A 113321-nucleotide genomic window follows, 5' to 3' on the forward strand; every position below is an offset into this window, starting at 1 on the left:
TTGTGCGCCTCCAGGTATTCGTGGCTGTAGCGCGGCTCCTCGACGATGACCATCTTCTGGCGCAGCTCATCAATGATCGGATGGGCCGCGTGGAACTCATCCTCGTATTGCTCGGCCACCAGGTTGCCAAATGCCAGCGGCACGGCGGTCATGTACTGCAGGCAGTGGTCCCGATCGGCCGCGTTGGCCAACGGCCCGACCTTGGAAATAATGCGAATCGCCGACTCGTGGGTGGTGATCACAATCCGCTCGATCTCATGCAGGCGCTGCTTCACCTGCGGGTGCAGGGTAACCGCCGCCTCACAGGCCGTTTGTGCGTGGAACTCGGCGGGGAAGCTGATCTTGAACAGTACGTTCTCCATCACATAAGTCCCGTAGGGCTGCGACAGGCTGAAGGCCCGCTGGTCTTCGGGCTTGAGCGCCAGGTCCTTGTTGGTGTGACTGAACAGCACGTCATAAAAGCCCCACTGCGGCGCGCTCAATACACCGGGAATCCCCATCTCGCCACGCATTGCGATGTCGGCCAGACGCACCCCGCGGCTCGACGCATCCCCGGCCGCCCACGACTTGCGCGAACCGGCATTCGGCGCATGCCGATAAGTGCGCAGTGCCTGGCCGTCGACAAACGCCTGGGACAGGGCCGACAGCAGTTGCTCACGGTTGGCGCCCATCAGTTTGGCGGTGACGGCGGTGGAGGCGACTTTCACCAGCAGCACATGGTCGAGGCCGACGCGGTTGAAGGAGTTTTCGAGGGCAATCACGCCCTGGATTTCGTGGGCCATGATCATCGCGTCCAGCACCGCCCGCACGGTCAGCGGCGCCTCGCCGTTGGCCACACGCTTTTGCGAGAGGTGGTCGGCGACCGCGAGGATGCCGCCAAGGTTGTCCGAGGGATGGCCCCACTCTGCGGCGAGCCAGGTGTCGTTGTAGTCGAGCCAGCGCACGATGCAGCCGATGTCCCACGCGGCCTTGACCGGGTCCAGGCGGAACGAGGTGCCCGGCACTCGCGCACCGAATGGCACCACCGTGCCTTCGACAATCGGGCCCAGGTGCTTGGTGCACTCCGGGAAACGCAGGGCCAGCAGGCCGCAACCGAGGGTGTCCATCAGGCAGTTGCGGGCGGTGTCCAAGGCATCGCGGGATTCAATCCTGAAGTCCAGGACGTAGTCGGCGATGTCCTGCAGGACCTGGTCATAGTCGGGGCGGTTGTTCTGGTCGACGTTGGCGCTCATGGCAGTACTCCAAAGTGGGTTAGGTGTGGTCCATCCTCAGGGTCAGGGTTGATGTTTTATAAAAGGCAGGTCTTGGTGCCTGCCTGTTGATTGTTAGAACGAATCGCCGGGCACGCGCACAAACCCTTCCATCAGCACTCGCGCACTGCGGCTCATGATGGCTTTTTTCACCACCCATTCACCGTTGGCCTGGCTGGCCTCGGCGCCTACGCGTAACGTGCCGGACGGGTGCCCGAACCGCACCGCATTGCGCTCCACACCGCCTGCCGCCAAATTCACCAGCGTGCCGGAAATCGCCGCCGCCGTGCCAATCGCCACCGCCGCCGTGCCCATCATCGCGTGGTGCAGCTTGCCCATGGACAGCGCCCGCACCAGCAGGTCGACATCGCCCGCCTTGATCGCCTTGCCGCTGGACGCCACGTAATCCGCAGGCGGTGCCACAAATGCAACCTTCGGCGTGTGCTGGCGCTGGGCCGCTTCGTCCAGGTGTTTGATCAAGCCCATGCGCAACGCACCGTGGGCGCGGATGGTTTCAAACATCGCCAGGGCTTTGGGGTCGCTGTTGATCGCCCCCTGCAGCTCGGTACCGGTGTAGCCCAGGTCCTGGGCATTGATGAAGATGGTGGGTATCCCGGCATTGATCAGCGTCGCTTTGAACGTGCCGACACCCGGCACCTCCAGGTCATCCACCAGGTTGCCGGTAGGGAACATCGAGCCCCCGCCGCCCTCTTCTTCCGCCGCCGGGTCGATGAATTCCAGCTGCACTTCGGCGGCCGGGAAGGTCACACCGTCCAGTTCAAAGTCACCGGTTTCCTGCACCGCGCCGTCCGTGATCGGCACGTGGGCGATGATGGTCTTGCCGATATTGGCCTGCCAGACACGCACCACGGCCACGCCATTTTGCGGAACGCGCGCGGCGTCCACCAAACCGGCGCTGATGGCAAACGAACCCACCGCCGCCGACAGGTTGCCGCAGTTGCCGCTCCAGTCCACGAACGGCTTGTCGATGGACACTTGGCCAAACAGGTAGTCCACGTCGTGATTCGCGCGGGTGCTTTTGGCGAGGATCACGGTTTTGCTGGTGCTGGAAGTCGCGCCGCCCATGCCGTCGATTTGCTTGTCATACGGGTCGGGGCTGCCGATCACCCGCAACAGCAACGCATCCCGAGCAGCGCCCGGCACCTGGGCCGATTCGGGCAAATCCTTGAGGCTGAAAAACACACCCTTGCTGGTGCCGCCACGCATGTAGGTGGCGGGAATCTTGATCTGCGGTACGTGAGACATGATGATCCTCATGGGCCGGGGCGCGAACCCCGGCCACGGTTGTCAGGCGGTAACGGCCGATTCCAGGAAGTCCTGGGCAAAACGTTGCAACACGCCGCCCGCCTCGTAGATCGACACTTCTTCAGCGGTATCCAGGCGGCAGGTCACCGGCACCTCGACACGCTCGCCATTCTTGCGGTTGATCACCAACGTCAGTTGCGTACGCGGGGTGCGTTCGCCGATCACGTCGTAGGTTTCGGTGCCGTCGATCTGCAGGGTCTTGCGGTCGGTGCCCGGCAGGAACTCCAGCGGCAACACGCCCATGCCCACCAGGTTGGTGCGGTGGATGCGCTCGAAACCTTCGGCGGCAATCGCTTCCACACCGGCCAGGCGTACGCCCTTGGCCGCCCAGTCCCGGGACGAGCCCTGGCCATAGTCGGCGCCTGCAATGATGATCAGCGGCTGCTTGCGTTCCATGTAGGTTTCGATCGCTTCCCACATACGCGTGACCTTGCCTTCGGGCTCCAGGCGTGCCAGCGAACCCTGCTTGACCTTGCCGTCCTCGATGACCATTTCATTGAACAGTTTCGGGTTGGCAAAGGTGGCGCGCTGGGCGGTCAAATGGTCGCCCCTGTGCGTCGCGTAGGAGTTGAAGTCGACTTCCGGCAGGCCCATTTTCGCCAGGTATTCGCCGGCGGCGCTATCGAGCATGATCGCGTTGGACGGCGACAGGTGATCGGTGGTGATGTTGTCCGGCAGCACCGCCAGCGGGCGCATGCCCTTGAGCGGACGCGCGCCGGCCAAGGCGCCTTCCCAATAAGGAGGGCGGCGGATGTAGGTGCTTTGCGGGCGCCAGTCGTACAGCGGCGTGACCTTGGGGCCGGTGTCTTCATGGATCGCGAACATTGGGATGTAGACCTGGCGGAACTGTTCCGGCTTGACCGACGCCTTGACCACCGCGTCGATTTCTTCGTCGCTCGGCCAGATGTCCTTCAGGCGGATTTCCTTGCCGTTTACGTCCAGGCCCAGCACGTCCTTTTCGATGTCGAAACGAATGGTGCCGGCGATCGCGTAAGCCACCACCAACGGCGGCGAAGCGAGGAACGCTTGCTTGGCGTACGGGTGGATACGGCCGTCGAAGTTGCGGTTACCCGAAAGCACGGCGGTGGCGTACAGGTCGCGGTCGATGATCTCTTTCTGGATCACCGGGTCGAGAGCGCCGGACATGCCGTTGCAGGTGGTGCAGGCAAACGCCACCACGCCGAAACCCAACTGCTCCAGCTCGGTGGTCAGGCCCGCTTCGTCGAGGTACATGGCCACGGTTTTCGAACCCGGTGCCAGGGACGACTTGACCCACGGTTTGCGGGCCAGCCCGAGCTGGTTGGCGTTGCGCGCCAGCAACCCGGCGGCAATCACGTTGCGCGGGTTGCTGGTGTTGGTGCAACTGGTGATGGCCGCGATGATCACCGCGCCGTCGGGCATTTGCCCCGGCACGTCATCCCACTGGCCAGAGATGCCCTTGGCGGCCAGGTCGCTGGTGGCGACGCGGGCGTGGGGGTTGCTCGGGCCGGCCATGTTGCGCACTACGCTGGACAAATCGAAGCTCAGGCCACGCTCGTATTGCGCGCCCTTGAGGTCATCCGCCCACAGGCCAGTGTGGCGAGCGTATTGCTCCACCAGCGTGACTTGCTCGTCTTCACGGCCGGTGAGTTTCAGGTAGGCGATGGTCTGCTGGTCGATGTAGAACATCGCCGCCGTGGCGCCGTATTCCGGGGCCATGTTGGAGATGGTGGCGCGGTCGCCCAGGGTCAGGGCGCTGGCGCCTTCACCGAAGAACTCCAGCCATGCACCGACAACCTTTTGCTTGCGCAGGAACTCAGTCAGCGCCAGCACCATGTCGGTGGCGGTAATGCCCGGTTGCAGCTTGCCCGTCAGCTCCACGCCGACGCTTTCCGGCAGGCGCATCCACGAGGCGCGGCCGAGCATCACGCTCTCGGCTTCCAGGCCGCCAACGCCGATGGCGATCACGCCCAGCGCGTCCACGTGAGGCGTGTGGCTGTCGGTGCCGACGCAGGTGTCCGGGAAGGCCACGCCGTCACGTACCTGGATCACCGGAGACATTTTCTCCAGGTTGATCTGGTGCATGATGCCGTTGCCCGGCGGGATCACGTCGACGTTCTTGAAGGCCTTTTTGGTCCACTCGATAAAGTGGAAACGGTCTTCGTTGCGGCGGTCTTCGATGGCGCGGTTTTTTTCAAACGCGTCGGGATCAAAGCCACCGGCCTCGACAGCCAGGGAATGGTCGACAATCAGTTGGGTCGGCACCACGGGGTTGACCTGGGCCGGGTCACCGCCTTGCAGGGCAATGGCATCACGCAGGCCGGCGAGGTCCACCAGCGCGGTCTGGCCGAGGATGTCGTGGCAGACAACACGGGCCGGGAACCACGGGAAGTCGAGGTCACGCTTGCGTTCGATCAGTTGGCTCAGGGACGCGTTGAGGGTCGCCGGGTCGCAGCGGCGCACCAGGTTTTCCGCGAGTACGCGGGAGGTGTACGGCAGTGTGGCGTAGGCGCCGGGGGTGATTGCATCGACTGCCGCGCGGGCGTCGTAGAAATCGAGGCGGCTGCCGGGCAGCGGTTTGCGGTGTTCAGTGTTCATAGGCTCGGACTCGGTCACGGTAAGGTGTACAGCAAAAACCTGTGGCATTGGCCTGGATGAACACGGTCCCTGTGGGAGCCGGGCTTGCCCGCGATGCAGGCACCTCGGTGTGTCAGTTACACCAAGGTGGTGCTATCGCAGGCAAGCCAGCTCCCACATTGAACCGGTTCCAATCCTGAAAACCGGCACCTCAGATTCCCACCACTCAGCGACGTTCGATTGGCACGAACTTGCGCTGCTCAACGCCGATGTACTCGGCGCTCGGACGGATGATGCGGTTGTTGGCTCGCTGTTCAAATACATGCGCGGCCCATCCTGTAAGCCGCGAGCAGACGAAAATCGGGGTGAACAGCTTGGTCGGGATGCCCATGAAGTGGTACGCCGAGGCATGGTAGAAGTCGGCGTTGGGGAACAGTTTCTTCTGCTCCCACATGGTCTTGTCGATGGCTTCGGAAACGTTGAACAGTACGGTGTCGCCCACTTCGTCTGCGAGTTTTTTCGACCAGCCCTTGATCACCTCATTACGCGGGTCGCTGTCTTTATAGATCGCGTGGCCAAAGCCCATGATCTTGTCCTTGCGCGCCAGCATGCCGAGGGTGCCTTCCACCGCTTCCTGGGCAGAAGAGAAACGCTCGATCATCTCCATCGCCGCTTCATTGGCGCCGCCGTGCAGCGGGCCACGCAGGGAACCGATGGCTGCGGTGACGCAGGAATACAGGTCGGACAGGGTCGACGCGCAGACACGCGCGGTGAAGGTCGAGGCGTTGAACTCGTGCTCGGCGTAGAGGATCAGCGACACGTTCATCACCTTGACGTGCAAGTCGCTCGGCTTCTTGTCGTGCAGCAGGTGCAGGAAGTGGCCGCCGATGGACGGCTCGTCGGTCACGCAATTGATGCGCTGGCCGTCGTGGCTGAAGCGATACCAGTAGCACATGATCGCCGGGAACGCGGCCAGCAGGCGGTCGGTCACATCGCGCTGCACAGAGAAGTCTTTCTCCGGCTCGATGTTGCCCAGGAACGAGCAGCCGGTGCGCATCACGTCCATCGGGTGGGCGTCGGCGGGGATGCGTTCCAGCACTTCTTTAAGCGCTTGCGGCAGGTCACGCAGTTTGCCGAGCTTGGCGGTGTAGGCCGCCAGTTCAGCTTGGGTCGGCAGTTCGCCGTAGAGCAGCAGGTAGGCGACTTCTTCAAACTGCGCGTCGGCGGCGAGTTCACGTACGTCGTAGCCGCGGTAGGTCAGGCCGGCACCTTCCTGGCCCACGGTGGACAGCGCGGTTTGCCCGGCAACCTGGCCACGAAGGCCAGCGCCACTCAGTACTTTTGCTTCAGCCATGGTTATCTCCAATCTTGTAGTTATTCAGGGAGGCGTGTTCACAACACACCCTCTACTGTAGGAGCCGGCTTGCCGGCGATGAGTCCCCCGATATCGGCGCAATCCTTGAAGGCGCCATCGCCGGCAAGCCGGCTCCTACAGTGAGCGAACAGCCTTTATTTTTTGGCGGCGAACAGCGCGTCGAGCTTCTGCTCGAAGGTGTGATAGTCGATGCGATCGTAAAGCTCCATGCGGGTTTGCATGGTGTCGATCACGTTCTGCTGGGTGCCGTCGCGACGGATCGCGGTGTAGACGTTTTCGGCGGCCTTGTTCATGGCGCGGAACGCCGAGAGCGGGTACAGCACGATGGAAACATCCGCAGATTTCAACTGATCGACTGTATAGAGCGGCGTGGCGCCAAATTCGGTGATGTTGGCCAAAATCGGCGCTTTCACCCGGGAGGCGAACAGCTTGTACATCTCAAGTTCAGTGATGGCTTCCGGGAACACCATATCGGCACCGGCTTCGATGCAGGCGGCGGCACGTTCCAGGGCCGACTCCAGGCCTTCCACGGCCAACGCATCGGTGCGGGCCATGATCACAAAGCTGTCATCGGTGCGCGCATCCACGGCGGCCTTGATGCGGTCGACCATTTCCTGCTGGGACACGATCTCTTTGTTCGGGCGATGGCCGCAACGCTTGGCGCCTACCTGGTCTTCGATATGGATCGCCGCCGCGCCGAACTTGATCATCGACTTGACGGTGCGCGCCACGTTGAATGCCGAGGAGCCGAAGCCGGTGTCCACGTCCACCAGCAGCGGCAGGTCGCACACGTCGGTGATGCGGCGCACGTCGGTCAGTACGTCATCCAGGCCGGTGATGCCAAGGTCCGGCACGCCGAGGGAGCCGGCAGCCACCCCGCCACCCGACAGGTAGATCGCCTTGAAACCGGCGCGCTTGGCCAGCAGCGCGTGGTTGGCGTTGATCGCGCCAACGACTTGCAAAGGCTGCTCGCTGGCAACGGCGTCACGGAAACGCTGGCCTGGAGTGATGTTGTTATTGGAACTCATGACTCACCTCGTGATTGGGGAGCGCCGTCCGGGAAGTGACGGGCAATGTTGCGTTTGGAAGCGCCGATATGACGGCGCATCAACAACTCGGCCAGTTCACCGTCGCGATCGGCAATCGCGTCAAGAATGCGGTGATGCTCGGCAAAGGCCTGGCGTGGACGATTGGGGGTGGCGGAGAACTGGATGCGGTACATGCGCACCAACTGATACAGCTCGCCGCACAGCATTTGGGTGAGGGTGCGGTTGCCGGCGCCTTGAATTATCCGGTAATGAAAATCGAAGTCGCCTTCCTGCTGGTAATAGCCCACACCGGCCTGGAACGCCGCATCGCGCTCGTGGGTGTGCAACACCTGGCGCAACTCTTCGATCTCGGCGTCGGTCATGCGCTCGGCCGCCAGGCGGCAGGCCATGCCTTCCAGGGATTCGCGGATTTCGTAGAGTTCGATAAGTTCTTCATGGCTCAAGGAGACCACTCGCGCGCCCACATGGGGGATGCGCACCAGCAGGCGCTGGCCTTCCAGGCGGTGGATCGCCTCGCGCAGCGGGCCACGGCTGATGCCATAGGTGCGCGCCAGTTCCGGCTCGGAGATCTTGCTGCCGGGGGCAATCTCGCCCTTGACGATGGCGGCCTGGATACGCCGGAAGACGTTCTCGGACATGGTCTGGGAATCGTCTGGGGCTACGACTGGGGTTTCCAGTTGATCCAGCATATTGTCGACACCTTTAAAAGCAATGCCGCAAAAACTAGCCAATCAGGCCCAAATAGTCAAAGAATAAATACACATTGTCGACAATCGTCTAATAGCCAGCCTTGCACTCTATCGGGGCATGGCCGGCTGCCAGCGCTGGCGCAAGAAAACCTTCATGTTAGAATGCCGGCCACTTTTGCCTGACATCCATGGATGAAAAGGCGCACCAGAGATTGCGCAGCAATGCCAGTCGCCTTGAATTGAACATCGCACGGCATCGCGTCAGGATTTATGAGACTCAAGCCCTTCCCCCTTTTGCTGCTACTGCTTGTGCCGGGCCTTGGCGTTGCTGCCGAGAAAACCGTGTATGGCCTCAATGAATACGCCAAGCTGGCCGGCATCGACCTGGAAGTGGCTGCCAAACTCGACACCGGCGCCAAGACCGCCTCCTTGAGCGCCCGCGACATCAAGCGTTTCAAGCGCAACGGCGAATCCTGGGTGCGCTTCTACCTGGCTATCGACACCGCACACTCCCACCCCATCGAGCGTCCCCTGGCCCGCGTCAGCAAGATCAAGCGCCGCGCCGGTGACTACGACCCCGATGAAGACAAAAACTACACCGCCCGCCCAGTCATCGCCCTGGACATCTGCATGGGCACCGCTTTACGCAGTATCGAAGTGAACTTGACTGACCGCAGCGCCTTCCAATACCCGCTGCTGATCGGCTCCGAAGCGCTGAAACGCTTTGATGCGCTGGTCGACCCCAGTCTTAAATACGCGGCGGGCAAACCTGCCTGCGCCACCGACGCTCATACCGCCGAGTAATTTGAATGCGCTCTCTTAATCTGCACCTGAAAATCCTGATCGCCGTGTTGGTGGTGCTGGGTATTTCGGTCACCGCCTATCAGATTTTCGTGCTGGGGATCCCCGTCACCGAGGACGCCACTGACGACCTGTGGAACATCGACGCCAAGGTCGAGTTCGTCGCCAGCGCCAAGGACCCGGTGAAAATCCAGATGTTCGTGCCGCCCCTGAGCCGCGACTTCGTGAGCCTGAATGAAAGCTTTATTTCCAATAACTACGGCGTGAGCGTCAACCGCCTCGATGGCAACCGCAAGGTCACCTGGTCGGCACGCCGGGCCAAGGGCAACCAGACCCTCTACTACCGCCTGGTGCTGACCAAGCGTTACAGCGGTGAAAAGGTCAAGGTCAAGGGCCCGACCTTCCGCGACAGCATCGCCGTCGACGGCCCGGAAAAAATCGCCGCCGAAGCCCTGCTGGCACCGATCCGCCAGCACTCAGCCGACGTCGAGACGTTTATCAGCGAAGCCATCAAGCGCACCAACAACCTCAATGACGATAACGTGAAGCTGCTGCTGGCGGGCGACCCGTCCACGCCGCACAAGGCCAAGATCGTCGAGTTGCTGCTGTCCATCGCCCACGTGCCGGTGGAAAAGGTCCATACCATCCGCCTGGTGGCCGACCAGCCGCAAACCCCGGAACTCTGGCTGCGCAGCTTCAACGGCAATGACTGGCTGTACTTCAACCCGGACACCGGCGAACAAGGCCTGCCGAGTGACCGCCTGCTGTGGTGGACCGGCGATGAAAACCTGATCACCGTCGAGGGTGGCAAAAAGGCCATGGTGACCTTCAGCCTCAACAACAGCGAAATGAACGCGATTCGCCTGGCCAAGCTGACCGACGAAAACACTGACGCCAACTTCCTCGAATACTCGCTGTATGGCCTGCCGCTGCAAACCCAGCAGACCTTCATGATCATGGTGATGATCCCGATTGGCGTGCTGGTGATCCTGATCCTGCGCAACCTGATCGGCCTGCAAACCCTCGGCACTTTTACGCCGGTGCTGATTGCCCTGGCGTTCCGGGAAACGCAACTGGGCTTCGGGATTGTGCTGTTCACCATTATTACCGCGCTGGGGTTATCGCTGCGGTCCTACCTGGAACACTTGAAGCTGCAGATGCTGCCGAGGCTGTCGGTGGTGCTGACCTTCGTGGTGGTGCTGATCGCGGCCATCAGCCTGTTCAGCCACAAGCTGGGCCTGGAACGCGGGTTGTCGGTGGCGCTGTTCCCGATGGTGATTCTGACCATGACCATCGAACGCCTGTCGATCACCTGGGAAGAACGCGGTGGCGGCCATGCGATGAAAGTCGCGATCGGCACGCTGTTCGCCGCCTCCCTGGCCCACATCATCATGAGCGTGCCGGAGCTGATCTACTTCGTGTTCACCTTCCCGGCGATCCTGTTGATCCTGGTGGGCTTCATGCTGGCCATGGGTCGCTATCGCGGCTACCGCCTCACCGAACTGGTACGTTTCAAGGCCTTCCTCAAGGCTGACTCGTAATGTTCGGCTTCTGGAAGACCTGGAAGGCCCTCGAAGCGCGGGGGATCATGGGCATCAACCGGCGTAACGCCGACTACGTGCTCAAGTACAACAAGCGCAGCCTGTACCCGATCGTGGATGACAAGATCATCACCAAGGAACGGGCGATGGCGGCCGGCATCCATGTGCCGCAAATGTACGGGGTTATTTCCACCGAGAAAGAAATCGACAAGCTCGACGACATCATCGGTGGGCGCAGCGACTTTGTGATCAAGCCGGCCCAGGGCGCCGGCGGTGACGGGATCCTGGTGATCGCCGACCGTTTCGAAGGCCGCTATCGCACCGTCTCCGGCAAGATCATCAGCCATGAAGAGATCGAGCATCAGATTTCCAGCATCCTCACCGGCCTGTATTCCCTGGGCGGCCACCGTGACCGGGCGCTGATCGAATACCGCGTGGTGCCCGACCAGATCTTCAAGAGCATCAGCTACGAAGGCGTGCCGGACATCCGCATCATTGTGCTGATGGGCTACCCGGTAATGGCCATGCTGCGCCTGCCCACCCGGCAGTCCGGCGGCAAGGCCAACCTGCACCAGGGCGCGATTGGCGTGGGTGTCGACCTGGCTACCGGGCTGACCTTGCGCGGCACCTGGCTGAACAACATCATCACCAAGCACCCCGACACCACCAACGCGGTAGACGGCGTGCAACTGCCCAACTGGGACGGCTTCATGAAGCTCGCCGCCGGTTGCTATGAACTGTGCGGCCTGGGTTATATCGGCGTGGACATGGTGCTGGACCAGGAAAAGGGTCCATTGATCCTGGAGCTTAACGCTCGCCCGGGGCTGAATATCCAGATCGCCAACGACTGCGGCCTGACCTTGCGCACCCATGCGGTGGAGGCGCGGCTCGAAGAGCTGAAGGCGGCCGGCGTAACGGAAACTCCCGAGGAGCGCGTGAAGTTTGTGCAGGAAATGTTTGGGCATATTCCTGCGGTCGAGGGCTGAATCCTGTGAGCTGCTCCGTACATCCGCTGCCCTACCGGGCCAACCCTGCCAAGTATTTCGCGGCGATTCGCCATGCACCCGGCGCCGTGCTGCTGGACAGTGGCCGGCCAACGGCCGAACGCGGCCGTTATGACCTGTTGAGCGCCTGGCCCGAGGCGACCCTGGCGGTATGGCCTGACGAAAGCGGCAGCGATTTCCTGCAACGCTTGCGGGAAAACCTGAGGTTGTTGGGTGAGGCCACGATTCCCGCGCCCTACGAACTGCCATTTGCCGGCGGCCTGATCGGCTACCTGAGCTACGATTTCGGTCGCCATCTTGAGCACCTGCCGCACGTGGCCGTGGACGACCTGCACCTGCCGGACGCGCGCTTTGGCCTGTACGCCTGGGCCTTGATCAGCGATCACCAGGCGCAGACCAGCCAATTGGTGTTCCACCCCAAGCTGGTGGAAAGCGAACGGCAACGTCTGATCACTTTGTTCAGCCAGCCGGCCATCAGCCCGCTGGCAACCTTCAAGCTGCACGGCGCGATGGCCCCGGACATTACAGCGCAAACCTACGAACACGCCCTCGCCCGCATCCAGGCCTACATCCAGGCTGGCGACTGCTACCAGGTCAACTTTGCCCAACGCTTTCGCGCCCAGTGCGGTGGCGATCCGTGGGTGGCGTACTGCGCCCTGCGCGAAGCCTGCCCGACGCCATTTTCCGGGTTCCAGAGCCTGCCGGATAATGGTGCGGTGTTGAGTTTGTCGCCGGAGCGCTTCGTCAAAATCAGCCAGGGCCAGGTGGAAACCCGCCCGATCAAGGGCACTCGGCCACGCGGTGCAACGCCTGCGGAAGATGCGGCCAACGCCGCCGAACTGCTGGCCAGCCCGAAGGATCGTGCCGAGAACCTGATGATCGTCGACCTGCTGCGCAACGACCTGGGCCGCACCTGCCGCACCGGCTCGGTGAAAGTGCCGGAGTTGTTCAGCCTGGAAAGCTATCCGAATGTGCATCACCTGGTGAGCAGCGTCACCGGCGAATTAGCCGACGATAAAGACGCCCTCGACCTGATCGCCGGCAGTTTCCCCGGCGGCTCGATCACCGGCGCGCCGAAGATTCGCGCGATGCAGATCATCGATGAGCTGGAGCCGACCCGGCGCGGGTTGTATTGCGGTTCGCTGCTGTACCTGGACGTGCGCGGCGAGATGGACAGCTCCATCGCGATCCGCAGCCTGCTGGTCAAGGATGGTCAGGTGTGCTGCTGGGGCGGCGGCGGGATCGTCGCGGACTCGCAATGGCAGGCGGAGTATCAGGAGTCGATGACCAAGGTGCGGGTGTTGTTACAAACTTTGGAAAACCTGTAGCACGCAGCCCCTCCCTGGCTCTGCGACGTGGAGCCAAGCAGCAGAAAAGACCTGAATCAGTGCCGAAGTAGACGGGGTTGAAGCCGGAGGATAGCGTCCGGTTTCAACCGTCCACCAGCCGTCTGTGAAGGATCACATGAAACGCCTGCCTACTTGTCAGGAAAGATTTCCGAGATTGCATCCGCCCTCAACCGCACCTATCATCTCCCAAATTGGGAGGTGGCAGCGATGCGGATAATCGCTCTGTCTACCCTACGAATATTCTGGGAAAACCACCCTGGTTGCATGGATGCCAAATCGCCGCTGGTCGAGCTGTATCGCCATATGGAAAAAGCTGTCTACCCGACACCACAAGCCCTCCAAGCAGAGCTAAGGACAGCGAGCATTCTCAAAAGGGGGCAGGGTTGTGTTCAACATAGGCGGCAACAAGTATCGAGTGATCATGGCGATCAATTATCAGCGACAGCTTGCGTTCATACGCTTCGTGGGGACCCACGCGCAATACGATCAGATCAACGCGGAGACCGTGTGATGAACATCAAACCCATTCATTCCCAGGAAGACCTGACCGCTGCGCTCGCCCGTGTCGAGCAGCTGTGGGAAGCGCAAATCGGCTCGCCTGAGGGTGACGAGCTGGAAATTCTCGCAATACTGATCGAAAAGTACGAAGCGGCGCATTATCCAATGCCGCCTTCAGACCCGGTAGAAGCGATTAAATTTCGAATGGAGCAGTTAGGCCTGACCGCCCGCGACCTGGAGCCTTTCATAGGGCCGAGCGGGCGGGTTTCTGAAGTGCTGAACCATAAGCGCAAACTGAGCTTGTCGATGATCAAACGCCTGCATGAAGGATTGCGCATTCCGTATGAGAGTTTGCTCGCAGGGGTCTAGGCTGTGCAGTGGCCACACCGGCCCCCTCGCGGGCAAGCCCGGCTCCCACATGGGAGCGCGGTCAACCTGTGGGAGCTGGCTTGCCTGCGATGAGGCCATCAGCCACGCCAAGTAACTTACAGGCTCAACTGTCGATTCGACGCCTTGATGAACTCTTTCTTCAAATCCTCAAAGGTATGCACCGCCGGGAACTGCGGGAACTCGCGAATCACGTTCTCCGGCGCATGGAACAGGATCCCGCGGTCGGCCTCGCCCAGCATGGTGGTGTCGTTGTAGGAATCGCCCGCAGCAATCACCCGGTAGTACAACGTCTTGAAGGCCAACACCGACTGACGCTTCGGGTCTTTCTGACGCAGTTGATAGCTCACCACACGGTCGTTCTCGTCGGTGATCAACCGGTGGCACAGCAGCGTCGGGAAGCCCAGTTGACGCATCAGCGGCTGGGAGAACTCATAGAACGTGTCCGACAGGATCACCACCTGGAAGCGCTCGCGCAGCCAGTTGACGAACTCGATGGCACCGTCCAGGGGCTTGAGGGTGGCGATCACTTCCTGAATGTCCGAGAGCTTCAGCCCGTGCTCATCCAGAATGCGCAGGCGCTGTTTCATCAGCACGTCGTAGTCGGGAATGTCCCGGGTGGTGGCCCGCAAGGATTCAATACCGGTTTTTTCGGCGAAGGCGATCCAGATTTCCGGGACCAGCACCCCTTCCAGGTCGAGACAGGCAATTTCCACAAGACACTCCCATTTAACGTTATTGAGTTGAGCGAGCAAAAGGACTGCCGAACTCTAGCGATTCACGCTGGCCGCCGCAACGCAGGCGGGATTTTGTTACCATCGCCGCCTATAGAGCGCTCAGCGCCATTGACCTGTAGGAACCGTCCTGATGAACCAAGCCTTCGACGTCACCGAACTCGCCGCGACTTACGCCAACAAATCCGCGCAGGATATTCTCAAGCTCGCGTTCAGCCAGTTTGGTAACGACCTGTGGATCTCTTTCAGCGGTGCCGAGGACGTGGTGCTGGTAGACATGGCCTGGAAGCTGAACAAGAACGTCAAGGTGTTCAGCCTCGACACCGGCCGCCTGCATCCGCAGACCTACCGGTTTATCGAGCAGGTGCGTGAGTTCTACAAGATCGACATCGAGCTGATCTCGCCGGACCAGAGCAAGCTGGAACCCTTCGTCAAGGAAAAGGGTTTGTTCAGCTTCTATAAAGACGGCCATGGCGAATGCTGTGGCATACGTAAGATCGAGCCGCTGCGCCGCAAGCTTTCCGGCGTGAGCGCCTGGGCCACCGGCCAGCGTCGCGACCAGAGCCCTGGCACCCGCAGCCAGGTGGCCGCACTCGAAATCGACACTGCCTTCTCCACGCCGGAACGCACCCTGTACAAGTTCAACCCGCTGGCACAGATGACCAGCGAGGAAGTCTGGGGTTACATCCGCATGCTGGAGCTGCCGTACAACAGCCTGCACGAACGCGGTTTTATCAGCATCGGCTGTGAGCCATGCACCCGCCCGGTGCTGCCAAACCAGCACGAGCGCGAAGGCCGCTGGTGGTGGGAAGAAGCCACCCAAAAAGAATGTGGGCTGCACGCTGGCAACATCATCAGCAAGGCGTAAGGTCTGAGCCAAAATCCTGTACACAGAAATGTCACCATCGGTGCCATTTTTGTGTGCACTTAAAAGATCATGCACCGAAAAGTTACATCCTCCCTCGCAGCGCCGCTTCTCAAATCCTCTTCTGTTCCTGTCGAACAAAATAAATAGCTGTTCGAACGGTCAATTTATATCGCTTTAAATTCAGTCATTTATTTCAAATCACTCTAAAAACCAAATCACCAGCCACTATTCCTGGCGAAAATCTGGCACGCATGTGGCTTAAGGAAAAATACACTTTGTATACAATTAATAAAAAAGATACATACACTTTGACCTCAGCCGCTCTCTTGCTGATGTCCAGGAGCCTGCCGGAATGCGTACAAGTCTCTCCAATAACATCGCACTGGATCTGCCCTCCTCCACCCTGAACCCCGAGGCCACGAGCCCCGGCCCGCTGGTACTCAGCCCGCGCCTGCACAACAAGGATCTGGCGCCCACCAAGGCCGAAGGCCGGCGCTGGGGCCGCTATAGCATCTTTGCCTTGTGGACCAACGATGTGCACAACATCGCCAACTATTCTTTCGCCATCGGCTTGTATGCGCTGGGCCTTGGCGGCTGGCAGATTCTGCTGTCCCTGGGGATCGGCGCGGCATTGGTGTACTTCTTCATGAACCTGTCCGGCTATATGGGGCAGAAGACCGGCGTGCCGTTTCCGGTGATCAGCCGCATCAGTTTCGGCATCCATGGCGCGCAGATTCCGGCGCTGATTCGCGCGGTAATTGCGATCGCCTGGTTCGGGATTCAGACCTACCTCGCCTCGGTAGTTTTCCGAGTGCTATTGACCGCGGTTCATCCGGGTTTTGCCGACTACGACCACAACTCGATCCTCGGCTTGTCGACCCTCGGCTGGGCCTGCTTTGTGGCGATCTGGTTCGTGCAACTCGCGATCCTCGCTTATGGCATGGAGATGGTGCGCCGCTATGAAGCCTTCGCCGGGCCGGTGATTTTGCTGACCGTCGCGTCGCTGGCCGGATGGATGTATTTCCAGGCGGACGGCCACATTGCCTGGGCCATTCGCGAACCACTGAGCGGTGGCGAGATGTGGCGCAATATCTTCGCCGGCGGCGCGCTGTGGCTGGCTATATACGGCACGCTGATCCTGAATTTCTGCGACTTCGCCCGCTCCTCGCCCTGCCGCAAGACCATCAAGGTCGGCAACTTCTGGGGCCTGCCGGTGAATATCCTGGTATTTGCCAGCATCACCGTGCTGCTCTGCGGCGGGCAGTTCCACCTCAATGGCCGGGTGATCGAAAGCCCCACGGAAATCATCGCGGCAATTCCCAACACGTTCTTCCTGGTGCTGGGCTGCCTGGCGTTCCTGATTGTGACCGTGGCGGTGAACATCATGGCCAACTTCGTCGCGCCGGCCTTTGTGTTGAGCAACCTGGCGCCCAAGTACCTGAACTTTCGCCGCGCCGGGCTGATCAGCGCCACGGTAGCGGTGCTGATCCTGCCGTGGAACCTCTACAACAGCCCGCTGGTGATCGTGTATTTCCTCTCGGGGCTGGGGGCTCTGCTGGGGCCGTTGTACGGGGTGATCATGGTCGACTACTGGTTGATCCGCAAAAGCCAGGTGGACGTGCCGCAACTGTATAGCGAAGACCCGAATGGTGCTTATTACTACAGCCGCGGGGTCAATCTGCGCGCCGTGGCGGCCTTCATTCCTGCGGCGGTGATCGCCATTCTCCTGGCCCTGCTACCCGGTTTCGCACACGTATCACCTTTCTCCTGGCTGATTGGCGCCGGTATTGCAGGGCTGCTGTACCTGCTATTGGCCAAGCGCCAGCCGTATTACGCCGATGTGAGCGGCGAAAGCATTGCAGTCGATAACGTCAGTCATTAAGTAAGGACATTCCATGCGCATCCTTGTGGTCAACGTCAACACCACCGAGTCCATCACCGAGGCGATCGCCAAACAGGCACGGGCGGTGGCGTCCCCAGGCACCGAGATCGTCGGGCTGACTCCGTTTTTTGGTGCCGAATCGGTGGAAGGCAACTTTGAAAGCTACCTGGCAGCCATCGCGGTGATGGACCGGGTGATGGCCTACGACCAGCCGTTCGACGCGGTGATCCAGGCCGGTTACGGCGAGCATGGCCGCGAAGGTTTGCAGGAGTTGCTCAACGTGCCGGTGGTGGACATCACCGAAGCGGCCGCCAGCACCGCGATGTTCCTCGGGCACGCCTACTCCGTGGTGACGACCCTGGACCGCACCGTGCCGCTGATTGAAGACCGGCTGAAACTGGCCGGTTTGTATCAGCGTTGCGCGTCGGTGCGCGCCAGCGGCATGGCGGTGCTGGAACTGGAAGAAGACCCGCTGCGCGCCATGGAGGCCATCGTGCGCCAGGCCGAGTTGGCGATCAGCGAAGACAAGGCCGAAGTGATCTGCCTGGGCTGCGGCGGCATGGCCGGGCTGGACGAGCAAATTCGCTACCGCACGGGCGTGCCGGTGGTGGACGGGGTGACGGCGGCGGTGGCGATTGCCGAAGGGTTGGTGCGGTTGGGGCTGTCGACGTCGAAGATTCGCACCTATGCAACGCCGAGGCCGAAGAAAGTCATCGGTTGGCCGGGGCGCCGTTAAGACCGAGTCGTGGCCATCGCGGGCAAGCCCGGCTCCCACAGTGACTGAGTGTGCCGCGACTTTTGTGTCTGGCGCAGATCAAATGTGGGAGCCGGGCTTGCCCGCGATGGCCACGCCTCGGTGTAACGCCATCACTCAAATGGCACTGAACCGCTGGCCCAGTTCGCGCTCCACAAACTGCTCAAGGATGAAATCCACAAACGCCCGGGTCTTGCCGGGCAGCAGTTTGTGTTCGGCGTAGTACAGCGAGATGTTGCCGTCGTCGACGTACCAGTCGGGCAGCACCCGCACCAGTTGGCCGCTGTCCAGATACGGCACGGCCATCGGCATGCTGACCAGCGCAATCCCCAGGCCTTGGGCACTGGCGCAGCAGGCGGCGCCGGAGTCGCTCATGGTCATGCGCGGTTTGAGCACCAGCGGGCGCTGGTCGCGGCTACGGTGGGTGAGTTGCCAGGAACGCACCCGCCCGGTTTGCGGTGAGCGGATCAGGATGCCGTTGCACAGCGACAAGTCCTCAGGCGCGAACACCGGCTTACGTTTGGCGAGGTAGTCCGGTGAGGCCAACAGGATCCGGTGCGCCGGTGCCAGCTTGCGTGCGACCACGCCCTGAGGCAGCTCAAAACCACCGCCGATCGCGGCATCGAAGCCTTGGCCGATCAGGTCCACCTGGCGATTATCGAAATGCCAGTCGGGATTGATGTCGGGAAAACGCCTTAGAAACTCCCCAAGCAACGGCACCACATAACGGTTGCCGAACACGGTGCCCATGCTCACTTTCAGCGTGCCCACCGGCCGCCCTTCGGCACTGGCCAGGTTCGCCACGGCGTTTTGAATGGTGGTGAGGCTGGCGCTGACTTCTTCCAGGAATAGCTTGCCGGCTTCAGTCAGGGCCAGGCGTCGGGTGCTACGCTGGAACAGCCGCACCCCGAGGCGCGCTTCCAGCTTGGCCACGCTTTTACCCACGGCCGCCGGGGTCAGGCTCAGGTGCCGGGCCGCTTCGGCAAAGCTGCCGCCTTCGGCGCTGCGCACAAAGCATTCGATACTGCCAAAGCTTTCCATATCGCCCCATTCTAAACTTTTGGTTTACACAGACTATAGCAATCACGGTCTACCGGGGGCGCCGAGGGAGGTCGATACTCGATTCCAACCTCAACACACCTTTTGGAGAACGACATGACCACACAAAACCTCAGCGGCAAAGTCGCCTTGATCCAGGGCGGCTCCCGCGGTATCGGCGCCGCCATCGTCAAGCGCCTGGCCGCCCAAGGCGCAGCCGTCGCCTTTACCTACGTCAGCTCGACCGCCAAGGCCGAAGAATTGCAGAGCAGCGTGATCAGCGAAGGCGGCAAAGCCCTGGCGATTCTTGCCGACAGCGCCGATGCAGACGCCATCCGCAGCGCCGTCAACGCCACTGTCAAAGCGTTCGGACGCCTGGATATCCTGGTAAACAACGCAGGCGTACTTGCCGTTGGCCCGCTGGAAGATTTCAAGCTGGAAGATTTCGACCGCACCCTCTCGATCAACGTGCGCAGCGTGTTTGTCGCCACTCAGGAAGCCGCACGACACATGGGCGAAGGTGGCCGCATCATCAACATCGGCAGCACCAACGCCGAACGCATGCCATTTGCCGGTGGCGGCCCGTACGCCATGAGCAAATCGGCGCTGGTAGGCCTGACCAAAGGCCTGGCACGCGACCTGGGGCCACGGGGCATCACCATCAACAATGTGCAGCCAGGCCCGGTGGACACCGACATGAACCCGGCAAACGGTGATTTCGCCGAAAGCCTGATCGGCTTCATGGCCGTGGGCCGTTATGGCCATGTGGAAGAGATCGCCAGTTTCGTCGCCTACCTGGTGGGCCCGGAAGCCGGCTATATCACCGGTGCCAGCCTTACCATTGACGGTGGTTTCAGCGCGTAAGCGAACCCTGCGACATCACACCACGCTCCGACCTTGGTCGACACTGACTAACGCCAAGCATCATGCGAGACTGTTCGCCCGGGCCGGGAATGCCCGGGCGTTCTTATGTCTGGAGTTCTCATGACGCTGTCCAGCGGGCTGATCGCCGCCGTTGCCCTGGCCTATATGGCCATTATGTTTGCCATCGCCTTTTACGGTGACCGTCGCCATGCGCCGTTGCCACCGCGGATGCGTGCCTGGGTGTATAGCCTGTCGCTGGCGGTGTACTGCACCAGTTGGACATTCTTTGGCGCCGTAGGCCAGGCGGCCGAACAGTTGTGGGCGTTTTTACCGATCTACCTGGGCCCGGTACTGCTGTTGGTGCTGGCGCCGTGGGTGCTGCAAAAGATGGTGCTGATCAGCAAGCAGGAAAACATCACGTCCATTGCCGACTTTATTGCCGCCCGGTATGGCAAATCCCAATCCCTGGCGGTGGTAGTGGCGCTGATCTGCCTGGTGGGCGTGCTGCCTTATATAGCCTTGCAGCTAAAGGGCATCGTGCTGGGGGTGAACCTGCTGATCGGCGCCAGTGCCGATACCACCGGCACCCGCTCCCAGGACACAGCGCTGATCGTGTCGCTGGTACTGGCGTTGTTCACCATCGTGTTTGGTACGCGCAACCTGGACGCTACGGAACACCACCGGGGCATGGTGCTGGCGATCGCCTTTGAATCGCTGGTCAAGCTGTTCGCATTTCTCGCCGTCGGTGCGTTTGTGACCTACGGCCTGTACGACGGTTTCGACGATTTATTCAGCCAGGCAATGCTCGCACCACGGCTGGAGGAATACTGGAAAGAAACCGTCAACTGGCCTTCGATGGTGGTGCAGACCGGCGTCGCGATGATGGCGATCATCTGCCTGCCCCGCCAGTTTCACGTGACCGTAGTGGAGAACATCGACCCGCAGGACCTGCGCCTGGCCAAGTGGGTATTCCCGGCGTACCTGATCCTCGCGGCGCTGTTTGTGATCCCGATTGCCCTCGGCGGCAAGATGCTGCTGCCGGGCTCGGTGTTGCCCGACTCCTACGTGATCAGCCTGCCATTGGCCGAGGCACATCCGGCCCTCGCGGTGCTGGCGTTTATCGGCGGCGCCTCGGCGGCCACGGGCATGGTGATCGTCGCGAGCATCGCGCTGTCGACCATGGTTTCCAACGACATGCTGCTGCCCTGGCTGCTGCGCCGCTCCAGCGCCGAACGGCCATTCGAGGTGTTCCGTCACTGGATGTTGTCGGTGCGCCGGGTAAGCATTGTCATCATTTTGCTGCTGGCTTACGTCAGTTATCGGCTGCTGGGCTCCTCGGCAAGCCTGGCGACCATTGGCCAGATTGCCTTCGCCGCCGTGACTCAACTGGCACCGGCGATGCTCGGCGCGCTGTATTGGAAACAGGCCAACCGGCGCGGGGTATTTGCCGGGTTGGCGGCGGGCACGTTCTTGTGGTTCTACACCTTGGTCTTACCGGTCACGGCGAAAAGTCTCGGCTGGTCGTTCAGCCTTTTCCCAGGCATGACGTGGCTGCATTCGCACCCATTGGGCTTGTCCGTGACTTCGCTGACACTGGGCACGGTGTTTTCCCTGGCGGGTAACTTCACGTTGTTTGTCTGGGTCTCGATGCTCTCGCGCACGCGGGTGTCGGAGCATTGGCAGGCCGGGCGTTTTATCGGCCAGGAAACCAACCCGCGAGCCAGCGGCCGCTCGATGCTCTCGGTGCAGATCAATGATTTGCTCAGTCTGGCCGCACGGTTCGTCGGTGAAGAACGGGCCCACCAGAGTTTTGTGCGCTTCGCCTATCGCCAGGGCAAGGGCTTTAATCCCAACCAGAACGCCGACAACGATTGGATCGCCCACACCGAACGCCTGCTGGCGGGCGTGCTCGGTGCTTCTTCGACCCGGGCGGTGGTGAAAGCCGCCATTGAAGGCCGGGAAATGCAGTTGGAGGACGTAGTACGCATCGCCGACGAAGCGTCGGAAGTATTGCAGTTCAACCGGGCATTGCTGCAAGGCGCCATCGAAAACATCACCCAGGGCATCAGCGTGGTGGACCAGTCCTTGCGGCTGGTGGCGTGGAACCGGCGGTACCTGGAGCTGTTCAATTACCCCGAAGGCTTGATCAGCGTGGGCCGGCCGATTGCCGACATTATTCGCTACAACGCCGAGCGCGGGCTGTGCGGCCCCGGCGAGGCCGAGGTGCACGTGGCGCGTCGCCTGCACTGGATGCGCCAGGGCCGCGCGCATACGTCCGAGCGGCTGTTTCCCAATGGCCGGGTGATCGAGTTGATCGGCAACCCGATGCCGGGCGGCGGTTTTGTCATGAGTTTTACCGACATTACCGCGTTCCGCGAAGCCGAGCAGGCGCTGACCGAGGCTAACGAAGGCCTGGAGCAGCGGGTCACGGAGCGCACTCATGAACTGTCGCAACTCAACGTCGCGCTGACCGATGCCAAAGGCGTTGCCGAGACGGCCAGCCAGTCGAAAACCCGCTTCCTCGCGGCCGTCAGCCACGACTTGATGCAACCGCTGAATGCCGCGCGGCTGTTCTCCGCCGCCCTCTCCCACCAGAACGACGGCATGTCGCCAGATGCCCGGCAACTGGTGCAGCATCTGGACAGTTCGCTGCGTTCAGCCGAAGACCTGATCAGCGACCTGCTGGATATTTCGCGCCTGGAAAACGGCAAGATCAATCCGCAGCGCCAGCCCTTTGTGCTCAACGAGCTGTTTGATACGTTGGGCGCGGAGTTCAAGGCGCTGGCCCAGGAACAGGGCTTGCGCTTCCGGCTGCGGGGCAGCCGTTTGCGGGTCGACAGCGACATCAAGTTGCTGCGGCGGGTGTTGCAGAATTTCCTGACCAACGCGTTCCGGTACGCCGATGGGCCGGTGCTATTGGGTGTGCGGCGGCGTCGCGGCGAGTTGTGCCTGGAAGTGTGGGACCGTGGTCCCGGGATTCCGCTGGACAAGCAAAAAGTCATCTTCGAGGAATTCAAACGCCTGGACAGTCACCAGACACGTGCCGAGAAAGGCCTGGGCCTGGGCCTGGCGATTGCCGATGGCCTGTGCCGCGTGCTCGGGCACCGCTTGAGCGTGCGCTCATGGCCGGGCAAGGGCAGCGTATTCAGCGTACGCGTGCCGTTGGCGCGCAGCCAGGTCAACGCCCCCGCCAAGCCGCTACTGGAAAGCGGCCAGCCGTTGAGCGGCGCGCAGGTGCTGTGTGTGGATAACGAAGAAAGCATCCTGATCGGCATGCGCAGTTTGCTGACGCGCTGGGGCTGTGAAGTCTGGACCGCTCGCGACCAGGCGCAATGTGCCGCGCTGCTGGCAGACGGCGTGCGGCCGCAACTGGCCCTGGTGGATTACCACCTCGACCACGGCGAAACCGGCACCGAACTGATGGGCTGGCTGCGGGCGCAATTGGCAGAGCCGATTCCGGGCGTGGTGATCAGCGCCGACGGGCGGCCGGAGATGGTGGCCCAGGTGCATGCGGCGGGGCTGGATTACCTGGCCAAGCCGGTGAAGCCGGCGGCGTTGCGGGCGTTGTTGAGCCGACACCTGCCGCTTTAGCCCATGTGGGAGCTGGCTTGCCTGCGATGGCATCGCCTCGGTGTATCTGGAGGACCGAGGTGTGTGCATCGCAGGCAAGCCAGCTCCCACAGAGACCGGTGACTATTCTGGCAACTGCGCCACACCGTCTTCATCGGTCATCGCCCGCTCCAGCAAGTCGGGCGGCAGGCTTTTACTGGCACGAGCGCCGAGCAGCTTCAGTTGCTCGGTACGGCTGACCAGGTTGCCGCGTCCATCTGTCAGCTTGTTGCGCGCCGCGCTGTAGGCTTTGTCCAGTTGCTGCAAGCGGTTGCCTACTTCGTCCAGGTCCTGGATAAACAGCACGAACTTGTCGTACAGCCAACCGGCACGCTCGGCGATTTCCCGGGCGTTCTGGCTTTGCCGCTCCTGCTTCCACAGGCTGTCGATCACCCGCAAGGTGGCCAGCAGGGTGGTCGGGCTGACGATCACGATATTGCGGTCGAAGGCTTCCTGGAACAGGTTCGGCTCGGCTTGCAGCGCCGCCGAAAACGCAGCTTCGATGGGCACGAACAGCAATACAAAATCCAGGCTGTGCAGGCCTTCCAGACGTTTATAGTCCTTGCCGGCCAGGCCTTTGACGTGGTTACGCAAGGACAGCACGTGCGCCTTCAAGGCCGCCTGGCCGATCGCCTGGTCGTCTTCGGCGACGTACTGCTGATAGGCGGTCAGGCTGACCTTGGAGTCCACCACCACCTGCTTGTCACCCGGCAGCATGATCAACACGTCGGGCTGGAAGCGTTCACCGTCCGGGCCTTTGAGGTTGACCTGGGTCTGGTACTCGCGCCCCTTCTCCAGACCGGCGTGTTCGAGCACCCGCTCCAGAATCAATTCGCCCCAGTTGCCCTGGGTTTTCTGGCCCTTGAGTGCGCGGGTCAGGTTGGTTGCCTCATCGGACAGGCGCAGGTTCAGCTGTTGCAGGCGCTCCAGTTCCTTGGCCAGGGAAAACCGCTCGCGGGCTTCGCTCTGATAGCTTTCCTCGACGCGCTTTTCGAACGACTGAATGCGCTCCTTGAGCGGGTCGAGTAATTGGCCGAGCCGTTGCTGGCTGGTTTCGGCGAAGCGCTGTTCACGCTCGTCGAAGATTTTCCCGGCCAGTTCTGCAAACTGCGCTCGCAGCTCGTCGCGCGAACCTTGCAGGTCGCTGAGGCGTTGCTGGTGGCTTTCCTGTTGCTCACGCAGTTCGGCGCGCAGCGACGCAGACATGGCATCCAGGCGGCGCAGTTCGGTTTCCTTGGCGCTGCGGTCGAGGTTCCAGGCGTGGGCGGCGTCACGGGCGTTGTCGCGGTCGATCTGCAGCAGTTCGACTTCGCGGCGCACAGCCGCCAGGTCGGCCTGCTTGGCGGCGTTGGCCTGGCTGAGGTCGCTGATTTCGTCGCGGCTCGCGTCCAGTTGCGCCGCAAGCCCTTCCTGGGCCAGTTGCGCGGTCGCCAGGCGCTCTTCGAGCAATTCCCAACCGGTGGTTCGCGCGGTCAGTTTGCGCTGGATCTGCCAGCACAGGCCCAACAGCGGCAACCCAGCACCGGCGAGACCCAGCGCAACACTGGTCCAGTCAAAAGCCATAGCGATTCCTGCCGTCACCCGAAAAGAAGGAGGTTAACCAAGCCTGCGCATTGAGGACAGCTCAGTCTTCGATCTGGCCCAGTTCACGTTGGGCGACACGGTCGCCGGCGCGGGCAGCCTGGCGCAGCAGGTCGTGGCCGATGCGGCGGTCCCGGGCGTTACCGCACTCACGGCACATCAACTGGCCAAGGCGGCTTTGTGCCACTACCACGCCAGCGCGAGCCGGCTGCTTGAGCAAATGCCCGGCAAAATGCTTGACGTTGGGGCTGTGGCCCAGACGCGGGCTGTCGAGCAACCACAAGGCAACTTTCAGGGAAAAACGCTTGGGTGCGGTAACAACCTGAGGGCTGTCGGTAACAGAAGGTGATACTGAGCGAAACTTCATAAAGCACTGTGGGACAGAACGGAAGGCGCGCCACTCTACTCTTTTTTTCGTACAGGTAAAGCTGAAAAAACCCGGCACGCCCGTTCTAGAGCAAGCGCTTGGGACAATCCACAGAAGCTGTGGATAACTCAGTGGACAACCGTTCTGTAACTCGCGCAAAGGCCCATGGAACGGGGGCCGGAGTCAAACTGACGATTTTTTCACCAATAAAAAAAGCTCGATTTTTCATTGACTTAAATTTTAGTTACAGGCACCCGGGAGCGCTGTCGGGCTTATGTCAGGACGGTTACACAGGGCGCAACCAATGTGCACAACTGCCAGGCGCGCGGTTATATCGACAGCGCGTTTTGGCAGATCGGCGCCTCGGCAATGTTACCGCCGGGCCGTCGCTTTAAAAGTTTTTTGCCTAGCACACTTTCTTTCCACGTTTCAATCCGTTACTATCCGCGGCGTTAGTACCAAGCTGAAAGTCAATTCTGGTCGAACAACTCCCTCACGGCACTGCCGACAAAAAGGGATCGACCACCTCGATGGTTTCCAGGTATCACTTGCGACGACACTGCCTTTGAACAATGCAAAGGGTGTCGCGAAGTTTCCATACTCTGACCGAACCAACCTGCAAATTGATCAGGATCTTCACCCCGGGCCCAGAACCTTTGCCCCTGTTGTGTTGCCTGCCCTCCTAAGTACCTACCTGCCAGCCCAAGCGCGCCAACTTAATAGCGCTTCAAACTAGCTGCTTTGTTCCAGTCGGGTTCTTCGTTTGATCAATGGTGATCAACGTCACTGGAACGTTTTAACGTTGCACGGTTCTTAACCGTGTCATTTGTAGGAACACCAATAATATGTCCACTCAAATCCACACTCAGGATGCCATTCGCACCCTCACCAACGCTTTTGCACCAATGAACTGCCTGATCATGGCCGCTCGCAAAGGCTGCTTCAGCTTTACCCTGGTCAACGAACACGGCATCGCTCGTCACAGCGAACGCCTGTACCCCGATCAGTACTCCAGCGCAGAACCGCTGCAGGCCGTGATCGATCGTACTCGCCAGGCACTGGTTGCCTGATCGACCCGGATCGCTGAAACACAAAAACCTCGGTTAAAACCCGGGGTTTTTTATTGCCTGAAATTCGGGTGCGCTAAGTTTAATTTGATATAAACGATATAACTAAATGATAAAAATATTTTAAAAACAGTCCTTTACGTCGTAAATATGACACTACACTTCAACTCAAGCGGCATGATCCGCTTCCGGCGAGCCTGAGATCCGATTCATTGCTGCCAAGCTGCCCTCTCAGGTGTCGCCGACCCATTTCATGGACTGAGGCTTTTATGGGCATCGCTGCCAGCGAATTGTGTCGTTATGTGATCCGGCCCACGCTGCTATACCTGGGCCGCCATAACCCGACTGCCGAATCCTTGCTGCTGGGCATCGCCGCCAGCCAGTCGGCACTCGGCTCAGCCTTGCACGACCGCCGCGGCCATGGCCTGTACAGCATTACCGAACCGCGTCACCGCGCCTTGTGGGATGACTACCTGGCGCTCGACCCTGAGCGCGCCAGCCTGGTTCGCGGCCTCGCCAGCCAGCATGCCTTCCTCAGCGGGCCGCAGTTGGAGTTGACGGTCAACCTGCGTTACGCCACCGCCATCGCCTGGCTGCTGGTGGAACAACACCGCCCTGCCCTGCCACCCGCCGACGATGTGTTGGCAATGGCACGTATCTGGAAAGAAATATTTCACCCTCAGGGCCGCCTCCGGGATTTCACCCAGGCATGGCAAACCTGTGTTTCACCCATGAATCACGTCGCCTGTTGACCGGGCGATTTGCAAGATTCGGCTAAAAACGTTGATTTTGGTCGGATTGTCCTACAAAACCGCTCTATCTCCTATGTTTCAGCCTATAGCGCAAACATAAATTTATTGTTACTTTCCGCAGCGGTGATCACCACGGAGTTCTAATAATGAAAAAAGTAATGCTCAAGACGACACTTAGCCTCGCCGTTGCAATGGCCTCCACCCAACTGTTCGCGAGCGGCTTTGCCCTCAACGAACAGAGCATCAGTGGGATGGGTACCGGTTTTGCGGGGCGCTCTTCATCTGCCGATGATGCAAGTACTGTTGCTGGCAACCCTGCCGGCATGTCGCGCCTCAAGCGCGATCAAATCACGGGCGGCGTTGCCGCTATCGATGCCAAGACCGACATCAAAAATACCAGCGGTGGCCCACCCGGCAGCACCAATGACGGAGACATGGTTCCATTTACCAAAGTCCCGATGTTGTTTGCCGTGAAAAAAGCGACCGATGACCTGGCGTTCGGCCTGGGCGTGTATGCGCCGTTCGGCCTGATTACCAACTACGAAGACAGCTTCGGCGGCCGCTACTACGGCAAGAAGAGTGACGTAAAAGTCGTCACTATCCAGCCGACTGTCAGCTACGCGTTCAACGAATACGTGTCTGTAGGTATTGGCCCGACGTTCAACAAGATCAGCGGCAACCTCACCTCGTCCACCCCTTTGGCGGCCACCTTCGGGCGTAATGACGGCCTGGTGGACATCAAGGGTGATGACACCGCATGGGGCTACAAGATCGGCATCCTGGTGACGCCAACCGCAAGCACCAACATCGGCCTGACCTACACCTCCAAGGTGTCTTATAACCTCACGGGCCACACTGACATTTCCGGCCGTGGCTTCGGCCCGTTCAACGGCGCACGTTTTGATGCATCGCTGGATATCACCACGCCAGAATCCTACGACCTGTCGGTCACCCACAAGCTGGATGACCAGTGGACTCTGTACGCGGGGACTACCTGGACCCGTTGGAGCCGCCTGAAAGAAATCACCGTGAACAACCAGGGTGTTTCGCCTGCACTCGGTGGTGCAGCGGGCCCGATCGGTACCATCAACGAACCACAGGACTGGCACGACACTTGGGCTTCGGCCATTGGCGCTTCGTTCCAGGTCAACAAACAGTGGGTTCTGCGTACCGGCTTCTCGGTTGACCAGTCGCCAACCAACAACACTGACCGTTCGGTGCGTATCCCGACTGGCGACCGTAAGGCCGTCAGCTTTGGTGCCGGCTTCGCTGCCACCGACGACATCACCATCGACGCGGCTATTTCTTACCTCTGGGAAGAAGAAGTCAACGTCAACCGTACCGGCAAAGGCAACGCCTACAACGCCGAGTACAAAAACAGCGCTTGGGGTTATGGGCTCGGTGCAACCTACAAGTTCTGATTCACTGCGGGCCTGACCGGCTCGCCAGTTGAAACTAAAAAAGCCCCGCTCTCCTGCAAAGGAGGCGGGGCTTTTCAGTGGGCGGCGATCAGGATTTTGAAGCCAGCGCCTGCTCCACGGCCTTGATCAGATCCGGATTGTCCGGCTTGGTCAGGCTGGAGAAATTGGCGATCACCTTGCCCTGGCGGTCTACCACGTATTTGTAGAAGTTCCACTTCGGCGCACTGCTCTGCTGCGCCAGGACCTTGAACAGATGCACGGCGTCCGGGCCCTTGACCTTCTGTGGCTCGGTCATGGTGAAGGTCACGCCGTAATTGACGTAGCACACCTTGGCGGTTTCCTCGCCGGTCTTGGCTTCCTGCTTGAAGTCATCGGACGGCACGCCAATCACTTCCAGGCCCTGGCCCTTGTAGCGCTGGTACAGGGCTTCAAGCCCTTTGAACTGGGGCGCGAACCCGCAGAAGCTGGCGGTATTGACGATCAGCAGCGGCTTGCCGGCAAAGCGCTGGCACAGCTCGATGGACTCTTTGGCGCGCAGCTTGGGCAGTTGGCCCTCAAGCAACGGCGGGCAATCGGCAGCCATGGCGACACCGCCAAAAGCCAGCATCAGGGCGGGTACTGCAAGCCAGCGCATCTGCATGTCATGTGTCCTTGAGAAGTCTCAGACACAGAACTTAACAGATCGCCATGCCCAACTGCATCAATGCCAGGCCACCTTGTTGCCAGCCCCACCACGCCAGGAGCAGCAAGATTGCAGCCCCTGCGGCGCCGAGCCAATGCCAGGTCGAATTCATGCCACCCCCATTTGCGCCTGCAAACGTGCCACCGGGCGCTCGCGCACCGGCCAGTTCAAGGCCGCTGCCACCAGGCTCAGGACGATTGCCACCTGCCAGATCAAGTCATAGTTACCGGTTCGATCATAGACCACCCCGCCCAGCCAGCCGCCAAGGAACGAACCCAGTTGATGGAACAGGAACACAATCCCACCAAGCATGGAAAGGTTTCTGACACCAAACAAGGTGGCCACCGTGCCATTGGTCAATGGCACGGTCGACAGCCATAAAAAGCCCATCGCCATGCCGAACAGGTAGGCACTGGTTTGCGTCACCGGCGCCCACAGGAAAATCACGATCACCACTGCTCGCAACAGGTACAAACCGGTCAACAAGCGCGGCTTGGACATGCGCCCGCCGAGCCATCCGGCGGTATACGTGCCAAAGATATTGAACAGGCCGATCAATGCCAGCACCGTAGTGCCCACTGACGCTGGCAAGTGCTGGTCGACCAGGTACGACGGTAAGTGCACACCAATAAACACGACCTGGAAACCGCAGACAAAAAAGCCGAATGCCAGCAGCCAGAAGCCGGAGTGAGAACAGGCTTCCCTCAGCGCTTCACGCAAGGTCTGTTGGCCGACCATTGCCGGCAACGGCCGATCCTTGAGCATGGCGACCAGGGGCAAAATCAGCGCCACCATCAAGCCCAACGCCAACAGTGCAGCCGACCAGCCCAGCCAACTGATCAGGCCCAGGGTACCCGGAACCATGGCGAACTGGCCGAAAGAGCCGGCGGCGCTGGCGACACCCATGGCCATGCTGCGCTTTTCCGGCGGCACGGCGCGCCCAACCACCCCGAGAATCACCGAGAACGAGGTGCCGGACAAGCCAATCCCGATCAACAAGCCCGCACTCAGCGACAACGACCACGCGGAGTCGGACATGCCCATCAACACCAAGCCGGCGGCGTACAGCACCCCACCGACCAGTACCGCTTTAGTCGCACCGAAACGGTCTGCCAGAGCCCCGGTAAATGGCTGCGCCAGGCCCCAGATCAGGTTTTGCAGGGCAATGGCAAAGGCAAAGGTTTCACGGCCCCAGCCGAACTCGGCACTCATGGGCGCCAGGAACAGGCCAAAACCATGCCGCACGCCCAGGGACAACGCGAGGATCAGCGCACTCCCCACAAGGATCCAACCGCTGGTGCGCCACATCGAGGTCATTTCTTATTCTCCGGTCGCGGGTATATACCCGCTTGTCATCGAACAAACTCGCCTCAAGCGAGTTCATCCAGCAAGGCCAACAGGGTTTCGCGCTTTTCGGCGCCCAACTTATCAATCAATTTCTGCTGCGCCGCTTCCCAGGCCGGCAATGCCGCCACGAGCCGTTCGTTGCCCGCCTCGGTCAGCAACACCAGGCGGTTGCGCAAGTCATCACCCTCGACCAGTTGCACCAGGCCTTCGCCCTCCAGCACCCGCAGGTTGCGCCCCAGCGTGCTGCGGTCCAGGCCCATGGCGTCGGCCAGGCTGGAAATGCTCGGTTGATCGAGGCGCTGCAGATTACACAGCAAAGAATACTGGGCAACGTTGATCCCGAAGCCGTCGAGAGCGCCGTCGTAATGCCTGCTGACGCCACGAGCGGCGCGACGCAGGTTTGTGCATAAACATTGGGAATCGAGCATGGAGCGTGTATATACCCGGGATTAGTGAAATGCAAGAAACTGTTACAGCGCCAGGCCGATAAGCACCGCGACTTCCAAAAGCTCCAGCAGCGCGCCGGCGGTGTCGCCGGTGGTGCCACCGAGGCGATTGACCATCAATTGGCGCAACCCGATAAAGCAAAGTGCGGCCAGCAACACGGCGATGCCGCCGCTGAAACCACCAATCAAGATACACGCCAGACCACTGAGGATCAGCACCTGTTGGCCGACGATCCGTGGTAGATGATCCGCCAACGCCTGCCCCAACCCGCCGGCGCGTACATACCGCGTGGTGAGAAACAGCGCCAGCATCGAAGCGCGGCCAATCAACGGGGCCAGGATCAGCGCGGCGCCGTTGTGCTGCTCGATCAACGCCACCAGCGCAGTGAATTTGAGCAGCAACACCAGGCCGAGGGTGACCACCGCGATCGGCCCGCTGCGCGGGTCTTTCATGATGGTCAGGGTGCGCTCGCGGTCGCCGAAGCCACCCAGCCAAGCGTCGGCGCTGTCGGCCAGGCCGTCCAGGTGCAGGCCGCCACTGAGCAACACCCATGCAGTCAACAGCAACGCGGCATGCAGCAGCAACGGTGCGCCCATCAACACGGCGTTCAAAACCCACAGCAACAGCCCGAACAGCAGCCCCACCACGGGATAAAACAGCAACGACCGTCCCAGCTCCTGCGGCTGCGGCATGCCGGGCAAGCGAATCGGCAGGCTGCTGAGAAACTGCAAGGCGATCCAGAACGCCAGCATGCTCAGATTCCTTCCTTGAATACGCCATCAGCCTCGACCTGCAGGCTGAACAGGCCACCATGGCCGACTTCCACATTCAACAGTTGCTCACGAGGCAAACCGCGCGCCTGGGCGAGCAGCAGGCGCATGACGCCGCCGTGGCTGATCAACAGCACTCGCTGGCCGTCATAGGCTTGATGCAAACGGGTGACAGCGCCCAGTACGCGTGCGGCGAACTGCGAAACCGGCTCGCCCTGAGGTGGTGTGAAACTGTACGGGTCAGCCCAGAACAGCCCCAACGCGTCGGCATCGGTTTCCATCAAGGCTGCGGCGCTCTGCCCTTCCCATGCGCCGAAGTGCAGCTCCTGTAGATCTTTTTCCAGGGTGACCCGCAGGTTAAGGCGCGCACCCAACTCATCGGCAAACCGCGCGCAACGCTGCAGCGGCGAGCTGACCAGACGGTCCCACGGGCCCTGCCCTACCACCGCCGCGCGCATCTGCTCCCAGCCCCTGGCGGTGAGCGCATCGTCCAGGCTGCCGCGCAAGCCGCCGCCCAGTTCGGTCTCGCCGTGGCGCAACAGGTCCAGGTGCAAGGTCATGCCGGACGGTCCGCCACGGCTGCTTCGGCGAAGGTCGCCATTTGCCCGTGCAGTGCGCAGGCCAGCCGCAACAGAGGCACGGCCAGTGCTGCGCCGCTGCCTTCACCCAAGCGCAGGCCGAGCTCCAACAGTGGTTCGGCGTTGAGGCTTTGCAGCACATGACGATGGCCGGGCTCGGCACCGCGGTGGCCGAACAGCAGCCATTCGCGGCAAGCGGGATTAAGGCGAGTGGCGACCAGCGCCGCGACGGTGCAAATAAAGCCGTCGACCAGTACCACCACGCCCTCTTGGGCGCAGGCCAGGTAGGCGCCGACCAGCGCGGCAATTTCGAAGCCGCCGAGGTTGAACAGGGTTTTCAGTGCGTCGTTACGGTCGCCGGCGTGCAGTGCCAGGGCGCGTTCGATGACGGCGACTTTGTGGCTGACGCCCTGGGCGTCCAGGCCGGTGCCGGGGCCGGTCAAGTCGCTGACCTGGCAGTCCAGCAACCCGCAAGCCAGGGCGCTGGCGGCGGTGGTATTGCCGATGCCCATCTCGCCGCCGATAAACAGCTGCGCGCCGCTTGCGATGGCGCGATGCACGCTGTCGCGGCCGGCTTGCAAGGCCAGTTGGCCTTGGGCTTCGGTCATTGCCGGGCCTTTGACGAAGTTGGCGGTGCCGGGGCCGATGTTGAGGTGACGTACGCCGGGCAGGCTCAGTGTGGGAGTGATGGTGCCGAGGTCGACCACTTCCAGTTTCGCGTCGAGTTGGCGGGCGAGCACGCTGATGGCGGCGCCGCCGGTGACGAAGTTGTGGAGCATCTGGCCGGTGACTTCCTGGGGGAAGGCGGAGACCCCTTCGGCGACGACGCCGTGGTCGCCGGCGAAGATGGCGATCCACAGGTGGTCGACGCTGGGTTTGACCTGGCCCTGGAGGCCGGCCAATTGCACGGCCACAGCTTCCAATTGGCCGAGGGAGCCGGCGGGTTTGGTCAGTTGCTGTTGACGGGCCAGGGCGTGTTCGTGGGCCTGGGTGTCGATTGCTTTGCAGGGGTTGAGCCACCAGGTGTTGGTCATAACGCAGTACCTTTTAAAGTCAGGGGCAGGCCGGCGACGGTCAGGACGACGCGCTGACAACGTTCGGCCAAGGCTTGATGCAGCCAACCGGCTTCATCGACATAGCGGCGAGTCAATTCGCCCAGCGGGACGACACCCAGTCCGGTCTCGTTGCTGACAAAAATGATTTCTCCTGGCAGAGAGGCCAGGGTTTGTAGCAGGGCTTCGCGCTCTTCCTTTAGACGGTCGGGGGTTTCGAGCATGAGGAGGTTGGTGAGCCACAGCGTGAGGCAGTCGACCAGCAGGCAGCGGTCGGTGGCGGCGTTTTCGCGCAGGGTGCGGGCGAGTTCCAGGGGTTCTTCGATCAGGGCCCATTCGGCTGGGCGGCGTTGGCGGTGGATGGCCACGCGTTCGTTCATTTCGCCGTCCAGGGGTTGGCTGGTGGCTATGTAGGTGACGTTTAGGGCGCTGTCGGTGGCGAGTTTTTCAGCCAGGCGGCTTTTGCCGGAGCGGGCGCCGCCGAGGATCAACTGGAGCATGGGGTTTTTCTCTGCTTTTGACGGTGTGTATATCCGTTGTTTTCGTAACGGCTTCAATTGGTTCCGCTCTTACAGCGGGTCACTTTTGAAAAGCGCAAAAGTAACCAAAACGCTCTGCCCCGCCTGTCGGCACCTCGCCTAGGCTCGGCGTTCCCTCACTCCGGCATTGCTCCGCGGGCCGCCGCGACGGCCCGTCCCTGGCCCGTCGCGGCTAAACCGGCGTCCTGCCGGTTTACCCGCTCCTCAATCCCTGCGTTCGGCCTCGGGCTGAATGGGGCAGTCAGAGCAAGATCAACAACAGATCAAGAACACAGCGGCCTACAGGCCGGCTTGAGTGTTAAAAGCCAGATCAAAAGCTAAAGCAGGCACGGTTCCAATGTGGGAGCTGGCTTGCCTGCGATGGCATCACCTCGGCACATCTGAAAAACCGAGTTGCCTGCATCGCCGGCAAGCCAGCTTTTACAGCTTTTGATCTGGCTTTTAACACTCAGGTCGGCTTTCAGGCCGCCGTGCTCTTGCTGTTGACCTTGATCTGCAGGCCCCGTCAACCACGATGGCCCAAGCAGGCACGGTGGAGCGGGTAAATCGGCAAGGATGCCGATTTAGCCGCGCCGGGCCATGGATGGCCCGTCGCGGCGGCCCGCGGAGCCGTGCCGGAGTGCGGGCATGCCGAGCCTAAGCGAGGCACCGAGTGGTGGGGCAAAGACCTTTTGGTTACTTTTGGGGCGTTTGCCAAAAGTGACCCGCTGTAAGAGCGGAACCATAAGAAGCCGTTACCGCAGCAACGGATATACACACCATCCAACACCAACAACTCAAACCCCACACAATGAGCGCAACAACCCCGTATCCAAATGCCGCTCTACCAGATCCGCCAACCGCTCAATATCCCGCTCCCGCAACCCGTGATAATCCACCTCCTGCACATCCTCCAGCCCAGCCCACCGCAACAGCGCACTACACGCAGCCGCAGTCTCAAACACCCCATGCAGATAGGTGCCCAATACCTGCCCATCCTCACTCTGAGCCCCATCCATGCGCCCATCGTCCAACCGAACCGCAGCCCGTACCAAGCCAGCGCCACTGGTCACGCCCGCGTGGATCTCATACCCACTCACCTCGGCATCCTCCAGCAACAACCGCCCGCGCACATTGCGCAACTGCTTCTCCTCCTCCAACGTCGTACTAAACGCCAACAACCCCAACCCATCACTGGAACCGCAAGGCCCTTCCAACCCAAGCGGGTCATGCACCTGCTCCCCGAGCATCTGCAACCCACCACAAATCCCCAACACCTTCCCGCCATAACGCAAATGCCGCGCCAGCGCCGTGTCCCACCCATTGGCCCGCAAATACGCCAAATCACTGCGCACACTCTTCGAGCCCGGCAAAATAATCAGATCCGCCGCAGGAATCGCCTGCCCCGGCCCCACAAACTGCAAATCCACCTGCGGATGCAACCGCAGCGGATCAAAATCCGTGTGATTGCTGATCCGCGGCAACACCGGCACCACCACCTTGAGCACCTGCGCCGCCTTGTCGATCTGACGCCGGTCGATGCCGTCTTCAGCCTCCAGATGCAAATCCATCACATACGGCAACACCCCCACCACCGGCTTGCCCGTACGCGCTTCCAACCAATCCAGCCCCGGCTGCAACAGCGCAATGTCCCCGCGAAACCGATTGATGATGAACCCTTTGACCCGCGCCTGTTCGGTCGGCGACAACAACTCCAGCGTGCCCACAAGGTGCGCAAACACCCCGCCACGATTGATGTCGGCAATCAGCAGCACCGGGCAGTCCACCGCTTCGGCAAAGCCCATGTTGGCAATGTCATTCGCCCGCAGGTTGATCTCCGCAGGCGAGCCCGCGCCCTCGACCATCACCACCGGATACGCCGCACTCAACCGCGCATGAGAGGCGAGCACCGCCTGCATCGCGATGGCTTTGTAATCGTGATAAGCCACGGCATTCATGGTGGTCACGGCGCGCCCATGGATAATCACCTGGGAGCCCGTGTCGCTATTGGGCTTGAGCAGCACCGGGTTCATGTCGGTATGGGGCGCCAGGTTCGCAGCCTGGGCCTGCACCGCCTGGGCCCGGCCAATTTCGCCACCTTCGGCCGTCACGGCGCTGTTGAGCGCCATGTTCTGTGGTTTGAAGGGCGCCACCGGGATGCCCTGCCGCACCAGCCAGCGGCAGAGTGCAGTCACCAACGTACTTTTGCCGGCGTCGGAGGTGGTGCCCTGCACCATCAAGGTACTCATGAGGCTTCCTTGTAGGCGCACAGTGCCTGTTCCAGCCGCAGCCAGTCGGCCTCGGTGTCCGGCAGGCCGAAACGCAGGCTGCTGTTGTCGACAAACAGGCGCAACAGAATGCCACGCTGGGCCATGAATTCATGCAACTGCTCGGCCCGGTCCGTGATCATCCACTGGAACAACGCGCAGCCGCCCTGAGGCCGCAAGCCATGGCACTCAAGCAGGTCAAACAGGCGCTGGCTGGCCGCCTCGCAACGCAGCCGCTGTTGCGCATGGCCGGCGGTATCACCCAGGCATATTTGCCCAAGCACCCGCGTCGGCCCGCTGACGGCCCACGGCCCCACCTGTTCGGCGAGCAGCTTGAGCAGCTTGCGCTCGGCCAGCACGAACCCCAGCCGCACCCCGGCCAGGCCGAAGAATTTGCCGAATGAGCGCAGCACGATCAGCCCGACCTGATTGGCCTGGCTCGCAAGGCTTAATTGCGGGGTGATGTCCATGAAGGCTTCATCCACTACCAGCCAGCCGCCGCGCTGGGCCAGGCGGGCGTGCCAGTCCAGCAGGCGTTGCGGGCTCAGGCTCAGGCCGGTGGGGTTGTTGGGGTTGACCACCACCAACACGTCGAGGCTGTCGAGGAAGAAGTCGACCTCCTGCTCCTGCACTTCGCGCACGATATAGCCAGCGCGGCGCCAGGCTTCGGCGTGTTCGGCGTAACACGGTGACAGCACGCCAACCTTGCCCGCCCGGCGCAGGCGCGGCAGCAGCTGGATCGCCGCCTGGGAGCCGGCCACCGGCAGTACTTGGGTTGCGCCGTAATATTCGCAGGCCGCCTGCTCCAGGCCGTCATCGGTTTCCGGCAGGCGCGCCCAGGCCCGCTGCGGAATTTGCGGGATCGGGAACGGCCACGGCGCCAGGCCGCTGGACAGGTCCAGCCACTCGGCCTCGGGAATGCCGTACTGCATCGCCGCCTTGCGCAAGCGGCCACCGTGTTCAAGCATAAAACTCAGCCCCCACGCACAGGATCAGCAACCACAGCCACACGCCGCGTTGCACCAGTTGCCAGCCGCGCTCGATGGAATCGGCATCCGCCGGCGGGCCTTCGCCCAGTGGCGGGCGCTGGTGCAGTTCGCCGTGATAAATCGCCGCGCCGCCCAGTTCCACGCCAAGGGCGCCAGCCCCAGCCGCCATCACCGGGCCGGCGTTGGGGCTGTCCCATGTCGGGCCCTGGTTGCGCCAGCATGTGAGGGCCAGACGGGTTTTGCCCAGCAGCGCGTAGGTCAACGCCACCAGGCGTGCCGGAATGTAGTTGAGCACGTCGTCGATCTTTGCCGCGGCCCAGCCGAAGCGTTCAAAGCGTTCATTGCGATAGCCCCACATGGCGTCCAGGGTGTTGCTCAGACGATAGAGCACCACGCCCGGCACGCCAGCGACCACAAACCAGAACAGTGCGGCGAATACCGCGTCGCTGCCGTTTTCCAGCACCGATTCGGTGGCCGCACGGGCGACTTCGGTGCTGTCCAGTTCGCTGGTCTGACGGCTCACCAAGTAGCTGACGCGTTTGCGCGCTTCGTCCAGGTCATCGCTGCGCAGGGCTTGTGCTACCGGCAGTACATGTTCGCCGAGGCTGCGCATGCCGAGGGCGCAATACAGCGCGAGGATTTCCACTACCCAGCCGATGTAAGGCGCCCACGACAGGGCCGTGGCCAACAAGGTCAGCGGCACTACCGCAATCACCCACGCCGTCACGCCATGGCTGCGCCAGCCACGGCCGCCGGAGTTGAAACGCTGCTCGATGCGCCCGGCAAAATTGCCGAACGCCACCAGCGGATGCCAGCGCCTGGGCTCGCCCAGCAGCGCATCCAGCGCCACGGCAGCGACACTCAGCAAGGCCACACTCATTGACTCACTCCCCAAACATTCTCATACAGCATGTCACTCAGCGGCCGTGGTTCGGTCCAGCCTTCAAGCTGCAACATCGGTGCCGGATAGAACTCGCTCACCGGGCCCAGGCACAACACGGCCAACGGCTTGGCGCCGGGCGGCAGGCCCAGCAGGTCGGCCAGGGCCTGGGGTTCGAACAGCGAGACCCAGCCCATGCCCAAGCCTTCGACGCGAGCTGCCAGCCATAGATTCTGGATTGCACAGGACAACGACGCCATGTCCATTTCCGGCAAGGTGCGGCGCCCGAAGATATGCCGCTCGCGGTCGTCCATCAGCGCAGCCACCAGCACTTCGGCGCAGTCGTTGATGCCTTCGACCTTGAGCTTCATGAACTGGTCGGAGCGCTCGCCGAGGGCCTCGGCGGTGCGTACGCGCTCTTCTTCCACCAGTTGCTGGATCTGGCTGCGCAGGTTGCGGTCGCTGATGCGGATAAAACGCCACGGCTGCATCAGGCCGACGCTCGGTGCCTGGTGGGCCGCTTGCAGCAGGCGCTGGAGCAATTCGGGGGCAACGCTGCCGCCACTGAAGTGGCGCATGTCGCGGCGTTCGGCGATGGCGCGGTAGACGGCTTCGCGGTCGGCTTGCGCAAAGGCGTTGTCAGTCATGGCCTCATCGCGGGCAAGCCCGCTCCCACAGTAGATTGCGTTTCAACTCGGTCAACTGTGGGCGCTGGCTTGCCTGCGATGGCGGTCTCAAGGCTTGGCGCAAACAAGGCAGCCACCGCTGTCGGGTTGGACGGGAAGTAAAAGTGCACGTAGGAAGCCGTCATCCGGCCCTGACGATAAACCGCCTCGGCGCCGCGCCCGCCGTTGGGGCTCAGGCCACGGGCAATCGGCTGCCACTCGGTGCTGGTCAGCGAGTGATGGTAGGTGTGGCCGCGCAACAGGCCTTCGGGCAGTTCGACGTTTTGCAGGGCCAGTGCCGCAAGGCGCTTTTGCATCACGGCGTCGCCCTGGAGCAGGCCGACCAGTTCGGCACGGGTGCCATCGACATCGGTGAGCGAGTCCAGCAGATAAAGCATGCCGCCGCATTCAGCCAGCAGCGGTTTGCCGGCGGCGTGATGGGCGCGGATGGCGTCGAGCATCGCGGTGTTTTCCGACAGCGCCTGGTGATGCAGTTCCGGGTAACCGCCCGGCAAGTAGAGGCTGTCAGCTTCGGGCAACGCCCGGTCACGAATCGGCGAGAAGAAGCGCAACTCGGCGCCCATCGCTCGCAACAGGTCGAGGCTGGCGCCGTAGGTGAATGCGAAAGCCTCGTCACGGGCCACGGCAATGCGTACACCGGCCAGCAACGGTTGTGCCTCGATCACTTCAGGCGCGGCGAATTCCACCGGCGGCGGCAAGGCTACCTCGCAACTGCTGCCCAACGCCTGGGCGGCAGCGTCGAGGCGCAGGTCGAGGTCATTCAGTTCGCTGGCTTGCACCAGGCCAAGGTGGCGGCTGGGCAACTCGATGCCGGTTTCCCGGGACAGTGCGCCGTACCAGCGCAAGCCTTCAGTGAGGCTGCCTTCGAGCAATTGCGCATGGCGCAGCGTGCCAACTCGGTTGGCCAGTACACCGGCGAACGGCAGGTCTGGCTGGTAACGCGCCAGGCCCAACGCCAGGGCGCCGAAGGTCTGGGCCATGGCCGTACCGTCGATCACCGCCAGTACCGGCACGCCAAAGTGCCGCGCCAGGTCGGCGCTGGACGGTGTGCCGTCGAACAGGCCCATCACGCCTTCGATCAGGATCAGGTCGGCTTCCCCCGCCGCTTCCCACAGCAACCGGCGACTTTCCTGCTCGCCCACCATCCACATGTCTAATTGATAGACCGGCGCACCACTGGCGCGCTCGTGGATCATCGGGTCGAGAAAGTCCGGGCCGCATTTGAACACCCGCACCTTGCGCCCCAGGTTGCGGTGCAAACGGGCCAGCGCGGCGGTGACGGTGGTTTTGCCCTGGCCGGACGCCGGTGCGGCGATCAGGACAGCAGGGCAGTGACGGGGCTGATTCAAAGTTCGATGCCTTTCTGTGCCTTGATACCGGCCTGGAAGGCGTGCTTGAGCATGCCCATTTCAGTCACGGTGTCGGCCATTTCGATCAATTCGGGTTTCGCGCCACGGCCGGTCACCAGCACGTGTTGCATTGGCGGGCGGGCCTGCAGGTCGCCGAGCACCTGGTCCAGGTCGAGGTAGCCGTGCTTGAGGGCGATGTTCAGCTCATCCAGCACCACCAGGCCGATGGCCGGGTTTTGCAGCATTTCCCGGGAGACCGCCCAAGCTGCCTCGGCGGCGACGATGTCGCGCGCGCGGTCCTGGGTTTCCCAGGTAAAACCTTCGCCCATTACGTGAAAGCGCACCTGCTCAGGGAAGCGGCGGAAGAACAGTTCTTCGCCGGTGCTGTTGCGCCCCTTGATGAACTGCACCACGCCGCACTGCATGCCATGGCCCATGGCCCGGGCCAGCATGCCAAAGGCCGAACTGCTCTTGCCCTTGCCGTTGCCAGTGAGCACCAGCAGCAACCCGCACTCGTTGGGTGAATTGGCAATGCGCTCATCAATCACGGCTTTTTTGCGCAGCATGCGCGCCAGGTGGCGTTCGTCACGATCGGGGGATTCAGTCATGGCAGCTCTCCGTTGGGGCTGGACAAAAACGGCGGGCAGGAAAAGACACATACAGACAGCCAAGCATCGCCCACCGTGATGCTGTTGGATGGATCAGGCCGGTCTCCGGGCTCATGAGTGGCATGGGATGCCGAGGGTGCACCTTCCCATATCGCGGGCGATACAGTGGTTTGAGGCACCGTCTTGACTCATTTACCGTTGCGGGGGCAGCGCCGGGATCGTGGCTGCACTGTAAAAAAGTGCGCTCACTCACCGGCTTCCCTGTTTCACTCAGTCGGCGCGTACGCCACAGAGCACCTGAAACAAGCCGCGAAGGTTAGTGGGTTGGGGGTGGAGCGTCAATTAAAGCCGGACATGCGCGTGAACCATCGGGCCGCCACGCACCTCTATCCCTACAGGTATTAAGGAGAAAACCATGCACAAGACCCGACTTGCCCTACTGATCATGGTGGCCGGCACACTCGCCGCCTGTGGTGAAAGCTCTACCCTGCAAGTGTCCGACGGCACCGGCCCCTCGCCCAAGCTGCCCGAACCGAACAAAACCCTGATCCCCACGGTGAACATCGCGCCGGCGATCGGCTGGCCCGAAGGCAGCAAGCCGACCCCGGCGGCGGGCACTCAGGTGGCGGCGTTCGCCGAGGGCCTGGATCACCCACGCTGGCTGTATGTGCTGCCCAATGGTGACGTGCTGGTGGCCGAAACCAATGCACCGCCCAAGCCGGACGATTCCAAGGGCATTCGTGGCTGGGTGATGGAGAAAGTCATGGGCCGCGCCGGGGCCGGCGTGCCGAGCCCGAACCGCATCACTCTGCTGCGGGACGCCGACCACGATGGCGTCGCCGAAACCCGCACGGTGTTCCTGGAAAACCTGAACTCGCCGTTTGGCATGGCATTGGTGGGCAACGACCTGTATGTCGCCGATTCGGACAAGCTGCTGCGCTTCCCTTACCAGCCAGGTGAAACCTCGATCAAGGAAGCCGGCACCACCGTGACCGACTTGCCGGGCGGCAGCATCAACCATCACTGGACCAAGAACGTGGTGGCCAGCAAGGATGGCAGCAAGCTGTACGTCAGCGTAGGCTCCAACAGCAACGTTGGGGAAAACGGCCTGGACGCAGAACAAGGCCGCGCCGCGATCTGGGAAGTGGACCGCGCCACTGGCCAGCATCGCATCTTCGCCTCCGGCCTGCGCAACCCCAACGGTATGGCCTGGGAGCCGCAAAGCGGCAAGCTGTGGACAGCGGTTAACGAGCGCGATGAAATCGGCAGCGACCTGGTGCCGGACTACATCACCTCGGTCAAGGATGGGGCCTTCTACGGCTGGCCGTTCAGTTACTACGGGCAGCACGTGGATGTGCGGGTGAATCCGCAGAACCCGGACCTGGTGGCCAAGGCGATCACACCGGATTACGCGGTAGGCCCACACACGGCGTCCCTGGGGCTGACCTTTGCCGACGGCAGCACGTTACCGGCGCAGTTCAGCAACGGCGCGTTTATCGGCCAGCATGGCTCGTGGAACCGCAAGCCCCACAGCGGCTACAAGGTGATCTTCGTGCCGTTTGAGGCAGGCCAGCCCAAAGGCCGGCCGGTGGATGTGCTGACCGGGTTCCTCAACAGCGATGAGAAAGCCATGGGGCGCCCGGTAGGCGTGGTGATCGACAAGCAGGGGGATTTGTTGGTGGCAGATGATGTGGGAAACAAGGTGTGGCGGGTGTCGGCGGCGAAATAGCCCGCCCTGAAAAACACTGTGGGAGCCTAGGCTCCCACAGTTGTTTTTGCTTATGGATTACGCGCCAGATGCTCGGCGGGCAACACGCGCTTGGCGCTCAGGTAGGCGTTCTGCCAATAGGCCTTGGACAGTGTGTCCAGCTTCACCGTACCGCCGGTTTGCGGCGCATGCACAAAGCGCCCTTCACCCACGTAGATCCCGGCGTGGCTGACTTGCGAGCCGCCGCCCGTGGCGAAGAAAAGCAGGTCGCCGGTTTGCAGGTTGTTTTCGCTCACGTCCATGGCGCGCATCACGATCAGCTCGCGAGTGGTACGCGGCAAGGAGATGCCCGCCGCATCGCGGTACACAAACCCGATCAGGCCGCTGCAATCAAATCCCGAGTCCGGCGTATTGCCGCCCCAGCGATAAGGCGTGCCGACCAGGCCCAGCGCACGGAAGAGCACGTCTTCGGCAGCAGGCGAGAAACTTTGGGTGGCGTAGGTGTTGAACACCGGCTTGGGCTTGACGGCCACGGGAGCAGGCGGAGGACGACTTGCGCAGGCACTGAGCAGCGCGGCGCAAACAAGAAGAATTAGGCGGGCCGAGGTCGACATGGGCAGAACAATCCTGATCTGGATGCGGCTTTCGCTGCCGAACGCTGAAAACCAGAACGCGCAAGCAAAGCTCGCGCGATCGATTTACAACAATGTCCAGGGATTCTAGCGCTTACACGTCAAACTTCAAGTATCACTTTAACTTTACTTGCTGGCGGTAACGGTAGTCGGGGCCATCGCGAGGGCGCGCTTGGCTTCGATGAAGGTTTTGCTCCAGTAGCTGTCACCCAGGTTGTCGACCCGCACACCACCGCTGCGGCGGCTGCTGGAGTGGATAAACTGGTTGTCGCCCAGGTAGATACCGGCGTGACTGACACGACCACGGCCAGCAGTACTGAAGAAAAGCAGATCACCGGGCTTGAGGTTGTTCCGCGCGACCAACGGTGCATCCACGTTGATCATTTCGCGGGTGGAACGCGGCAGGTTCATGCCGGCTTCCTCGCGAAACAGGTAGCCGATGAAACCGCTGCAGTCGAAACCGGCCTCAGAGGTACCGCCGAAACGGTAACGGGTACCGATCAGGGACATGCCGCGTTCGAGAATGCTGTCGGCCAGAACGGGAAGCTGGTAAGGCTTGGCGCCGGCGAAGTCGGCGAGTTCTTTTTCGGTTGCGATCTCTTCCTGATAAACACTGGAAGACTGCGACGCAACGAATTTTGCCTGGGACTGTTGTGCTGGTTTTTGCTGCTCAACCACGTTTTGAGTGTGGGTGGCGCAACCAAACAACAGGGTAACGAGTGCGAGAGGCACGAGGGGTGCGAAGCGATTTAGCATGGGCACGACCGTGGCTGATGTGTAAAGAAGCCGAGACTATGCCCTCTATCACATCGATTTGCAAATTCAATCGTGATCTTTGTGACTTCTTGTTTGGACTATGACATCTAAGCCCTTAACACCCTATACAACCCATTTGCGTGGCAAAAACGGCCCAAACGCAGGTTTTCTGACGCCTGGAATTTGCCGAAAGCCCCGTTTTCAAAGGGCTGGCTACCAGCCGAGGGTTTCCTTGAGGAAGGGAATGGTCAGCTTGCGCTGGGCCTGCAAGGAGGCCTGGTCGAGCTGTTCGAGCAAGTCGAACAATGCGCTCATGCTGCGGGTGCCACGCGTAAGGATAAAATGCCCGACTTCGTCGGTCAGGTGCAACCCGCGACGGGAAGCCCGCAGTTGCAGGGCACGCAATTTGTCTTCATCGGATAACGGGCGCATCTGGAAGATCAGCGCCAGGGTCAGCCGCGACTTCAAGTCGGCCAGCTTCACCGGCAACTCACGTGGCGAGGTGGACGCGGCAATCAGCAAGCGCCGGCCGCTGTCGCGCAAGCGGTTAAACAGATGGAACAGCGCCTCCTCCCAATCCGCCCGCCCCGCCACCGCCTGCAAATCATCCAGGCAGACCAGTTCGTATTGTTCAAGGTTGTCGAGGATCTCGATACCGCGGTCCAGCAGCTCTGCCAGTGGCAGGTACACCGCCGGTTCACCCATCTGCTCGAAGCGCAGGCACGCGGCCTGTAACAAGTGGGTACGCCCCACGCCGTCCTTGCCCCAGAGGTAGATCAGGCTTTCGGTCCAGCCGGCGTCGGCTTCGCAGAGCCGCTCGACATAGCCGAGTGCAGCGGCATTGGCGCCTGGGTAGTAATTGATAAAGGTGGCGTCGTCACGCAGACGCACACCTAGGGGCAGCTGAATCGGTTTCATGCTGACTGAACGGCTACAATCGAACCGTTAGTGGCCTCTGTGTAAAGTTTGCAAAGTTTATACCCGTGACGCCGGGCGCACAATGCAGCAGACCACAAGCAAAATCAAAGGTTTGCGTTAACTTGTTGGATTTGTGAGGATTGTTTGACGCCCTGGTGTAACGCCAGGGCCGATAAACGACAAACCCGGCCTTGAGCCGGGTTTGTGATGCTGCGGTTACAACTCTGGTTCGTCGACCCCTGCGTACATGTCCGAGTCCTTGTACAAGTCGTGCACATGGCGCACCAGCACCATGATCACCGCCGCCACGGGCAGCGCCAGCAGGATGCCGGTAAAGCCGAACAGTTCGCCGCCCGCCAGGATCGCGAAGATCACCGCCACCGGGTGCAGGCCGATCCTGTCGCCCACCAGCAACGGCGTCAGCACCATGCCTTCCAGGGCCTGACCGACCATGAACACCGCGACAATCCCGAGCATCGGGTACAGGTCGCCGTGGAACTGGAACAGCCCGGCCACCAGCGCCGCACCAATCCCGATCACGAAGCCCATGTACGGCACGATGGCTGCCAGGCCGGCAATCAGGCCGATCAACAGCCCCAGTTCCAGGCCGATAGCCATCAACCCCGCCGCGTAAATAATCCCCAGGGCCAACATCACCAGCAACTGGCCGCGAACGAAGGCGCCCAGCACTTCATGGCACTCCCCGGCCAGGGCAACGATGCGCTCCTCGCGGTCGCGTGGCAGCAGGCTGCGGATCTTGACCATCATGATGTCCCAGTCCCGCAGCAGGTAGAACGCAACTACCGGGATCAGCACCAGGTTGGTCAGCCAGCCGATCAACGCGAGGCTCGACGCCGTCGCTTGGCTCAGTACCACGCCGACGATGTCGGTGGTCTGGCCCATGTGCTCGCTGATGGCCGCCTTGACCTTGTCGAACTTCCAGAAGCCGTCCGCCAACCCCAGCTTGGCCTGGGCCCACGGCATGGCCGTGTGTTGCAGCCAGTCGAGCATCTGCGGCGCCAGCTCATAGAGCTTGAACAATTGCTTGGCCAGCATCGGCACCAGCACCAGCACCAACGCCGTGATGATCAAGGTGAACAAGGCAAACACCGCCACCACGCCCCAGGTGCGTGACAGGCCGACCTTTTCCAGGCGGTCCACCACGGGATCGAACAGGTAGGCCAGCAGTAACGCAACCAGGAACGGCGTCAGGATCGAATGCAGCAGGAACACAAAAACGCACAGCAGGACAATCCCGCCAAGCCACACCCAACGACGCGTATCCGCCATAAACCACTCCATCTGTTATTTGCTTCCTGCTTCTATATAAGGAGGAAGAATGCTTACCAATGAAAACGTAGCTGCGGCGTCGGCTCGACCGGCGCCGGTTGGGCGCCCTCCGCTACCGGCTGCGGAGCCGGCGCTTCACCCGCAGGCACTTCCTGCAACTTGGCCAGGCTCAACTGGGTGCGCAATTGCTCCGCGCTGCCATTGACCCGATACACGATGCGAGTGCCGTCCACGCGCACCGGCTGGGCACCAAACGGCTCCAGCAGATGGCCGAGGGCGGCGTAATGTTCCAGGTTCATGCCCTGCACTTCCAGCAACTGATCACTGGTGGCAGCACCGGCCTTGACCGCAAAACGTGGCGCCAGGCGCTCGCTGACAGCCAGCAGTACGGCGTCGGCCAACGCAGCGGTGTCTGTGCCGGTGGCGGTGCCCTGCTCGCTTTTATCACCCAGCCACAGGCGCCATTTGGCCGACCATTGGCCGCCATCTTCACGGGCATGCACGGCCAGCAAGGCATCGGCGCCGTAACGTTCGGACGCAGCACGCAGCGGCGTGGCATCGGGGCTTTCAAGATTCGGGGCAGTGGCGACAATTTGCTCGTCCAGGTCACCCAACGGCAGGCGCAACGGCAAACCACGGTGCTGGGCCGCTCGGCGCAGCGGCTGGGCGACGGCTTGGCCATCACCGACCAGGCTGCTGCCTTCGACGGAATCGTTCAGCCACCAGCCGAGGATCGACGGCCGATTGCTGCCCCACAGTGCCAACCCTGCGCCACGCAAGGCGCGGTCGGTGCTGACCGGGTCGAAATCCACCTGCAGGCTTTCCGGCGGGCCGGCATCGTAGCCGTATTGGCTGATGATCTGTTGCGGGTCTTTGCGAATTGCCGCCAGGCCAGGACCGTCGGCGGCCTTGGCGTCGCCGGTCAGGCGGATCACCAGGGTTTGCAGGGCACGCTGGGTAGCCTGGTCACGCTCCTGGGGAGACTGACTGCTGACCGGTTCCAGCACTTGATAGAGACCATTGAGGGTTTCGGCATGACTCGCCAGGCTGACCAACGACAAACAGCCCACAAAAAAATATTTACTCAGACCCATGAAAAAAGATTCCCGAACGGCAAATAAGCGGTTGGAACAGACCGCGTGAACACTGTTGAGCAAGGCTGTGACCACAGCGACCGGCAAAACATTCACAGGGCCTCGGTAAGTTTTTGTACTGTCATAACGATAGCGAGTTAAAGGCTATACCTTAATACGCCCCGTGACCGACTCGATTAGCGATTTTTTTAACAGCTATTGCCCCTGCCCGTCGGCCCGAGGATGGCCGCTGCCCCTCAAGCCTGATAAAATCGCGCGCCTTCGCAGACCGTCAATGGCAGGCCATGCTGAAACTCAAGTTTCGGTACACCCGCCGCATTCGGTCGTTACCCAGAAATCCCCCCTAAAGGCCTGGATCATGAGCAAGCAACCCTCCCTGAGCTACAAGGACGCCGGTGTAGACATCGACGCCGGTGAAGCATTGGTCGAACGCATCAAGAGCGTCGCCAAGCGCACTGCGCGCCCCGAAGTCATGGGCGGCCTGGGCGGTTTTGGCGCCCTCTGCGAGATCCCGGCCGGCTACAAGCAGCCTGTTCTGGTCTCCGGCACCGACGGTGTGGGCACCAAGCTGCGCCTGGCACTGAACCTGAACAAGCACGACAGCATCGGCATCGACCTGGTTGCCATGTGCGTGAACGACCTGGTGGTGTGCGGCGCCGAGCCGCTGTTCTTCCTTGACTACTACGCCACCGGCAAGCTCAACGTCGAGACCGCAACCCAAGTAGTTACCGGCATCGGCGCCGGCTGCGAACTGTCCGGCTGCTCCCTGGTCGGTGGTGAAACCGCTGAAATGCCAGGCATGTACGAAGGCGAAGACTACGACCTGGCCGGTTTCTGCGTCGGCGTTGTAGAGAAATCCGAAATCATCGACGGCTCCAAAGTCGCTGCCGGTGACGCCCTGCTGGCCCTGCCATCGTCGGGCCCGCACTCCAACGGCTACTCGTTGATCCGCAAGATCATCGAAGTGTCCGGCGCCGACATCGAAACCATCCAGCTCGACGGCAAGCCTCTGACCGACCTGCTGATGGCCCCGACCCGCATCTACGTGAAGCCGTTGCTCAAGCTGATCAAGGACACCGGCGCGGTCAAGGCCATGGCTCACATCACTGGTGGCGGCCTGCTGGACAACATCCCGCGTGTACTGCCTAAAGGCGCGCAGGCGATTGTCGACGTGGCCAGCTGGCAGCGCCCGGCAGTCTTCGACTGGCTGCAAGAGCAAGGCAACGTCAACGAAACCGAGATGCACCGCGTGCTGAACTGCGGCGTGGGCATGGTCATCTGCGTGGCTCAAGAGCACGTTGAAACAGCGCTGAACGTCCTGCGTGAAGCCGGCGAGCAGCCATGGGTCATCGGCCAGATCGCCACCGCCCCTGAAGGCGCTGCCCAGGTTGAACTGAAGAACCTCAAGGCACACTGATGCAAGGGCAGATGTCCCAGACCTGTGATGTCGTGGTGCTGCTCTCCGGCACCGGCAGTAACTTGCAGGCCCTGATCGATAGCACGCTGACCTGCGACAGCCCGGCGCGCATCGCTGCGGTGGTCTCCAACCGCAGCGACGCCTACGGCCTGCAACGCGCCAGGGACGCGGGTATTGACACCCGCTCCCTCGATCACAAGGCTTTCGAAGGCCGCGAGGCCTTCGACAGCGCCTTGATCGAACTCATCGACGCCTTCAATCCAAAACTCGTGGTACTGGCCGGCTTCATGCGCATTCTCAGCGCCGATTTCGTACGCCACTACAACGGGCGCCTGCTCAATATCCACCCGTCCCTGCTGCCCAAATACAAAGGGTTACACACCCACCAGCGCGCCCTGGAGGCCGGCGACACCGAGCACGGTTGCAGCGTGCACTTTGTCACCGAGGAACTCGATGGCGGGCCTCTGGTCGTACAGGCAGTAGTTCCGGTAGAGTCTGCGGACTCGGCGCAGACGCTTGCGCAACGGGTTCACACCCAGGAACACAGGATTTACCCGCTGGCTGTTCGCTGGTTCGCTGAGGGGCGGTTGGTTCTTGGCGACCACGGTGCATTATTGGACGGTCAGTTACTGGCGGCCAGCGGCCACTTGATTCGAACCTAGGAGACTTTATGCGTCGCGCCCTGCTCTTCGCTTTTGCGCTGTTCGCCTTGCCTGCCGTGCAAGCGGCAGACCTTCACCCTTTCTCCGCCAGCTACACCGCCGACTGGAAACAGTTGCCCATGAGTGGCTCGGCAGAACGCAGCCTGACCAAGAATGACAACGGCACCTGGACCTTGAATTTCAAGGCTTCCATGATGATCGCCAGCCTGTCTGAAACCAGCGTGATCCGCTTTGACAAGGACGCCCTGCAGCCGCAGAGCTATACCTTCGAACGCGGCGGACTGGGCAAGGCGAAGAAGATCAACCTGGACTTCGACCGCACGGCCAACAAGGTCACCGGCTTCGAAAACAAGGACCCGGTCAATGTCGCCCTAGAAAGCGGCATGATGGACAAGTCGACCTACCAGCTTGCCCTGCAACGCGATGTGGCCGCCGGCAAAAAAAGCATGAGCTACCGCGTGGTCGAAGGTACTGATACCGACACCTACGACTTTCGCGTGATCGGCCCGGAAAAGGTCCAGACCAAAGCCGGCTCCATCGACGCGATCAAGGTCGAGCGCGTGCGTGACCCGACTCAAAGCAAGCGCATTACCCAAATGTGGTTTGCCAAGGATTGGGGTGGCCTGCTGGTTGCCCTGCGCCAGGTCGAGACCGACGGCAAGGAATACAACATCATGCTGCAAGACGGTACCGTTGACGGCAAGGCTGTCAAAGGCAACTGATCCCCTGTGCATTAAAAGAGCCTCGCATCTGCGGGGCTTTTTTTCGCCTGTCAGCTGACACCAACATGAAACTTTTGTCATAAAACTCAGCGCCCTGCGACGCAATGTCACGGTTTACGCGGGCCCGGAGATTGTTCCAGTTTCTGTAAAGGTGTGTTGCAAATGTTGCTTATTTACTTAGCAAGCTAACAAACCATATAACAAAGGCCTGCGACGCCTTGCCGCAGGTCAACCAGAGATTGGAGCAAGCAGATGACTGTAAAAGTAACTGAACGCGACGATGACCATATGTCCCATGAAGCGGTAGCCCACGGGATTCACATCTGGGATGTACACCAGCAGGACCTGCTGGTCGGCATGTTTCACGACGAGACCGAAGCTCATAATTATAAAAACGAGCTCGAGACCCTTGAGATGAAACGCCAGGCGCAAAGCTCCTGAAACTCTGAAATCCTGTAGACACCCAGCCCCACGCAGCTGGAGTATCTATAAACACAAACCCCGCCTTTTGAGCGGGGTTTGTGTTTTAGGGGAATTATTGGGGCTGCTTCGCAGCCCAGCGCGGGGCAAGCCCGCTCACCACAACAAGCTCCCTCGCTACACTGTGGTTTCTAACGTCTTACCACATCAGGTCATCAGGGATCTGGTACGCGGCGTATGGATCATCCTCATCCGGTACCTGGCTCTCGGTCAGGACGTTCATCTGGACGATACGCTCAGGTGCCCGCTCCTGGATCTTCAGCGCCGCCTCACGCGGGATTACTTCATAGCCGCCACCGTGATGCACGATCGCCAGGGAGCCGTTGCTCAACTTGTTGCGCATCAAGGTGTTGACCGACAGGCGCTTGACCTTCTTGTCATCCACGAAGTTGTAGTAGTCCTCGGTGGTCAGCTTGGGCAGGCGCGAGGTTTCGATCAACTGCTTGACCTGGGCCACGCGGGCCTTGGCCTCGGCTTTTTCCTGGTGCTGGCGGTTCAGCTCCTGGTCACGCTTGACCTTCTCGGCATGCGCTTCAATGGCCAGGCGCGCCTGGCTATCGTCGGCCGTAACCTGGCCTTTATGCACCAGGCGCTGCTGCTTCTGTTTCTCTTTGCCGACCTGTTTGGCCTGCTTTTGGTTGACCAGGCCTGCTTTGAGCAACTGGTCGCGAAGGGAAATGCTCATGGTGCTTACTCACTTGGGCAACGGTTCAGCCGCAGCTGGACAGATTCTTTTCCTGGCGTTTGGCTTCGCCCCACAGGGCGTCCAACTCTTCGAGGGTGCAATCTTCTATGGGTTTGTGCGTGTCGCGCAATGCCTGTTCGATAAATCGGAAACGTCGTTCGAATTTGGCGTTGGCTAAACGCAAGGCCGCTTCCGGGTCAACTTGCAGATGACGGGCCAGGTTGACCGCTGCAAACAGCAGGTCACCCACTTCATCGGCGATGGCTACCGGGTCATTGTCGGCCATGGCTTGGAGCACTTCATCCAGCTCTTCGCGCACGTTATCCACCACCGGCAACGCCGCCGGCCAGTCAAAACCGACTTGCCCGGCACGCTTTTGCAATTTGGCGGCGCGGGAAAGCGCCGGCAAGGCCATGGGCACATCATCCAGCAGGGATAATTGCTTTGGCGCGTCGGACTTTTCTGCACGCTCCTCGGCCTTGATCTCCTCCCAGCGCTGCTTGACCTGCTCTTCGCTCAACTGCGGGATATCCAGCGGTGCGTACAGATCGCCGGTGGGAAACACATGCGGGTGACGACGAATCAGCTTGCGGGTGATGCTGTCGATCACCCCGGCGAATTCGAAGCGCCCTTCTTCCCGCGCCAGCTGGCTGTAATACACCACCTGGAACAACAGGTCGCCCAGTTCACCCTGCAGGTGATCAAAGTCCCCGCGCTCGATGGCGTCGGCGACTTCGTAGGCTTCTTCCAGGGTGTGGGGGACGATAGTGGCGTAGGTTTGCTTGATGTCCCACGGGCAACCGTATTGCGGGTCGCGCAGGCGGTTCATCAGGTGCAGCAGGTCTTCAAGTGAATACATCGATCAATCTCTATCGGTGTTCTGTGGGAGCTGGCTTGCCTGCGATGGCATCGACTCAATACATCTGAAATACCGAGGCGTCTGCATCGCAGGCAAGCCAGCTCCCACACAAGCCCGGCTCCCACAAAAAAATGGGTTATGGCGTGCGATTACGCCGGGTTTCAATGATGTTCGGCAACTGGGAAATACGCCCCAGCAACCGACCCAACGCGTCCAGCCCCGGAATCTCGATGGTCAGGGACATCAACGCCGTGTTGTCCTCTTTATTCGAGCGGGTGTTGACCGCCAGCACGTTGATCCGCTCGTTGAGCAGCACCTGCGACACATCACGCAGCAGCCCGGAGCGGTCGTAGGCTCGGATGACGATGTCTACCGGGTAGGTCAACACCGGCACCGGGCCCCAGCTGACCTGGATGATCCGCTCCGGCTCGCGCCCGCCCAGTTGCAACACCGAGGCACAGTCCTGACGGTGAATGCTCACCCCGCGGCCTTGAGTGATGTAACCGACGATGGCGTCGCCCGGCAATGGCTGGCAACAACCGGCCATTTGCGTCATCAGGTTGCCGACGCCCTGGATCTGGATATCGCCCCGCTTGCCCGGCTTGTAGCCCGTGGCCTTGCGTGGAATCAGTTCCAGTTGCTCGCTGCCACGCTCCGGTTCAACCAGTTGCTGGGCCAGATTGACCAACTGCGCCAGGCGCAGATCGCCGGCACCGAGGGCGGCGAACATGTCTTCGGCGATCTTCATGTTGGCCTTTTCGGCCAGCTTGTCGAAGTCCACCTGCGGCAGGCCCAGGCGACCCAACTCGCGCTCAAGCAAGGTTTTGCCGGCGGCGACGTTCTGGTCACGCGCCTGCAATTTGAACCAGTGGACAATCTTCGCCCGCGCCCGGGACGTGGTGATGTAGCCCAGGTTCGGGTTCAACCAGTCGCGGCTCGGCGTACCGTGCTTGCTGGTGATGATCTCGACCTGTTCACCGGTTTGCAGGCTGTAGTTGAGCGGCACGATGCGCCCGTTGATCTTCGCGCCACGGCAGTTGTGGCCGATCTCGGTGTGCACGCGGTAGGCAAAATCCAGCGGCGTGGAGCCCTTGGGCAGGTCGATCGCGTGGCCGTCAGGGGTGAAGATATAGACCCGGTCGGGCTCGATATCCACCCGCAGCTGGTCGGCCAGGCCGCCGATGTCGCCCAGTTCTTCGTGCCATTCCAGCACCTGGCGCAACCAGGAGATTTTCTCTTCGTACTGGTTGGACCCGGCCTTGACGTCGGTGCCCTTGTAGCGCCAGTGCGCACACACCCCCAGCTCCGCCTCTTCATGCATGGCGTGGGTGCGGATTTGCACTTCCAGCACCTTGCCTTCGGGGCCGATCACTGCCGTGTGCAACGAGCGGTAACCGTTTTCTTTGGGGTTGGCGATGTAGTCGTCGAATTCCTTGGGGATGTGCCGCCACAGTGTGTGGACGATACCCAGCGCGGTGTAGCAGTCGCGCATTTCCGGCACCAGCACCCGCACGGCGCGCACGTCGTAGATCTGGCTGAAGGCCAGGCCCTTGCGCTGCATTTTGCGCCAGATGGAATAGATGTGTTTGGCCCGGCCGCTGATGTCAGCTTCAACACCGGTGGCCTGCAACTCCGTGCGCAATTGGCTCATCACGTCGGCGATGAAACGCTCACGGTCGAGCCGCCGCTCATGGAGCAGCGTGGCAATCTGTTTGTATTGGTCGGGCTCCAGGTAGCGGAAGGACAAGTCCTCCAGCTCCCACTTGATATGGCCGATGCCCAGGCGGTGGGCCAGTGGCGCGTAGATGTCGAACACCTCGCGGGCGACGCGGTTGCGCTTTTCGTCGTCGGCGGTTTTCACCGCACGAATCGCGCAGGTGCGCTCGGCCAGCTTGATCAGCGCGACGCGTACGTCGTCGACCATCGCCACCAGCATCTTGCGCAGGTTTTCCACCTGGCCCTGGGTGCCCAGCACCATGGACTGGCGCGGGCTGAGGCTGGCACTGATCGCCGCCATGCGCAGCACGCCGTCGATCAGCTTGGCCACCACGGTGCCAAAACGCTGGCTGACGGTGGGCAATTGAATATGCCCTTCGCGCACGCCGCGATACAGCACCGCCGCGATCAGTGAATCCTGATCGAGCTTGAGATCGGCGAGGATCTCGGCGATTTCCAACCCGGTGCGAAAGCTTGAAGTGCCTTCGGCCCACAGGTTCTTTGCCGCATTGTCTTGCTGTTCAGACTCACGAGCGAACTCGCAGGCTGCTTTCAAGGCTTCACGGTCCAGTGCCGGGTCGACACTGACGGCATGATCCAGCCATGCCTCGAGATTGATACTGCCGTCGGTGTTGATCGGCTGGTGTGCTCTCACCTGTACCATCTTGCTTACCTTCCCTACGACGCACCTTTTAGTGCGTCAAAATCATCGCTGACCTGCTTTACAAAAAAGCTTGTGCACGCTCCCTGGCAGGTCACAGGCCCAGGAGATGCAGGCCAGTCGGATTAAACGGGCATCCTAGCCCGCTTCAAATAACGCCATGGCCTCGACATGGGCCGTCTGGGGAAACATGTCGAGGATCCCGGCACGTTTTAGCCGGTAGCCTTGCTTGACCAACTCGACCGTGTCCCGCGCCAGCGTGGCTGGGTTGCAGGACACATACACCAGGCGATCAGCCCCCAGGGTGGCGAGCTTGCGCACAACCTCCAGGGCACCATCGCGGGGTGGGTCCAAGAGTACCGCAGAAAAGCCCTGTTGGGCCCATTCCGCGTCGGTCAAAGGCTGGGACAAATCGGCCTGAAAAAACTGCACATTATGCAAATTATTGCTGACAGCATTCTGCGCTGCCCGGTCCACCATGGCCTGTACGCCTTCCACCGCCACTACTTCCCGCACTTGGCGGGCCAGCGGCAGGGCGAAGTTGCCCAAGCCACAAAACAAATCCAGCACCCGCTCGTCGGGCTTGGGCGCCAGCCATTCCAGGGCCTGGGCGACCATCGCCGCGTTGACCAAGGCGTTGACCTGCACAAAGTCTCCCGGGCGGTATGCCAACTGCAAATCCCACTGTTCCAGACGATAGCCCAAGGCCTGGTCTGGTTCGAACGGCTGCGGTTGGCCCTCGCCATGCAGCCACAGTTGGGCTTCATGGAACGTGCAAAATTCCTGCAGGATCGTCAGGTCCGCTTCGGACAAGGGCGCCATGTGTCGCAACAACACGGCAATCGACGAGCCACTGAACAATTCCACATGCCCCAACGCCTGAGGTTTGCTCAAGCGCCGCAGCATGTTTGGCAAGCGCTGCATGATCGGCTGCAAGGCCTGTACCAGCACGGGGCAATCGTCGATGGCGACGATGTCCTGGCTGGCCACGGCGCGAAAGCCCACCTCAAGTTTCTTCGCCTTGGCATCCCAGCGCACGGCCACGCGGGCACGGCGGCGGTAGCCGAATTCCGGCCCGCTCAAAGGCGCGGCCCACTCTTGGGGTTCGACACCGGCCACGCGGGATAATTGCTCGGCGAGCATGCGCTGTTTCAGGGCAAGTTGTTCGTCATGGGGCAAGTGTTGCAGGCTGCAACCGCCGCAGCGGCCGGCATGCACACAGGGTGCCGGGCGGCGCAGTTCGCTGGCGGTAAAGACTCGCTCGGTGCGCGCTTCGACCACTTTGCCGTGGGCGCCCAACACCCGGGCTTCAACCTCTTCACCGGCCAGGGCACCCACCACAAACCAGGTGCGGCCTTCAAAGAACACGATGCCGCGGCCGTCGTTGGCCAGGCGCTCGATGGTCAGGCGCTGCTTCTTGCCTACAGGGATCTGTGGGGCCCGGCTGCCGCCCGTCGGTTGGAAGCGCAGGCCTCTCTCGTGCTTGGCCATCAGTTGGGCGCGTCGAAAATGCCGGTCGACAGGTAACGGTCGCCACGGTCACAGATGATCGCGACGATCACCGCGTTTTCCAACTCCTGGGACAAGCGCAACATCCCGGCCACCGCACCACCGGACGACACGCCGCAGAAGATGCCTTCTTCACGGGCCAGACGGCGGGTGGTGTCTTCGGCTTCACGCTGGGCCATGTCGATGATGCGATCGACGCGAGCCGCGTTATAAATTTTCGGCAAGTACTCTTCGGGCCAACGACGGATCCCCGGGATCGACGCGCCTTCCATGGGTTGCAGGCCGACGATCTGGATGTCGGGGTTCTGCTCCTTGAGGTAGCGCGAGTTGCCCATGATGGTGCCAGTGGTGCCCATCGAACTCACAAAGTGGGTGATGGTGCCCTGGGTCTGGCGCCAGATTTCCGGGCCGGTGGTGGTGTAGTGCGCCTCGGGGTTATCCCCATTGGCGAACTGGTCCAGCACCAGGCCACGGCCTTCGGCAGCCATACGCTCGGCGAGGTCGCGCGCGCCTTCCATGCCTTCTTCCTGGGTGACCAGGATCAGCTCGGCGCCATAGGCGGTCATCGCCGCCTTGCGCTCGGCGCTGCCGTTGTCGGGCATGATCAGAACCATCTTGTAGCCCTTGATTGCCGCGGCCATGGCCAGGGCGATCCCGGTGTTACCGGAGGTGGCTTCGATCAGGGTGTCGCCAGGCTTGATCTGCCCACGCAACTCGGCGCGGGTGATCATCGACAACGCCGGGCGGTCCTTGACCGAGCCGGCCGGGTTGTTCCCTTCGAGCTTGAGCAACAAGGTGTTGCTGGTGTTGCCCGGCAGGCGCTGCAAGCGGACCAGCGGGGTGTTGCCGACGCAATCGGCGATGGTGGGGTACTGCAAGGTCATGGCGTATTCGCAATCCAGACTGCGGGGGCGCCCATCATACCGGGAAAGGCTGGCGGGCCATATCACGCAAAGTGTGGTGCTTATCGCTTAATGGAATAAGCAGAATCTAGAGCCCGCGAACACGTAGTGAGACACACCCGATGTTTTTGTGTAGCAGCTGTCGAGCCCCCGCGAGGCTGCGTCGGGGGCGGCGCAGTCCTTTGCCTGGCGCGAGAGCGGCGGTGCGGCAGACGTAGCCTCGCTGGCGCTCGACAACTGCTACGGAGATTGCGTGCCGTGGTTGCGTCGGTACACTTCCTGCCCCATCGCGGCAATTTGCCCGTCGATCAGCGCCTCAAATGGTTTCAATAACGGCTCAAATAAGGTCGGGGCTTCAAGCACCTGCAATGCCTGCACGATAGCTTCCACCGTCGACAATGCCCCGGGCCCCGGCGCCTTGCGCAGCCGGTAACGGGACACGGCACCTTCCGCCAGCGTCACTCTTGGCAACGCCGCCAGCAAAGGGTTGAGGTGCAGCAATTTGCGCGCTTTGCGCCAGGTACCGTCCGGCACTACCAGCAGCAACGGTTCGTCGGACGGTGTGTAGGCCCGCAACGGTTGCGCGTCCTCGCCCGGAAATAACAATCGCGCCTGATAGCCCGGAGGATTCAACAACGCCTGCAACTCCTCAAACACCTCCCCCACTATCAACTGCGCATTCACCAATCCCAGCGCCGCCAACCGGGCGGTATTCAATGCGTGATTGACCTCACTCGGATGCTGCAACAGCAACACGCGAGTACGGCTATCCAGGCTTGGGATCAGCGCACACAGGCAGTGAGTGGTGGGCCGCAGGCAGCGGGAACATTGGGATCTGGACATGGGTTTTCAGGCCTGGTTGAGCTGGGCTTTAAGTAAATCGCGGAAGGTCTGGATCAACGGCTCGCGGCTGCGGCCCCGGCGCATGATCATCGAGAACGGCGCCTGGTAACCGAAGGTCGCCGGCAGCAATACCCGCAAGTCGCCCTTGTCGGCCCAAGCCTGGGCGTAGTGTTCCGGCAGGTAGCCGATATAGGCGCCGGACAGCACCAGGATCAATTGCGCCTCCATACTTTCGACCGTGGCCGCGCTGTGCTTGAAGCCGTGGCGTGCGAGTTCGGCCTGGCTCCAGTAACCACGCCCGACCATGCGTTGCTGGGTGATCACTTGCTCGGGGATCCGCCGCTCATTGAACAATGGATGGCGGGTGCTGCAATACAGCCAGTGCTGTTCGCGGTACAGCGGCATATAGATCAGCCCGCTCATGCGGTTGGAGAAGGCACCGATGGCCAGGTCCAGGCGATTGTCCTGGACCCCGAGCTGCAACTCATAAGGGCTCATCACCGACAGGTGCAAATGCACCGCCGGGTGTTCCTGGCTGTAGGCACCGATGACTTCGGCAAACGGCAGGGCCTTGTCGCTGACGGTGGAGTCGAGCACGCCCAGCTTCAGGGTGCCGCGCAATTCGCCTTTCAGTGCCGCGGCGTATTGCTCAAAGCCTTCCAGTTCACCCAGCAGGCGCAACGTTTCCTGATGGAACAGCTCGCCCTTGCTGGTGAGACTGAAACCGCCCCGGCCGCGATGGCACAACACCAGGCCCAACGCGGCTTCCAGCTGGCTCATATACGTGCTGATGGCCGAGGTCGACAGGTTGAGTTCGTGCTGGGCATTCGCGAAACCCTGGTGCCGCACGACGCTGACGAAGATGCGCAGGAGTTTCAGGTCGGGCAAGGCGTTGGCCATAAGATCTCCAAGTAACACAAAACCTGTAGGAGCTGGCTTGCCAGCGATGCAATCCACTCGGTGCGCCTGTTACACCGAGGCGCCTGCATCGCTGGCAAGCCAGCTCCTACAGTTGCAGCCGAGTTTACCTTAAGCGTTAGTTTAGAAAAATCTGAACTAAGTATTTGCCCCTGCCGATTCTTCCCTTCCCCTGCATTTCGCAGAATCGGCCCCTAATAAACACAACGATGAGGCAATCCCGTGGACAAGATTTTCCACCAACCACTGGGCGGCAACGAAATGCCGCGCTTCGCCGGCATCGCCACCATGATGCGTCTTCCCCACTTGCAATCGGCCAAGGGCCTGGATGCCGCCTTCGTCGGCGTGCCCCTGGACATCGGCACCTCCCTGCGTGCCGGCACCCGTTTCGGGCCGCGGGAAATCCGCGCTGAATCGGTGATGATCCGCCCTTACAACATGGCCACCGGCGCCGCACCGTTTGACTCGCTGTCGGTTGCCGACATCGGCGACGTGGCGATCAACACCTTCAACCTGCTGGACGCCGTGCGCATCATCGAAGAAGCCTACGACGAGATCCTCGAACACAACGTGGTTCCGATGACACTGGGCGGTGACCACACCATCACCCTGCCGATCCTGCGGGCGATCCACAAGAAACACGGCAAGGTCGGGCTGGTGCACATCGACGCCCACGCCGACGTGAACGACCACATGTTCGGCGAGAAAATCGCCCACGGCACCACTTTCCGCCGCGCGGTAGAGGAAGGCCTGCTGGATTGCGACCGCGTGGTGCAGATCGGCCTGCGCGCCCAGGGCTACACCGCCGAAGACTTCAACTGGAGCCGTAAACAGGGTTTCCGCGTGGTCCAGGCCGAAGAATGCTGGCACCACTCGCTGGCGCCCCTGATGGCTGAAGTGCGCGAGAAAGTCGGCGGCGGCCCGGTGTACCTGAGCTTTGATATCGACGGCATCGACCCGGCCTGGGCGCCTGGCACCGGCACCCCGGAAATCGGTGGCTTGACCACGATCCAGGCGATTGAAATCATCCGCGGCTGCCAAGGCCTGGACCTGATTGGTTGCGACCTGGTAGAAGTTTCGCCGCCGTACGACACCACCGGCAACACCTCGCTGCTGGGCGCCAACCTGCTGTACGAAATGCTTTGCGTACTGCCTGGCGTGGCGCACCGCTGATGAACGCGCAGGCTGAGGTATTAAACGCCGCGGCCGACCTGGTGTCGGCCTTCGCCCGCAATGACCGCGCCGCCTACTTCGGCGCGTTCAGTGCCGACGCCAGCTTCGTGTTCTACACCCTCCCCCAGCCGCTGCTGAGTCGCGATGCCTACCAGGCGTTGTGGGACAGCTGGCGCCGGGACGAGGGATTTGAGGTGCTGTCCTGCACCTCAAGCAACGCATTCGTCAGCCTGCAAGGTGACGTCGCAGTATTTGTGCATGACGTGGCCACCGAGCTGCGCATGAACGGGGAGCAATTCTTTAGCCAGGAACGCGAGACCATTGTCTTCAAACGACAAGGTGATCGCACACAACAAAAAGAAGGCCTGTGGCTGGCCTGTCACGAACATTTGTCCGCTATGCCGGAAGGGCTGCCGCCCCCTTAGCCAATGTGATCGGAGCTGATCATGAATAATAAAAACAACGAAAATAGTATTCGCAACATAGAAACCAACGGCGTCGAACAGATCCCGGACCACGAACGTACCGCTGGGCCGAAGGATTTGTTTCGCCTGACTTTCGGCGGCGCCAACACCTTCGCCACCGCCGTGCTGGGGAGCTTTCCGGTGTTGTTTGGCTTGTCGTTCCAGGCCGGCGTCTGGGCGATTGTGCTGGGCGTGCTGGTGGGTGCGCTAATCCTCGCGCCCATGGGCCTGTTCGGCCCGCTCAATGGCACCAATAACGCCGTGTCTTCCGGGGCGCACTTTGGTGTGCACGGGCGGATTGTCGGCTCGTTCCTGTCACTGCTGACGGCGATCGCGTTCTTCTCACTGTCGGTGTGGAGTTCAGGCGATGCGCTGGTAGGCGGCGCGAAACGCCTGGTGGGGTTGCCTGAAACCGACCTGACCCTGGGCCTGGCCTACGGCGTGTTCGCCATTCTGGTACTGACGGTGTGCATCTACGGCTTTCGCTTCATGCTGTGGGTCAACCGCATTGCCGTATGGGCGGCGAGCCTGCTGTTCCTGCTGGGTATCTTCGCCTTCGCGCCTGCCTTTGATAGCCACTTCGCCGGCACCGTTGCCCTCGGCCAGACTGGCTTCTGGGCGGCGTTTATCGGTGCGGCGCTGGTCGCCATGAGCAATCCGATTTCCTTCGGTGCGTTCCTCGGTGACTGGTCGCGCTACATCCCGCGGGAAACCTCGAAGATGCGGATCATGTTGGCGGTAGTGCTCGCGCAGATCGCAACCTTGATCCCGTTCCTGTTCGGCCTCGCCACCGCCACCATCGTGGCGATCAAGGCACCGGACTACATCGCGGCCAACAACTATGTCGGCGGCTTGCTGGCCGTGGCACCGAGCTGGTTCTTCCTGCCGGTGTGCCTGATCGCGGTAATCGGCGGCATGTCCACTGGCACCACCTCGCTGTATGGCACCGGGCTGGACATGTCCAGCGTGTTCCCACGGTTGCTGTCGCGGGTCAAGGCGACGCTGCTGATAGGGGTGATGTCGATTGCCTTCATCTTTATCGGACGTTTCGCCGCCAACCTGGTGCAGAGCGTGTCGACCTTCGCCGTGCTGATCATCACCTGCACCACGCCGTGGATGGTGATGATGATCATCGGCCTGATCGTACGCCGGGGCTACTACTGCCCGGACGACCTGCAAGTGTTCACGCGCGGTGAAACCGGCGGGCGCTACTGGTTCAGCCACGGCTGGAACTGGCGCGGCCTGGGGGCCTGGATCCCGAGTGCGCTGGTGGGCCTGTGCTTCGTCAACCTGCCGGGGCAGTTCGTGGGGCCGTTGGGCAACCTCGCCGATGGCATCGACATCAGCTTGCCGGTAACGCTTGGCCTGGCCTCGCTGGTGTACCTGACACTGCTTCGCGTGTTCCCTGAACCGGCCTCGGTCTACGGGCCGACTGTGGCGAGGGAGCTTGCTCCCGCGGGGCTGCGCAGCAGTCCCGAGGCCGCCTGATGAGTTGCGTGAAATGGATTGGGGCTGCTGCGCAGCCCAGCGGGAGCAAGCTCCCTCGCCACACAGCCCCCTTTAGCCCCACATAAAAAAGATAATCGGAGACCCGCCGTCATGGCATTAGATCTATTCGTCGTCCTCATCTACGCCGCCGGCATGCTGGTGCTCGGCTACTACGGCATGCGCCGGGCCAAGACCCATGAAGACTACCTGGTGGCCGGCCGCAACCTCGGCCCGACGCTGTACATGGGCACCATGGCCGCCACTGTGCTGGGCGGCGCGTCCACCGTCGGCACCGTGCGCCTGGGCTATGTGCATGGCATTTCCGGGTTCTGGCTGTGCGCCGCGCTGGGTGCAGGCATCATTGCGTTGAACCTGTTCCTGGCCAAGCCGCTGCTGAAGCTGAAAATCTTCACCGTCACCCAAGTGCTGGAAAAGCGCTACAACCCCATGGCCCGCCAGGCCAGCGCGGTGATCATGCTGGCCTACGCGCTGATGATCGGCGTGACCTCGATCCTCGCAATCGGCACCGTGCTGCAAGTGCTGTTCGACCTGCCGTTCTGGATGTCGGTATTGGTGGGCGGTGGTGTGGTGGTGGTGTATTCGACCATCGGTGGCATGTGGTCACTGACCCTGACCGACATCGTGCAATTTGTGATCAAGACCGTCGGCCTGATGTTTATCCTGCTGCCAATCTGCCTGTACCGCGTCGGCGGCTGGGATGAACTGGTGGCCAAGCTGCCCGCGTCGAATTTCAGCTTCACTGAAATTGGCTGGGACACCATCATCACCTACTTCATGATTTACTTTTTCGGCATCCTGATCGGCCAGGACATCTGGCAGCGGGTGTTCACTGCCCGTGACGAAAAGGTCGCCAAGTACGCAGGCACCTTCGCCGGTTTCTACTGCATCCTCTACGGCCTGGCCTGTGCGCTGATCGGCATGGCCGCCCACGTACTGCTCCCGGACCTGGACAACGTCAACAATGCGTTTGCCGCCATCGTCAAAGTCTCGCTGCCGGACGGTATCCGCGGCCTGGTCATCGCCGCGGCACTGGCCGCAATGATGTCTACCGCCAGCGCCGGCTTGCTCGCTGCTTCCACCGTATTGACCGAAGACCTGCTGCCGCGCCTGCGCGGTGGTAAACAGTCGAGCTTGAATATCAACCGCCTGTTTACCTTGCTGACGGGCATTGCCGTGCTGGGTATCGCACTGGTGGTTACCGATGTGATCAGCGCGCTGACCCTGGCTTACAACCTGTTGGTGGGCGGCATGCTGATCCCACTGATCGGGGCGATTTTCTGGAAGCGTGCAACGACTTCCGGGGCAATAACTTCCATGACCCTGGGCTTTGTGACTGCGCTGGTGTTCATGATCAAGGATGGCCTGGATGCCAACACGCCGATCTACTACAGCCTGGGCGTGGGCCTGGTGAGTTTTGTGCTGGTGAGCGTGTTGTCGCGCCGTCCGGAGGCTGCAGCGGCACGGGCGATCTGAATGAACAGTTGAAAGAAGCTTTCTTCAGCGGGTGCGACGTCGGATGTCGCACCCGTTTTTTTTGCGGTTACACAAAACAAATGTGGGAACGGGCTTGCTCGCGCAGGGGGTGTGCCAGTCAGCACATGTATCGACTGGCACACACCCTTCGCGAGCAAGCCCGCTCCCACACTAAATTCTCTGCCTTTGCCAATTGCGCCCAAACACAGGTGCTTGAGCGCTTTAACGCCTTACCTGCGACGCGGGCGACGCTGCTCGTCATCGGTGCGGATCGGCACCGGCTGCAGTGGCGGCTCGATCAAGCCAAGCGCAACACCGAGGTCGTGGAGCCAGTTCTGGATTTTCTCTTTCATGGTTGCCCCCTTTGAGGGTAATGCTGGTAGGCGTAAGTTCTGTCGCCTTTTCCTACAGTGATAGTAGCCCTAAGTCCTACGCATTGCTTGAACGAAACCACAACGAACTATTACAGGATTGATTCAAATCCTGACGGATCGTTCAAGCAATCGCTCGGGGTTCGGTTTCCAGTAGCACCTTGCCCTCTTGCTGCAGGTCAATCCACGCATTGAGGTTAGCGCCGAGCATGCCCTTGCGCCACATCAACCACGTGGTGGCGCGGGCAAAAGGCTCCGCCAGCGGATGAATGGACACGCTGTCCTTGCCCGGCAGGCTGTCGAGCATCGATTCCGACATCAACGCCACGCCGGAACCGGCGATCACACAGGCCAGCATGCCCTGGTAAGACTCGATCTCGATGGCTCGGCCCATGGCCACGCGGTCGTGGGAAAACCAGGCTTCCAGGCGCGCCCGGTAGGAACAACTGCGGCGGAATGTGAACACCGAGCGGCCGGCAACATCCTGTGGCCCACGCACGGGCGGGTGATCCGCTTCGCAAATCAGCAGCAAGCGCTCTTCGCACAGTGGCACGCCGTCGAGGGTGGCCAGCGCCAACGGCCCGTCCACCAGCGCAGCGTCCAGCCGGCCGGTGATCAAGCCTTCCAGCAGCTCACCGCTGGGAGCCGATTGCACTTGCAGGTTCACCATCGGATACGCCTTGTGATAGCGCGCGAGCAGCTTCGGCAAATGAATCGCCGCGGTGCTGTACATGCTGCCGAGCACAAAGTCGCCGGCCGGTTGCCCGCCCTGCACCGCACCATGGGCTTCATCATGCAGGGCCAGCAAGCGCGCGCTGTAGTCCAGCAGCACTTTGCCGGCGGGAGAAAGCTGCAAGCGCTGGCGCTCGCGCACGAACAGTTCGACACCGAGCTGTTCTTCCATCTGTTTAAGCCGGGTCGACAGGTTGGACGGCACCCGGTGCAGGCGTTCGGCAGCACGGGTGATGGAGCCCTCCTCGGCCACGGCCTGGAAAATCCGCAATTGACTAAACTCCATCACCTTTCTCCAAAACTGAACAAGTTGCTCACTATTATTCATTTTTACAGAAAGTCAATCCGCATTAGCCTGAAGGTCACTCGCTCCTCGCAGGAAATGACCATGTCACCGCTGATCCGCTTACTCGCCAGTTTTATTGCCTTGATGATGGCCATGGGCATTGGCCGCTTCGCGCTGACGCCGCAAATGCCGCACTTGCTCAGTGAAGGGCAAATCGACCTGACCGGCGCCGGCCTGATTGCGGCGGCCAATTACCTGGGTTATTTCGTCGGCGCGGTGGACTCGATCTTTGCCCGCAGCCATCACCATGTGCGCGCACGTTTGTACGGCGGGCTGTGGTTGTGTGTGCTGCTGACCTTTGCATCGTACTGGGCCCATGGGTTCTGGCCGCACCTGCTGCTGCGTTTCGGGACCGGTGTGGCGAGCGCCTGGGCGTTGGTGATGATCACCAGCCTGAGCCAGCCGCTGGCAATTGCCGCTGGGCGTCCACGCCTGGGTGCACTGGTGTTTGCCGGGCCGGGGCTGGGGATTCTGTTGACCGGGTTGTTGGCGCTGGGCGCCAACCTGCTGGGCCAAAGCTCTGCAACCTTGTGGCTGGTGTATGGCGTGGTTGCGCTGGTGATGCTGCTGGCCATCCTGCCGTTTTTACCCAAGCCTTCCACCACCAGCGCGCCCGTTGCCAGCCACACCGACGTGGTCCGCAACGGCAGCATCACACACCTGTGCTGGATCTACGTGTTGTATGGGCTCGGGTACATCATCCCGGCGACGTTCCTGTCCCAGATGGCCAGCGCGCAATTCAAGGGCGCCTGGCAGGCGGACTTGTTCTGGCCCTGCTTTGGCCTTGCCGCCGCAATTGGCGTAGTGGTAACGAGCCTGCGCCGCAAAGACCCCAACACCACCCGCCGCTGGCTGATGACAACCCTGTGGCTGCAAGCGGCTGGGGTGTTTGCCTGCCTGCTGGGCAACGGTTGGGGCCTGGCGCTGGGGGTGTTGCTGTGCGGCGGGCCATTCCTGGCGTGCATGCAACTGGTGATGGCGCGCTTGCGCGAGGTGGCCCCCCACGGCTATCAGCGCAGCACCGGGTTGCTGACCGCCTGCTTTGCCATCGGCCAATTGAGCGGGCCATTGCTCGCGTCGGTCAGCAGCCACCTCAGTGGCGGGCTGCAACCGGCGCTGGTGGTCGCCGGCGCCGGTTTGTTAGTGGCAGGCTCGGTGCTGGTCAGCCGACAACCATCGGCGCAGGTGCGCGAACCTGTTCACGCCGCGCCAACACCAGGAAAAACAGCCCACCCAGGAAGCAGCCGGTAAACCAGGCGAAGTTGGCCATGCCCTGCAGCGCCGGGGTGAAGGTGATCGCGACGCCCACCAGCGTCGCGGGCACCAGCGCCTTGACCGCCGTCCAGTTCACGCCGCCGTCAAAGTAGTAGCGACCGCTCGGGCTGTCATCGAACAGTGCATCCACATCGATCTTCTGCTTTTTGATCAGGTAGAAATCCACCAGCAAAATCCCGAACAGCGGCCCGATAAACGCCGCGAGGATGTCGAGGGTGTAGTGGATCATCAGCGGGTTGTTGAACAGGTTCCACGGAGTGATGAAGACCGAGGCCACCGCAGCGATCATGCCGCCGGCGCGCCAGCTGATTTTGCTCGGTGCCACGTTGGCAAAATCAAATGCCGGCGAGACGAAGTTGGCGACGATATTGATGCCGATAGTCGCCGTGACAAACGCGAATGCCCCGAGCAGCACGGCCATGTTGTTGTCGATACGTGAGACGGTGGCGATCGGGTCGTGGAGCATTTCGCCAAATACCGGCAAGGTCCCCGAGACGATCACCACGGTGACCAGGGAGAACGCCAGGAAATTGACCGGCAAGCCCCAGAAGTTTCCGCGACGCACGTCCTTCATCGTGCGGCAGTACCGGCTGAAATCACCAAAATTCAAGGTAGGCCCCGAAAAGTACGACACCACCAAGGCCGTTGCCACGATGATTTGGCCGAAGGCCTGCCAACCGGACAGGGACTTTTCCGCCAGGGTGAAGTTGATATTGGCCCAACCCGCCTTCCAGACGATCCAGCCTGCCAGGGCGAACATCACCGCGTAGACAATCGGGCCCGCCCAATCGATAAAACGACGGATGGACTCCATGCCGGTCCAGAACACCAGCGCCTGGAGCGTCCACAGGCTGAGGAAACCGAACCAGCCCAAGTAAGAAAGGCCAGCAAAATGCGGTTCTGCATAGACCGCCATCTGAGGGAAAAAGCGCAGCACCACAATGATCAATGCGCTGGACGCCAGGTACGTCTGAATCCCGTACCAAGCCACCGCGATCAAGCCGCGAATCACCGCAGGGATATTCGCCCCGAAGACGCCAAACGCCAACCGGCAGATCACGGGATAAGGCACCGCTGCCTGTTGGCTCGGCTTGGCCACCAGGTTGGCGATCAATTGCACAATGCAGATCCCGGCGAGCAGGGCGATCAACACCTGCCAGCTGGCCAACCCGAGGGCAAACAGGCTGGCGGCGAATACGTATCCGCCGACGCTGTGCACGTCGCTCATCCAAAAGGCGAAGATGTTGTACCAGTTCCATTTTTGCGGCAGCGGGCCTAAGTCCTGGTTATACAGGCGCGGGCTGTAGCCTTTGGGCAATTGTTCGGACATCGCAGGGCTCCTCGTAAATACCGGCCTGCCACCCGCGACGGGAGTGCGTACGGGAGGCGGCATGGTTTGTATACGAGTTTATGAGCAGAATGCGTGCCAATGGCAGGAAACTCGGCACAATCCCTCTGGAACAGGGGTTGCGAGCATCACCCTGCGTGAGGGGCGTAATCCAGGTTCGCTCAGGGATGGTGCAGTTCAATCCTGTACACAATCAATTGTGCACCCTGCGTGCACATTGATAGCCCACGGTGCAGCAAACCGCGCTCAGGAAGGTACCCCAAGCGATGTCCATGACCGCCAATCCGACGGACCAGCCCTGCAACGTCGCCCAATTGCTCAGGTCATACGTGCCGTAAGCCACCAGGCCCAATAATGCGCCAAGCCGCGCGGCACGTGGCCAGCCGCCGTTCGTTAACGCGGGAAGCACGACGAACACCACGCAACCGAAGACATAGAGGAGATAGAACGCCACGGCCGGAAACAGGCGCGGCTGATCAAGCATCAGCGGGCCGAGCAGCGCTTTGTAGGTCGGGCCCATGAGTACGCCGAGCCACAGGCCGTCCAGGATCAGAAAGGCAAGCAAAGTGCCGAGGTAGGCAGACAGGTTCTTCCTGGACATTCGCTTGATCCTTGTAGGAGCTGGCTCGCCAGCGATGGCGTTAGGTAATCACCGCAAGGCTGGTGGGCCTCATCGCCGGCAAGCCGGCTCCTACAGAAGAGCAAACCGCGATCAGCTTAGTTCAATGCGATCCGCGTGAATCACAATGTGACCTTGCTTGTAGAGGGCGCCGATGGCCTTCTTGAAGTTGCCTTTGCTCACGCCGAACAAACTGCTGATCAGTGCCGGGTCGCTTTTATCACTGACCGGCAAGGTGCCGTTGTTGTCGCGCAACTTGGCGAGGATCTTCGAGTTCAGGCTGGAGGCTGCTTCTTCACCCACCGGCTGCAGGCTGAGGCTGATATTGCCGTCGGCGCGGATTTCCTTGATGAAGCCTTTCTCTTCCTTGCCCGGGCGCAGGAACTTGAACACTTCGTTCTTGTGGATCAGGCCCCAGTGCTTGTTGTTGATAATCGCCTTGAAGCCCATGTCGGTGGCTTCGGCCACCAGCAAGTCAACTTCCTGGCCAACCTTGTAGGTGGCCGGGGTCTTGTCCAGGTAACGGTCAAGGCGTGCGGTGGCGGTGATGCGCTTGGTGTGTTTGTCGAGGTAGACGTGCACCACGCAATATTCACCGGCGGTCATCTGGCGCTTTTCTTCGGAGTAAGGCAGCAGCAAATCCTTGGGCAGGCCCCAGTCCAGGAATACACCAATGCTGTTGACTTCAACCACTTTCAGACTGGCAAATTCACCCACCTGTACTTTTGGTTTTTCGGTGGTGGCGATCAGTTTGTCATCGCTGTCCAGATAAATAAAAACGTTGAGCCAGTCTTCATCTTCACTGGGAATATCCTTGGGGATATAACGATTGGGCAAAAGGATTTCACCCTCTTGATCACCGTCCAGGTACAAACCAAAGTTAGTGTGTTTAACCACTTGCAAGCTGTTGTAGCGCCCGACTAAAGCCATTTCCAATACCCTCATTGCGTGGGCGGCATTCTACCCGAGTTGACGGCGGCGGTCCCGTGTACCGGCGCACGGGCCTGAAAAATCGTGGGTTTGCCAGTCACCGCCCCGCTCGTCAGATGATCAGCCTGCATCCTGCCAGCGCCCACGGCATATTTCCCCGAGGGTTTCGAGTTAAAACAGCGAGTTAGGTGGGTATTTCACTGATTAATCGCGGGCAATTCATAAACCCGCCGTATATTTCAGGGGGATATTTGCCAAGCAATTGTCAAGCATTTCATGTACGATGCATGGCCAAGTTAATTTTCTACAGGTTAGTGGCCGCCATGCGCGTAAAAGCATCCAACAGCAAAGCAAAGCCAGCTCCCGCCGTTGAAACCAGCGAATCGATCAACAGCCAAATTGCTGCATTCCTCAAGCAGGGCGGCGAAATCCAGCAGATCGCCAAAGGCGTAAGCGGCCAGACTTTCGGCCCGTCCAAGCAGATCACCCTGGGTAAAAAGTAATATTGCGCATTCCACCTGGTCCCTATGCGCTTTGCCTTTCAAGGCGCTAGGACTAGAGCCCGCAACACCCTCCTGATACACCCCTTTTTACACCAAGCGACGAACGGGCTTTATCTGCGAACCATCGCCGGTATGCTTGCACACGTCTAGATCGGGCATTTGCCTGATATTTCCCGTTACTGCTCCTCGCTTTTCATGGAGTGAAGCATGCTCAAATCCTGCATTTTCCTGGCCTGTGCCCTGTTAGCCAGCCCCCTTGCCGAAGCGCAGGTTTTCCAGCGTGAACTGGGTGATTTCGACCTCAAATTGGGCACAACGCCCAGCCGCAGCATGGCCCAAGGTTTGGTAAAGCCCACTGCGCCCGGGAGCGACTCGTTCCATGGCGGCCTGGACCTGAGCCACGGCAGCGGCCTGTACCTTGGCCAATTCTCACCAAGCATGGGGATTTCCCCTACAAGCAACCTGGAAGTTGATTCCTACCTGGGCTTCAAGCATCCCTTTGACCAGACCCTGGGTTATGAACTGGGGATGATTCACTACAGCTATCCCAAGTTGAGCCCACTCGACAGCCAGGAGTTCTACGGCGGCCTGACCTTGCTGGGCAACCGCTTCGGCGCCTCCTTCAGCAACGACCCGGACCGCCAGGACAGCACCCTGTTTGCCGACCTCGGCGGCACCAAGCCTTTCGGCATCGGCGTCAGCATGAAATACACCACCCACCAGTTGGGCGCTCCGGTGTCGGTGGCCGATGGCGGCTCCATCCGCAGTTTCAGCGACTGGTCGGTGCAATTCTCCCGGCCGTGGATGGGCGTTGACCTGAACCTGATCTACAGCGATTCCAGCCTCAGCGGCGGCGATTGTTCGGCTTATTCCGGACACAACTCGCAATGCGACGGACTATTGACCTTGAAGGCAGAGCGAGCATTTTATTGATGAGCTGAACTGTCGTCGCCCTGACGGGTTCAGATGCCATACCCTCATCTGCGCAAGGACTCGCCCATGCTGCGTCGGTTAAAATTATTGGTGGTGTTGCTGATGTTCAGCCTGGTGCTTGCGGGCTGCAATCGGGTGGGCCTGGCCTATCGCAACCTGGATGTGATCATCCCCTGGACCCTCAGCGACTACCTGGACATGAACGCCGGGCAAAAGAGCTGGTTCAACGACACACTCAAGGAACACCTGGCCTGGCATTGCACCACCCAATTGCCGGGCTACCTGGACTGGCTCGACCGCCTGCAACAGATGGTCGACAACAATCAGGTGACCGACGCCGCCCTGCAAACCCGTACCGCTGAGGCCAAGCAAGCCATTGCCGAGAGCGCCCGCGCAATCACGCCATCCGCCATCGAATTATTGCAGGGGCTCGACGATCAACAAGTGCAGGAAATGGAGCAAGCCTTAGCCAAAGACCTGCGCAAGCGCCAGGACGAATACCTCAAGCCGCCCCTGGAACAGCAGATCAAGGAACGTGCCGAGCGCATGAACAAGCGGCTGGACGCATGGTTGGGGCCATTAAGTGCCAGCCAGCAGAATCGTGTCACCGCCTGGTCGATCGCCCTGGGCGAGCAGAACCAACAATGGATCGGCAACCGCGCCCATTGGCAGGCGCAGTTTATCGCGGCGGTCAAAGATCGCCACAGCGGCGACTTCCCCAAGAAGATCGAGCAACTGCTGGTGGACCGCGAAAGCCTGTGGACCCCGGAATATCGCCAGGCTTACGCCCAGACAGAAACCGCAGCCCGCAGCCTGATTGTCGACCTGATGGCCGAAAGCACCGTGCAGCAGCGCCAGAAGCTGACCCAAAAGATCGACAAGGTGCGCAGCGACTTCAAAGCACTTAAATGCCTGAAGGCCGGCACCCCGTAATCGTCAGGCAATTTGGGCTTTTGAGGCCACTTCATCGAACGTCGCCGGATCCAGCGCATCCGCTTGCTGGTCCAGTACCTCACGTGGGTGATTATTGCCGGGGATACAGCTGTCGATCAGGCTCAACAGCTGTGAGCCGCGCTGCGTCAAGATGAAGTTCTCACCGTTTCCGCCTTCATCCTCCGGGCGGGACTCAATAAAGCCACGGTCCAGCAGGAGCTTTTCGTACTCGGTGGCCGTCACTTTCAGCTCATCCAGGTTACCCACCTCTTCACCGTTCGCGGCCTTGGCGGCCGCTTCCTGCTCCGCATAGGGGCGTGGCGTAAAGCTGTGACCGGCGCTGTTTTGTACTTCATGCAGCAGGCGTTCGAGTAGATCCCAATTGTAAGTCGTCATCCTGATTCCTCCAGAAGGCACACGAAAATAGGCCCTTCAAAGGTGTGACATGCCGGACCCATCGTCCGTTCAGCCTAGCGGACAGGCGCAATTTCGCTGAACTTTTCAAGGTTGCCGGCCCTCAACCGAATATCACCGCCATGGAGGTCCCAACAATGAAAACCCTGCTGAATATGGCCGTCGCTGCCACGTTGCTCACCGCCCTGCCCGCCTGGGCCTGCACGCTGGAAGAAGCCACCGCCAAGCGTGAGCAATTGGCCAAGGAAGTCACCAAGCTCACCCAACAGAACCCGGAGAAGGCCAAGAAGATCAATGAAGAGTTGCAGAACATGAAGCTGGAAACCGCCAGCGCCGACCTGCCCGACAAGTGCCAACTGATCGACCAGCGCCTCAAGGAAATGGACGAGGCTGGCGCCAAAGCCAAAAACTGAGGCAAAAAAAACCGGACATTGTCCGGTTTTTTTGTGGCTCAAGCCTTATTCGGCAGCGGGTGCTTCCGGCTTGCGACGCTTCAGAGGCGCCATGCCGTCCTTGCTGACCAGCGACAGGTTGTCGGTCTTCGGGCGGTTGGCAATCTTGCGCTTGGTCGGCGACTTGGCGCCGGCTTTCTTCTTCTCGCCCTTGGCGTCGACCTTTTTCTTCTTCACGCCAACGGCCTTGCCCGAGGCCTTGACCTTCTTCGGCCCGCCGTAGGTGCCTTTGACTTCCTTGATGGTGCGGCGCTCGAACGACTGCTTCAAGTAGCGCTCGATGCTCGACATCAGGTTCCAGTCGCCGTGGCAGATCAGCGAGATCGCCAGGCCATCGTTGCCGGCACGCCCGGTACGACCGATACGGTGCACGTATTCGTCACCGCTGCGAGGCATGTCGAAGTTGATCACCATGTCCAGGCCATCCACGTCCAGGCCGCGGGCGGCAACGTCGGTGGCGACCAGGATCTTCACGCCGCCTTGCTTGAGGCGGTCGATGGCCAGCTTGCGGTCCTTCTGGTCTTTTTCACCGTGCAGGACGAACGCCTTGTACTCCTGGGCTACCAGGCGACCGTAGATGCGGTCGGCCATGGCGCGGGTGTTGGTGAACACGATGGCCTTCTGATAGGTCTCGTTGGCCAGCAGCCAGTTAAGGATCTGCTCTTTGTGCACGTTATGGTCAGCGGTGATGATCTGCTGACGCGTGGTCGAATTCAGGTCGCTGACGTTGTTGACCTGCAGGTGCTCCGGGTTGTTCAGGATCTTGGCGACCATGTCGCGCAGGGTCGAACCCCCGGTGGTGGCCGAGAACAGCATGGTCTGCTGGCGGTTTACACACTCTTGCACCAAACGCTGCACATCGTCGGCAAAGCCCATGTCGAGCATGCGGTCGGCTTCGTCGAGCACCAGCACTTCAACTTCCTTGAGGTCCAGGTTGCCGGCGTTCAGTTGCTCGATCATCCGGCCTGGGGTACCGATCAGGATATCCGGCACTTTGCGCAGCATGGCGGCCTGGACCTTGAAGTCTTCACCGCCGGTGATCAGGCCGGACTTGATGAAGGTGAACTGCGAAAAGCGCTCCACTTCCTTCAAGGTCTGCTGGGCCAGCTCCCGGGTCGGCAACAGGATCAGGGTCTTGATGCTCACACGGACTTTGGCCGGGCCGATCAGGCGGTTCAGAATCGGCAGGACGAAAGCGGCGGTTTTGCCACTCCCGGTTTGAGCCGTCACCCGCAGGTCACGCCCTTCGAGCGCGAGCGGGATGGCCGCTGCTTGCACAGGCGTTGGCTCGACAAATTTAAGCTCGGCCACGGCTTTGAGCAGGCGTTCGTGCAGGGCGAATTGGGAAAACACGGGTGCTACCTCGAAGAAATACAAAAAAACAGCTGCATAGGGTAACGGTTTCGGGCGCCGAGGCCGAGTTTCTTTACGCGAACTGTGTCAATCAGGCGCTTTTTTGTCAGGGGATTTGTCCACAAGGACAACTTTGGCCTACTTAAATGCTCTAATTGCCCCGTCACGTCTTACAGAAGAATCGCGTTTACCCATGGATATCAAACAGCTCTGGCTCAACGTCCAAGACCTTTGGGGCACCCTCGACGAACACCCGCTGCTGCATTCCAGCCTGGCGCTGGTGGTGTTGCTGGTGGTGGCATTGCTGCTCGGACGAGTGGCTCGGTACCTCATCCTTCATGCCGTCAAACTGCTGGGCCGGCAACCCGCGCTGCACTGGCTCAACGACCTGCGGCACAACAAAGTCTTCCACCGCCTGGCGCAGATGACGCCATCACTGGTGATCCAGTTCGGCCTGTACCTGGTGCCGGGCCTGAGCAAGACCGCCACCCTGTTCATCGGCAATGTCGCCCTGGCGTTCACCATTCTGTTCATGGTGCTGGCGATCAGCGCCCTGCTCAACGCCTTGCTGGATATCTACGCTCGTACCGAACACGCCCGCACCCGCTCGATCAAGGGCTACGTGCAGTTGGCGAAGATGGTGTTGTTCGTGTTTGGCGCGATCATCATCGTCGCGACGCTGATCGACCGCTCACCGCTGCTACTGCTCTCCGGCTTGGGTGCGATGTCGGCGGTGATCCTGTTGGTGTACAAGGACACCCTGCTGTCGTTCGTCGCCAGCGTGCAACTGACCAGCAACGACATGCTGCGGGTCGGCGACTGGATCGAAATGCCCCAGGTCGGTGCCGACGGTGACGTGGTGGACATCACCCTGCACACCGTGAAAGTGCAGAACTTCGACAAGACCATCGTCTCGATTCCCACCTGGCGCCTGATGTCCGAGTCGTTCAGGAACTGGCGCGGCATGCAGGCCTCCGGCGGGCGGCGGATCAAGCGCAGCCTGTACATCGACGCCAGCGGCGTGCGCTTCATCCGCGACGACGAAGAGCTGAAACTCTCCCAGGTGCACCTGCTGACCGACTACATGAGCCGCAAGAAGGCCGAACTCCAGGCCTGGAACGAAGCACAGGGCAACGTCGCCGCGATGTCCGCCAACCGTCGGCGCATGACCAATATCGGCACTTTTCGCGCGTATGCGTTGGCGTATTTGAAAAGCCATCCAGAGATCCAGCCAAACATGACGTGCATGGTGCGGCAGATGCAGACCACGGCCCAGGGCATTCCGCTGGAGATCTACTGCTTCACCCGCACCACCGCATGGGCCGACTACGAGCGGATCCAGGGCGATATCTTCGATTACCTGCTGGCGGTGCTGCCGGAGTTTGGCTTAAGCCTGTACCAGCAGCCGAGTGGCGGTGACCTGCGGGCGGGGATGTTGCCAGCGGTGCTGGGAGCCAGTCATTTGCCCCCGGCGGAAAAGGCAGTGATGTAACAACAAAAAACGGCACAACCTGAGTTGTGCCGTTTTTTTTTGCCGTCGGCCTTACTTGACCTGACGCTGGGGGGCGCCGTGCACCATGGTGTAGGCGTAATCCACGCCCATGCCGTAAGCGCCGCTGTGTTCCAGCACCAGGCCCATCACAGCGTCGTAGGTTTCCTTGTGAGCCCAGTCACGCTGGTATTCCAGCAGCACTTGCTGCCAGGTCACCGGTACCGCGCCGGCCTGGATCATTCGCTGCACCGACATGTCGTGCGCTTCTTTGCTGGTGCCGCCGGAAGCGTCGGTGACGATGTACACCTCGTAGCCTTCGGCCAGGGCTTCGAGCGCCGGGAAGTTCAGGCAAACCTCGGTCCACAGGGCCGCCATGATCAGCTTCTTGCGCCCGGTGGCCTTCACCGCTGCCACCAGTACCTTGTCTTCCCAGGAGTTCATCGAGGTGCGCTCGATTGGCTGCTGGTCCGGGAATATATTCAACAGTTCCGGCCAGATGTAGCCGCTGAAGCTCTTGGTCTCAACCGAGGTCAGGATGGTCGGCACGTTGAAGATCCTGGCCGCCTTGGCCAGCGCCACCGTGTTGTTCTTCAGGGTCTGGCGATCGATCGACTGCACGCCAAAGGCCATCTGCGGCTGGTGGTCGATCAGGATCAGGGTGGAGTTGGCTGGGTTGAGCAATTCGCGAATAGACATGGTGACTTCCTTTTAATGTTTTCGATTCGGTGTGGGATGCGTTCAGCGCCGCTGAGAAGCTTGGCTGGCGGCTTGGAAGTAACTTTACGTGCTGGATAAAATTGAGACAATTACCTAAAATCGAGAATCATTGATTCTAAAAAAGGGACAGTCGTGGATCGTATCGAATGCATGCGGGCGTTTGTCGTCACGGTCGGCGAGAACGGCTTCGCTGCCGCCGCACGAGCCATGGACGTACCGCGCTCAAAAGTCAGCAAACAGATTCAGGCACTGGAAGACGCCATCGGCGTGCAACTGCTTCAGCGCACCACCCGCAGCCTGCATTTGACGGAGGCCGGGGCCGAGTATTTTGAAGCGGCACGAGAGGTGCTGGCCGCGGTGGACGAGGCCGAACAGCGGGCCAGGGACGGCATCGGTGAGTTACGCGGAGTGTTGCGGGTGAATGCGCCGATGTCGTTCGGGCTGCACCGCCTGGGACGGTTGATTCCTCTGTTCCATGAACAGCATCCCCATATCGAGTTGCAACTGGTGCTCAGTGACCAGCAGGTGGACCCGGTACGCGGCGGGTTCGACGTGACCATCCGCATCGCCAGCATGCCCGACTCAACGATGATCGCCCGCCAACTGGCACCTGCGCCACGGATCATGGTGGCTGCGCCAGCCTACCTGGCACGCGCGGGCACACCGCAAACCCCGCAAGACCTGCGCCAGCACCAATGCCTCAATTATGGGTACCTGCAGAGCGGCGTCAGCCTGCAACTGAGCAAGGGCCAAGAAACCCAGCGGGTCAACGTCACCGGCCCTTTGCACGCCAACAACGGCGACCTGCTGGCCCAGGCGGCGGAAGCCGGGATGGGCATCGCCCTGTTACCGGACTTTATCGTCGAAGACGCCCTGAAGGCCGGGCGCCTGGTGCCGGTGCTCTGCGAATGGCAGGCGCCGGCAATTACCATCAATGCGGTTTATTCGTCAGCGCGACGCGTGCCGCAAAAGACCCGCGCGTTCATTGACTTTTTGGTGACGCAATTGGCGCCGAAGAGCGCAGGCCCAGCCGGCTGATCCACACCGCGCCCAGAATCACCAACCCGCCCAGCAGCAACCGGCCCAACGGTTCATGCTGGTTCCAGATCAGCAGGTTGAGCAACAACCCAACCGGCACATGCAGGTTGTTCATCACCGCCAGCGTGCCGCCGTTGACCATGCACGCGCCCTTGTTCCACCAGTACATGCCCAGTGCCGTGCTGACCAGCCCCAGGAACACCAGCACACCCCACTGCAACGGCGCTTCCGGCAGGTAGTTGGCCTTGCCGAACATCAGGAACGCCGGCAACGCCACCGCCAACGCGCCGAGGTAGAAGTAACCAAAGCGCCGGTAATGCGGCAGATCACTCGGATGACGCGCCACCAGATGCTTATAAAGCACCTGCCCGGCGGCGTAGGTGAAGTTGGCCAGTTGCAGCAGCAGGAAGCCCATGAAGAAGTTCGGGGTGATCTGGTCAAAGCGGATTACCGCGGCCCCCGTCACCGCCACCAGTGCGGCCACCAGCGCCCACGGGTTGAAGCGGCGGTTCAAGGCGTCTTCGATCAAGGTCACGTGCAACGGCGTCAGGATGGTGAACAGCAACACCTCCGGCACCGTCAGCACCCGGAAGCTCAGGTACAGGCACACGTAGGTCACGCCAAACTGCAACGCGCCGATCACCAGCATGCCGCGCATGAACGCCGGTTCCACCGAGCGCCAACGGGTCAGCGGGATAAACACCAGCCCGGCCAACAGCACGCGCACCAGCACTGCGAAGTAACTGTCGACGTGACCGGCCAGGTATTCACCGATCAAGCTGAAGGAAAACGCCTGGATCAGCGTCACAACAAGTAGATAGCCCATGCTCGCCTCATTTTGAATGGGCGCGACATTAGCGGTTTTCCGGCGCTTGCGAAACTCAAGGCAAAAAAAACCCGACCTCGCTAAAAGCGTCAGTCGGGCAGGAGCACTCAGGAGCAAAAAGTGCAAAGGGAGGTTCGATACGCGTACTTGAAGGGTTGCGTGGAGCTATTAAAACCGCGGGCGATTATCTGGCGATTAACGGATCACGCCACCTGTGCCAGCAAAGCCTTGGCCTGGTTCACGCCTTTTTCCTGGAAATCGCCGCCCAGGTTCACCCCTTCGGCGTGAATGAAGGTGACGTCGTGAATGCCGATAAAACCCATGACCTGACGCAGGTACGGTTCCTGGTGATCGGTGCTGCCGCCGGCATGGATGCCGCCGCGGGCGGTCAGCACAAAGGCGCGCTTGCCGGTCAGCAGGCCCTGAGGACCGGTGGCGGTGTATTTGAAGGTCACACCGGCACGCAACACATGGTCCAGCCAGGCTTTGAGGGTGCTGGGAATCGCAAAGTTGTACATCGGTGCGGCCATGACCAATACATCGGCGGCCAGCAGCTCATCGGTCAGTTCGTTGGAGCGGTCCAGGGAAGCCTGCTCAACCGTGCTGCGCTGCTCGGCAGGTTTCATCCAGCCGCCCAGCAGGTTGGCGTCCAGGTGTGGAACGGGGTTGATAGCGAGGTCACGCACGGTGATCAGGTCAGCCGGATGGGCAACTTTCCATTGGCTGATGAATTGTTGGGTCAGTTGGCGGGAGATTGAATCCTGCTGACGGGCGCTGCTTTCGATGATCAGAACACGGGCCATGATTATGTAAGCTCCATCGGTGAATGCTGTAAGGCGATGGAGTGAAGGTTAATCAGAGCCCGTTCGATTAAAAAGCGTAAAAAATTGCTATAACCCATCTAGAAATTTGTTTATAAGCGGAGTATTGCTGTAGCCGTCCTCCGCTTTTGCCTTATTTCGGTGCGCACATCAGCTGGATACGCATCTTGATAACGGCACGGCTGAAATTGACCGTGGTGTTGGTGGTTTTCCCGGCCGCGACGGTGACCTTGCGGGTACGCGGGGCTTCCGGGCCGTTGGTAAAGCGTACCTTGCACTCGGCGTCATTGGGGCCGTAGTTGGTGAGCTGGATCGAACTGATATTGCTGTCGACGTCCGACGCGCTGTAGTCGATCTTCACGCCCTGGATGTCTTTCGTCACATCGGTAGTAAAGGCGAACGCACTCAACGGCAGCAGCGCCAGCAGTACACAACAGAATTTTCTCATTCGGCAGTCTCCAATAAGGACCGCCAGCTTAGGACAAGAGGAGCTCAACTTGAAAGCGCCCCGCGTTACCCTTGATCAATGGCGCACCTTGCAAGCCGTGGTCGATCATGGCGGCTTCGCCCAGGCGGCCGAAGCGCTGCACCGCTCGCAGTCCTCGGTGAGCTACACCGTGGCCCGCATGCAAGACCAGCTCGGCGTGCCGCTGCTGCGTATCGACGGGCGCAAGGCGGTACTGACCGAAGCCGGCGAAGTGCTGTTGCGCCGCTCCCGGCAACTGGTGAAAAACGCCAGCCAACTGGAAGACCTGGCCCACCATATGGAGCAAGGCTGGGAGGCCGAGGTGCGGCTGGTGGTCGATGCCGCTTACCCCAACGCCCGCCTGGTACGCGCGCTCACCGCCTTTATGCCGCAAAGCCGCGGCTGCCGGGTACGCCTGCGCGAAGAGGTGCTGTCCGGTGTCGAAGAGCTGCTGATGGACGGCATGGCCGACCTCGCTATCTGCGGTTTCATCATTCCGGGTTACCTGGGTACGGAAATGAGCGACGTCGAGTTTGTCGCCGTGGCCCACCCCGAACATCCGCTGCATCAATTGCACCGCGAACTAAGCTTCCAGGACCTGGAAAGCCACATGCAGGTGGTGATCCGCGACTCCGGCCGCCAGCAGCCACGGGACGTTGGCTGGCTAGGCGCCGAACAGCGCTGGACCGTCGGCAGCCTGCCCACTGCCGCCACCTTCGTCAGCAGCGGCCTGGGTTTTGCCTGGCTACCTCGGCACCTGATCGAACGCGAACTCAAGGAGGGCCTGCTCAAGTTGCTGCCCCTTGAACGAGGCGGCAGCCGCAACCCAACGTTCTACCTTTATTCGAACAAGGACAAACCCCTGGGCCCGGCCACGCAGATTCTCGTCGAGTTGTTGCGCACCTTCGACACTGCTCCACTGGACGCGCCTTTCGCCGCACCGCAGCAAGCCTGAACAAGGAGTTCGCATGGCCTATTTCGAACATGAAGGTTGCACCCTGCATTACGAGGAATATGGCCACGGCACGCCGCTGATCCTGATCCACGGCCTGGGCTCCAGCTGCCTGGACTGGGAGTTGCAAGTACCCGTGCTGTCCCAACACTACCGGCTGGTGGTGGTGGACGTGCGCGGCCACGGCCGCTCCGACAAACCCCGGGAACGCTACAGCATCGCCGGCTTCACCGCCGACCTGGTGGCCTTGATCGAACACCTGCAACTGCCCCCGGCCCATGTGGTTGGCCTGTCCATGGGCGGCATGATTGCCTTCCAGTTGGCAGTAGACGAACCGCACAGGCTCAGGAGCCTGTGCATCGTCAACAGCGCACCTCAGGTCAAGGTGCGCACGGCCAGCGATTATTGGCAGTGGGCCAAGCGCTGGAGCCTGGCGCGCATCCTCAGCCTGGACACCATCGGCAAAGCCCTGGGCAGCATGCTGTTTCCCAAGCCCGAACAGGCCGAACTGCGGCGCAAGATGGCCGAACGCTGGGCAAAAAACGACAAACGTGCTTACCTCGCCAGCTTCGATGCGATTGTTGGCTGGGGCGTACAGGAACAACTTTCAAGAATTTCCTGTCCAACCCTGGTCATCAGCGCCGACCACGACTACACCCCCGTGGCGCAGAAAGAAATCTATGTAAAACTGCTACCCGATGCGCGACTGGTGGTGATCGAGGATTCCCGCCATGCCACGCCGCTGGACCAACCCGAACACTTCAATAACACCCTGCTCGATTTTCTCAAGACAGTCGAAACCACAACCCAGGATCACTGACCCATGCTGAAAAAAATCGCCTTCTTTGCCGGTTCCGTACTGTTCGCTGCCAACCTGATGGCGGCCGAACCCGCCAAGGCACCCCACGTATTGATCACTACCACCAATGGCGACATCGAAATCGAGCTGGACCCGGTCAAGGCCCCGATCAGTACCAAGAACTTCCTGGCCTATGTCGACAAGGGCTTCTACACCAACACTATTTTTCACCGGGTAATCCCGGGGTTCATGGTGCAGGGCGGTGGTTTCACCCAGCAAATGTCGCAAAAGCCAACCGAAGCACCGATCAAGAACGAGGCCAGCAACGGCCTGCATAACGTGCGTGGCACCCTGTCGATGGCCCGTACCAACGACCCGAATTCCGCCACCAGCCAATTCTTCATCAACGTTGCAGACAATGCCTTCCTCGACCCGGGCCGCGATGCCGGTTACGCAGTGTTCGCCAAAGTGGTCAAGGGCATGGACGTGGTCGACATCATCGTCAACTCGCAAACCACCACCAAACAGGGCATGCAGAACGTGCCAATCGATCCTGTCCTGATCAAGTCGGCCAAGCGCATCGACTGAAGGCTACAGGGAGTTTCGCGCGGTGCCCGCCAGGCACCGCGCGCATTTGAACAGGAGAGCCCGCCAGGCGGGCGTCAGACCTAATGCTCTATCGTCGTTTTGAACAACTGATCGACATCTTCCGCGAACCTCCCAGCGCGGCCCCTCCCGATAAAGTCCTGCCGTTCTACCTCTATTACCTGCGCCAGGTGTGGCCATGCTTTGCCGCCTTGCTGGTGGTGGGCCTGATCGGCGCGCTGATCGAAGTGGCGCTGTTCAGCTACCTGAGCCGCATCATCGATTTGGCCCAAGGCACGCCGCCGGCCAACTTCTTCCAGACCCACGCCAACGAGCTGATCTGGATGGCCGTGGTCGCCCTGCTGCTGCGCCCGATCTTCGGCGCCCTGCATGACCTGCTGGTGCACCAGACCATCAGCCCCGGCATGACCAGCCTGATCCGCTGGCAGAACCACAACTATGTGCTCAAGCAGAGCCTGAATTTTTTCCAGAACGACTTCGCCGGGCGCATTGCCCAGCGCATCATGCAAACCGGCAACTCATTGCGCGACTCCGCAGTGGCCGCCGTGGATGCGATCTGGCACGTGGCGATCTACGCCATCAGCGCCCTGGTGCTGTTCGCCGAAGCCGATTGGCGCCTGATGATCCCGCTGATTGCCTGGATCGTCGCCTACAGCCTGGCCCTGCGATACTTCGTACCAAGGGTCAAGGAACGCTCGGTGATTTCCTCCGAGGCGCGCTCCAAACTCATGGGGCGGATTGTCGACGGCTATACCAACATTACCACCTTGAAGCTGTTCGCTCATACGAACTTCGAGCAGAACTACGCCAGGGAAGCCATCGTCGAGCAGACCGAGAAAACCCAGCTGGCCAGCCGCGTCGTGACCAGCATGGACATCGTGATTACCACCATGAACGGCCTGCTGATCGTCACCACCACGGGCCTGGCCCTGTGGCTGTGGACCCAATCCCTGATTTCGGTGGGCGCCATTGCCCTGGCCACCGGTTTGGTGATTCGTATCGTCAACATGTCCGGCTGGATCATGTGGGTGGTCAACGGTATTTTTGAAAACATCGGTATGGTGCAGGACGGCCTGAAAACCATCGCCCAGCCGCTGGCAGTGACCGACCTGGAGAATGCCCCGCGCCTTGCAGTACCCCATGGCGAAGTGAGGTTCGACCAAGTGGACTTCCACTACGGCAAGAAGAGCGGAATCATCGCGGGCCTGAACCTGGACATTAAGCCGGGTGAAAAGATCGGCCTGATCGGTCCGTCCGGCGCGGGTAAATCCACCCTGGTCAACCTGCTGCTGCGCCTGTACGACCTGCAGGGCGGACGCATCCTGATCGACGGCCAGAACATCGCCGAAGTCGCCCAGGAAACCCTGCGCGAACAGATCGGCATGATCACCCAGGACACCTCGCTGCTGCACCGTTCGATCCGCGACAACCTGCTGTATGGCAAGCCGGACGCCACCGATGAAGAACTCTGGGCGGCGGTGCACAAGGCCCGCGCCGATGAGTTCATCCCACTGCTGTCGGACGCCGAGGGCCGCACCGGCCTGGACGCGCACGTCGGCGAGCGCGGGGTCAAACTCTCCGGCGGGCAACGCCAGCGCATCGCCATTGCGCGGGTGCTGCTCAAAGACGCGCCAATCCTGATCATGGACGAGGCCACCTCGGCGCTGGATTCGGAAGTCGAAGCGGCGATCCAGGAAAGCCTGGAAACTCTGATGCAGGGCAAGACGGTGATTGCCATCGCTCACCGGCTTTCCACCATTGCCAGAATGGACAGGCTGGTGGTGCTGGAAAAAGGCCAGATTGCCGAGACCGGCAGCCATGCCCAATTGCTCGCACACGGCGGTTTGTATGCACGATTGTGGCAACACCAGACCGGCTGGTTCGTGGGAATAGACTGATTCCGTTGGTTAACCGCCCACTCAATTGCGAACAATTCTGACAGCTTTCTCTATCTCGCTGGTCTTGCGACACAATCCTGCTGTACTGCAATCAGGCCCCGGGAGGGCTCTGATTTAAGGCAGCAGGGAAGCGTCACAGACCCGTTAATCAGATAGAGCAATCTACTAAGGATGTGTTCATGTCACTGTTCAAGCGTTCCGTTACGGAAGGACTGGGTACGTTTTGGCTGGTGTTGGGTGGCTGCGGCAGTGCGGTATTGGCCGCATCGTCGCCCGTTGGGATCGGGGTGCTCGGTGTGGCCCTGGCGTTCGGGCTCACGGTGCTGACCATGGCATTTGCCATCGGGCACATCAGCGGCTGCCACCTCAACCCTGCAGTGTCGGTGGGGCTGGTAGTGGGCGGAAGGTTTCCGGCCAGGGAGTTACCGGCGTACATCATCTCCCAGGTAATCGGCGGCATCGTCGCCGCAGCACTGCTGTATTACATAGCCAGCGGCAAGCCCGGGTTCGAACTGGCCTCGGGCCTGGCCAGCAATGGCTACGGCGAGCATTCACCCGGCGGTTATTCGATGGCGGCAGGGTTTGTGTGTGAGCTGGTGATGACGGCGATGTTCGTGCTGATCATCCTCGGCGCCACCGACCGCCGTGTTCCCGCGGGCTTCGCGCCCATTGCCATTGGCCTGGCGCTGACGCTGATCCACCTGATCTCGATCCCGGTCACCAACACCTCGGTCAACCCGGCCCGCAGTACCGGCCCGGCATTGATCGTCGGCGGCTGGGCACTGCAGCAATTGTGGATGTTCTGGCTCGCGCCGATCCTCGGTGCGGTGGTTGGCGGCTTTACCTATCGATGGCTGGGTGCAGAAAAAACCGCCTGAGCCAAACCGGTTCAGCCCTGCCGATAAGGCAGGGCTGCCCTCGCCTCCTCGGCATACGCCAGGATCCCCACGCTCTCGCGCTCCAGGAAGTCTGCCACCGCGGTTTTCAATCCTGGATGACGCAAGTAATGCCAGGAATGGGTGATCACCGGCTCAAACCCGCGAATCAACTTGTGCTCGCCCTGGGCTCCGGCATCGAAACGCTGCAAGCCGTGGGCAATCGCGTAGTCCATGCCTTGATAGAAGCAGGTTTCGAAATGCAGCCGGTCGAACTCGGCCAGGCAGCCCCAGTAACGGCCATAAAAGCTGTCACCACCGATCAGGCTGAAGGCCATGGCCACCGGCCGTGAGCCTTGCTTGGCCAGCACCACGCGAATCGCCTCGGGCATGCGCTCGGCCAGCAAGCTGAAAAATTCTCGGGTCAGGTAGGGCGATTGTCGGCGTATGGCGTAGGTATTGGCGTAGCAGGCGTAGACAAAATCCCACTGTGCCTCACTCAGCTCATGACCTTGCAACCATTCAAACTCGATGCCCTGCCCCGCTACCTGCTCGCGCTCCTTGCGCATCTGTTTGCGCTTGCGCGAACTCAACGCATCGAGGAAGTCCTGGAAGTCGCGATAACCGCGGTTCTGCCAATGAAACTGGCAGCCGAGGCGTTGCAGCCAGCCCGGTTGTTGGGCCAGCGCGGTGTTTGCCAAGGCATCGGTAAAGTTGATATGAGCGCTGGAAAGGCCTTCGATTTCCAGGTAACCCGGCAGGCTTTTAAGCAGCTCGAAACCGTCCTCGGCGCTGGCGGCCAAAAGGCGCGGGCCGCTGACCGGGCTGAAAGGCACCGCCACCAGCAGTTTCGGGTAGTAATCGATGCCGGCACGCTCGCAAGCATCGGCCCAGCCGTGGTCGAACACGTATTCGCCATAGGAATGCCATTTGCGGTAGCTGGGCAACGCGGCAATCAACCGGCCACCTTCGTAATGCAACAAATGCTCGGGCTGCCAGCCGGAGTGCGGGCCGATGCTGGCGCTGTCTTCCAGTGCACTGAGGAACGCGTGGCGCAGAAACGGCTGATCTGCGGGGACCAACGCGTTCCACTCATCGGGCGCAATCTCGGACAGGTTATTCAAACGTTGTAACGGCATCCCATTCCCCGACGGTCACGGCTTTGTGTAGGAGCGAGCTTGCTCGCGATGGTCGTTAACGATAACGCGACCATTCTGACAGAACGCGGCGTTCTGCGGTTCTTCGCGAGCACGCTCGCGCCCACCAGGCTCGGCGAAAAAAAAGCCCGCGTCGTTTTTCGATGCGGGCTCGGTTTTCAGTGTGAAAAGTGACGGGTATTACTGTTCGCGCGAACGCTCGGCGGCCAGGCGTTCGGCCAACGCATCCACATCAGCAATGGGCGGCTCGGGCAGGATCTTCAGTGTCGCCTGCATCAAGCGCATCTGCCGGATAAAGCGCCGGCAGTTGGGGCAGAACATCAGATGATGGCGCACCAGCAGACGTTCTCGAAAAGTCAGTTGCCCATCGAGATAGTCACTGGAACGCGCCACTTGTTCTTTACAGGTCAACATTCGCCGGTTTCCTCAAAATGCTCCACCGTGGCGAAGACTTTAAGCCGTGCTCGATGCAGCAGCACACGAACATTGGAGAGCGATAGTGTCAGAAGATTACAAATCTCCTCTAATTCCAGGCCCTGACGTTCGCGCAACAGCAAGACGCTGCTCTGCAACTCGGAAAGACTGGCCAGTGTGTGCTCCAGGCATTCGCGCAGTTCGTCTTCGGTAAGCAGCGCTTCCGGAGTGTCCTGGTGCCAGGCAAACGGCGCGACGGCCCAGTGGCCGTCGTCGGGCACAAAGCGATCATCGCCGATGGTGCCGTGGGGCGACGGCAAGTCATCGAGCAGCACTTCCCGGCGATTTTGCTTGTAGCGGCCCTTCGCCGAGTTGGCCGTGATGGTCAGCAGCCAGGTCTTGAGGCTGGAACGCCCCTCGAACTTCGCCAGGTTGCGCACCACCGACAGCCAGGCGTCCTGCACCACTTCGTCGGCATGGCGCTGCCCGACTATGGCATAGGCCACGGCGCGCATGGCGCTCTGGTAGGTGGTGACCATTTCCTTGTAGGCCCGCTGCTCGCCCTTGAGCAATCGTTCAAGCAAATGCGCGTCGTCCGCTGCTGCCATTCAAGACCTCGATGCAAACACATCCAAACGCAGGAATACGGTCAATGTGGGAGCTGGCTTGCCCGGCACCTCGGTGTCTCAGGCATACCGAGGTGATGCTATCGCAGGCAAGCCAGCTCCCACAGAAGCCCGCACCCACGTTGACCTTACCCATCAATGAATAGCCAACCAGTTTAATCAGCGTTTGCGCAAAATCACGCTACCAATCGAATACCCTGCGCCAAACGAACTGAGCACCGCCACAGCGCCTTTGGGCAGATCGTCCTGGTAGGTGTGGAACGCAATCACCGAACCCGCCGAGCTGGTGTTGGCGTAAGTATCGAGGATCACCGGCGCTTCTTCCACCGACGCCTCGCGGCCCAGCAGTTTCTTGACGATCAGGTGGTTCATGCTGAGGTTGGCCTGGTGCAGCCAGAAGCGCTTTACATCGCCCACGTTCAGTTGGTTTTCCGCCAAGTGCTTACCGATCAACTCGGCGACCATCGGGCACACATCACGGAAGACTTTGCGGCCTTCTTGCACGAACAGCTTATCTGGGGCACCGATGCCCTCTGGCGCCGCGCGGTTGAGGAAACCGAAGTTGTTGCGGATGTTATTGGAGAATTTGGTCAGCAGCTTGGTGCTCACCACGTCGAACTGATGCTCGGAAGTGGCAAGGTCAGCCCGCTCCAGAATCACGGCGGTGGCCGCATCGCCAAAAATGAAGTGGCTGTCGCGGTCACGGAAGTTCAGGTGGCCGGTGCAGATCTCCGGGTTGACCATCAGGATGGCCCGCGCCTGGCCCAGCTGGATGCTGTTGGCGGCGTTCTGGATACCGAAGGTCGCCGAGGAACAGGCCACGTTCATGTCAAAGCCGAAGCCCTGAATGCCCAGCGCTTCCTGGACTTCAATCGCAATGGCCGGGTACGCACGCTGCAAGTTGGAACAGGCAACGATCACGCCGTCGATGTCAGCGGCGGTCTTGCCCGCGCGCTGCAACGCTTGCTCGGCGGCACCCACGGCCATCTGGCAGAGGATCGACCATTCGTCGTTGGAGCGCTCGGGCAGGCGTGGTGCCATGCGCTGCGGGTCGAGAATGCCGGCCTTGTCCATCACAAAGCGGCTTTTGATGCCAGAGGCCTTTTCGATAAAGGCAGCGCTGGATTCGGTCAGTGGCTGGACGTCACCGCGTTCGATGGCTGCGGCGTTATCCAGGTTGAACTGTTGCACGTAAGCATTGAAAGACTGCACCAGCTCTTCGTTGGAGATGCTGTTGGCCGGGGTGTACAGGCCTGTGCCGCTGATGACGACGTTATGCACGGTCGTTCCTCTAAATCTGTTCAGGCAGAAGGTATTGGTACCGTCGTACCAAACCGTAAGTAGTTTTATGCCGCCCAGCGGCTTTCAAACTGGAAACGCTTTATTCCATCGCGCCACGGCTGCACCAGCCCAACTCGACGATCCCGGCATTTATAACCGCGAAGTTTGCCACAACATCGACAACTTGGCGCCCTGTCCCGGACAAACACCTTTACCCCTGTGGCGAGCGAGCTTGCTCGCGTTGGGTCGCGAAGCGGCGCCGATAAAGTTATCGGGGTGTTTCAGAGACCTTATGGGGCTGCTTCGCAGCCCAGCGCGAGCAAGCTCGCTCACCACAGTCGCTTGCCGCACGTCGGTCACGCTTCGACCAGGCTCCATTGTTTGCTCAGACGCTTGTCGGAAATCGGCACCCTGGTGCCCAACTGCTGGGCAAACAGCGACACCCGGTATTCCTCCAGCCACCAGCGATACAGCTCTAGCTGGGGGTCGCGCTTGCCTTCCTGGGCATGCTTGTTCAGCCGGTTCTGATATTGGCTCCACAGGCCGCCGAGCTCCGTACTCCAGACCCGATCCTTTTGCACCTGGCTCGGCAGTTTCTCCAGGCGCAACTCGATGGCCTTGAGGAACCGCGGCAGTTCCTTGAACCATTGTGCCGGGGTTTCCCGCACAAAACCGGGGTACACCAGGTTGCCCAGTTGCTGCTTGATGTCATTGAGAGCCACGGCCTGGGCCAGGTCAATCTTGCCCTTGAAGCGTTTTTGCAGGCCATGCCACAGTTTCAGGATGTCGAGGGTCAGGCGCGCCTGGCGCTCGGCATGCTCGGTCCAACTTGCGCGCTTGCGCTCGGCCAGCGCGGCCAGGCCAGCACCGTCCCGTGGCAGGCTGGCCTCGCCTTCCAGCACGCAACTGTCGAGGCTGGCCAACAGAATGTCTTCCACCAGGGCTTCGATACGCCCCAGCTCGCGGTACATCAGCCCCAACTCGGTCAGGCCGGGCAACTTGCCCCGCAGGAATTTTGCCGGTTCGGCCAATTGCTGCAGCAGCAGGCGTTGCAAGGCCCGACGATGCTGGAACTCGGCCTCGGCGGCGGTGGAGAAACGCCCCTCCTTCACCGTGCCGTTTTCTTCCACCAATGCCGGATATACCGTCATCGACAGCCCGGCGATGTTTTGTTGGGTTTTCTTGGCCACCGCCGCAAACACCTTGGCCTCTACCGGCTGCTGGCTTTTCGCGGTCTGCGGCACCGCCAATGCGGCCTGACTGGCCTCGGCGAAGCGTGCGGTCAACTCGGCCAGGTCGCGGCCCTCGCCAAGAAACTTGCCCTGGCCGTCGACCACTTCAAGGTTCATCTTCAGGTGGTTTTCCACCTGTTGGGCGGCTTCGGCCCAGGCTTCATCGCTGACCCGCGCGCCGGTCATGCGCAATAACTCGCGCCCCAACGCCTGGGGCAACGAGCCCTGGCCAAATTCGATGCGTTGCAACGCCGCCTTGACGAAATCGGGCACCGGCACAAAGTTCTTGCGCAGCGCCTTGGGCAAATTGCGCACCAGGGCAATGCACTTGGCTTCGATCACACCCGGCACCAGCCATTCCAGGCGCTCGGGCGGCAAGGCCGGCAACAGCGGCGCCGGCACACGCAAGGTCACGCCGTCCCGGGGATGGTTGGGTTCGAAGTGATAACTCAACGCCAGCGCCAGGTCGCCCAGGTGCAACGTGTCTGGATAATGGGCAGCGGTGACTTCACTGGCCTCGCGGGCCAGCACGTCTTCTTCGCGCATGATCAGCAGTTGCGGGTCTTTCTGGCTGTTGACCTTGTACCAACTGTCGAAAGTCGCGGTCTGGTGAATCTCGGCCGGCAGGCGCGCATCGTAGAAGGCGTACAACGTTTCTTCGTCCGCCAGGATGTCGCGCCGGCGGGCCTTGGCTTCCAGTTCGTCGAGCTGTTCCAGCAGTTGCTGGTTGGCAGTCAGGCACCGGGCCCGGGACTGAATCTCGCCGCGCACCAGGCCTTCGCGAATAAACAGCTCGCGGGACGTCACCGGGTCAATCGGCCCGTAATGCACCGGCCGGCGACCGACGATGATCAACCCGAACAGGGTGATCTGCTCAAACGCCACCACTTGGCCGCGCTTCTTCTCCCAATGGGGTTCGAAGTGGTTTTTCTTGATCAGGTGCCCAGCCAACGGCTCGATCCAGTCGGCGTCGATCTTGGCCACCATCCGCGCATACAGCTTGGTGGTTTCCACCAGTTCGGCGGTCATCAGCCATTGCGGGCGCTTCTTGCCGATGCCCGAGGAGGGGTGAATCCAGAAGCGTCGCTGACGCGCGCCCAGGTAATCGCCGTCCTCGGTTTTCTGGCCGATCTGGCTCAACAAGCCGGACAGCACCGCCTTATGCAGTTTCGGGAAATCTGCAGGTTCCTTGTTGACGGTCAACTGCATGTCGCGGCAAATCAGGCTCAACTGGCGGTGGGAATCACGCCATTCCCGCAGGCGCAGGTAATTCAGGAAATTCTTGCGGCACCAGTTGCGCAGCGGGCTGGCGGTCAACTCCTGGCGCTGTTCTTCAAAGCCGCGCCACAGGTTCACCAACCCGGCGAAGTCCGAATCCGGATCTTTCCATTGGGCGTGAGCCTGGTCGGCGGCTTGCTGGCGTTCCGGCGGGCGTTCGCGCGGGTCCTGGATCGACATCGCGCTGGCAACGATCAGCACTTCCTGCAGGCTGCCCAGCTTGGCGGCTTCCAGCAACATGCGGCCCATGCGCGGGTCTACCGGCAAACGCGCCAGTTGGCGGCCCATCGGCGTCAGTTGGCTGTTGCGGTCGACGGCCGACAATTCTTGCAACAGGTTGAAACCGTCACTGATGGCCTTGCCATCCGGCGGCTCGATAAACGGGAAGTCGGTGATCTCGCCCAGGCGCAGGTGCAGCATCTGCAGGATCACGGCCGCAAGGTTGGTGCGCAGAATCTCGGGGTCGGTAAATTCCGGACGCCCGATAAAGTCTTCTTCGCTGAACAGGCGCACGCAAATACCCGGCTCAACCCGCCCGCACCGGCCTTTACGCTGGTTGGCACTGGCCTGGGAAATCGCCTCGATCGGCAAGCGCTGGACCTTGGCGCGGTAGCTGTAGCGGCTGATGCGCGCGGTGCCACTGTCGATCACATACCGAATGCCCGGCACGGTCAGCGAGGTTTCTGCGACGTTGGTCGCCAGCACCACACGGCGGCCCGGGTGAGACTGGAAAATCCGCTGCTGCTCGGCCGGCGACAGGCGCGCATACAACGGCAGAATCTCGGTGTGCTTGAGCTGGGCCTTGCGCAGCATGTCGGCGGCGTCGCGAATCTCGCGCTCGCCGGGCAGGAACACCAGCACATCGCCCGGGCTCTTGCGCTCGCTGCGTTCAAAGGCGGCAATTTCATCAAGGGTGGCGAGAATCGCCTGGTCGACGGTCAGGTCGTCCTCGACACGGTTGCCCTCCTCGTCCTGCTCCAGGGTCAGCGGGCGGTACCAGGTTTCTACCGGGAAGGTGCGGCCCGACACCTCGACAATCGGCGCATCGTCGAAATGCTTGGAAAAACGCTCCAGGTCGATGGTGGCCGAGGTGATGATGACTTTGAGGTCCGGGCGACGCGGCAGCAGGGTTTTCAGGTAGCCCAGCAGGAAGTCGATGTTCAGGCTGCGTTCGTGGGCTTCGTCGACGATGATCGTGTCGTAGCGTTCGAGGTAGCGGTCGTTCTGGGTTTCGGCCAGCAGGATGCCGTCGGTCATCAGCTTGATCAGAGTGTTGGAATCACTCTGGTCCTCAAACCGCACTTGATAGCCCACCAGCGACCCCAGCGGCGTCGCCAACTCTTCGGCGACCCGGCTCGCCACACTGCGCGCCGCAATCCGCCGCGGCTGGGTGTGGCCGATCAAACCATATTGGCCGCGGCCGATTTCCAGGCAGATTTTCGGCAACTGGGTGGTTTTACCCGAGCCGGTCTCGCCGGCAATGATCAGCACCTGATGCTTGAGCAGCGCGGCCTTGATCTCATCGCGCTTGGCGGCGATCGGCAGGCTGTCGTCGTAGCGAATCACCGGCAGGCTGGCACGCCGCGCCGTCACCTGGGCGCAGGAGGCCTGCATCCGCGTCACCCACTGCGCAAGTTTTTCCTCATCGGGTTTCTTGCGCAACTCAAGCAGTTGCCGACGCAAGCGGTGGCGGTCGGCGAGCATGGCGTGATCGAGGTTTTTCAGCAGTTGGTCGATAGCGGGCGCTTGGTCAGTCATCAGGTACGCAAAGGTCTTCTAAGTGAGGCAGGTGGGCCTGCGGTGACGTGATCGGCAAAATTCAGCGGGCGATTGTCGCAGATTTCGGGCCGCCAGGACGAGTCTGTTGCCTTCTGAACCTTCCTACATCGCTAGGAAACATATCCCAGCACTCACTCAGACCAATCCTTACAGCTAGTCCCGAAGGAATCGCTCTAATGGGGCGTTGAGCCTCGCAACCCTGCGATAGCCGACGCCAAGGATGAGTTCTTTACGCCTGCGGATGAGGCCTTTAAAAAGGATTGTCCTGATGCTACTCGGAAAAACCCTGCATGACCCACAGCCCCAAGCGGCCAATTCAACACAACCGACACCCTCGGCGGCGGGTGCCCAGGGCATTGCTCATTCGGACAAAGCGCTTGACCCGCACCGGCTGCGCGACCTGACATTGGTCGGCGTAGGCAGCAGCGTGGCCTACCTGGCCAATGAATTGACCCGCCGGTTTGCCGCAGACGGCCCAGCATTACCGTTGCGGGGCAAAGTCAGCATTATCGGCCAGGAAGACCCGTGGTCGGCCAATGTTCGCGGCCAGGGCTACATCAACCATCAGCATGAAATCATCGATCAGTGGGGCCCGAAGGCGCCTGCCTACAACCCCGCCTACGCAGACCGGGGCGAGTTCGCAGCGAGCAACCAGGCCCAGCTGGAACGCGCGAAAGCGCTGGGGGCAGAACATCTGCCGGCGCAGATAACCTCCATCAGCCAGCTGAAAAACGGTACTTATCACATTCAACTGGAAAACGGCCAAGCCATAGAAAGCCGCCAGGTAGTACTGGGGATGGGCGCTGGGCCGCACACCCGCTTATGGAACACCGACGGCGTGCAGACCCAGGCAGAACAACGCCTGGGCAATATCCGCCCGCATCAGCAGGAGGCTTTGCAGGGCAAGGTATTGGACTTGGACGAGTTCATGCGAGCGACCGACAGTAGCCCTGAACAGTTCGCGGGCAAGCGCGTGGTGGTGCATGGCCCCAATGCGGGGATCGATGCGGTGGAGCGCGCGGGAGAACTGGGCGCCCACGTCAACTGGATGATCCGCAGCACCAAGCCGGTGCTGCTGGACGGCCATCAACTGAAATTTGCCCCCGAGGTGGCCAGGAACAATCTGGTTTCGGTGGATGAACTCGACATCTACCCAAACACCGCCCCGCAAGGCTCGGCCCTGCGCCTGAACTACAGCGCACCTGGCGATGACCCGCTGGCGCCTCGCAAAACCCTCGACGCCGATTACTACGTGTATGCCCTTGGGCAGGACATCCACAAGCCGGGAAGTGCCGGTGCCATCCTAGGGGACTTGTTGGGCAAGCTGGAGCCTGTCTACGACTACGATCAGGTCTATAGCGACCAACCCTACAAAACGGTAGTGGGCCTGCAAAGCCGTGGCAGCGACAGCAGCCAGGGGTTAGTGGTGGTTGGTGCAGCGGTAGCACAACTGGCCGCCAACGTTCAGCACAGCTATCTGGACCACGCGGCCGAGCGTATTTTCCAGCACTTGGAAAAGCTCCCCGGCTCCCAGGGCGAGACGCTTTCACGCTTGATGCTGGACGGGGCAAGCAGGCAAGACATTCAGACACACTTGCACGCCTGGGCGGCAACCACGCCCTCTGCTCCGGCGGTACAGGTACTGCACAATCAAGTGTCGGATTACCTGGCGGCTCGCGACTACTTCCAGCAGCAAGCCGCAAAAAAAGGCACGCGCGGCGTCGTCGGTGAAGTGGAAAACCAAACGCTCAACCAGGTGGCTTCGGTGGTCGTGTCGCCGCAGTTGGGCACCGTGAAGGCTTCAACCGCTGCCCTCTCGGGGCTGATGCCGGCGTACGTGGCCAATGGTGAAAACAACTTCACCATGGACGATCGCACCATGTTGCGCGCGGGCATCGCGGACCGCTACCCGAACATCGATAATGCCAGGGCCAGCCAGTTCATCGAGGACGTGATGGACCTGCGCCACCTGGGCAGCCAGGCCTTTATCAACAAGGCAAACGCCGAAGGGGCAAGCCAGGCGCCTGTGCAAACGCCCGTGGTGGGCGTACCGGCGCCCGTCAGGGAAGGCTATGAGGCGCAGTTGGAAGCCTTGAATAATGGCGCCGACAACGAACCATTAAGCCGTCAGTGGGAACGCGCACAGTAACGCTGCGGGCACGGCCCTACTCGTTATCCAGCCCCTTGCGCCGGTAAGGAAACACATCAATCACCTTGCCGGCGCGTATCGCCTCTTGCAGGCTTTTCCAGTAGTCGGCGTTGTACAACTCGCCATGCAGTTCGTCGAACAGCCGACGCTGCCCGGCGTCAGCAAACAGGAACGGCGGAAACTCCTCCGGGAACACATCCAGCGGGCCGATGGAGTACCAGGGTTCAGAGGCCATTTCATCCTCCGGAGTGCGCGGCGCCGGTATATGGCGAAAATTGGCCTCGGTCAGGTAGCAGATTTCGTCATAGTCGTAGAACACCACGCGACCGTGACGGGTGACGCCAAAATTCTTCAGCAACATGTCGCCGGGGAAAATATTCGCCGCCGCCAGTTGCTTGATCGCCAGGCCGTAGTCCTCCAGCGCTTCGCGCACCTGGGCTTCATTGGCGTTTTCCAGGTAGAGGTTGAGCGGGGTCATGCGCCGCTCGGTCCAGCAGTGGCGAATCAGCACCGTATCGCCCTCTACCTCGACGGTACCGGCGGCGACGTCCAGCAACTCGGCCAGGCACTCGGGCTCGAACTTACTCAGCGGAAACCGGAAGTCGGCAAACTCCTGGGTGTCGGCCATGCGCCCGACACGGTCGACACTCTTTACCAACCGGTACTTCTCGATCACGGTGGCGCGGTTGACGTTTTTCGACGGCGAAAACCGGTCCTTGATGATCTTGAACACGGTGTTGAAGCCCGGCAGGGTAAACACACTCATGACCATCCCGCGCACGCCCGGGGCCATGATGAATTGGTCATCGGTGGACGCGAGGTGGTTGATCAGCGCCCGGTAGAATTCGGACTTGCCGTGCTTGTAGAAGCCGATGGAGGTGTACAACTCGGCGATGTGCTTGCCCGGCAGAATGCGCTTGAGGAAGCCGATAAACTCGGCCGGCACCGGCACGTCCACCATGAAATAGGAGCGGGTGAACGAGAAGATGATCGATACGTCGGCCTCGTCCGTGATCAGCGCGTCGATCTGGATACCGCGCCCTTCGCGGTGCAACAGCGGTATCACCAGCGGCCATTGCTCGTCGCGGGTGTAGATGCGTCCTACAAGGTAGGCGCCTTTGTTGCGGTACAGCACCGAGGAAAACAGTTCGACGTTGAGGCCCGGGTCTTTGCAGACCCAGTCCGGAAGGTTCTCGCGCAACTGCGCTTCCAGGCGGCGCAGGTCGGCCGGCAAGTCGGCGTAGGGTTCGCTGAAGCTGTAATCGGCAAAAACCTGCTCCAGCATGCCTGCCAGCTTGCCGCCCGGCTTGTAGGTGCGGGTTTGCGCAGCCCGGGCACGGCGCAGGCTGGGCCGGGTGGTGTGAATGAACATGCAGCCGTCGCTGATCAGGTCATGGCTGAACAGGCCGCAAAACGTCGAGTTGTACCAGGTCTCGGAGAGCTCATCGTCAAACCGCAGGTCGATCAGGCTGATGTAGGCGCTTTTCACCCGCGGCCAGGCTGCAATGTCGAGCAATACAGCCTCATCGAAGGCCGCCCGCAGCCGTGCCGTGACTTCACTGACCTTGTCTTCATACAGGTTGATGCGCGCCGCCGAAGCCGCCTGCCCTTGCTGCCACTGGGCCTTTTCGAAACGCTCCCGGGCGCCATCGGTGATCTGGCGGAAGTGCTCGCGGTAGTCGTCAAAGCCGTCGAGGATCATCTGCGCAATGTCGAGGGCTGGCGTGTGCTGCGGCATGGGGAAACCTCTGCGGGCATTTGGGGTGAGTTGAGCTTAACCAGTGTGCGGGAACTGGAGAAGGGTGATTTTCCGGGCCCTCTTGTACGGGTTCGTTCATTTTGTACATTTATTTACTGTTTATTTAATTCGACCAACCGGTCAATAAAAACATCCGCGCGTCAGCTTGCCTCCGTTAAACGTTTCACCTGCAGGCCTTACGCAGCGTGCCCTGCCCGTGTGCGCCACGATCAATAAGAGTTTTTGCTCTACGGCGCCGGGCTTTGAGGGCCACCCGAGCATTGGATCCAGCGTAAGGGAAACCCTGATTACCTAAGTAGTAGCACTTTGCTATATAGCGCGCCCTCTCCCACCTTACAAGGTCAGAAGACCGGCCCGGGAACAGGTTCTAATCGCCAAGGAGCATTGAGATGTCATTGAGGAATATGGGGATCGGCCTGCGCGCCAGTCTGAGTTTTGCGGTGCTTGCCGGTTTACTGGTACTGGTGGGTCTGTTTGGCCTGGGGCAAATGGCCAAGCTGCGAGAAAGCGCCACCATCATTGAAGATTCCTGGATGCCAAGCATTGAGACGGTCCACGACAGTGCGGCCTACATCGCCAGCATCCGCCTGGAAGCCTTGCGCCTGTTGACCACCGATGAGTCGAGGGTACGTGACACGAGCAAAAGCCTGATCACCAAGGAACAGGCCGACCTTCAGGAAAGCTTCAAGCAATACGAAACACTGGTGGTCAACGAACAAGACGCCGCGATGCTCAAGCAGTTGAAAAGTGCGGTTTCGGCGTACATGACCATCATGGGCCAGATGATTGCGCTGGTGGACCAGGACCAACAGCAACAAGCCATGGACCTGCTCAACAGCCGCCTCGCGCCCCAGGGCCTGGTGCTCAACAAAAGCCTGGAAGACCTGATCACCTTCAACCAAAAAGGTGTCCAGGACGCTGCAGAGTCGGCGGCGCAGATGTATTACAGCGCCCAATGGGTTGTCGGTGTGATCATCATTACCGCCCTGCTGGCCACGTTGCTGCTGGCCTGGCTACTGACCCGCAGCATCACCACGCCGATTGGCCAGGCACTGGCGGTGGCCCGTACCATCGCGTCCGGCGACCTGAGCCAACCGATCGTCGTCGAAGGCAAGGATGAACCGGCGCAACTGCTTACCGCCTTGGCCACCATGCAGGCCAACCTGCAGGAAACCATCCGTGGCATCAGCGAATCGTCGCAGCAGTTGGCATCGGCGGCCGAGGAGATGAGCTCGGTGATGGAACAGAGCACCCGCGGCCTGCAAGCGCAGAACGACGAGATCGAACAAGCGGCCACCGCCGTGACGCAGATGAGCGCGGCGGTAGATGAAGTGGCGGGCAATGCGGTGTCCAGCGCCGAAGCGTCCAAGGCCTCCGACGAAGACAGCAAGCACGGCCACTACCAGATCAGCGAAACCATCAGCTCGATCCAGAACCTGGTGGACGAAGTGCTCGGCGCCTCGACCAAGGCTGAAGGCCTGGCGGCTCAGGCCCAGGACATCAGCAAGGTGCTGGAAGTGATTCGCGGGATTGCCGGGCAAACCAACCTGCTGGCGCTCAACGCGGCGATTGAGGCAGCCCGCGCGGGCGAGGCCGGTCGCGGCTTTGCCGTGGTGGCGGACGAAGTGCGCTCCCTGGCACAACGCACCCAGGATTCCACCGAAGAAATCGAGCAGATGATCAACGCAATCCAGCAAGGCACCCAAGACACCGTGGGCGCACTGAACAGCAGCGCCGAACACGCCGGCCAGACCTTGCAGCGGGCCAACAGCGCGGGCAGTGCCCTGGAGAAAATCACCGCGGCCATCTCGCAGATCAGCCAGCGCAACCTGGTGATCGCCAGCGCCGCCGAGCAGCAGGCGTTGGTGGCCCGTGAGGTGGACCGCAGCCTGGTGAACATTCGGGATCTGTCGACACAAACCGCCGCCGGTGCCACCCAGACCTCGGCAGCCAGCCAGGAGCTGTCGCGCCTGGCAGTGGACCTCAATGGGCTGGTGACGCGTTTCGTGCTGTAAAACAGGTATTGGCGATTGTGTCAGGCAGGTCAGTGGGCAACACTTGCGCCCTTATCGAGTAGGAGTTTTTCCGTGAAACCTGTCGACACCCTGCACCTGTTGGTGCTGGCCGCAATCTGGGGCGCGAGTTTTCTGTTCATGCGGATTATCGCGCCGGAAATCGGCACTCTTCCTACGGCATTTTTCAGGGTGTCGATTGCCGCCACCGGCCTGCTGGTGATCCTCGCCATGATGCGGGTGAGTTGGGACTTCCAAGGCAAGTTCAAGACGGTTTTGTTGCTGGGCGTCATTAACTCCGGCATTCCCGCGACCATGTATTCAGTGGCAGCCCAAGTACTGCCGGCCGGTTACTCGGCGATCTTCAATGCCACCACGCCGCTGATGGGCGTGCTGATTGGCGGGCTGTTTTTCAGTGAGCGCCTGACACCGTCGAAAATTGCCGGGGTGTGCCTGGGGCTGTTTGGGGTTGGCGTGCTGACTCGCGCGGGGCCGGTAGCCTTTGATATGGAACTGCTGATGGGCGCGCTGGCGTGCCTGTTGGCGACCACCTGTTATGGCTTTGCCGGCTTTTTGGCACGGCGCTGGCTGGATCAACGGGGCGGCCTCGACAGTCGCCTCGCAGCCTTGGGCAGCATGCTTGGGGCCACGCTGTTTTTGCTGCCGTTGTTTGCCTGGAATGCCATCAGCCATCCACCCCTCAGTTGGGGCGGCTGGCAGGTGTGGCTGTCGCTGCTGGGGTTGGGGTTGGGGTGTACGGCGTTCGCCTACATCTTGTACTTCCGATTGCTGACGTCCATCGGCCCGGTAAAATCGATGACCGTGACCTTCATGATTCCGCCGTTCGGGGTGTTGTGGGGCGCATTGCTACTGGATGAGCCGCTGTCCATGGCGCATCTGTATGGCGGGCTGTTGATTGCGGGGGCGTTGTGGCTGGTGCTTCGGCCGGGGAAATTGGCCAAGGCCCTGTAGGAGCGGAGCCAGCTTTCTCGCGATGAACGTCAACGATAACGCGCGATGTCTGAATGAACGCGGTGCCTTGACGTTTTTCGCGAGCAAGCTTGCTCCTACAGGGGAGTAGGGTTATCGGCTCTTACGGAACACAAAAGCCAATCCGACAATGATCAAGCCCATCCCCAGCAAACTCAGGGTTGCCAGCTTGTTGCCGAAGATCAGGTAGTCCATCACCGCCGTCACCGCCGGCACCAGGTAAAACAGGCTGGTGACATTCACCAGGTTGCCCCGGGCAATCAACCGGTACAGCAACAACGTGGCCAGCAGCGACACCACTAACCCCATCCACAGCACCGGCACGAAGAAGCCGGCGCTGTGTTCAAAGTGGAACGGCTGGAACGGCACAAACACCGAGCACAACAGCAACCCGGCCAGGTACTGCACCGGCAGCGTGCCCAACGGGTTATCGGTGATGCGTTTCTGCATGATCGAGCCGCAGGTCATGCTGGCCAGCGCCAACAGGCCAAAGAGCATGCCGGCCAGGGACATGCCGGACATACCAATGCCCTGATACACCACCATGATCAACCCCGCCAACCCCAACGCCAGGCCGAACATCCGGCTCCAGGAGCGCTGACGCTCCATCAACACCACGGTGAGGATCGGTTGCACGCCCATGATGGTTGCCATCATGCCTGGCGTCACTTTGAGGTCCAGGGCCAACAGATAGAAAATCTGATAAGCCCCCAGCAGCACCAGCCCGGTGGCCGCCGCATAAAGCAGCGGTTTGCCGGGGCGTGGCAATTTCAGCTTGAGGATCGGTACCAGCACCACCAACCCCGCCAGGGCGATGGCAAACCGAATCAGCAGAAAGGCAAAGGGTGACGCGTGGGCCAGGCCCCATTTGGAGAAAATCGCCCCGCTGCTCCACAGCAGCACAAACAGGCTCGTCGAGGCCGCCGCGGCCACGGATTGTTTCGAAATAACAGACATGGATACCACCTGTGTTCAGGCAAAAAGCCAACTCAGCAACAGCTGAAATTCAGTAGGTTTTATTCAGGCGGGCACAGGCGAACAGCAATCAGCTGATCAGCCCGAAATGCCAACACCCGGCGGTGATACGACTGCGTACACCGGCGTGCTACTGACAGGTGGGGGGTAGTGACTGATCTGCACAGGCTGCTGGTTCCCGCACGGCTCGAGCGCAGCGTTGACCGCTGAATCGACTACCGCTATGCGCAGGGAAGCTGGCATGTGCTGATCTTTTTTGAGGGGGTGGACAGGTGTCGGGAAACACCCGTGGCCGACTATAACCAGCTGGGGACATGCTTTGCAACGACTTCGCCAAAAGGCCAGTAAGGACAGCTTGAGCCAACACCACTAGCCTTGGGAAAAACCAATCCGCTCCGGATCAGGGGGGCTTTCAACTCATGATGACCAATGCCAAAAAAACGCGACTCTCTGCGATATCAGCTATACCGCTCCACGGCGCTGCACCCTGCGAAAGCCTCTACCACGCAGTGGTACGAGGCCCTGAAACAGGATGAACGCAACGACATCGATTTGACCAGGGTGCGATTTGAGCCGATTAACATCGAGGCAATGACGGCCTATCAAGACTGGGGTGAAGCCCCGCACTTTTACTGGGAGGAGATTGCAGCGTGGAAAGCCCATGAGCCACTGGCCTTTGACCTGTCTATTTGGTTCGACGTCGAATTATGTGGATTGTGCTTTGCCAACCCAAATCAAAGTCGACTGCGGATCAAGATAATCCGACTAGAGGGAAAGCCCGGAAAAACACATCCCTTGAAAAGCCGTATCGCTGCGCTGACGATGATCGCTGTTGATCATTACGCACAGATCATTGGAAGTCAGTGGATAGAGATTCAAGAGCCCGCGCCTGGTGCAATTCCCATCTATAAGAATCTGGGCTTTGACTTCGACGTCCAAGGTAGGCTTGTGATAGCCGTAGAGAAGGCATAGCATCGCAAACATGCTCAATTATTGATCAATAGTGGAGGCTAATATGGGAGCAGTTCCTAAAAACTCCGTCACCCGGAAAGCATCATCGAAGGTAGTAAAAGAGTTCAGGACCCCAGCACTTACAGCTAATCAACGCCGTTTTCTCAGTGCTGCCATGACTATCAGCGTTGAAGAACCCAGCCTTTTGGCTGGCAGCCCTGATAAATCAAAAGCATAAAAAACCGCTCATCCGAGCGGTTTTTTATGCTTGCAAACGCTTTAACCAAACAACCAGTACCCCAACGCCGTCAGCACCACCACCGCCAGCACCGGCCGCAGTATGCGATAAGCCTTGGGATGCTTGCGCTTCCACTGCTTGACCACACCGCTGAAGCTGTCGCTGAAGCGTTTGCTCCAGGCATACGCCTGGTTGATCCCGCCAACGCGTTCGTCGTCCAGGTTCTGCGGCGCAGTTGCGCGGCCCAGTTGAGCGCTGACCCAACGGTTGATGCGCGTCATCAGGCGGCTGCTCAGTGGGCGTTCGATATCGCAGAACAGGATCACCCGGGTGTGCTCGGTTTCGTTCTTCACCCAGTGCACGTAGGTTTCATCGAACATCACGTCTTCACCGTCACGCCAGGCGTACACCTGGCCGTCGACGAAGATACGGCAGTCGTCGGAGTTGGGCGTAGACAGCCCCAGGTGATAACGCAGGGAGCCAGCAAACGGGTCACGGTGCGGGTTGAGGTGGCTGCCACCCGGCAACAGGGCAAACATCGCGCCCTTGACGTTGGGAATGCTGCTGACCAGGGCCACGGTTTTGGGGCATAGCAGTTCGGCCGACGGCAACGGTTTGTCGTACCACTTGAGGTAGAAGCGCTTCCAGCCCTTCTTGAAGAACGAGCCAAAACCGGCGTCGTTGTTCTTCTCGGCAGCGCGGATGTAGCCCTCGTCGAACAGGTGCATGGCCTCTTCGCGAATCACTTCCCAATTGTCCTTGAGCACGTCCAGCTCCGGGAACTTGCTGCGGTCCAGGTACGGCTTGGACGGCACGGCAGAGAAGATGTACATCAAGGCGTTATACGGGGCGAACAGCGCCGAATGGTTGACGAATTGACGCAACATCGGCAAACGGGCCTTGCCACGCAAATGCACATACAGTGTGCTGCCGATAAACAGCAGCAACACCGACAGTTTGGCGGCCAAAGAAAAGGTCATGCAGCAACTCCTGGAAATAGGCGTCTGGCCATTAGCCTCCCGTTATGGGAAACCAGACGTAACAGCCGGCCATGATAAACACTCCGGGCCTCGGGAAAAACCCGCGCACTCCAACAATCAGCATCTAGCGGTGCGCGATAATGGGCCAATTATGCATAAGACCCACGCCATCGCGCTGATTTGAATCAAGCCTGGTTTTCCTGATCGGTAAACAAATCGGCAAACAACATGCTCGACAGGTAGCGCTCACCGGAGTCCGGCAGCACCACGACGATGGTCTTGCCCTGCATTTCCGGCTTCTCTGCCAGGCGCACCGCCACGGCCATCGCGGCGCCGCAGGAGATACCGCACAAAATCCCCTCCTCCTGCATCAGGCGCAACGCCATGGCCTTGGATTCTTCGTCGCTGACCAGTTCGACCCGGTCGACCATCGACAGGTCGAGGTTCTTCGGCACAAAGCCGGCGCCGATGCCCTGAATCTTATGGGGGCTGGGCTTGATCTCTTCACCGGCCAGCGCCTGGGTAATCACCGGCGAACTGATGGGCTCCACCGCCACCGACAAAATCGGCTTGCCCTGGATGTTCTTGATATAGCGCGACACCCCCGTGATGGTGCCGCCGGTGCCTACGCCTGCCACCAGTACGTCCACGGCGCCATCGGTGTCGTTCCAGATTTCCGGGCCGGTGGTTTTCTCGTGGATCGCCGGGTTGGCCGGGTTTTCAAACTGGGCCGGCATAAAGTACTTGGCGGGGTCACTGGCGAGGATTTCACCGGCTTTTTCGATTGCGCCCTTCATGCCCTTGGCCGGCTCGGTCAACACCAGTTCTGCGCCGAGGGCCTTGAGTACCTTGCGGCGCTCGATGCTCATGGACGCGGGCATGGTCAGCAGCAGCTTGTAACCACGGGCGGCGGCAACAAACGCAAGGCCAATCCCGGTGTTGCCGGAAGTCGGTTCGACAATGGTCATGCCCGGCTTGAGTTTGCCGCTGCCTTCGGCGTCCCAGATCATGTTTGCGCCAATTCGGCACTTCACCGAATACCCCGGGTTACGCCCCTCGATCTTGGCCAGGATGGTCACGCCACGCGGGGCGATGCGGTTGATCTGAACCAGGGGCGTGTTACCGATGGAGTGCGCGTTGTCTGCAAAAATGCGGCTCATGACGGGTCCTTAAGGCAATTTCAGGAAGGCCCCAAGGGTATGCCTCGTGTTGCGAGGCGTCCAGTCAAGCGAACGTCCGGCGACGCCAGCAGTCAATCGCCTACACGGATGGAGAAAATTCCCTATGAAACGTCGCTACAGTTGGCCGCTTTGGACCCTTGCCGGGGTCGTGGTACTGCTGGTGGTGCTGGATATCGCCCTGCCCTATCTGGTGCGTAATTACCTGAATGACAAACTCGCCGACATGGGTGATTACCGCGGCCAGGTCACCGATGTCGACCTCGCGCTGTGGCGCGGTGCCTACCGAATCAACGGCTTACAGATCGTCAAGGTGGACGGCAAGGTGCCGGTACCGTTCGTCAAGGCGCCGGTGATTGACCTTTCGGTCAGTTGGCATTCGCTGTGGTACGACCATGCGGTGGTCGCCCAGGTGCAGTTCATCAAGCCAGAGCTGAACTTCGTCGACGGCGGCACCAACAAGCAGGCATCCCAGACCGGTCAGGGCACCGACTGGCGGGCGCAACTGGGCAAACTGTTGCCGATCACCCTCAATGAGGTGCGCATTGCCGACGGGAAAATCGCCTTTCATAACTTCAACTCCAAACCTCAGGTCAACCTGTACGCGACCCAGGTCAACGCCAGCTTCTACAACCTGACCAACGTGGTGGACGTCAAAGGCAAACGCGATGCGCGCTTCGACGGCAAGGCGCTGTTCCTGGGCCAAGCGCCACTGGAAGCCACGGCAACGTTCGACCCCTTGAGCAATTTCGAAGATTTCGAATTCCGCTTCCGCGCCCGGGATATCGAACTCAAGCGCATGAATGACTTCGCCTCGGCCTACGGCAAGTTCGACTTCAATGCCGGCACCGGCGACCTGGTGGTAGAAGCCCAGGCCGAAAAAGGTCAACTGACCGGTTACATCAAGCCGTTGCTGCGCAATGTCGAGGTGTTCAACTGGCAACAGGACGTGGAGAACAAGGACAAGGGCATTTTCCGCTCGATCTGGGAGGCCGTGGTGGGCGTCAGCGAAACCGTGTTGAAGAACCAGCGTAAAAACCAGTTTGCCACCCGCGTGGAACTGAGCGGCAACGTACACCAGCAAGATATCAGCGCGTTCCAGGCGTTTTTGCAGATTTTGCGCAATGGTTTCGTGCAGGCGTTCAATGCTCGCTATGAACAACCCAAGCCCAGCGCAGACTGAAACATTGGCCCCTGTAGGAGCGAGCTTGCTCGCGAAAAGCCTCAATGCGCCGCATTTATTGAGAATGCACGCGTCATCGTTGACGTTTTTCGCGAGCAAGCTCGCTCCTACAATTCAGAGACTGAATAGCCCGTCTGCGTTCACACTCGCCGGGGCTGCGCGGTATAGTCGGGCAAAGCTGATTACTCGCCCGCTTCGGTCCTGCACCGTTCGGCGTCACGTTCGAGGATTGAAGATGAAGTTTGAAGGCACACAGGCCTACGTTGCCACCGATGACCTGAAACTGGCCGTCAACGCCGCCATCACGCTGGAGCGGCCCCTGCTGGTCAAAGGTGAACCGGGTACCGGCAAGACCATGCTCGCCGAGCAACTGGCCGAATCCTTTGGTGCCCGGCTGATCACCTGGCACATCAAGTCCACCACCAAGGCCCACCAGGGCCTGTACGAGTACGACGCAGTGAGCCGCCTGCGCGACTCGCAATTGGGCGTAGACAAGGTGCATGACGTACGCAACTACCTGAAAAAGGGCAAGCTTTGGGAGGCTTTTGAATCCGAGGAGCGGGTCATCCTGCTGATCGACGAAATCGACAAGGCCGACATCGAATTCCCCAACGACCTGCTGCAAGAACTCGACAAGATGGAGTTCTACGTCTACGAAATCGACGAGACCATCAAGGCCAAGAAACGCCCGATCATTATCATTACCTCCAACAACGAAAAAGAGCTGCCGGACGCGTTTCTGCGCCGCTGCTTCTTCCACTACATCGCCTTCCCGGACCGCACCACCCTGCAAAAGATCGTCGACGTGCACTACCCCAACATCAAGAAAGACCTGGTCAGCGAAGCGCTGGACGTGTTCTTCGACGTGCGCAAAGTACCGGGCCTGAAGAAAAAACCCTCCACCTCAGAGCTGGTGGACTGGCTGAAACTGCTGATGGCCGACAACATCGGCGAAGCCGTGCTGCGCGAGCGCGACCCCACCAAGGCCATCCCGCCGCTGGCCGGTGCCCTGGTGAAAAACGAGCAAGACGTGCAGTTGCTGGAGCGCCTGGCGTTCATGAGCCGTCGCGGTAACCGATAAGGGCGATTGCCATGCTGCTCAACCTGTTCAATGAAATGCGTGCAGCCAAGGTGCCGGTCTCGGTGCGCGAGCTGCTGGACCTGATCAACGCGCTGAAACAGCGCGTGACCTTCGCCGACATGGACGAGTTCTACTACTTGGCCCGGGCGATCCTGGTGAAGGACGAACGGCATTTCGACAAGTTTGACCGAGCCTTCGGCGCCTACTTCAACGGCCTGGAAAAACTCGACGATCACCTGCAGGCGCTGATCCCCGAAGACTGGCTGCGCAAGGAGTTCGAGCGCTCGCTGACCGACGAAGAGCGCGCGCAGATCCAGTCCCTCGGCGGGCTGGACAAGCTGATCGAAGAGTTCAAGAAACGCCTGGAAGAACAAAAGGAACGCCACGCCGGCGGCAACAAATGGATCGGCACCGGCGGCACCAGCCCGTTCGGCTCCGGCGGCTTCAACCCCGAAGGCATTCGCGTGGGTGATGCCGGCAAGCGCCAGGGCAAGGCGGTCAAGGTCTGGGACCAGCGCGAGTACAAGAACCTCGATGACTCGGTGGAACTGGGCACGCGCAACATCAAGATCGCCCTGCGCCGCCTGCGCAAGTTCGCCCGCCAGGGTGCGGCGGAAGAACTGGATATCGACGGCACCATCGACCATACGGCGCGGGATGCCGGGCTGCTGAACATCCAGATGCGCCCGGAGCGGCGCAACACCATCAAGCTGCTGTTGCTGTTCGATATCGGCGGTTCGATGGATGCCCATGTGAAGACCTGCGAAGAGCTGTTCTCCGCCTGCAAGACCGAGTTCAAGCACCTGGAGTATTTCTACTTCCACAACTTCATTTATGAATCGGTGTGGAAGAACAACATGCGCCGGGGCTCGGAACGCACCTCGACCCAGGACTTGCTGCACAAGTACGGTGCCGACTACAAAGTGATCTTCATCGGCGACGCGGCCATGGCGCCGTATGAAATCACCCAGGCCGGCGGCAGCGTCGAGCACTGGAATGAAGAGCCCGGGTATGTGTGGATGCAGCGGTTCATGGAGAAGTACAAGAAGCTGATCTGGATTAATCCGTATCCAAAAGATACCTGGGGCTATACCGCGTCCACCGGGATTGTGCGGGATTTGATCGAAGACCAGATGTTTCCGTTGACGTTGCGCGGGCTTGAGGAAGGGATGCGCTTTCTCTCCAAATAGAACCTTATCCAGGGCGTACAGGCTCTTTGTGGCGAGGGAGCTTGCTCCCGCTGGCCTGCGCAGCAGGCCCAAAGTCTGGGGCCGCTTCGCGGCCCAGCGGGAGCAAGCTCCCTCGCCACAATAAGCCCGCAAGCCAAAGGTGTGTTGCGGTCATCGAAGGCGGCGTAAATACTCCACGTGCTGGCGATGCGCCGTCTCCTGCACCACCGGCGCCAACCGCACCTTCTCCCCCGGCAAACATTGCGCCAGCCGTGCCAGCGCCAATGGCGTCAATGCGCCCAATCGCGGGTAGCCGCCAATGGTCTGCCGGTCATTGAGCAACACAATCGGCTGCCCATCCGGCGGCACCTGGATCGCGCCCAGCGGGATGCCTTCCGAGATCAGCGACGGCCCCTGATATTCCAGCGGCGTGCCGAGCAAGCGCATGCCCATGCGGTCGGCGCGGCTGTCGAGGGTCCATTCGCTGTTGAACACATCAAACAGACTCTGCCCGCCGAACTGGCCAATTTGCGCCCCGAGTATCACCTCCAGTGGCGCCTTAGCATCGAGTTTCGGCAATTGCTCGGCAGACAACGCCCGCATTGCACCGCCAACGCCTGAATAGGTGAGTTGCGAATTTTGCGCCAGCGCCCGCCCAAAACCGTCGAGCCCGCCCAGCTCTTCACGCCCCACCGTGGCGCAACTGCCCAGCACCTGCGGCGCATCAAACCCGCCCGGCGCTGCCAGGTAGGCCCGCGCACCGCTGAAAGGCTGGGTAAACCGCAAGCGCTGGCCTTTTTGCAGAATAAAGCTGCGCCCCGGGCTGATCGCGCGCTCATCGACATACGCGCCCAGATCTGCCCCGGCCAATGCCAGCAGGCAATAGCCCTCGGCCAGAACGGTGAAGCCACCCAAGGTGATTTCCACCACCGGCGCATCCAGTGAGTTGCCCAGTAACCAGTTGGCGCACGACATCGATACCCAATCCAGCGCGCCGCCCTGGGTCACACCCAAGTGCCTTACACCAAAACGCCCGGTGTCCTGCAGCAGGCACAGCGGTGTGCTGGCCTCGATCAACAAGCGGCTCATGGCTGCGCCTCCAACGGCGTGTCATCGCCACCCTGGTTGATGAATTCGCTATGGCTGACCGCCTCAAAGCGCACGGTGTCTCCCGGCTGCATCAGGCTGTAGCCATCGCGCTCGCGATCAAACAGCTTGGCCGGGGTGCGGCCGATCAGGTTCCAGCCGCCCGGGGAGACCACCGGGTAGGCCGCCGTCTGCCGCTCGGCGATGCCCACACTGCCCGCCGCCACGCGCTTGCGCGGCGTATTGAGGCGTGGTGTTGCGAGCAGTTCGTCGACCAGGCCCATAAAAGCAAAGCCCGGGGCAAAGCCGAGGGCGAATACCTGGTACTCGTGCTGGCTGTGGCGGCGAATCACCTCCTCCACCGAAAGGCCACTGCGCTGCGCGAGCAACGCCAGCTCAGGGCCGACACTCAGGTCGTACCAAACCGGCAACACATGGCATTGCCCGCTGCCCTTGGGCTCTGGCTGCAACGCTTCAAGCGCCTGGTCGATCAACTCGCGCGCCTGGGCCGGGGCCAGCGCCATCAGGTCGTAATGCACCATCAGCGTGGTGTAGGACGGCACCAGGTCCACCAGGGCCGGGCCAAACCCTTCTCGCAAACGCCGGGTGGCGGCGAGCATCCAGGGCATATTGTCTTCGGCGATCACATCAAACAGGCGCACCATCAGGCAGTCGATGGCCACCACTTCAATCCGTGGCTTCATACTGGGTTCAACGCCTCGCGGATGCGCTGCACAGCGGCCACCGAGCTGGCGTTATCGCCGTGCACACACAAGGTATTGGCCTGCAGGTGCAACGGGCTGCCGTCGCTGGCAATCAGCTGTTCACCCCGGGCGATGATCAGGGCTTGCTCAATGATCTTTTCCGGATCGTGATGCACGGCGCCCGGCAACTGGCGGGAGACCAGATGGCCGGCGCTGTCGTAGGCACGGTCGGCGAAGGCTTCGAACCACAGGGTCACGCCATATTCGTCACCCAGGGCCTGTGCGGCGCTGTTGTCGCGGGTGGCCATCAGCATCAATGGCAGGCTGGCGTCGTAGGCCGCCACGGCCTGGATCACCGCACGCAGTTGCGCCGGTTTGGCCATCATGTCGTTGTACATCGCACCGTGGGGTTTGACGTAGCTGACGCGCCCGCCCTGAGCCCGGCAAATACCGTCAAGGGCACCGATCTGGTAGTGCAACAGGTCCTGGATTTCCTGCGGGGTGTAGGCCATGGAGCGGCGGCCAAAACCGGCCAGGTCCTGGTACGCCGGGTGTGCGCCCACCTGCACGCCATGCTCGAAGGCCAGGCTGACGGTCTTGCGCATGATGCTCGGGTCGCCCGCATGAAAGCCGCAGGCAACGTTGGCGCAATCAATGAACGGCATGACCTCGGCGTCCAGACCCAGGGTCCAGTTGCCAAAGCTTTCGCCGATGTCGCAGTTCAATAGCAGGCGGCTCACGGTAGCGCTCCTGTAGGCTTTGTTTTTTTGTAGTGTGGGATCTTTTACCAAGATCTCGCAACGATGTTGTCCTGAACCCCAACGACGCTTATCGTGAGACAGCTCGATTTTTGGCGTTTGCGACACGCGGCGTCCAACTAATAAAAACCGATCCATGCATAAGAAAAGTTGATCCCATGAATTTGAAGTTCCTCGAAACCTTCGTCTGGGTGGCCAAGCTCAAGAGCTTTCGCCTGACGGCAGAGAAGCTGTTCACCACCCAGGCTTCAATCTCCAGCCGCATCGCCGTGCTGGAAAGCGAACTGGGGGTGAAGCTGTTCCTGCGCGATTCCCGGGGTGTCAGTTTGACGCCGGAAGGCTTGAAGGTACTCGACTATGCCGAGCAGATGATGGCGACCATGCAGGGGCTCAAACAGTCTTTGGAAACCACCAGCAGCAAGGTCGGGCGCATCCGCATCGGGGTGATGGACACGGTGATCCATACCTGGCTAAGCGCATTGGTGGCAAAACTGACGGACCACTTTCCCCGGGTGGAAATCGAGTTGGTCGCCGACACCGCGTTGAACCTCAGCGACCAGTTGCAAAAAGGCTTCCTCGATTTGATCCTGCAGACCGACCTGCTGCGCCAGGAAACCTTGCGCAGCCTGGAACTGGCGAGCCACCCGATGGGCTGGATCGTTGCCAGCCAATCGATCTACAACCGCGATTACGCCTCCCTCGCCGAACTGGCCCAGGAACGCATCATCACCTACTCGAAAAACTCCAGCCCGCACCAGGATGTGCTCAGCTTGATGCAGGCCAACGGCGTAGCGGCGCCACGGATGAGCTGCGTGAACTCGGTGTCGGCAATCACACGCCTGCTGCGGGACGGGTTCGGGATTGGTGCGTTCCCACCCGTATTGGTCAGCGAAGAGCTGGCGCGCGGGGAATTGACCATGCTGCCCATGGAACAACGACCGCCCAACTTGCAGGTGGTGGTGTCGTGGCGAGTCGGGGTGGAGTTGGTGGATGAAATTGTGGCGCTGTGCCAGACGGTGGTGGCGCAGTACGCGCAAGAAGTTGGCGAGGAATTTATGGTGCTGTAGGAGCAGGCTTGCTTGCGATGAACGTTAACGATAACGCGTGCACCCTGGGTACACGCGGGGCCGGTGAATGCTTCGCGAGCACGCTCACGCCTAGAGTCCTTTCAGATCGCGCTCTTCTATCGGCCGGCTCTGGCGCAGGCGCTTGCCACCCAGCACCACCCAGTCGATCAGCCGGAACAGGCATTCGATGCCAAACGACAACAGCATCGCCCCGCCCAAACCCCAGCCCATGGCTTCGGGGGTCAGCAACAGCATGTAGCTGTAGCCGTTCCAGGTCTCCTGGCGAATCGCCGGGTCGGCGGCCACCGCCACTTGCAGCGCGCGGATGTACCACGGGCCTTGCATCGCCTGGAACTGTTTATCCAGCGCTACCTGACGGTCCAGCAACGTGCCCAGGCTGTTGGCATCGCTGCGAAACACCGGGTCGTCGCTGGCACGGTAATGGGCCACCAGCGCCTGCAAGTCACCGTTGAAGAACTGCTGCGCCGTGGCGTCGAAGCCGCGCAAGCCGGTCTGGGCTTCGATCAGATGGGCTTCTACGCGCTTGGCGTAGTCGCTGATAAACCCCGGCACCTGCACACCGACCAACAAGCCCACGGCAAACAACACCAGTCGCAAATAGCTGAGCAACATATTCGACGTCCTTACTCGGTTGTGCCTTGGGAAACGCATTCGCCGCGTCGCCACAGGCTCCACTGGCCCGGTTCGTAGCGGGTCCAGTTCTCGTTTTCGGTCAGGGGTTCGGTGGCGATTACCGTCACCACGTCATTGGGGGTGGTTTCGGCCTGAAAATCGACGATCACGTCGACATCTTTCAAACGTGCCGGGCCAAACGGTGCACGCCGGGTGATCTGTGCCAGTTTGGTCGAGCAATAGCAGAACAGCCAGTCGCCGTCGCTGAGCAGGCAGTTAAACACGCCTTTGCTGCGGTATTCGCTGCAGGCGGCGATCAGGTCCGGCAGTACCTGCTCGATCTCTACCGGCTCGGGGAAAGCTTCACGTATACGGTTGAGTAAATCGCAGAACGCCGCTTCGCTGTCGGTATCACCGACCGGGCGGTAGAACGTGGCGCGGGGGTTGAAGTCTGCCAGTTGGCCGTTGTGCGCGAAGCACCAGTTACGGCCCCACAACTCTCGGACGAACGGATGGGTATTGGACAGGCACACCTTGCCGACGTTGGCCTGGCGGATATGGCCAATCACCACTTCACTCTTGATGGGATAACGCTGCACCAGCAGCGCGACTTCCGATTCGCTGCTCGCCGCCGGGTCCTGGAACAACCGCAGGCCGCGGCCCTCATAGAAGGCGATGCCCCAACCATCACGGTGGGGGCCGGTGCGTCCGCCGCGCTGCATCAGCCCGGTAAAGCTGAACACGATATCGGTCGGTACGTTGGCACTCATGCCCAATAATTCACACATGCCAGGCTTCTCGATACAGGGCGTACAACGTTAAAGGCGCGGTTCGACCCGCATACCGCTGACAGGGGCCGGGCGACCGTAGCGCTCATCGGCGAAGGGTTCGTCGTCATCCGGCTCGGCGGCAGCGGCTGCCGCAGCGGCGGCCTTCTGCTCACGGCGAGCCCTGGCGGCACGTTCGATGGGCCAGCGGATTAACGCAAACACCAAATACACGCCGAACGCGATCATGCAATACATGAACAAATCGGAGATCGCCCGCCAGGCGTTGTTGCCGACCTTGAGCACCAGGTCCAGGGCGGTGATGGCCACGGCCGGGGCAAACTGGGTCTTCACCGGGTCGACAATGGTCGGGCTGAACAGCAGCACCGCCATCAGCAACCGCAGTGGCTCGCGCAGCCAGCGCCACATCCAGCGGGTCATGGCAAACCACACCAACAGGCAACCCAGGGCTGCGAAGGCGTAGAGGCCCCAAGCGATCAGATAGTCGTTCTCGGTCATGGTGTCCATGGCAAGGTAGGCAAACAGGCCGCTATGATAACGGCTTTTCAGTGCCGAGGCTGCAATGCCGTCGGCCAACCGCCAGACAGAGAGTGATCCATGCCCCCATCGACCCACATCACTGCCGCCCCGATCGCCCGCAAGGCCCCGGGCACCGACCCGTACGCCTGGCTGCAAGAACGCGACAGCACCGAGGTGCTCGATTACCTCAAGGCGGAAAATGCCTGGCAAGAAGCCCAATTGTCCGACCAGCAGGCGCTGCGTGAGACCCTGTTCGAGGAGATCAAGGGCCGCATCCTCGAAACCGACCTGTCCCTGCCCTCGCCCTGGGGCCCGTACCTGTATTACACCCGTACCACCGCCGGCGACGAGTACGCCCGCCACTACCGCTGCCCGCGCCCGGCGGATGACAGCCAACAGGTCGACGAAAACGCTGAAGAGCTGCTGCTGGACCCGAACGTATTGGCCAATGGCGGCTTTTTCTCCCTCGGCGCCTTCAGCATCAGCCCGGACCACCAACGCCTGGCCTACAGCCTGGACACCAGCGGCGAAGAGATTTACACCCTCTACGTGAAGGAACTGGCCACCGGCAAGGTCAGCGAACTGGAGTTCGAAGACTGCGACGGCAGCATGACCTGGGCCAACGACAGCCTGACCCTGTTCTTCACTGAACTGGACGACACCCAGCGCCCGCACAAGCTGTATCGCTATCGCCTGGACGGCACCGCCGCCGAAGAAGTGTTCCACGAGCCCGACGGCCGTTTCTTCCTGCACTGCTACCGCTCAAGCTCCGAGCGCCAGTTGCTGCTGGCCCTGGGCAGCAAGACCACCAGCGAAATCTGGGCCCTGGACGCCGAGCAGCCGCAGCAGGCCTTTACCTGCATGGCGCCGCGGGTCGAAGGCCATGAATACGACGTCGATCACGGCAAGCTGGACGACCAGTGGACCTGGTTCATCCGCAGCAACCGTGATGGCATCAACTTCGCCTTGTTTCAGGCCGCCGACACCGGCAACGTGCCGACCCAGGACGACTGGCAGAACCTGATCCCCCACGATGACGCGGTGATGCTCGATGGCGTGAGCCTCAACGCCCGGGCCATGACCCTGAGCCTGCGCATCGGCGGTTTGCCGATCATCGAGGTGCACCCACACGGCCAAGCCGCTTATCGGGTGGAATTACCCGACGCGGCCTACAGCCTCTACGTGCAAAACAGCCTGGAATTTGTCAGCGACAAGATCCGCCTGCGCTATGAGGCGCTGAATCGCCCGGCCCAGGTCCGTCAACTGGAACTGGCCAGCGGCGCGCAACACGTGCTCAAGCAAACCCCGG

General features: G+C 60.8%; 105 protein-coding genes, 1 pseudogene and 1 riboswitch (2 of these 107 cut by a window edge). Of the genes and pseudogenes, 45 read left to right on the plus strand and 61 right to left on the minus strand.

Annotated features, from left to right (window positions below):
- The 6 genes from prpD to ACZRN6_RS01820 form a co-directional block, all read right to left on the minus strand.
- On the minus strand, positions 1-1232 hold the 5' portion of the coding sequence (prpD, locus tag ACZRN6_RS01795) for a 2-methylcitrate dehydratase (protein WP_322143892.1). It extends 253 nt beyond the left edge of the window; only the first 1232 of its 1485 coding nucleotides appear in the window; the start codon lies at positions 1230-1232; its stop codon lies beyond the left edge, outside the window.
- Positions 1233-1325: 93 nt separating this feature from the next.
- Entirely contained in the window at positions 1326-2516 is a 1191-nt protein-coding gene (prpF, locus tag ACZRN6_RS01800; RefSeq protein WP_464007079.1) for a 2-methylaconitate cis-trans isomerase PrpF, read from the minus strand.
- 42 nt (positions 2517-2558) lie between these two features.
- The gene (gene acnD / locus ACZRN6_RS01805; RefSeq protein ID WP_464007080.1) at positions 2559-5153 is read right to left on the minus strand and encodes a Fe/S-dependent 2-methylisocitrate dehydratase AcnD; all 2595 of its coding nucleotides are present in this window, start codon (positions 5151-5153) and stop codon (positions 2559-2561) included.
- A gap of 205 nt (positions 5154-5358) precedes the next feature.
- Entirely contained in the window at positions 5359-6486 is a 1128-nt protein-coding gene (gene prpC / locus ACZRN6_RS01810) for a bifunctional 2-methylcitrate synthase/citrate synthase (RefSeq protein WP_322143889.1), read from the minus strand.
- A 155-nt stretch (positions 6487-6641) separates the two neighbouring features.
- On the minus strand, positions 6642-7535 hold the full coding sequence (gene prpB / locus ACZRN6_RS01815) for a methylisocitrate lyase (protein ID WP_177044768.1): 894 nt from the start codon (positions 7533-7535) through the stop codon (positions 6642-6644).
- Positions 7532-8245, minus strand: coding sequence for a GntR family transcriptional regulator (locus ACZRN6_RS01820; protein WP_322143888.1), 714 nt, complete (start codon positions 8243-8245; stop codon positions 7532-7534). The genes prpB and ACZRN6_RS01820 overlap by 4 nt, the downstream gene beginning before the upstream one ends.
- A 270-nt stretch (positions 8246-8515) precedes the next feature.
- Here ACZRN6_RS01820 and rloA point away from each other — a divergent pair, with 270 nt between their 5' ends.
- The 6 genes and pseudogenes from rloA (at position 8516) to ACZRN6_RS01850 (ending at position 13807) form a co-directional block, all read left to right on the plus strand.
- The gene (gene rloA, locus ACZRN6_RS01825; RefSeq protein ID WP_464007081.1) at positions 8516-9049 is read left to right on the plus strand and encodes a retropepsin-like aspartic peptidase RloA; all 534 of its coding nucleotides are present in this window, start codon (positions 8516-8518) and stop codon (positions 9047-9049) included.
- Positions 9050-9054: 5 nt separating this feature from the next.
- On the plus strand, positions 9055-10587 hold the full coding sequence (rloB, locus tag ACZRN6_RS01830) for an osmotic stress tolerance membrane protein RloB (RefSeq protein ID WP_322143886.1): 1533 nt from the start codon (positions 9055-9057) through the stop codon (positions 10585-10587).
- Complete coding sequence (locus ACZRN6_RS01835; RefSeq protein ID WP_322143885.1) at positions 10587-11573, plus strand: alpha-L-glutamate ligase-like protein; 987 nt, start codon at positions 10587-10589, stop codon at positions 11571-11573. The genes rloB and ACZRN6_RS01835 overlap by 1 nt, the downstream gene beginning before the upstream one ends.
- A 5-nt stretch (positions 11574-11578) precedes the next feature.
- The gene (pabB, locus tag ACZRN6_RS01840; RefSeq protein WP_322143884.1) at positions 11579-12919 is read left to right on the plus strand and encodes an aminodeoxychorismate synthase component I; all 1341 of its coding nucleotides are present in this window, start codon (positions 11579-11581) and stop codon (positions 12917-12919) included.
- A gap of 228 nt (positions 12920-13147) precedes the next feature.
- A pseudogene (locus tag ACZRN6_RS01845) lies at positions 13148-13451 on the plus strand (type II toxin-antitoxin system HigB family toxin).
- Positions 13451-13807: a helix-turn-helix domain-containing protein gene (locus tag ACZRN6_RS01850; RefSeq protein ID WP_464007165.1), complete on the plus strand. Its 357-nt coding sequence runs from the start codon at positions 13451-13453 to the stop codon at positions 13805-13807. Before ACZRN6_RS01845 ends, ACZRN6_RS01850 begins: the two are co-directional and overlap by 1 nt.
- Positions 13808-13923: 116 nt before the next feature.
- Here ACZRN6_RS01850 and thrH read toward each other — a convergent pair whose 3' ends face one another.
- A complete protein-coding gene (thrH, locus tag ACZRN6_RS01855; RefSeq protein ID WP_010176441.1) occupies positions 13924-14541 on the minus strand; it encodes a bifunctional phosphoserine phosphatase/homoserine phosphotransferase ThrH in 618 nt (205 codons plus the stop codon).
- Between the two features lie 151 nt (positions 14542-14692).
- Here thrH and ACZRN6_RS01860 point away from each other — a divergent pair, with 151 nt between their 5' ends.
- The 3 genes from ACZRN6_RS01860 to ACZRN6_RS01870 all read left to right on the plus strand — a co-directional run bounded on the left by ACZRN6_RS01860 (position 14693) and on the right by ACZRN6_RS01870 (position 18045).
- A complete protein-coding gene (locus ACZRN6_RS01860; RefSeq protein ID WP_464007082.1) occupies positions 14693-15427 on the plus strand; it encodes a phosphoadenylyl-sulfate reductase in 735 nt (244 codons plus the stop codon).
- Positions 15428-15779: 352 nt separating this feature from the next.
- Positions 15780-17309: an NCS1 family nucleobase:cation symporter-1 gene (locus tag ACZRN6_RS01865; protein WP_322143881.1), complete on the plus strand. Its 1530-nt coding sequence runs from the start codon at positions 15780-15782 to the stop codon at positions 17307-17309.
- A gap of 13 nt (positions 17310-17322) precedes the next feature.
- A complete protein-coding gene (locus tag ACZRN6_RS01870; RefSeq protein ID WP_322143880.1) occupies positions 17323-18045 on the plus strand; it encodes an aspartate/glutamate racemase family protein in 723 nt (240 codons plus the stop codon).
- A gap of 135 nt (positions 18046-18180) precedes the next feature.
- Here the strand turns inward: ACZRN6_RS01870 and ACZRN6_RS01875 are convergent, their stop codons facing one another.
- Positions 18181-19104: a LysR family transcriptional regulator gene (locus tag ACZRN6_RS01875; RefSeq protein WP_322143879.1), complete on the minus strand. Its 924-nt coding sequence runs from the start codon at positions 19102-19104 to the stop codon at positions 18181-18183.
- Between the two features lie 114 nt (positions 19105-19218).
- Between ACZRN6_RS01875 and ACZRN6_RS01880 the strand changes: the two genes are divergently transcribed.
- Complete coding sequence (locus ACZRN6_RS01880) at positions 19219-19965, plus strand: 3-oxoacyl-ACP reductase family protein (RefSeq protein ID WP_322143878.1); 747 nt, start codon at positions 19219-19221, stop codon at positions 19963-19965.
- A gap of 120 nt (positions 19966-20085) precedes the next feature.
- Complete coding sequence (locus tag ACZRN6_RS01885) at positions 20086-23556, plus strand: hybrid sensor histidine kinase/response regulator (RefSeq protein WP_322143877.1); 3471 nt, start codon at positions 20086-20088, stop codon at positions 23554-23556.
- A gap of 102 nt (positions 23557-23658) precedes the next feature.
- On the opposite strand, the gene ACZRN6_RS01890 is transcribed toward ACZRN6_RS01885, so the two are convergent.
- Together ACZRN6_RS01890 and ACZRN6_RS01895 are read right to left on the minus strand one after the other, a co-directional pair.
- Positions 23659-25023 (minus strand): DNA recombination protein RmuC, encoded by a 1365-nt coding sequence (locus ACZRN6_RS01890; protein WP_322148638.1) that lies wholly within the window; start codon positions 25021-25023, stop codon positions 23659-23661.
- Between the two features lie 175 nt (positions 25024-25198).
- Positions 25199-25522: an SEL1-like repeat protein gene (locus ACZRN6_RS01895; RefSeq protein ID WP_322143876.1), complete on the minus strand. Its 324-nt coding sequence runs from the start codon at positions 25520-25522 to the stop codon at positions 25199-25201.
- A gap of 845 nt (positions 25523-26367) precedes the next feature.
- Here ACZRN6_RS01895 and ACZRN6_RS01900 point away from each other — a divergent pair.
- The 3 genes from ACZRN6_RS01900 to ACZRN6_RS01910 all read left to right on the plus strand — a co-directional run bounded on the left by ACZRN6_RS01900 (position 26368) and on the right by ACZRN6_RS01910 (position 28762).
- The gene (locus ACZRN6_RS01900) at positions 26368-26592 is read left to right on the plus strand and encodes a hypothetical protein (protein WP_003214941.1); all 225 of its coding nucleotides are present in this window, start codon (positions 26368-26370) and stop codon (positions 26590-26592) included.
- 266 nt (positions 26593-26858) lie between these two features.
- The gene (locus ACZRN6_RS01905) at positions 26859-27341 is read left to right on the plus strand and encodes a hypothetical protein (RefSeq protein ID WP_322143874.1); all 483 of its coding nucleotides are present in this window, start codon (positions 26859-26861) and stop codon (positions 27339-27341) included.
- A gap of 146 nt (positions 27342-27487) precedes the next feature.
- A complete protein-coding gene (locus ACZRN6_RS01910) occupies positions 27488-28762 on the plus strand; it encodes an OmpP1/FadL family transporter (protein ID WP_322143873.1) in 1275 nt (424 codons plus the stop codon).
- Positions 28763-28850: 88 nt separating this feature from the next.
- On the opposite strand, the gene ACZRN6_RS01915 is transcribed toward ACZRN6_RS01910, so the two are convergent.
- From ACZRN6_RS01915 to cobO, 13 genes are all read right to left on the minus strand, one after another.
- Positions 28851-29402 carry a glutathione peroxidase gene (locus ACZRN6_RS01915; RefSeq protein ID WP_464007083.1) on the minus strand — a complete coding sequence of 184 codons (552 nt, stop codon included), beginning with the start codon at positions 29400-29402 and terminating at the stop codon, positions 28851-28853.
- A gap of 150 nt (positions 29403-29552) precedes the next feature.
- On the minus strand, positions 29553-30752 hold the full coding sequence (locus ACZRN6_RS01920; protein ID WP_322148637.1) for an MFS transporter: 1200 nt from the start codon (positions 30750-30752) through the stop codon (positions 29553-29555).
- Between the two features lie 62 nt (positions 30753-30814).
- Positions 30815-31219 carry a MarR family winged helix-turn-helix transcriptional regulator gene (locus ACZRN6_RS01925; protein WP_322143871.1) on the minus strand — a complete coding sequence of 135 codons (405 nt, stop codon included), beginning with the start codon at positions 31217-31219 and terminating at the stop codon, positions 30815-30817.
- Positions 31220-31261: 42 nt separating this feature from the next.
- Positions 31262-31990, minus strand: coding sequence for an adenosylcobinamide-GDP ribazoletransferase (locus tag ACZRN6_RS01930; RefSeq protein WP_322143870.1), 729 nt, complete (start codon positions 31988-31990; stop codon positions 31262-31264).
- 2 nt (positions 31991-31992) lie between these two features.
- Positions 31993-32568, minus strand: coding sequence for an alpha-ribazole phosphatase family protein (gene cobC / locus ACZRN6_RS01935; RefSeq protein WP_464007084.1), 576 nt, complete (start codon positions 32566-32568; stop codon positions 31993-31995).
- Complete coding sequence (cobT, locus tag ACZRN6_RS01940; RefSeq protein WP_322143868.1) at positions 32565-33620, minus strand: nicotinate-nucleotide--dimethylbenzimidazole phosphoribosyltransferase; 1056 nt, start codon at positions 33618-33620, stop codon at positions 32565-32567. Before cobT ends, cobC begins: the two co-directional genes overlap by 4 nt.
- Entirely contained in the window at positions 33617-34138 is a 522-nt protein-coding gene (gene cobU / locus ACZRN6_RS01945) for a bifunctional adenosylcobinamide kinase/adenosylcobinamide-phosphate guanylyltransferase (protein ID WP_464007085.1), read from the minus strand. Before cobU ends, cobT begins: the two co-directional genes overlap by 4 nt.
- 815 nt (positions 34139-34953) lie before the next feature.
- A complete protein-coding gene (locus ACZRN6_RS01950; protein WP_464007086.1) occupies positions 34954-36405 on the minus strand; it encodes a cobyric acid synthase in 1452 nt (483 codons plus the stop codon).
- The gene (cobD, locus tag ACZRN6_RS01955) at positions 36402-37391 is read right to left on the minus strand and encodes a threonine-phosphate decarboxylase CobD (protein WP_322143865.1); all 990 of its coding nucleotides are present in this window, start codon (positions 37389-37391) and stop codon (positions 36402-36404) included. Before cobD ends, ACZRN6_RS01950 begins: the two co-directional genes overlap by 4 nt.
- On the minus strand, positions 37384-38292 hold the full coding sequence (cbiB, locus tag ACZRN6_RS01960; RefSeq protein WP_322143864.1) for an adenosylcobinamide-phosphate synthase CbiB: 909 nt from the start codon (positions 38290-38292) through the stop codon (positions 37384-37386). The genes cobD and cbiB overlap by 8 nt, the downstream gene beginning before the upstream one ends.
- The gene (bluB, locus tag ACZRN6_RS01965; RefSeq protein WP_322143863.1) at positions 38289-38939 is read right to left on the minus strand and encodes a 5,6-dimethylbenzimidazole synthase; all 651 of its coding nucleotides are present in this window, start codon (positions 38937-38939) and stop codon (positions 38289-38291) included. Before bluB ends, cbiB begins: the two co-directional genes overlap by 4 nt.
- Entirely contained in the window at positions 38936-40327 is a 1392-nt protein-coding gene (locus tag ACZRN6_RS01970; RefSeq protein ID WP_464007087.1) for a cobyrinate a,c-diamide synthase, read from the minus strand. The genes bluB and ACZRN6_RS01970 overlap by 4 nt, the downstream gene beginning before the upstream one ends.
- Positions 40324-40935: a cob(I)yrinic acid a,c-diamide adenosyltransferase gene (gene cobO / locus ACZRN6_RS01975; protein WP_258344280.1), complete on the minus strand. Its 612-nt coding sequence runs from the start codon at positions 40933-40935 to the stop codon at positions 40324-40326. The genes ACZRN6_RS01970 and cobO overlap by 4 nt, the downstream gene beginning before the upstream one ends.
- Before the next feature lie 79 nt (positions 40936-41014).
- A riboswitch (cobalamin riboswitch) is annotated at positions 41015-41251 on the minus strand.
- Between the two features lie 99 nt (positions 41252-41350).
- Between cobO and ACZRN6_RS01980 the strand changes: the two genes are divergently transcribed.
- Positions 41351-42664 (plus strand): PQQ-dependent sugar dehydrogenase, encoded by a 1314-nt coding sequence (locus ACZRN6_RS01980; protein ID WP_464007088.1) that lies wholly within the window; start codon positions 41351-41353, stop codon positions 42662-42664.
- Between the two features lie 50 nt (positions 42665-42714).
- Here ACZRN6_RS01980 and ACZRN6_RS01985 read toward each other — a convergent pair whose 3' ends face one another.
- The 5 genes from ACZRN6_RS01985 to ACZRN6_RS02005 all read right to left on the minus strand — a co-directional run bounded on the left by ACZRN6_RS01985 (position 42715) and on the right by ACZRN6_RS02005 (position 47333).
- Positions 42715-43257 carry a C40 family peptidase gene (locus ACZRN6_RS01985; protein WP_322143860.1) on the minus strand — a complete coding sequence of 181 codons (543 nt, stop codon included), beginning with the start codon at positions 43255-43257 and terminating at the stop codon, positions 42715-42717.
- A 144-nt stretch (positions 43258-43401) separates the two neighbouring features.
- Positions 43402-44031: a C40 family peptidase gene (locus tag ACZRN6_RS01990; protein ID WP_322143859.1), complete on the minus strand. Its 630-nt coding sequence runs from the start codon at positions 44029-44031 to the stop codon at positions 43402-43404.
- Positions 44032-44244: 213 nt separating this feature from the next.
- A complete protein-coding gene (gene hda, locus ACZRN6_RS01995) occupies positions 44245-44949 on the minus strand; it encodes a DnaA regulatory inactivator Hda (RefSeq protein ID WP_010176467.1) in 705 nt (234 codons plus the stop codon).
- 216 nt (positions 44950-45165) lie between these two features.
- On the minus strand, positions 45166-46239 hold the full coding sequence (locus tag ACZRN6_RS02000) for an AI-2E family transporter (protein WP_464007089.1): 1074 nt from the start codon (positions 46237-46239) through the stop codon (positions 45166-45168).
- A gap of 53 nt (positions 46240-46292) precedes the next feature.
- Positions 46293-47333: a DUF2066 domain-containing protein gene (locus ACZRN6_RS02005; RefSeq protein WP_322143857.1), complete on the minus strand. Its 1041-nt coding sequence runs from the start codon at positions 47331-47333 to the stop codon at positions 46293-46295.
- Between the two features lie 358 nt (positions 47334-47691).
- Between ACZRN6_RS02005 and purM the strand changes: the two genes are divergently transcribed.
- The 4 genes from purM to ACZRN6_RS02025 all read left to right on the plus strand — a co-directional run bounded on the left by purM (position 47692) and on the right by ACZRN6_RS02025 (position 50575).
- Positions 47692-48750 carry a phosphoribosylformylglycinamidine cyclo-ligase gene (gene purM / locus ACZRN6_RS02010; protein WP_169387374.1) on the plus strand — a complete coding sequence of 353 codons (1059 nt, stop codon included), beginning with the start codon at positions 47692-47694 and terminating at the stop codon, positions 48748-48750.
- 11 nt (positions 48751-48761) lie between these two features.
- The gene (gene purN, locus ACZRN6_RS02015) at positions 48762-49412 is read left to right on the plus strand and encodes a phosphoribosylglycinamide formyltransferase (RefSeq protein WP_464007090.1); all 651 of its coding nucleotides are present in this window, start codon (positions 48762-48764) and stop codon (positions 49410-49412) included.
- Positions 49413-49420: 8 nt separating this feature from the next.
- Positions 49421-50134 carry a DUF3108 domain-containing protein gene (locus ACZRN6_RS02020; protein WP_322143855.1) on the plus strand — a complete coding sequence of 238 codons (714 nt, stop codon included), beginning with the start codon at positions 49421-49423 and terminating at the stop codon, positions 50132-50134.
- Positions 50135-50386: 252 nt separating this feature from the next.
- Complete coding sequence (locus ACZRN6_RS02025; RefSeq protein WP_322143854.1) at positions 50387-50575, plus strand: hypothetical protein; 189 nt, start codon at positions 50387-50389, stop codon at positions 50573-50575.
- Positions 50576-50753: 178 nt separating this feature from the next.
- Here ACZRN6_RS02025 and ACZRN6_RS02030 read toward each other — a convergent pair whose 3' ends face one another.
- From ACZRN6_RS02030 to ACZRN6_RS02060, 7 genes are all read right to left on the minus strand, one after another.
- Entirely contained in the window at positions 50754-51299 is a 546-nt protein-coding gene (locus ACZRN6_RS02030) for a DUF2058 domain-containing protein (RefSeq protein WP_076014754.1), read from the minus strand.
- A 25-nt stretch (positions 51300-51324) separates the two neighbouring features.
- A complete protein-coding gene (mazG, locus tag ACZRN6_RS02035) occupies positions 51325-52158 on the minus strand; it encodes a nucleoside triphosphate pyrophosphohydrolase (RefSeq protein WP_322143853.1) in 834 nt (277 codons plus the stop codon).
- Between the two features lie 136 nt (positions 52159-52294).
- On the minus strand, positions 52295-54538 hold the full coding sequence (gene relA / locus ACZRN6_RS02040; protein WP_322143852.1) for a GTP diphosphokinase: 2244 nt from the start codon (positions 54536-54538) through the stop codon (positions 52295-52297).
- Positions 54539-54673: 135 nt separating this feature from the next.
- Positions 54674-56026, minus strand: coding sequence for a 23S rRNA (uracil(1939)-C(5))-methyltransferase RlmD (gene rlmD / locus ACZRN6_RS02045; protein ID WP_464007091.1), 1353 nt, complete (start codon positions 56024-56026; stop codon positions 54674-54676).
- On the minus strand, positions 56026-56928 hold the full coding sequence (cysM, locus tag ACZRN6_RS02050; protein ID WP_322143850.1) for a cysteine synthase CysM: 903 nt from the start codon (positions 56926-56928) through the stop codon (positions 56026-56028). Before cysM ends, rlmD begins: the two co-directional genes overlap by 1 nt.
- 258 nt (positions 56929-57186) lie before the next feature.
- Positions 57187-57789, minus strand: a complete 603-nt coding sequence (locus ACZRN6_RS02055; protein ID WP_464007092.1) for a tRNA-uridine aminocarboxypropyltransferase — start codon at positions 57787-57789, stop codon at positions 57187-57189.
- A gap of 6 nt (positions 57790-57795) precedes the next feature.
- Positions 57796-58689: a LysR family transcriptional regulator gene (locus tag ACZRN6_RS02060; protein ID WP_003210734.1), complete on the minus strand. Its 894-nt coding sequence runs from the start codon at positions 58687-58689 to the stop codon at positions 57796-57798.
- A 240-nt stretch (positions 58690-58929) separates the two neighbouring features.
- Between ACZRN6_RS02060 and speB the strand changes: the two genes are divergently transcribed.
- The 4 genes from speB (at position 58930) to ACZRN6_RS02080 (ending at position 63326) form a co-directional block, all read left to right on the plus strand.
- Positions 58930-59880, plus strand: a complete 951-nt coding sequence (gene speB, locus ACZRN6_RS02065) for an agmatinase (protein ID WP_083357426.1) — start codon at positions 58930-58932, stop codon at positions 59878-59880.
- Positions 59880-60305, plus strand: coding sequence for a YybH family protein (locus ACZRN6_RS02070; protein ID WP_464007093.1), 426 nt, complete (start codon positions 59880-59882; stop codon positions 60303-60305). The genes speB and ACZRN6_RS02070 overlap by 1 nt, the downstream gene beginning before the upstream one ends.
- Before the next feature lie 21 nt (positions 60306-60326).
- The gene (locus tag ACZRN6_RS02075; RefSeq protein WP_464007094.1) at positions 60327-61832 is read left to right on the plus strand and encodes a purine-cytosine permease family protein; all 1506 of its coding nucleotides are present in this window, start codon (positions 60327-60329) and stop codon (positions 61830-61832) included.
- A 111-nt stretch (positions 61833-61943) separates the two neighbouring features.
- On the plus strand, positions 61944-63326 hold the full coding sequence (locus ACZRN6_RS02080; RefSeq protein WP_322143846.1) for a sodium:solute symporter family protein: 1383 nt from the start codon (positions 61944-61946) through the stop codon (positions 63324-63326).
- A 230-nt stretch (positions 63327-63556) separates the two neighbouring features.
- Here ACZRN6_RS02080 and ACZRN6_RS02085 read toward each other — a convergent pair whose 3' ends face one another.
- Both ACZRN6_RS02085 and ptrR read right to left on the minus strand, forming a co-directional pair.
- Positions 63557-63679 carry a PA1414 family protein gene (locus tag ACZRN6_RS02085; RefSeq protein ID WP_003193089.1) on the minus strand — a complete coding sequence of 41 codons (123 nt, stop codon included), beginning with the start codon at positions 63677-63679 and terminating at the stop codon, positions 63557-63559.
- A gap of 142 nt (positions 63680-63821) precedes the next feature.
- Positions 63822-64715, minus strand: a complete 894-nt coding sequence (ptrR, locus tag ACZRN6_RS02090; RefSeq protein ID WP_322143845.1) for a putrescine utilization regulator PtrR — start codon at positions 64713-64715, stop codon at positions 63822-63824.
- A 102-nt stretch (positions 64716-64817) separates the two neighbouring features.
- Between ptrR and ACZRN6_RS02095 the strand changes: the two genes are divergently transcribed.
- Positions 64818-66026 carry an MFS transporter gene (locus ACZRN6_RS02095; protein ID WP_464007095.1) on the plus strand — a complete coding sequence of 403 codons (1209 nt, stop codon included), beginning with the start codon at positions 64818-64820 and terminating at the stop codon, positions 66024-66026.
- On the opposite strand, the gene ACZRN6_RS02100 is transcribed toward ACZRN6_RS02095, so the two are convergent.
- The 3 genes from ACZRN6_RS02100 to ACZRN6_RS02110 form a co-directional block, all read right to left on the minus strand.
- On the minus strand, positions 65938-67380 hold the full coding sequence (locus tag ACZRN6_RS02100; protein ID WP_464007096.1) for an NCS1 family nucleobase:cation symporter-1: 1443 nt from the start codon (positions 67378-67380) through the stop codon (positions 65938-65940). The genes ACZRN6_RS02095 and ACZRN6_RS02100 overlap by 89 nt on opposite strands.
- A 211-nt stretch (positions 67381-67591) precedes the next feature.
- Positions 67592-67999 carry a DUF2177 family protein gene (locus ACZRN6_RS02105; RefSeq protein WP_464007097.1) on the minus strand — a complete coding sequence of 136 codons (408 nt, stop codon included), beginning with the start codon at positions 67997-67999 and terminating at the stop codon, positions 67592-67594.
- Between the two features lie 111 nt (positions 68000-68110).
- Positions 68111-68947: a CvfB family protein gene (locus ACZRN6_RS02110; RefSeq protein ID WP_464007098.1), complete on the minus strand. Its 837-nt coding sequence runs from the start codon at positions 68945-68947 to the stop codon at positions 68111-68113.
- A gap of 323 nt (positions 68948-69270) precedes the next feature.
- Between ACZRN6_RS02110 and ACZRN6_RS02115 the strand changes: the two genes are divergently transcribed.
- The 3 genes from ACZRN6_RS02115 to ACZRN6_RS02125 all read left to right on the plus strand — a co-directional run bounded on the left by ACZRN6_RS02115 (position 69271) and on the right by ACZRN6_RS02125 (position 71316).
- The gene (locus ACZRN6_RS02115; RefSeq protein WP_003210722.1) at positions 69271-69450 is read left to right on the plus strand and encodes a hypothetical protein; all 180 of its coding nucleotides are present in this window, start codon (positions 69271-69273) and stop codon (positions 69448-69450) included.
- Between the two features lie 207 nt (positions 69451-69657).
- Positions 69658-70383: a TorF family putative porin gene (locus tag ACZRN6_RS02120; protein WP_322143840.1), complete on the plus strand. Its 726-nt coding sequence runs from the start codon at positions 69658-69660 to the stop codon at positions 70381-70383.
- Between the two features lie 66 nt (positions 70384-70449).
- Positions 70450-71316 (plus strand): DUF6279 family lipoprotein, encoded by an 867-nt coding sequence (locus ACZRN6_RS02125; protein ID WP_322143839.1) that lies wholly within the window; start codon positions 70450-70452, stop codon positions 71314-71316.
- A 3-nt stretch (positions 71317-71319) separates the two neighbouring features.
- On the opposite strand, the gene ACZRN6_RS02130 is transcribed toward ACZRN6_RS02125, so the two are convergent.
- On the minus strand, positions 71320-71712 hold the full coding sequence (locus tag ACZRN6_RS02130) for a transcriptional regulator (protein ID WP_322143838.1): 393 nt from the start codon (positions 71710-71712) through the stop codon (positions 71320-71322).
- A gap of 155 nt (positions 71713-71867) precedes the next feature.
- Here ACZRN6_RS02130 and ACZRN6_RS02135 point away from each other — a divergent pair, with 155 nt between their 5' ends.
- Positions 71868-72143, plus strand: coding sequence for a hypothetical protein (locus tag ACZRN6_RS02135; RefSeq protein WP_464007099.1), 276 nt, complete (start codon positions 71868-71870; stop codon positions 72141-72143).
- 45 nt (positions 72144-72188) lie between these two features.
- Here ACZRN6_RS02135 and ACZRN6_RS02140 read toward each other — a convergent pair whose 3' ends face one another.
- Positions 72189-73535, minus strand: a complete 1347-nt coding sequence (locus tag ACZRN6_RS02140; protein ID WP_318302368.1) for a DEAD/DEAH box helicase — start codon at positions 73533-73535, stop codon at positions 72189-72191.
- A gap of 193 nt (positions 73536-73728) precedes the next feature.
- Between ACZRN6_RS02140 and ACZRN6_RS02145 the strand changes: the two genes are divergently transcribed.
- Complete coding sequence (locus tag ACZRN6_RS02145; RefSeq protein WP_464007100.1) at positions 73729-75027, plus strand: mechanosensitive ion channel family protein; 1299 nt, start codon at positions 73729-73731, stop codon at positions 75025-75027.
- A 51-nt stretch (positions 75028-75078) separates the two neighbouring features.
- On the opposite strand, the gene ACZRN6_RS02150 is transcribed toward ACZRN6_RS02145, so the two are convergent.
- Positions 75079-75723 (minus strand): hydrolase, encoded by a 645-nt coding sequence (locus ACZRN6_RS02150; RefSeq protein WP_464007101.1) that lies wholly within the window; start codon positions 75721-75723, stop codon positions 75079-75081.
- A gap of 153 nt (positions 75724-75876) precedes the next feature.
- On the opposite strand from ACZRN6_RS02150, the gene ACZRN6_RS02155 reads away from it, so the two are divergent.
- On the plus strand, positions 75877-76782 hold the full coding sequence (locus tag ACZRN6_RS02155) for a LysR family transcriptional regulator (RefSeq protein ID WP_464007102.1): 906 nt from the start codon (positions 75877-75879) through the stop codon (positions 76780-76782).
- Here ACZRN6_RS02155 and ACZRN6_RS02160 read toward each other — a convergent pair.
- The 3 genes from ACZRN6_RS02160 to ACZRN6_RS02170 all read right to left on the minus strand — a co-directional run bounded on the left by ACZRN6_RS02160 (position 76727) and on the right by ACZRN6_RS02170 (position 78877).
- Entirely contained in the window at positions 76727-77608 is an 882-nt protein-coding gene (locus ACZRN6_RS02160) for a carboxylate/amino acid/amine transporter (RefSeq protein WP_322143833.1), read from the minus strand. The two genes, ACZRN6_RS02155 and ACZRN6_RS02160, sit on opposite strands and share 56 nt — an antisense overlap.
- A gap of 203 nt (positions 77609-77811) precedes the next feature.
- Entirely contained in the window at positions 77812-78411 is a 600-nt protein-coding gene (locus ACZRN6_RS02165) for an FMN-dependent NADH-azoreductase (RefSeq protein ID WP_464007103.1), read from the minus strand.
- Between the two features lie 151 nt (positions 78412-78562).
- Positions 78563-78877, minus strand: coding sequence for a 3-phosphoglycerate kinase (locus ACZRN6_RS02170; RefSeq protein ID WP_464007104.1), 315 nt, complete (start codon positions 78875-78877; stop codon positions 78563-78565).
- A gap of 49 nt (positions 78878-78926) precedes the next feature.
- On the opposite strand from ACZRN6_RS02170, the gene ACZRN6_RS02175 reads away from it, so the two are divergent.
- From ACZRN6_RS02175 to aqpZ, 5 genes are all read left to right on the plus strand, one after another.
- On the plus strand, positions 78927-79850 hold the full coding sequence (locus ACZRN6_RS02175) for a LysR family transcriptional regulator (protein WP_322143830.1): 924 nt from the start codon (positions 78927-78929) through the stop codon (positions 79848-79850).
- Positions 79851-79863: 13 nt separating this feature from the next.
- Positions 79864-80667: an alpha/beta fold hydrolase gene (locus tag ACZRN6_RS02180; RefSeq protein WP_464007105.1), complete on the plus strand. Its 804-nt coding sequence runs from the start codon at positions 79864-79866 to the stop codon at positions 80665-80667.
- Positions 80668-80670: 3 nt separating this feature from the next.
- Positions 80671-81234: a peptidylprolyl isomerase A gene (locus ACZRN6_RS02185; protein ID WP_003210708.1), complete on the plus strand. Its 564-nt coding sequence runs from the start codon at positions 80671-80673 to the stop codon at positions 81232-81234.
- 83 nt (positions 81235-81317) lie between these two features.
- Entirely contained in the window at positions 81318-83150 is a 1833-nt protein-coding gene (locus ACZRN6_RS02190; protein WP_464007106.1) for an ABC transporter ATP-binding protein, read from the plus strand.
- A 179-nt stretch (positions 83151-83329) separates the two neighbouring features.
- On the plus strand, positions 83330-84028 hold the full coding sequence (aqpZ, locus tag ACZRN6_RS02195; RefSeq protein WP_464007107.1) for an aquaporin Z: 699 nt from the start codon (positions 83330-83332) through the stop codon (positions 84026-84028).
- 11 nt (positions 84029-84039) lie between these two features.
- Here the strand turns inward: aqpZ and ACZRN6_RS02200 are convergent, their stop codons facing one another.
- A complete protein-coding gene (locus tag ACZRN6_RS02200; protein ID WP_464007108.1) occupies positions 84040-85164 on the minus strand; it encodes a GNAT family N-acetyltransferase in 1125 nt (374 codons plus the stop codon).
- Between the two features lie 39 nt (positions 85165-85203).
- On the opposite strand from ACZRN6_RS02200, the gene ACZRN6_RS02205 reads away from it, so the two are divergent.
- Positions 85204-85356: a hypothetical protein gene (locus tag ACZRN6_RS02205; RefSeq protein WP_464007109.1), complete on the plus strand. Its 153-nt coding sequence runs from the start codon at positions 85204-85206 to the stop codon at positions 85354-85356.
- Between the two features lie 6 nt (positions 85357-85362).
- On the opposite strand, the gene ACZRN6_RS02210 is transcribed toward ACZRN6_RS02205, so the two are convergent.
- The 4 genes from ACZRN6_RS02210 to hrpA form a co-directional block, all read right to left on the minus strand.
- A complete protein-coding gene (locus tag ACZRN6_RS02210; RefSeq protein WP_322143825.1) occupies positions 85363-85596 on the minus strand; it encodes an anti-sigma factor family protein in 234 nt (77 codons plus the stop codon).
- The gene (locus tag ACZRN6_RS02215; RefSeq protein WP_010176505.1) at positions 85590-86204 is read right to left on the minus strand and encodes an RNA polymerase sigma factor; all 615 of its coding nucleotides are present in this window, start codon (positions 86202-86204) and stop codon (positions 85590-85592) included. Before ACZRN6_RS02215 ends, ACZRN6_RS02210 begins: the two co-directional genes overlap by 7 nt.
- A 177-nt stretch (positions 86205-86381) precedes the next feature.
- Positions 86382-87503 (minus strand): beta-ketoacyl-ACP synthase III, encoded by a 1122-nt coding sequence (locus tag ACZRN6_RS02220; protein ID WP_322143824.1) that lies wholly within the window; start codon positions 87501-87503, stop codon positions 86382-86384.
- 356 nt (positions 87504-87859) lie between these two features.
- Positions 87860-91771, minus strand: a complete 3912-nt coding sequence (hrpA, locus tag ACZRN6_RS02225; RefSeq protein WP_464007110.1) for an ATP-dependent RNA helicase HrpA — start codon at positions 91769-91771, stop codon at positions 87860-87862.
- 289 nt (positions 91772-92060) lie between these two features.
- On the opposite strand from hrpA, the gene ACZRN6_RS02230 reads away from it, so the two are divergent.
- Positions 92061-93941, plus strand: a complete 1881-nt coding sequence (locus ACZRN6_RS02230; RefSeq protein WP_464007111.1) for an NAD(P)/FAD-dependent oxidoreductase — start codon at positions 92061-92063, stop codon at positions 93939-93941.
- A gap of 16 nt (positions 93942-93957) precedes the next feature.
- Here ACZRN6_RS02230 and aceK read toward each other — a convergent pair whose 3' ends face one another.
- Complete coding sequence (gene aceK, locus ACZRN6_RS02235; RefSeq protein WP_322143821.1) at positions 93958-95679, minus strand: bifunctional isocitrate dehydrogenase kinase/phosphatase; 1722 nt, start codon at positions 95677-95679, stop codon at positions 93958-93960.
- Between the two features lie 425 nt (positions 95680-96104).
- On the opposite strand from aceK, the gene ACZRN6_RS02240 reads away from it, so the two are divergent.
- Both ACZRN6_RS02240 and ACZRN6_RS02245 read left to right on the plus strand, forming a co-directional pair.
- Positions 96105-97715 (plus strand): methyl-accepting chemotaxis protein, encoded by a 1611-nt coding sequence (locus ACZRN6_RS02240; RefSeq protein WP_464007166.1) that lies wholly within the window; start codon positions 96105-96107, stop codon positions 97713-97715.
- A 72-nt stretch (positions 97716-97787) separates the two neighbouring features.
- Positions 97788-98684 (plus strand): DMT family transporter, encoded by an 897-nt coding sequence (locus ACZRN6_RS02245; protein WP_322143819.1) that lies wholly within the window; start codon positions 97788-97790, stop codon positions 98682-98684.
- Between the two features lie 111 nt (positions 98685-98795).
- On the opposite strand, the gene ACZRN6_RS02250 is transcribed toward ACZRN6_RS02245, so the two are convergent.
- On the minus strand, positions 98796-99659 hold the full coding sequence (locus tag ACZRN6_RS02250; protein WP_322143818.1) for a DMT family transporter: 864 nt from the start codon (positions 99657-99659) through the stop codon (positions 98796-98798).
- A gap of 447 nt (positions 99660-100106) precedes the next feature.
- Here ACZRN6_RS02250 and ACZRN6_RS02255 point away from each other — a divergent pair, with 447 nt between their 5' ends.
- Positions 100107-100649: a hypothetical protein gene (locus tag ACZRN6_RS02255; RefSeq protein ID WP_464007112.1), complete on the plus strand. Its 543-nt coding sequence runs from the start codon at positions 100107-100109 to the stop codon at positions 100647-100649.
- 258 nt (positions 100650-100907) lie between these two features.
- Here the strand turns inward: ACZRN6_RS02255 and ACZRN6_RS02260 are convergent, their stop codons facing one another.
- Together ACZRN6_RS02260 and cysK are read right to left on the minus strand one after the other, a co-directional pair.
- Entirely contained in the window at positions 100908-101846 is a 939-nt protein-coding gene (locus ACZRN6_RS02260; protein WP_017479171.1) for an aspartyl/asparaginyl beta-hydroxylase domain-containing protein, read from the minus strand.
- Between the two features lie 185 nt (positions 101847-102031).
- Positions 102032-103006, minus strand: a complete 975-nt coding sequence (gene cysK / locus ACZRN6_RS02265; protein ID WP_010176514.1) for a cysteine synthase A — start codon at positions 103004-103006, stop codon at positions 102032-102034.
- Positions 103007-103130: 124 nt separating this feature from the next.
- Here cysK and ACZRN6_RS02270 point away from each other — a divergent pair, with 124 nt between their 5' ends.
- The 3 genes from ACZRN6_RS02270 to ACZRN6_RS02280 all read left to right on the plus strand — a co-directional run bounded on the left by ACZRN6_RS02270 (position 103131) and on the right by ACZRN6_RS02280 (position 106478).
- Positions 103131-104207: a DUF748 domain-containing protein gene (locus ACZRN6_RS02270; protein ID WP_322143815.1), complete on the plus strand. Its 1077-nt coding sequence runs from the start codon at positions 103131-103133 to the stop codon at positions 104205-104207.
- 235 nt (positions 104208-104442) lie between these two features.
- Positions 104443-105288 carry an AAA family ATPase gene (locus ACZRN6_RS02275; RefSeq protein WP_048725782.1) on the plus strand — a complete coding sequence of 282 codons (846 nt, stop codon included), beginning with the start codon at positions 104443-104445 and terminating at the stop codon, positions 105286-105288.
- 11 nt (positions 105289-105299) lie between these two features.
- Positions 105300-106478: a vWA domain-containing protein gene (locus ACZRN6_RS02280; RefSeq protein ID WP_003210689.1), complete on the plus strand. Its 1179-nt coding sequence runs from the start codon at positions 105300-105302 to the stop codon at positions 106476-106478.
- 150 nt (positions 106479-106628) lie between these two features.
- Here the strand turns inward: ACZRN6_RS02280 and ACZRN6_RS02285 are convergent, their stop codons facing one another.
- Genes ACZRN6_RS02285 through ACZRN6_RS02295 form a run of 3 tightly spaced genes read right to left on the minus strand, consistent with a single transcriptional unit; the run spans position 106629 to position 108987 of the window.
- The gene (locus tag ACZRN6_RS02285; protein WP_322143814.1) at positions 106629-107546 is read right to left on the minus strand and encodes a 5-oxoprolinase subunit C family protein; all 918 of its coding nucleotides are present in this window, start codon (positions 107544-107546) and stop codon (positions 106629-106631) included.
- Positions 107543-108247 (minus strand): 5-oxoprolinase subunit PxpB, encoded by a 705-nt coding sequence (pxpB, locus tag ACZRN6_RS02290; RefSeq protein WP_322143813.1) that lies wholly within the window; start codon positions 108245-108247, stop codon positions 107543-107545. Before pxpB ends, ACZRN6_RS02285 begins: the two co-directional genes overlap by 4 nt.
- Entirely contained in the window at positions 108244-108987 is a 744-nt protein-coding gene (locus ACZRN6_RS02295) for a 5-oxoprolinase subunit PxpA (RefSeq protein WP_464007113.1), read from the minus strand. Before ACZRN6_RS02295 ends, pxpB begins: the two co-directional genes overlap by 4 nt.
- Before the next feature lie 176 nt (positions 108988-109163).
- On the opposite strand from ACZRN6_RS02295, the gene ACZRN6_RS02300 reads away from it, so the two are divergent.
- Positions 109164-110072 (plus strand): LysR family transcriptional regulator, encoded by a 909-nt coding sequence (locus ACZRN6_RS02300; RefSeq protein WP_322143811.1) that lies wholly within the window; start codon positions 109164-109166, stop codon positions 110070-110072.
- Positions 110073-110162: 90 nt separating this feature from the next.
- Here ACZRN6_RS02300 and ACZRN6_RS02305 read toward each other — a convergent pair whose 3' ends face one another.
- Genes ACZRN6_RS02305 through ACZRN6_RS02315 form a run of 3 tightly spaced genes read right to left on the minus strand, consistent with a single transcriptional unit; the run spans position 110163 to position 112069 of the window.
- Positions 110163-110705 carry a DUF2937 family protein gene (locus tag ACZRN6_RS02305; protein WP_003210684.1) on the minus strand — a complete coding sequence of 181 codons (543 nt, stop codon included), beginning with the start codon at positions 110703-110705 and terminating at the stop codon, positions 110163-110165.
- Between the two features lie 11 nt (positions 110706-110716).
- On the minus strand, positions 110717-111493 hold the full coding sequence (locus ACZRN6_RS02310) for a class II glutamine amidotransferase (protein ID WP_464007114.1): 777 nt from the start codon (positions 111491-111493) through the stop codon (positions 110717-110719).
- Between the two features lie 30 nt (positions 111494-111523).
- Positions 111524-112069 carry an MFS transporter gene (locus tag ACZRN6_RS02315; RefSeq protein WP_322143809.1) on the minus strand — a complete coding sequence of 182 codons (546 nt, stop codon included), beginning with the start codon at positions 112067-112069 and terminating at the stop codon, positions 111524-111526.
- Positions 112070-112090: 21 nt separating this feature from the next.
- Between ACZRN6_RS02315 and ACZRN6_RS02320 the strand changes: the two genes are divergently transcribed.
- Positions 112091-113321 carry the 5' portion of a S9 family peptidase gene (locus ACZRN6_RS02320; protein WP_464007115.1) on the plus strand. Its footprint extends 824 nt past the window's final position, so 1231 of the gene's 2055 nt are visible here — the first part of the coding sequence; its start codon is at positions 112091-112093; its stop codon lies beyond the right edge, outside the window.

The sequence above is a fragment of the Pseudomonas sp. A125 genome, from assembly GCF_055409485.1.

What these genes read in the sequence shown, in the direction of transcription:
- ACZRN6_RS01820 (WP_322143888.1), bottom strand. Translation starts at nt 8,245, where the DNA reads ATGCTGGATCAACTGGAAACCCCAGTCGTAGCCCCAGACGATTCCCAG.
- bluB (WP_322143863.1), bottom strand. Translation starts at nt 38,939, where the DNA reads ATGACTGACAACGCCTTTGCGCAAGCCGACCGCGAAGCCGTCTACCGC.
- ACZRN6_RS02280 (WP_003210689.1), top strand. Translation starts at nt 105,300, where the DNA reads ATGCTGCTCAACCTGTTCAATGAAATGCGTGCAGCCAAGGTGCCGGTC.
- ACZRN6_RS02020 (WP_322143855.1), top strand. Translation starts at nt 49,421, where the DNA reads ATGCGTCGCGCCCTGCTCTTCGCTTTTGCGCTGTTCGCCTTGCCTGCC.
- ACZRN6_RS02200 (WP_464007108.1), bottom strand. Translation starts at nt 85,164, where the DNA reads ATGCCGTTACAACGTTTGAATAACCTGTCCGAGATTGCGCCCGATGAG.
- ACZRN6_RS02285 (WP_322143814.1), bottom strand. Translation starts at nt 107,546, where the DNA reads ATGAGCCGCTTGTTGATCGAGGCCAGCACACCGCTGTGCCTGCTGCAG.
- relA (WP_322143852.1), bottom strand. Translation starts at nt 54,538, where the DNA reads ATGGTACAGGTGAGAGCACACCAGCCGATCAACACCGACGGCAGTATC.
- ACZRN6_RS02190 (WP_464007106.1), top strand. Translation starts at nt 81,318, where the DNA reads ATGCTCTATCGTCGTTTTGAACAACTGATCGACATCTTCCGCGAACCT.
- ACZRN6_RS02080 (WP_322143846.1), top strand. Translation starts at nt 61,944, where the DNA reads ATGGCATTAGATCTATTCGTCGTCCTCATCTACGCCGCCGGCATGCTG.
- cobU (WP_464007085.1), bottom strand. Translation starts at nt 34,138, where the DNA reads ATGCTCCAGTTGATCCTCGGCGGCGCCCGCTCCGGCAAAAGCCGCCTG.
- rloA (WP_464007081.1), top strand. Translation starts at nt 8,516, where the DNA reads ATGAGACTCAAGCCCTTCCCCCTTTTGCTGCTACTGCTTGTGCCGGGC.
- ACZRN6_RS02275 (WP_048725782.1), top strand. Translation starts at nt 104,443, where the DNA reads ATGAAGTTTGAAGGCACACAGGCCTACGTTGCCACCGATGACCTGAAA.
- cobC (WP_464007084.1), bottom strand. Translation starts at nt 32,568, where the DNA reads ATGACCTTGCACCTGGACCTGTTGCGCCACGGCGAGACCGAACTGGGC.
- ACZRN6_RS02120 (WP_322143840.1), top strand. Translation starts at nt 69,658, where the DNA reads ATGCTCAAATCCTGCATTTTCCTGGCCTGTGCCCTGTTAGCCAGCCCC.
- purM (WP_169387374.1), top strand. Translation starts at nt 47,692, where the DNA reads ATGAGCAAGCAACCCTCCCTGAGCTACAAGGACGCCGGTGTAGACATC.
- ACZRN6_RS01925 (WP_322143871.1), bottom strand. Translation starts at nt 31,219, where the DNA reads ATGCTCGATTCCCAATGTTTATGCACAAACCTGCGTCGCGCCGCTCGT.
- ACZRN6_RS02215 (WP_010176505.1), bottom strand. Translation starts at nt 86,204, where the DNA reads ATGGCAGCAGCGGACGACGCGCATTTGCTTGAACGATTGCTCAAGGGC.
- ACZRN6_RS01865 (WP_322143881.1), top strand. Translation starts at nt 15,780, where the DNA reads ATGCGTACAAGTCTCTCCAATAACATCGCACTGGATCTGCCCTCCTCC.
- prpB (WP_177044768.1), bottom strand. Translation starts at nt 7,535, where the DNA reads ATGAGTTCCAATAACAACATCACTCCAGGCCAGCGTTTCCGTGACGCC.
- ACZRN6_RS02165 (WP_464007103.1), bottom strand. Translation starts at nt 78,411, where the DNA reads ATGGCCCGTGTTCTGATCATCGAAAGCAGCGCCCGTCAGCAGGATTCA.
- ACZRN6_RS02125 (WP_322143839.1), top strand. Translation starts at nt 70,450, where the DNA reads ATGCTGCGTCGGTTAAAATTATTGGTGGTGTTGCTGATGTTCAGCCTG.
- hrpA (WP_464007110.1), bottom strand. Translation starts at nt 91,771, where the DNA reads ATGACTGACCAAGCGCCCGCTATCGACCAACTGCTGAAAAACCTCGAT.
- ACZRN6_RS02300 (WP_322143811.1), top strand. Translation starts at nt 109,164, where the DNA reads ATGAATTTGAAGTTCCTCGAAACCTTCGTCTGGGTGGCCAAGCTCAAG.
- pxpB (WP_322143813.1), bottom strand. Translation starts at nt 108,247, where the DNA reads ATGAAGCCACGGATTGAAGTGGTGGCCATCGACTGCCTGATGGTGCGC.
- ACZRN6_RS02250 (WP_322143818.1), bottom strand. Translation starts at nt 99,659, where the DNA reads ATGTCTGTTATTTCGAAACAATCCGTGGCCGCGGCGGCCTCGACGAGC.
- prpC (WP_322143889.1), bottom strand. Translation starts at nt 6,486, where the DNA reads ATGGCTGAAGCAAAAGTACTGAGTGGCGCTGGCCTTCGTGGCCAGGTT.
- ACZRN6_RS01915 (WP_464007083.1), bottom strand. Translation starts at nt 29,402, where the DNA reads ATGCAGATGCGCTGGCTTGCAGTACCCGCCCTGATGCTGGCTTTTGGC.
- ACZRN6_RS02000 (WP_464007089.1), bottom strand. Translation starts at nt 46,239, where the DNA reads ATGGCGGATACGCGTCGTTGGGTGTGGCTTGGCGGGATTGTCCTGCTG.
- ACZRN6_RS01860 (WP_464007082.1), top strand. Translation starts at nt 14,693, where the DNA reads ATGAACCAAGCCTTCGACGTCACCGAACTCGCCGCGACTTACGCCAAC.
- ACZRN6_RS02145 (WP_464007100.1), top strand. Translation starts at nt 73,729, where the DNA reads ATGGATATCAAACAGCTCTGGCTCAACGTCCAAGACCTTTGGGGCACC.
- mazG (WP_322143853.1), bottom strand. Translation starts at nt 52,158, where the DNA reads ATGTATTCACTTGAAGACCTGCTGCACCTGATGAACCGCCTGCGCGAC.
- ACZRN6_RS01900 (WP_003214941.1), top strand. Translation starts at nt 26,368, where the DNA reads ATGTCCACTCAAATCCACACTCAGGATGCCATTCGCACCCTCACCAAC.
- ACZRN6_RS02270 (WP_322143815.1), top strand. Translation starts at nt 103,131, where the DNA reads ATGAAACGTCGCTACAGTTGGCCGCTTTGGACCCTTGCCGGGGTCGTG.
- ACZRN6_RS01980 (WP_464007088.1), top strand. Translation starts at nt 41,351, where the DNA reads ATGCACAAGACCCGACTTGCCCTACTGATCATGGTGGCCGGCACACTC.
- ACZRN6_RS01875 (WP_322143879.1), bottom strand. Translation starts at nt 19,104, where the DNA reads ATGGAAAGCTTTGGCAGTATCGAATGCTTTGTGCGCAGCGCCGAAGGC.
- ACZRN6_RS02055 (WP_464007092.1), bottom strand. Translation starts at nt 57,789, where the DNA reads ATGTCCAGATCCCAATGTTCCCGCTGCCTGCGGCCCACCACTCACTGC.
- aqpZ (WP_464007107.1), top strand. Translation starts at nt 83,330, where the DNA reads ATGTCACTGTTCAAGCGTTCCGTTACGGAAGGACTGGGTACGTTTTGG.
- ACZRN6_RS02005 (WP_322143857.1), bottom strand. Translation starts at nt 47,333, where the DNA reads ATGGGTCTGAGTAAATATTTTTTTGTGGGCTGTTTGTCGTTGGTCAGC.
- ACZRN6_RS02130 (WP_322143838.1), bottom strand. Translation starts at nt 71,712, where the DNA reads ATGACGACTTACAATTGGGATCTACTCGAACGCCTGCTGCATGAAGTA.
- ACZRN6_RS01870 (WP_322143880.1), top strand. Translation starts at nt 17,323, where the DNA reads ATGCGCATCCTTGTGGTCAACGTCAACACCACCGAGTCCATCACCGAG.
- cobT (WP_322143868.1), bottom strand. Translation starts at nt 33,620, where the DNA reads ATGACCAACACCTGGTGGCTCAACCCCTGCAAAGCAATCGACACCCAG.
- ACZRN6_RS02105 (WP_464007097.1), bottom strand. Translation starts at nt 67,999, where the DNA reads ATGTCCAGGAAGAACCTGTCTGCCTACCTCGGCACTTTGCTTGCCTTT.
- rlmD (WP_464007091.1), bottom strand. Translation starts at nt 56,026, where the DNA reads ATGGCCAAGCACGAGAGAGGCCTGCGCTTCCAACCGACGGGCGGCAGC.
- ACZRN6_RS02100 (WP_464007096.1), bottom strand. Translation starts at nt 67,380, where the DNA reads ATGTCCGAACAATTGCCCAAAGGCTACAGCCCGCGCCTGTATAACCAG.
- ACZRN6_RS01835 (WP_322143885.1), top strand. Translation starts at nt 10,587, where the DNA reads ATGTTCGGCTTCTGGAAGACCTGGAAGGCCCTCGAAGCGCGGGGGATC.
- ACZRN6_RS02025 (WP_322143854.1), top strand. Translation starts at nt 50,387, where the DNA reads ATGACTGTAAAAGTAACTGAACGCGACGATGACCATATGTCCCATGAA.
- aceK (WP_322143821.1), bottom strand. Translation starts at nt 95,679, where the DNA reads ATGCCGCAGCACACGCCAGCCCTCGACATTGCGCAGATGATCCTCGAC.
- ACZRN6_RS01895 (WP_322143876.1), bottom strand. Translation starts at nt 25,522, where the DNA reads ATGAAGTTTCGCTCAGTATCACCTTCTGTTACCGACAGCCCTCAGGTT.
- ACZRN6_RS01920 (WP_322148637.1), bottom strand. Translation starts at nt 30,752, where the DNA reads ATGTGGCGCACCAGCGGTTGGATCCTTGTGGGGAGTGCGCTGATCCTC.
- ACZRN6_RS02210 (WP_322143825.1), bottom strand. Translation starts at nt 85,596, where the DNA reads ATGTTGACCTGTAAAGAACAAGTGGCGCGTTCCAGTGACTATCTCGAT.
- ACZRN6_RS02030 (WP_076014754.1), bottom strand. Translation starts at nt 51,299, where the DNA reads ATGAGCATTTCCCTTCGCGACCAGTTGCTCAAAGCAGGCCTGGTCAAC.
- ACZRN6_RS02180 (WP_464007105.1), top strand. Translation starts at nt 79,864, where the DNA reads ATGGCCTATTTCGAACATGAAGGTTGCACCCTGCATTACGAGGAATAT.
- ACZRN6_RS02075 (WP_464007094.1), top strand. Translation starts at nt 60,327, where the DNA reads ATGAATAATAAAAACAACGAAAATAGTATTCGCAACATAGAAACCAAC.
- ACZRN6_RS01950 (WP_464007086.1), bottom strand. Translation starts at nt 36,405, where the DNA reads ATGAGTACCTTGATGGTGCAGGGCACCACCTCCGACGCCGGCAAAAGT.
- ACZRN6_RS02255 (WP_464007112.1), top strand. Translation starts at nt 100,107, where the DNA reads ATGCCAAAAAAACGCGACTCTCTGCGATATCAGCTATACCGCTCCACG.
- ACZRN6_RS01910 (WP_322143873.1), top strand. Translation starts at nt 27,488, where the DNA reads ATGAAAAAAGTAATGCTCAAGACGACACTTAGCCTCGCCGTTGCAATG.
- ACZRN6_RS02230 (WP_464007111.1), top strand. Translation starts at nt 92,061, where the DNA reads ATGCTACTCGGAAAAACCCTGCATGACCCACAGCCCCAAGCGGCCAAT.
- ACZRN6_RS02305 (WP_003210684.1), bottom strand. Translation starts at nt 110,705, where the DNA reads ATGTTGCTCAGCTATTTGCGACTGGTGTTGTTTGCCGTGGGCTTGTTG.
- ACZRN6_RS02115 (WP_003210722.1), top strand. Translation starts at nt 69,271, where the DNA reads ATGCGCGTAAAAGCATCCAACAGCAAAGCAAAGCCAGCTCCCGCCGTT.
- ACZRN6_RS02060 (WP_003210734.1), bottom strand. Translation starts at nt 58,689, where the DNA reads ATGGCCAACGCCTTGCCCGACCTGAAACTCCTGCGCATCTTCGTCAGC.
- ACZRN6_RS02135 (WP_464007099.1), top strand. Translation starts at nt 71,868, where the DNA reads ATGAAAACCCTGCTGAATATGGCCGTCGCTGCCACGTTGCTCACCGCC.
- acnD (WP_464007080.1), bottom strand. Translation starts at nt 5,153, where the DNA reads ATGAACACTGAACACCGCAAACCGCTGCCCGGCAGCCGCCTCGATTTC.
- cobO (WP_258344280.1), bottom strand. Translation starts at nt 40,935, where the DNA reads ATGACTGAATCCCCCGATCGTGACGAACGCCACCTGGCGCGCATGCTG.
- ACZRN6_RS02110 (WP_464007098.1), bottom strand. Translation starts at nt 68,947, where the DNA reads ATGGCTTTAGTCGGGCGCTACAACAGCTTGCAAGTGGTTAAACACACT.
- ACZRN6_RS02085 (WP_003193089.1), bottom strand. Translation starts at nt 63,679, where the DNA reads ATGAAAGAGAAAATCCAGAACTGGCTCCACGACCTCGGTGTTGCGCTT.
- ACZRN6_RS02310 (WP_464007114.1), bottom strand. Translation starts at nt 111,493, where the DNA reads ATGTGTGAATTATTGGGCATGAGTGCCAACGTACCGACCGATATCGTG.
- ACZRN6_RS02260 (WP_017479171.1), bottom strand. Translation starts at nt 101,846, where the DNA reads ATGACCTTTTCTTTGGCCGCCAAACTGTCGGTGTTGCTGCTGTTTATC.
- cbiB (WP_322143864.1), bottom strand. Translation starts at nt 38,292, where the DNA reads ATGAGTGTGGCCTTGCTGAGTGTCGCTGCCGTGGCGCTGGATGCGCTG.
- cysM (WP_322143850.1), bottom strand. Translation starts at nt 56,928, where the DNA reads ATGACCTTGCAGTACCCCACCATCGCCGATTGCGTCGGCAACACCCCG.
- ACZRN6_RS02240 (WP_464007166.1), top strand. Translation starts at nt 96,105, where the DNA reads ATGGGGATCGGCCTGCGCGCCAGTCTGAGTTTTGCGGTGCTTGCCGGT.
- ACZRN6_RS01905 (WP_322143874.1), top strand. Translation starts at nt 26,859, where the DNA reads ATGGGCATCGCTGCCAGCGAATTGTGTCGTTATGTGATCCGGCCCACG.
- ACZRN6_RS01930 (WP_322143870.1), bottom strand. Translation starts at nt 31,990, where the DNA reads ATGCTGGCGTTCTGGATCGCCTTGCAGTTTCTCAGCAGCCTGCCGATT.
- ACZRN6_RS01880 (WP_322143878.1), top strand. Translation starts at nt 19,219, where the DNA reads ATGACCACACAAAACCTCAGCGGCAAAGTCGCCTTGATCCAGGGCGGC.
- rloB (WP_322143886.1), top strand. Translation starts at nt 9,055, where the DNA reads ATGCGCTCTCTTAATCTGCACCTGAAAATCCTGATCGCCGTGTTGGTG.
- ACZRN6_RS01985 (WP_322143860.1), bottom strand. Translation starts at nt 43,257, where the DNA reads ATGTCGACCTCGGCCCGCCTAATTCTTCTTGTTTGCGCCGCGCTGCTC.
- hda (WP_010176467.1), bottom strand. Translation starts at nt 44,949, where the DNA reads ATGAAACCGATTCAGCTGCCCCTAGGTGTGCGTCTGCGTGACGACGCC.
- ACZRN6_RS02170 (WP_464007104.1), bottom strand. Translation starts at nt 78,877, where the DNA reads ATGAGAAAATTCTGTTGTGTACTGCTGGCGCTGCTGCCGTTGAGTGCG.
- ACZRN6_RS02070 (WP_464007093.1), top strand. Translation starts at nt 59,880, where the DNA reads ATGAACGCGCAGGCTGAGGTATTAAACGCCGCGGCCGACCTGGTGTCG.
- ACZRN6_RS02095 (WP_464007095.1), top strand. Translation starts at nt 64,818, where the DNA reads ATGTCACCGCTGATCCGCTTACTCGCCAGTTTTATTGCCTTGATGATG.
- purN (WP_464007090.1), top strand. Translation starts at nt 48,762, where the DNA reads ATGTCCCAGACCTGTGATGTCGTGGTGCTGCTCTCCGGCACCGGCAGT.
- ACZRN6_RS02160 (WP_322143833.1), bottom strand. Translation starts at nt 77,608, where the DNA reads ATGGGCTATCTACTTGTTGTGACGCTGATCCAGGCGTTTTCCTTCAGC.
- prpF (WP_464007079.1), bottom strand. Translation starts at nt 2,516, where the DNA reads ATGTCTCACGTACCGCAGATCAAGATTCCCGCCACCTACATGCGTGGC.
- cobD (WP_322143865.1), bottom strand. Translation starts at nt 37,391, where the DNA reads ATGCTTGAACACGGTGGCCGCTTGCGCAAGGCGGCGATGCAGTACGGC.
- ACZRN6_RS01885 (WP_322143877.1), top strand. Translation starts at nt 20,086, where the DNA reads ATGACGCTGTCCAGCGGGCTGATCGCCGCCGTTGCCCTGGCCTATATG.
- ACZRN6_RS02150 (WP_464007101.1), bottom strand. Translation starts at nt 75,723, where the DNA reads ATGTCTATTCGCGAATTGCTCAACCCAGCCAACTCCACCCTGATCCTG.
- ACZRN6_RS02185 (WP_003210708.1), top strand. Translation starts at nt 80,671, where the DNA reads ATGCTGAAAAAAATCGCCTTCTTTGCCGGTTCCGTACTGTTCGCTGCC.
- ACZRN6_RS01850 (WP_464007165.1), top strand. Translation starts at nt 13,451, where the DNA reads ATGAACATCAAACCCATTCATTCCCAGGAAGACCTGACCGCTGCGCTC.
- ptrR (WP_322143845.1), bottom strand. Translation starts at nt 64,715, where the DNA reads ATGGAGTTTAGTCAATTGCGGATTTTCCAGGCCGTGGCCGAGGAGGGC.
- cysK (WP_010176514.1), bottom strand. Translation starts at nt 103,006, where the DNA reads ATGAGCCGCATTTTTGCAGACAACGCGCACTCCATCGGTAACACGCCC.
- ACZRN6_RS01990 (WP_322143859.1), bottom strand. Translation starts at nt 44,031, where the DNA reads ATGCTAAATCGCTTCGCACCCCTCGTGCCTCTCGCACTCGTTACCCTG.